Source organism: Candidatus Methylacidiphilales bacterium (assembly GCA_033875315.1).
Taxonomy (GTDB): domain Bacteria; phylum Verrucomicrobiota; class Verrucomicrobiia; order Methylacidiphilales; family CAZTYG01; genus JANRJG01.
This window is the reverse complement of sequence record JANRJG010000038.1, coordinates 56,421-169,152: the sequence shown is the minus strand read 5'-3', so window position 1 is coordinate 169,152 and position 112,732 is coordinate 56,421. Positions and strand designations below refer to the sequence as shown.

108 protein-coding genes and 3 tRNA genes (1 of these 111 running past the window's edge) are annotated in these 112,732 nt (G+C 61.1%); 55 read left to right on the top strand and 56 right to left on the bottom strand.

What is annotated here, in order from left to right; translation table 11 throughout:
• Positions 1–585 carry the end of a cytochrome c biogenesis protein CcsA gene (ccsA, locus tag SFU85_11330; protein ID MDX6767369.1) on the top strand. The gene continues 1,137 nt to the left of window position 1, outside the view, so 585 of the gene's 1,722 nt are visible here — the last part of the coding sequence; its start codon lies off the left edge, out of view; it ends in the stop codon at positions 583–585.
• 66 nt (positions 586–651) lie between these two features.
• On the opposite strand, the gene SFU85_11325 is transcribed toward ccsA, so the two are convergent.
• Complete coding sequence (locus SFU85_11325) at positions 652–2,643, bottom strand: PAS domain S-box protein (GenBank protein MDX6767368.1); 1,992 nt, start codon at positions 2,641–2,643, stop codon at positions 652–654.
• Positions 2,644–2,949: 306 nt separating this feature from the next.
• On the opposite strand from SFU85_11325, the gene SFU85_11320 reads away from it, so the two are divergent.
• Entirely contained in the window at positions 2,950–3,624 is a 675-nt protein-coding gene (locus tag SFU85_11320) for an NlpC/P60 family protein (GenBank protein MDX6767367.1), read from the top strand.
• Between the two features lie 7 nt (positions 3,625–3,631).
• Here the strand turns inward: SFU85_11320 and SFU85_11315 are convergent, their stop codons facing one another.
• The 3 genes from SFU85_11315 to SFU85_11305 form a co-directional block, all read right to left on the bottom strand.
• Positions 3,632–4,663 carry a 3-oxoacyl-[acyl-carrier-protein] synthase III C-terminal domain-containing protein gene (locus tag SFU85_11315; protein ID MDX6767366.1) on the bottom strand — a complete coding sequence of 344 codons (1,032 nt, stop codon included), beginning with the start codon at positions 4,661–4,663 and terminating at the stop codon, positions 3,632–3,634.
• 71 nt (positions 4,664–4,734) lie between these two features.
• Positions 4,735–5,778: a Gfo/Idh/MocA family oxidoreductase gene (locus tag SFU85_11310; GenBank protein MDX6767365.1), complete on the bottom strand. Its 1,044-nt coding sequence runs from the start codon at positions 5,776–5,778 to the stop codon at positions 4,735–4,737.
• A 37-nt stretch (positions 5,779–5,815) separates the two neighbouring features.
• Entirely contained in the window at positions 5,816–6,703 is an 888-nt protein-coding gene (locus SFU85_11305; protein MDX6767364.1) for an MBL fold metallo-hydrolase, read from the bottom strand.
• Between the two features lie 94 nt (positions 6,704–6,797).
• On the opposite strand from SFU85_11305, the gene SFU85_11300 reads away from it, so the two are divergent.
• The 4 genes from SFU85_11300 to SFU85_11285 all read left to right on the top strand — a co-directional run bounded on the left by SFU85_11300 (position 6,798) and on the right by SFU85_11285 (position 11,048).
• On the top strand, positions 6,798–7,373 hold the full coding sequence (locus SFU85_11300; protein MDX6767363.1) for a 5-formyltetrahydrofolate cyclo-ligase: 576 nt from the start codon (positions 6,798–6,800) through the stop codon (positions 7,371–7,373).
• A 135-nt stretch (positions 7,374–7,508) separates the two neighbouring features.
• Positions 7,509–8,213 carry a hypothetical protein gene (locus SFU85_11295; protein MDX6767362.1) on the top strand — a complete coding sequence of 235 codons (705 nt, stop codon included), beginning with the start codon at positions 7,509–7,511 and terminating at the stop codon, positions 8,211–8,213.
• A complete protein-coding gene (locus SFU85_11290; protein ID MDX6767361.1) occupies positions 8,210–8,881 on the top strand; it encodes a hypothetical protein in 672 nt (223 codons plus the stop codon). The genes SFU85_11295 and SFU85_11290 overlap by 4 nt, the downstream gene beginning before the upstream one ends.
• A gap of 52 nt (positions 8,882–8,933) precedes the next feature.
• Positions 8,934–11,048, top strand: a complete 2,115-nt coding sequence (locus SFU85_11285; GenBank protein MDX6767360.1) for a tetratricopeptide repeat protein — start codon at positions 8,934–8,936, stop codon at positions 11,046–11,048.
• A gap of 158 nt (positions 11,049–11,206) precedes the next feature.
• Here SFU85_11285 and SFU85_11280 read toward each other — a convergent pair whose 3' ends face one another.
• The 10 genes from SFU85_11280 to SFU85_11235 form a co-directional block, all read right to left on the bottom strand.
• Positions 11,207–11,578, bottom strand: coding sequence for a hypothetical protein (locus SFU85_11280; GenBank protein MDX6767359.1), 372 nt, complete (start codon positions 11,576–11,578; stop codon positions 11,207–11,209).
• Positions 11,575–12,165, bottom strand: a complete 591-nt coding sequence (locus tag SFU85_11275) for a hypothetical protein (protein MDX6767358.1) — start codon at positions 12,163–12,165, stop codon at positions 11,575–11,577. The genes SFU85_11280 and SFU85_11275 overlap by 4 nt, the downstream gene beginning before the upstream one ends.
• A 259-nt stretch (positions 12,166–12,424) precedes the next feature.
• Positions 12,425–12,766, bottom strand: coding sequence for a hypothetical protein (locus SFU85_11270; protein MDX6767357.1), 342 nt, complete (start codon positions 12,764–12,766; stop codon positions 12,425–12,427).
• A gap of 230 nt (positions 12,767–12,996) precedes the next feature.
• Positions 12,997–13,983: a malate dehydrogenase gene (locus SFU85_11265; protein ID MDX6767356.1), complete on the bottom strand. Its 987-nt coding sequence runs from the start codon at positions 13,981–13,983 to the stop codon at positions 12,997–12,999.
• A 103-nt stretch (positions 13,984–14,086) separates the two neighbouring features.
• The gene (locus tag SFU85_11260; protein ID MDX6767355.1) at positions 14,087–14,479 is read right to left on the bottom strand and encodes a septum formation initiator family protein; all 393 of its coding nucleotides are present in this window, start codon (positions 14,477–14,479) and stop codon (positions 14,087–14,089) included.
• 5 nt (positions 14,480–14,484) lie between these two features.
• A complete protein-coding gene (eno, locus tag SFU85_11255) occupies positions 14,485–15,759 on the bottom strand; it encodes a phosphopyruvate hydratase (GenBank protein MDX6767354.1) in 1,275 nt (424 codons plus the stop codon).
• Between the two features lie 59 nt (positions 15,760–15,818).
• Positions 15,819–17,642 (bottom strand): GreA/GreB family elongation factor, encoded by a 1,824-nt coding sequence (locus tag SFU85_11250; protein MDX6767353.1) that lies wholly within the window; start codon positions 17,640–17,642, stop codon positions 15,819–15,821.
• A gap of 66 nt (positions 17,643–17,708) precedes the next feature.
• Positions 17,709–18,296 carry a hypothetical protein gene (locus tag SFU85_11245; protein MDX6767352.1) on the bottom strand — a complete coding sequence of 196 codons (588 nt, stop codon included), beginning with the start codon at positions 18,294–18,296 and terminating at the stop codon, positions 17,709–17,711.
• Entirely contained in the window at positions 18,278–18,604 is a 327-nt protein-coding gene (locus SFU85_11240; GenBank protein MDX6767351.1) for a hypothetical protein, read from the bottom strand. The genes SFU85_11245 and SFU85_11240 overlap by 19 nt, the downstream gene beginning before the upstream one ends.
• Before the next feature lie 31 nt (positions 18,605–18,635).
• Complete coding sequence (locus tag SFU85_11235) at positions 18,636–19,220, bottom strand: sigma-70 family RNA polymerase sigma factor (protein ID MDX6767350.1); 585 nt, start codon at positions 19,218–19,220, stop codon at positions 18,636–18,638.
• 80 nt (positions 19,221–19,300) lie between these two features.
• Here SFU85_11235 and SFU85_11230 point away from each other — a divergent pair, with 80 nt between their 5' ends.
• Positions 19,301–20,062, top strand: coding sequence for a YebC/PmpR family DNA-binding transcriptional regulator (locus tag SFU85_11230; protein ID MDX6767349.1), 762 nt, complete (start codon positions 19,301–19,303; stop codon positions 20,060–20,062).
• 23 nt (positions 20,063–20,085) lie between these two features.
• Positions 20,086–20,844 carry a PEP-CTERM sorting domain-containing protein gene (locus tag SFU85_11225; GenBank protein ID MDX6767348.1) on the top strand — a complete coding sequence of 253 codons (759 nt, stop codon included), beginning with the start codon at positions 20,086–20,088 and terminating at the stop codon, positions 20,842–20,844.
• Between the two features lie 15 nt (positions 20,845–20,859).
• On the opposite strand, the gene SFU85_11220 is transcribed toward SFU85_11225, so the two are convergent.
• Positions 20,860–22,572, bottom strand: coding sequence for a peptide chain release factor 3 (locus SFU85_11220; protein MDX6767347.1), 1,713 nt, complete (start codon positions 22,570–22,572; stop codon positions 20,860–20,862).
• A gap of 49 nt (positions 22,573–22,621) precedes the next feature.
• Between SFU85_11220 and SFU85_11215 the strand changes: the two genes are divergently transcribed.
• The 8 genes from SFU85_11215 (at position 22,622) to SFU85_11180 (ending at position 30,316) form a co-directional block, all read left to right on the top strand.
• Complete coding sequence (locus SFU85_11215; protein ID MDX6767346.1) at positions 22,622–23,218, top strand: hypothetical protein; 597 nt, start codon at positions 22,622–22,624, stop codon at positions 23,216–23,218.
• Entirely contained in the window at positions 23,215–24,174 is a 960-nt protein-coding gene (locus SFU85_11210; protein ID MDX6767345.1) for a type II secretion system protein GspK, read from the top strand. Before SFU85_11215 ends, SFU85_11210 begins: the two co-directional genes overlap by 4 nt.
• The gene (locus SFU85_11205; GenBank protein MDX6767344.1) at positions 24,171–25,367 is read left to right on the top strand and encodes a hypothetical protein; all 1,197 of its coding nucleotides are present in this window, start codon (positions 24,171–24,173) and stop codon (positions 25,365–25,367) included. Before SFU85_11210 ends, SFU85_11205 begins: the two co-directional genes overlap by 4 nt.
• Positions 25,364–25,939: a hypothetical protein gene (locus SFU85_11200; GenBank protein MDX6767343.1), complete on the top strand. Its 576-nt coding sequence runs from the start codon at positions 25,364–25,366 to the stop codon at positions 25,937–25,939. Before SFU85_11205 ends, SFU85_11200 begins: the two co-directional genes overlap by 4 nt.
• A gap of 11 nt (positions 25,940–25,950) precedes the next feature.
• A complete protein-coding gene (locus SFU85_11195) occupies positions 25,951–26,643 on the top strand; it encodes a hypothetical protein (protein MDX6767342.1) in 693 nt (230 codons plus the stop codon).
• Positions 26,640–28,817, top strand: a complete 2,178-nt coding sequence (locus SFU85_11190) for a secretin N-terminal domain-containing protein (GenBank protein MDX6767341.1) — start codon at positions 26,640–26,642, stop codon at positions 28,815–28,817. Before SFU85_11195 ends, SFU85_11190 begins: the two co-directional genes overlap by 4 nt.
• A gap of 126 nt (positions 28,818–28,943) precedes the next feature.
• A complete protein-coding gene (locus SFU85_11185; GenBank protein ID MDX6767340.1) occupies positions 28,944–29,816 on the top strand; it encodes a rhomboid family intramembrane serine protease in 873 nt (290 codons plus the stop codon).
• A complete protein-coding gene (locus SFU85_11180; protein MDX6767339.1) occupies positions 29,816–30,316 on the top strand; it encodes an 8-oxo-dGTP diphosphatase in 501 nt (166 codons plus the stop codon). Before SFU85_11185 ends, SFU85_11180 begins: the two co-directional genes overlap by 1 nt.
• A gap of 29 nt (positions 30,317–30,345) precedes the next feature.
• On the opposite strand, the gene ndk is transcribed toward SFU85_11180, so the two are convergent.
• The 7 genes from ndk to SFU85_11145 all read right to left on the bottom strand — a co-directional run bounded on the left by ndk (position 30,346) and on the right by SFU85_11145 (position 36,091).
• Positions 30,346–30,765: a nucleoside-diphosphate kinase gene (gene ndk / locus SFU85_11175; GenBank protein ID MDX6767338.1), complete on the bottom strand. Its 420-nt coding sequence runs from the start codon at positions 30,763–30,765 to the stop codon at positions 30,346–30,348.
• A gap of 259 nt (positions 30,766–31,024) precedes the next feature.
• Positions 31,025–32,938, bottom strand: a complete 1,914-nt coding sequence (locus tag SFU85_11170; protein ID MDX6767337.1) for an O-antigen ligase family protein — start codon at positions 32,936–32,938, stop codon at positions 31,025–31,027.
• 9 nt (positions 32,939–32,947) lie between these two features.
• Positions 32,948–33,409, bottom strand: coding sequence for a KH domain-containing protein (locus tag SFU85_11165; GenBank protein MDX6767336.1), 462 nt, complete (start codon positions 33,407–33,409; stop codon positions 32,948–32,950).
• Positions 33,410–33,448: 39 nt separating this feature from the next.
• On the bottom strand, positions 33,449–35,257 hold the full coding sequence (gene yidC, locus SFU85_11160; GenBank protein MDX6767335.1) for a membrane protein insertase YidC: 1,809 nt from the start codon (positions 35,255–35,257) through the stop codon (positions 33,449–33,451).
• A gap of 31 nt (positions 35,258–35,288) precedes the next feature.
• A complete protein-coding gene (gene rnpA, locus SFU85_11155; protein MDX6767334.1) occupies positions 35,289–35,675 on the bottom strand; it encodes a ribonuclease P protein component in 387 nt (128 codons plus the stop codon).
• Positions 35,653–35,826, bottom strand: coding sequence for a 50S ribosomal protein L34 (rpmH, locus tag SFU85_11150; GenBank protein ID MDX6767333.1), 174 nt, complete (start codon positions 35,824–35,826; stop codon positions 35,653–35,655). The genes rnpA and rpmH overlap by 23 nt, the downstream gene beginning before the upstream one ends.
• Positions 35,827–35,914: 88 nt before the next feature.
• Entirely contained in the window at positions 35,915–36,091 is a 177-nt protein-coding gene (locus SFU85_11145) for a hypothetical protein (protein MDX6767332.1), read from the bottom strand.
• A gap of 96 nt (positions 36,092–36,187) precedes the next feature.
• Between SFU85_11145 and SFU85_11140 the strand changes: the two genes are divergently transcribed.
• A complete protein-coding gene (locus SFU85_11140) occupies positions 36,188–36,673 on the top strand; it encodes a DUF456 domain-containing protein (protein ID MDX6767331.1) in 486 nt (161 codons plus the stop codon).
• An 11-nt stretch (positions 36,674–36,684) separates the two neighbouring features.
• Here the strand turns inward: SFU85_11140 and SFU85_11135 are convergent, their stop codons facing one another.
• The 3 genes from SFU85_11135 to SFU85_11125 all read right to left on the bottom strand — a co-directional run bounded on the left by SFU85_11135 (position 36,685) and on the right by SFU85_11125 (position 39,704).
• Positions 36,685–37,440, bottom strand: coding sequence for a SprT family zinc-dependent metalloprotease (locus SFU85_11135; protein ID MDX6767330.1), 756 nt, complete (start codon positions 37,438–37,440; stop codon positions 36,685–36,687).
• 177 nt (positions 37,441–37,617) lie between these two features.
• Complete coding sequence (locus SFU85_11130) at positions 37,618–38,772, bottom strand: metallophosphoesterase (protein MDX6767329.1); 1,155 nt, start codon at positions 38,770–38,772, stop codon at positions 37,618–37,620.
• Positions 38,773–38,903: 131 nt separating this feature from the next.
• Positions 38,904–39,704, bottom strand: coding sequence for a PEP-CTERM sorting domain-containing protein (locus tag SFU85_11125; GenBank protein ID MDX6767328.1), 801 nt, complete (start codon positions 39,702–39,704; stop codon positions 38,904–38,906).
• A gap of 487 nt (positions 39,705–40,191) precedes the next feature.
• Between SFU85_11125 and SFU85_11120 the strand changes: the two genes are divergently transcribed.
• On the top strand, positions 40,192–41,535 hold the full coding sequence (locus SFU85_11120; GenBank protein ID MDX6767327.1) for a response regulator: 1,344 nt from the start codon (positions 40,192–40,194) through the stop codon (positions 41,533–41,535).
• Between the two features lie 209 nt (positions 41,536–41,744).
• On the opposite strand, the gene SFU85_11115 is transcribed toward SFU85_11120, so the two are convergent.
• The 3 genes from SFU85_11115 to SFU85_11105 all read right to left on the bottom strand — a co-directional run bounded on the left by SFU85_11115 (position 41,745) and on the right by SFU85_11105 (position 44,745).
• Positions 41,745–42,383: a nitroreductase family protein gene (locus SFU85_11115; protein ID MDX6767326.1), complete on the bottom strand. Its 639-nt coding sequence runs from the start codon at positions 42,381–42,383 to the stop codon at positions 41,745–41,747.
• Between the two features lie 261 nt (positions 42,384–42,644).
• Positions 42,645–44,585 (bottom strand): hypothetical protein, encoded by a 1,941-nt coding sequence (locus SFU85_11110; protein MDX6767325.1) that lies wholly within the window; start codon positions 44,583–44,585, stop codon positions 42,645–42,647.
• Positions 44,575–44,745: a hypothetical protein gene (locus SFU85_11105; GenBank protein MDX6767324.1), complete on the bottom strand. Its 171-nt coding sequence runs from the start codon at positions 44,743–44,745 to the stop codon at positions 44,575–44,577. Before SFU85_11105 ends, SFU85_11110 begins: the two co-directional genes overlap by 11 nt.
• A 222-nt stretch (positions 44,746–44,967) precedes the next feature.
• Here SFU85_11105 and SFU85_11100 point away from each other — a divergent pair, with 222 nt between their 5' ends.
• Entirely contained in the window at positions 44,968–46,737 is a 1,770-nt protein-coding gene (locus SFU85_11100) for an ABC transporter ATP-binding protein (GenBank protein ID MDX6767323.1), read from the top strand.
• Between the two features lie 65 nt (positions 46,738–46,802).
• On the opposite strand, the gene SFU85_11095 is transcribed toward SFU85_11100, so the two are convergent.
• Together SFU85_11095 and SFU85_11090 are read right to left on the bottom strand one after the other, a co-directional pair.
• Entirely contained in the window at positions 46,803–47,171 is a 369-nt protein-coding gene (locus SFU85_11095) for a rhodanese-like domain-containing protein (GenBank protein MDX6767322.1), read from the bottom strand.
• A gap of 47 nt (positions 47,172–47,218) precedes the next feature.
• Positions 47,219–47,785 (bottom strand): DUF1802 family protein, encoded by a 567-nt coding sequence (locus tag SFU85_11090; protein MDX6767321.1) that lies wholly within the window; start codon positions 47,783–47,785, stop codon positions 47,219–47,221.
• A gap of 113 nt (positions 47,786–47,898) precedes the next feature.
• Between SFU85_11090 and SFU85_11085 the strand changes: the two genes are divergently transcribed.
• Positions 47,899–48,753 carry a hypothetical protein gene (locus SFU85_11085; GenBank protein ID MDX6767320.1) on the top strand — a complete coding sequence of 285 codons (855 nt, stop codon included), beginning with the start codon at positions 47,899–47,901 and terminating at the stop codon, positions 48,751–48,753.
• 298 nt (positions 48,754–49,051) lie between these two features.
• Here SFU85_11085 and meaB read toward each other — a convergent pair whose 3' ends face one another.
• From meaB to SFU85_11055, 6 genes are all read right to left on the bottom strand, one after another.
• Entirely contained in the window at positions 49,052–50,035 is a 984-nt protein-coding gene (gene meaB, locus SFU85_11080; protein MDX6767319.1) for a methylmalonyl Co-A mutase-associated GTPase MeaB, read from the bottom strand.
• Positions 50,036–50,135: 100 nt separating this feature from the next.
• The gene (gene scpA / locus SFU85_11075; GenBank protein MDX6767318.1) at positions 50,136–52,316 is read right to left on the bottom strand and encodes a methylmalonyl-CoA mutase; all 2,181 of its coding nucleotides are present in this window, start codon (positions 52,314–52,316) and stop codon (positions 50,136–50,138) included.
• Positions 52,313–54,451: a methylmalonyl-CoA mutase family protein gene (locus SFU85_11070; protein ID MDX6767317.1), complete on the bottom strand. Its 2,139-nt coding sequence runs from the start codon at positions 54,449–54,451 to the stop codon at positions 52,313–52,315. Before SFU85_11070 ends, scpA begins: the two co-directional genes overlap by 4 nt.
• Positions 54,452–54,502: 51 nt before the next feature.
• On the bottom strand, positions 54,503–55,990 hold the full coding sequence (locus tag SFU85_11065) for a pyruvate carboxylase subunit B (GenBank protein ID MDX6767316.1): 1,488 nt from the start codon (positions 55,988–55,990) through the stop codon (positions 54,503–54,505).
• A 314-nt stretch (positions 55,991–56,304) separates the two neighbouring features.
• Positions 56,305–57,006, bottom strand: coding sequence for a type I 3-dehydroquinate dehydratase (locus tag SFU85_11060; protein MDX6767315.1), 702 nt, complete (start codon positions 57,004–57,006; stop codon positions 56,305–56,307).
• Positions 57,007–57,068: 62 nt separating this feature from the next.
• On the bottom strand, positions 57,069–57,671 hold the full coding sequence (locus SFU85_11055) for an LON peptidase substrate-binding domain-containing protein (GenBank protein MDX6767314.1): 603 nt from the start codon (positions 57,669–57,671) through the stop codon (positions 57,069–57,071).
• Between the two features lie 123 nt (positions 57,672–57,794).
• Between SFU85_11055 and SFU85_11050 the strand changes: the two genes are divergently transcribed.
• The 7 genes from SFU85_11050 to SFU85_11020 all read left to right on the top strand — a co-directional run bounded on the left by SFU85_11050 (position 57,795) and on the right by SFU85_11020 (position 65,708).
• On the top strand, positions 57,795–58,835 hold the full coding sequence (locus SFU85_11050; protein ID MDX6767313.1) for a rod shape-determining protein: 1,041 nt from the start codon (positions 57,795–57,797) through the stop codon (positions 58,833–58,835).
• A gap of 24 nt (positions 58,836–58,859) precedes the next feature.
• Positions 58,860–59,693 (top strand): rod shape-determining protein MreC, encoded by an 834-nt coding sequence (gene mreC, locus SFU85_11045; protein ID MDX6767312.1) that lies wholly within the window; start codon positions 58,860–58,862, stop codon positions 59,691–59,693.
• Between the two features lie 3 nt (positions 59,694–59,696).
• Positions 59,697–60,221, top strand: coding sequence for a hypothetical protein (locus tag SFU85_11040; GenBank protein MDX6767311.1), 525 nt, complete (start codon positions 59,697–59,699; stop codon positions 60,219–60,221).
• A gap of 3 nt (positions 60,222–60,224) precedes the next feature.
• Positions 60,225–62,420, top strand: a complete 2,196-nt coding sequence (gene mrdA, locus SFU85_11035; protein MDX6767310.1) for a penicillin-binding protein 2 — start codon at positions 60,225–60,227, stop codon at positions 62,418–62,420.
• Positions 62,417–63,724, top strand: coding sequence for an FtsW/RodA/SpoVE family cell cycle protein (locus tag SFU85_11030; protein ID MDX6767309.1), 1,308 nt, complete (start codon positions 62,417–62,419; stop codon positions 63,722–63,724). The genes mrdA and SFU85_11030 overlap by 4 nt, the downstream gene beginning before the upstream one ends.
• A gap of 109 nt (positions 63,725–63,833) precedes the next feature.
• On the top strand, positions 63,834–65,402 hold the full coding sequence (locus SFU85_11025; protein MDX6767308.1) for an Rne/Rng family ribonuclease: 1,569 nt from the start codon (positions 63,834–63,836) through the stop codon (positions 65,400–65,402).
• Between the two features lie 229 nt (positions 65,403–65,631).
• Positions 65,632–65,708 (top strand) — tRNA-Pro (locus SFU85_11020).
• A gap of 215 nt (positions 65,709–65,923) precedes the next feature.
• Here SFU85_11020 and tyrS read toward each other — a convergent pair.
• The 3 genes from tyrS to SFU85_11005 form a co-directional block, all read right to left on the bottom strand.
• Positions 65,924–67,084 carry a tyrosine--tRNA ligase gene (gene tyrS, locus SFU85_11015; protein MDX6767307.1) on the bottom strand — a complete coding sequence of 387 codons (1,161 nt, stop codon included), beginning with the start codon at positions 67,082–67,084 and terminating at the stop codon, positions 65,924–65,926.
• Between the two features lie 207 nt (positions 67,085–67,291).
• Positions 67,292–68,974 (bottom strand): 30S ribosomal protein S1, encoded by a 1,683-nt coding sequence (gene rpsA, locus SFU85_11010; GenBank protein MDX6767306.1) that lies wholly within the window; start codon positions 68,972–68,974, stop codon positions 67,292–67,294.
• 256 nt (positions 68,975–69,230) lie between these two features.
• Complete coding sequence (locus SFU85_11005) at positions 69,231–69,677, bottom strand: hypothetical protein (protein ID MDX6767305.1); 447 nt, start codon at positions 69,675–69,677, stop codon at positions 69,231–69,233.
• A gap of 100 nt (positions 69,678–69,777) precedes the next feature.
• On the opposite strand from SFU85_11005, the gene tatA reads away from it, so the two are divergent.
• Positions 69,778–70,026, top strand: a complete 249-nt coding sequence (gene tatA, locus SFU85_11000) for a twin-arginine translocase TatA/TatE family subunit (protein ID MDX6767304.1) — start codon at positions 69,778–69,780, stop codon at positions 70,024–70,026.
• Between the two features lie 50 nt (positions 70,027–70,076).
• Here the strand turns inward: tatA and SFU85_10995 are convergent, their stop codons facing one another.
• Both SFU85_10995 and SFU85_10990 read right to left on the bottom strand, forming a co-directional pair.
• On the bottom strand, positions 70,077–70,676 hold the full coding sequence (locus tag SFU85_10995) for a hypothetical protein (GenBank protein ID MDX6767303.1): 600 nt from the start codon (positions 70,674–70,676) through the stop codon (positions 70,077–70,079).
• Positions 70,677–70,679: 3 nt separating this feature from the next.
• A complete protein-coding gene (locus SFU85_10990; protein MDX6767302.1) occupies positions 70,680–71,846 on the bottom strand; it encodes a LysM peptidoglycan-binding domain-containing protein in 1,167 nt (388 codons plus the stop codon).
• A gap of 79 nt (positions 71,847–71,925) precedes the next feature.
• Here SFU85_10990 and folE2 point away from each other — a divergent pair, with 79 nt between their 5' ends.
• Positions 71,926–72,726, top strand: coding sequence for a GTP cyclohydrolase FolE2 (folE2, locus tag SFU85_10985; protein ID MDX6767301.1), 801 nt, complete (start codon positions 71,926–71,928; stop codon positions 72,724–72,726).
• Positions 72,727–72,736: 10 nt separating this feature from the next.
• Here the strand turns inward: folE2 and SFU85_10980 are convergent, their stop codons facing one another.
• The 3 genes from SFU85_10980 to SFU85_10970 all read right to left on the bottom strand — a co-directional run bounded on the left by SFU85_10980 (position 72,737) and on the right by SFU85_10970 (position 78,109).
• On the bottom strand, positions 72,737–75,844 hold the full coding sequence (locus SFU85_10980; protein ID MDX6767300.1) for an efflux RND transporter permease subunit: 3,108 nt from the start codon (positions 75,842–75,844) through the stop codon (positions 72,737–72,739).
• 74 nt (positions 75,845–75,918) lie between these two features.
• Entirely contained in the window at positions 75,919–77,232 is a 1,314-nt protein-coding gene (locus SFU85_10975; GenBank protein MDX6767299.1) for a TolC family protein, read from the bottom strand.
• A gap of 46 nt (positions 77,233–77,278) precedes the next feature.
• Complete coding sequence (locus tag SFU85_10970) at positions 77,279–78,109, bottom strand: hypothetical protein (protein ID MDX6767298.1); 831 nt, start codon at positions 78,107–78,109, stop codon at positions 77,279–77,281.
• 70 nt (positions 78,110–78,179) lie between these two features.
• On the opposite strand from SFU85_10970, the gene SFU85_10965 reads away from it, so the two are divergent.
• Positions 78,180–79,154, top strand: coding sequence for a deoxyhypusine synthase family protein (locus tag SFU85_10965; protein MDX6767297.1), 975 nt, complete (start codon positions 78,180–78,182; stop codon positions 79,152–79,154).
• Positions 79,155–79,166: 12 nt separating this feature from the next.
• Here the strand turns inward: SFU85_10965 and SFU85_10960 are convergent, their stop codons facing one another.
• Positions 79,167–79,718 carry a YdeI/OmpD-associated family protein gene (locus SFU85_10960; GenBank protein ID MDX6767296.1) on the bottom strand — a complete coding sequence of 184 codons (552 nt, stop codon included), beginning with the start codon at positions 79,716–79,718 and terminating at the stop codon, positions 79,167–79,169.
• Positions 79,719–79,742: 24 nt separating this feature from the next.
• The gene (locus tag SFU85_10955; GenBank protein ID MDX6767295.1) at positions 79,743–80,717 is read right to left on the bottom strand and encodes a ribose-phosphate pyrophosphokinase; all 975 of its coding nucleotides are present in this window, start codon (positions 80,715–80,717) and stop codon (positions 79,743–79,745) included.
• Positions 80,718–80,838: 121 nt separating this feature from the next.
• Here SFU85_10955 and SFU85_10950 point away from each other — a divergent pair, with 121 nt between their 5' ends.
• The 11 genes from SFU85_10950 to SFU85_10900 all read left to right on the top strand — a co-directional run bounded on the left by SFU85_10950 (position 80,839) and on the right by SFU85_10900 (position 91,108).
• Positions 80,839–82,230 (top strand): class I adenylate-forming enzyme family protein, encoded by a 1,392-nt coding sequence (locus SFU85_10950; protein ID MDX6767294.1) that lies wholly within the window; start codon positions 80,839–80,841, stop codon positions 82,228–82,230.
• Positions 82,231–82,283: 53 nt separating this feature from the next.
• On the top strand, positions 82,284–83,057 hold the full coding sequence (locus SFU85_10945; GenBank protein ID MDX6767293.1) for a glycosyltransferase family 2 protein: 774 nt from the start codon (positions 82,284–82,286) through the stop codon (positions 83,055–83,057).
• A gap of 172 nt (positions 83,058–83,229) precedes the next feature.
• Complete coding sequence (locus SFU85_10940; protein ID MDX6767292.1) at positions 83,230–83,901, top strand: 50S ribosomal protein L25; 672 nt, start codon at positions 83,230–83,232, stop codon at positions 83,899–83,901.
• A 3-nt stretch (positions 83,902–83,904) separates the two neighbouring features.
• On the top strand, positions 83,905–84,477 hold the full coding sequence (gene pth / locus SFU85_10935) for an aminoacyl-tRNA hydrolase (protein ID MDX6767291.1): 573 nt from the start codon (positions 83,905–83,907) through the stop codon (positions 84,475–84,477).
• Positions 84,474–84,782, top strand: a complete 309-nt coding sequence (locus SFU85_10930) for a 30S ribosomal protein S6 (protein MDX6767290.1) — start codon at positions 84,474–84,476, stop codon at positions 84,780–84,782. Before pth ends, SFU85_10930 begins: the two co-directional genes overlap by 4 nt.
• Before the next feature lie 43 nt (positions 84,783–84,825).
• Entirely contained in the window at positions 84,826–85,296 is a 471-nt protein-coding gene (gene ssb / locus SFU85_10925; GenBank protein ID MDX6767289.1) for a single-stranded DNA-binding protein, read from the top strand.
• An 86-nt stretch (positions 85,297–85,382) separates the two neighbouring features.
• Positions 85,383–85,904 carry a 50S ribosomal protein L9 gene (gene rplI, locus SFU85_10920; GenBank protein ID MDX6767288.1) on the top strand — a complete coding sequence of 174 codons (522 nt, stop codon included), beginning with the start codon at positions 85,383–85,385 and terminating at the stop codon, positions 85,902–85,904.
• A gap of 285 nt (positions 85,905–86,189) precedes the next feature.
• A complete protein-coding gene (gene bamA / locus SFU85_10915) occupies positions 86,190–88,577 on the top strand; it encodes an outer membrane protein assembly factor BamA (GenBank protein ID MDX6767287.1) in 2,388 nt (795 codons plus the stop codon).
• 15 nt (positions 88,578–88,592) lie between these two features.
• On the top strand, positions 88,593–89,189 hold the full coding sequence (locus SFU85_10910) for an OmpH family outer membrane protein (protein MDX6767286.1): 597 nt from the start codon (positions 88,593–88,595) through the stop codon (positions 89,187–89,189).
• 13 nt (positions 89,190–89,202) lie between these two features.
• Positions 89,203–90,237, top strand: coding sequence for a UDP-3-O-(3-hydroxymyristoyl)glucosamine N-acyltransferase (lpxD, locus tag SFU85_10905; protein ID MDX6767285.1), 1,035 nt, complete (start codon positions 89,203–89,205; stop codon positions 90,235–90,237).
• 154 nt (positions 90,238–90,391) lie between these two features.
• Positions 90,392–91,108 carry a methyltransferase domain-containing protein gene (locus tag SFU85_10900; protein MDX6767284.1) on the top strand — a complete coding sequence of 239 codons (717 nt, stop codon included), beginning with the start codon at positions 90,392–90,394 and terminating at the stop codon, positions 91,106–91,108.
• 530 nt (positions 91,109–91,638) lie between these two features.
• On the opposite strand, the gene SFU85_10895 is transcribed toward SFU85_10900, so the two are convergent.
• Positions 91,639–91,878, bottom strand: coding sequence for a GIY-YIG nuclease family protein (locus SFU85_10895; GenBank protein MDX6767283.1), 240 nt, complete (start codon positions 91,876–91,878; stop codon positions 91,639–91,641).
• 492 nt (positions 91,879–92,370) lie between these two features.
• A tRNA-Met gene (locus SFU85_10890) sits at positions 92,371–92,447 on the bottom strand.
• Positions 92,448–92,543: 96 nt separating this feature from the next.
• Between SFU85_10890 and SFU85_10885 the strand changes: the two genes are divergently transcribed.
• Positions 92,544–93,356, top strand: a complete 813-nt coding sequence (locus SFU85_10885) for a hypothetical protein (GenBank protein MDX6767282.1) — start codon at positions 92,544–92,546, stop codon at positions 93,354–93,356.
• 6 nt (positions 93,357–93,362) lie between these two features.
• On the opposite strand, the gene SFU85_10880 is transcribed toward SFU85_10885, so the two are convergent.
• Positions 93,363–94,304 (bottom strand): type I phosphomannose isomerase catalytic subunit, encoded by a 942-nt coding sequence (locus tag SFU85_10880; GenBank protein ID MDX6767281.1) that lies wholly within the window; start codon positions 94,302–94,304, stop codon positions 93,363–93,365.
• Positions 94,305–94,321: 17 nt separating this feature from the next.
• Between SFU85_10880 and SFU85_10875 the strand changes: the two genes are divergently transcribed.
• The gene (locus tag SFU85_10875; protein ID MDX6767280.1) at positions 94,322–94,708 is read left to right on the top strand and encodes an AraC family transcriptional regulator; all 387 of its coding nucleotides are present in this window, start codon (positions 94,322–94,324) and stop codon (positions 94,706–94,708) included.
• 20 nt (positions 94,709–94,728) lie between these two features.
• Here the strand turns inward: SFU85_10875 and SFU85_10870 are convergent, their stop codons facing one another.
• Positions 94,729–95,301, bottom strand: a complete 573-nt coding sequence (locus tag SFU85_10870) for a DUF1439 domain-containing protein (protein ID MDX6767279.1) — start codon at positions 95,299–95,301, stop codon at positions 94,729–94,731.
• 101 nt (positions 95,302–95,402) lie between these two features.
• On the opposite strand from SFU85_10870, the gene SFU85_10865 reads away from it, so the two are divergent.
• A complete protein-coding gene (locus tag SFU85_10865; GenBank protein MDX6767278.1) occupies positions 95,403–97,718 on the top strand; it encodes a Tex family protein in 2,316 nt (771 codons plus the stop codon).
• A gap of 243 nt (positions 97,719–97,961) precedes the next feature.
• Here the strand turns inward: SFU85_10865 and SFU85_10860 are convergent, their stop codons facing one another.
• Both SFU85_10860 and SFU85_10855 read right to left on the bottom strand, forming a co-directional pair.
• Complete coding sequence (locus SFU85_10860; GenBank protein MDX6767277.1) at positions 97,962–99,278, bottom strand: DUF1501 domain-containing protein; 1,317 nt, start codon at positions 99,276–99,278, stop codon at positions 97,962–97,964.
• Positions 99,275–100,828 carry a DUF1800 domain-containing protein gene (locus SFU85_10855; protein MDX6767276.1) on the bottom strand — a complete coding sequence of 518 codons (1,554 nt, stop codon included), beginning with the start codon at positions 100,826–100,828 and terminating at the stop codon, positions 99,275–99,277. The genes SFU85_10860 and SFU85_10855 overlap by 4 nt, the downstream gene beginning before the upstream one ends.
• Before the next feature lie 110 nt (positions 100,829–100,938).
• On the opposite strand from SFU85_10855, the gene leuB reads away from it, so the two are divergent.
• Positions 100,939–102,009 (top strand): 3-isopropylmalate dehydrogenase, encoded by a 1,071-nt coding sequence (gene leuB / locus SFU85_10850; protein MDX6767275.1) that lies wholly within the window; start codon positions 100,939–100,941, stop codon positions 102,007–102,009.
• A gap of 437 nt (positions 102,010–102,446) precedes the next feature.
• Here leuB and SFU85_10845 read toward each other — a convergent pair whose 3' ends face one another.
• Both SFU85_10845 and SFU85_10840 read right to left on the bottom strand, forming a co-directional pair.
• Positions 102,447–102,692 (bottom strand): GIY-YIG nuclease family protein, encoded by a 246-nt coding sequence (locus tag SFU85_10845; GenBank protein MDX6767274.1) that lies wholly within the window; start codon positions 102,690–102,692, stop codon positions 102,447–102,449.
• 12 nt (positions 102,693–102,704) lie between these two features.
• Positions 102,705–102,776, bottom strand: a tRNA-Met gene (locus SFU85_10840).
• Positions 102,777–103,278: 502 nt separating this feature from the next.
• Between SFU85_10840 and SFU85_10835 the strand changes: the two genes are divergently transcribed.
• From SFU85_10835 to SFU85_10795, 9 genes are all read left to right on the top strand, one after another.
• The gene (locus tag SFU85_10835) at positions 103,279–103,503 is read left to right on the top strand and encodes a hypothetical protein (GenBank protein MDX6767273.1); all 225 of its coding nucleotides are present in this window, start codon (positions 103,279–103,281) and stop codon (positions 103,501–103,503) included.
• A gap of 70 nt (positions 103,504–103,573) precedes the next feature.
• Positions 103,574–103,783 carry a DUF2283 domain-containing protein gene (locus tag SFU85_10830; protein MDX6767272.1) on the top strand — a complete coding sequence of 70 codons (210 nt, stop codon included), beginning with the start codon at positions 103,574–103,576 and terminating at the stop codon, positions 103,781–103,783.
• A gap of 291 nt (positions 103,784–104,074) precedes the next feature.
• A complete protein-coding gene (locus tag SFU85_10825) occupies positions 104,075–104,308 on the top strand; it encodes a DUF4160 domain-containing protein (GenBank protein ID MDX6767271.1) in 234 nt (77 codons plus the stop codon).
• A gap of 22 nt (positions 104,309–104,330) precedes the next feature.
• Entirely contained in the window at positions 104,331–104,570 is a 240-nt protein-coding gene (locus SFU85_10820) for a DUF2442 domain-containing protein (protein MDX6767270.1), read from the top strand.
• A 323-nt stretch (positions 104,571–104,893) separates the two neighbouring features.
• Positions 104,894–105,160 carry an AbrB/MazE/SpoVT family DNA-binding domain-containing protein gene (locus tag SFU85_10815; protein MDX6767269.1) on the top strand — a complete coding sequence of 89 codons (267 nt, stop codon included), beginning with the start codon at positions 104,894–104,896 and terminating at the stop codon, positions 105,158–105,160.
• A 1-nt stretch (position 105,161) separates the two neighbouring features.
• Positions 105,162–105,566, top strand: a complete 405-nt coding sequence (locus tag SFU85_10810; protein ID MDX6767268.1) for a PIN domain-containing protein — start codon at positions 105,162–105,164, stop codon at positions 105,564–105,566.
• Between the two features lie 140 nt (positions 105,567–105,706).
• Positions 105,707–107,182, top strand: coding sequence for an AAA family ATPase (locus SFU85_10805; protein MDX6767267.1), 1,476 nt, complete (start codon positions 105,707–105,709; stop codon positions 107,180–107,182).
• Between the two features lie 2 nt (positions 107,183–107,184).
• Positions 107,185–108,627: a hypothetical protein gene (locus SFU85_10800; GenBank protein ID MDX6767266.1), complete on the top strand. Its 1,443-nt coding sequence runs from the start codon at positions 107,185–107,187 to the stop codon at positions 108,625–108,627.
• Positions 108,628–109,354: 727 nt separating this feature from the next.
• A complete protein-coding gene (locus tag SFU85_10795; protein MDX6767265.1) occupies positions 109,355–109,591 on the top strand; it encodes a hypothetical protein in 237 nt (78 codons plus the stop codon).
• Between the two features lie 466 nt (positions 109,592–110,057).
• Here SFU85_10795 and SFU85_10790 read toward each other — a convergent pair whose 3' ends face one another.
• Together SFU85_10790 and SFU85_10785 are read right to left on the bottom strand one after the other, a co-directional pair.
• Entirely contained in the window at positions 110,058–110,216 is a 159-nt protein-coding gene (locus SFU85_10790; protein ID MDX6767264.1) for a hypothetical protein, read from the bottom strand.
• Positions 110,217–110,507: 291 nt separating this feature from the next.
• Complete coding sequence (locus tag SFU85_10785) at positions 110,508–111,032, bottom strand: SET domain-containing protein-lysine N-methyltransferase (protein ID MDX6767263.1); 525 nt, start codon at positions 111,030–111,032, stop codon at positions 110,508–110,510.
• Between the two features lie 271 nt (positions 111,033–111,303).
• Between SFU85_10785 and dnaB the strand changes: the two genes are divergently transcribed.
• Positions 111,304–112,725 carry a replicative DNA helicase gene (dnaB, locus tag SFU85_10780; GenBank protein MDX6767262.1) on the top strand — a complete coding sequence of 474 codons (1,422 nt, stop codon included), beginning with the start codon at positions 111,304–111,306 and terminating at the stop codon, positions 112,723–112,725.
• The last annotated feature ends 7 nt before the right edge of the window (positions 112,726–112,732 follow it).

Genomic DNA, 112,732 nt, shown 5'->3' with positions numbered 1-112,732 from the left:
GCGCGTTTGGACCCCTTGGTGCCGGTGTTGCGGAGCAATTTTTGGCTGACGGTCCATGTCCTCACCATCACTCTGAGCTATGCCGCCTTCCTTCTGGCCATGGCCTTCGGGCATATTGTGCTGTTCCGGGTCATCCGCCGGCCGGCGGAAACCCACGCCGACAGCGAGGTCCATTTCTGGCTTTACCGGGTTTTACAAATGGGTGTGCTTCTACTCGCGGTGGGCACCATCCTTGGTGGAGTGTGGGCCAATTACAGTTGGGGCCGGTTCTGGGGCTGGGATCCCAAGGAGACCTGGGCTCTCATCGCCCTTCTGGCCTACATTTTCGCCCTGCACGGACGTCTGGCCGGATGGTGGGGCAAATTCGGCCTGGCGGTGGCCTCGGTGGCCTGCTTCCTGGCCGTCATCATGGCTTGGTACGGGGTCAATTTCGTTCTGGGTGTCGGCCTGCACAGTTATGGGTTCGGTCTGGGGGGCGAGGAATACGTGGTCGCTTTCGTGCTGGCCGATGCGGCCTTCGTGGCCGCGGCCATTTGGCGGCACCGGGGTATCAAGGACTTGTCGGTCACTGAGGCTGGTGTCTAGGCCGGGGACTGCGGGGCTGCTGAAAATGCGCCGGCAAAGCCGGAATGGCTGAATGACTTAATGAGTCTAGGCCTGCGCGGGCGCATCCCGCAGCAGTTCGCGCAGTTCGCGCAGGAGGGAGGCGGCATCGAAAGGCTTGGCCAGAAACCGTCCGCCCGCTGCCTGGTCCGGCCCCGTATGACGGTCGCCCGCCTTTCCGCTGGTGCAAATGACGCGTACGACGGGATTCATGCGTCGCAGGACCTGGATCATTTGCGACCCGTCCATGACCGGCATCATCAGGTCGGTGATGACGGCGGCGATCTCAAAACGGTGGGAGGCGTAGAGCGCCAGGGCCTCCGCACCGTCGTGGGCCACCAGACAGCGGTAACCGTGCTCCTCGAGAATACTCCTCACGATGTCGCAAACGGCGGTCTCATCATCCACCAAAAGGATGAGCTCGCCATGGCCGCGGTTCATGACGGGCTCCGGTTTGTCTCTGGTTTCCTCATGCTGTTCCCTGAGCGCTGGCAGATAAACAGAAAATCGGGTGCCTCTACCCGGTGCGCTGTCGACCGTGACGAAGCCCTGGTGACTGCGGACAATGCTTTGCACGGTGGACAGCCCGAGACCGGTGCCCTTGCCCACTTCTTTGGTGGTGAAGAAGGGATCGAAGATCCGCTCCACGATTTCCGGACGGATTCCCTCTCCGTTGTCCTCCACCTCCAGGAGGAGATATGGGCCCGTGCGGGCACCGGGGTATTGTGCCGACAGTGCAGGGTCCACCTCGACGTCGCGGGCTGAAAGGCCGAGGCGCCCTCCCGACGGCATGGCATCCCGTGCGTTGATGCATAGGTTCATCAGCACCTGCTGGATCTGCGTGTGGTCGGCTTCGATCACTCGCAGCCGGCTGGGGATGCGCACATCAATGGAGATGCCCCGGGGGAAGGTCTCACGGATCATTTTTTCCACTTCGCGCATCAAGTGGCGCACCTGCACCTCGACCCGGCGGCCTTCAACCCCCCGGGCATAGCCGACGATTTGACGGACCATATCGGCACCGCGCCTGGCGCAGGTGGAGATGGTGTCGAGCATGCGCTGGTCCTCCGGGTCGGCGTGGCGCAGTTTCAGCATATCGGCGGCCAGGGTGACCGGGAGGAGGATGTTGTTCAGATCGTGGGCGATGCCGCCAGCCAGGGTGCCCAGTGTTTCCGAGCGCTGGGCGCGGAGGTACTGTTGCTGCAGGCGGCGGCGCTCGGTGGTGTCATTTTTGACAGCGATGTAATGGCTGATCGGCCCCTCCGGACGAATGCGCAGGGGCGTGATTGTCATTTCCTCGTGGTAGAGGGTGCCGTCCTTGCGCCGGTTGACCAATTCCCCGCTCCAAACCTTGCCCTGCGAGATGGTGCCCCACATATCGGCGTAGAGCCGGGCATCTTGGGCGCCCGATTTGAGCATGCGCGGAGTCAGGCCGTGGGCATCTTCTGGAAGGTAGCCCGTCAACCGGGTGAAGGCTTCATTGGTCCAGATGATGACTCCTTGGGCATCGGTGATGACGATGGCGTTGGCCGCCGCCTCCAAGGCGGCCAGGCGGATCTCGGCGGCAGCCCGATATTCTAACCTGGAGGATATGTCACGCCAAAGGACCGCGATCATTTGTCGGCCTCCGATTTCCAGCGGAGTGAGCAGGACCTCAACCGGAAATTCCTTCCCGCTGAAACTGCGGTGCACCCAATCAAAACGGCGCGTGTTCATATCCCGCATCTGGGCAAAGATTTCTTTGGCCCTTTCCGCGGAAGACCGGCCGTCCGGTTGGTATTCCGGGGAAACATCGCCAGGTTCGAGTAGTTGCAATTGTTCCAGACTGGACACTTCCAAGAGACGCAATGCGGCCTGGTTGGCGTCCGCAAAACGATGGGTGGTCTCGTCCAACAACAGCATCGGATCGGCCAGATGATTGAAAAAATGCCGGAAACCCTCCTCGTTCCGGAAATGATGCACGGGGGATCCGTTGTTGGAATGAACGCCCACGGCCGGCTGCGATGCCTGGCAGATTTTTCGTTGGGTGGACTTTTTCATGGGCGATCCTAGTGGGCCGCCTGCTCCTAACTCAGAATTCACAATGGCAAGGACCGAGCGGAGTGCAAATTGAATCGGAGGCCTGAAGCTTGGCACGCCAATCACCTTTGAAAGGGTTATAGGGACAGGGTCCGGATTGCCGATGCCCGCTTCAATTTATGGGAGATGGGCGCAAAGGTGGTATTCCCCAGGATTCATCAACGTCCGCAGCCAGTCTGATCGCTGATGGTTTGGCCCCGTGTTTGGAAAAAAACCCAACAGGGTAGGGCTTGCTTGGTCTGATATTTTACGTTAATATACGTAAATATGAAAATCCACCCAAGCATGGCTTGTGCTCTGTTCCTGGCGGGCAGTGTCTGTGGACTCCAGGCCCAGCTCCGGCCGGAGCAGCACAAATGCCTGGTGGACACGGTGCGTTGGTTGGGCAGCGAAGGCGTGGGTTACGGCGAGGCCTGGCGTCTGCCGGACCGGCCCGGCACCTGGGTGATGGATTGTTCCAATACCACGCGTTATCTCTATGCCCGGGTTCTGGGCATCGATTTGCCGCGGACGGCGTCCGATCAGTATTGGACCCTGAGCCAGCAGGGGCGGATCACCGATGCCCCGGTCCGGACAGACGGGTCGATCGATACCACCGCCCTTTTGGGTCAACTGCGTTCGGGGGACCTGCTCTTTTGGGAATGGACCTACAACATCAAGCGCACACCTCCGGTCAGCCATGTCATGATCTACCTCGGGCGAACGGCGGACGGCACCCCGAAGATGGCGGGTTCATCCTCGGCCAGCCTGGGGGAAACGTTCAAGAGGGGCGGAGTGGATGTTTATGACTTCGACCCCAATGCCTCGATGGGTGGCGTCAAGGATATGTTCGGTGGCTACAAACGCCGGGCCCGCTTCGTCGGGTTTGGACGTCCCTTGCAACAGGTCCAGCCCGGGCCGGAAACAGCCGGATCGGCCTCCATCGAAAGGCCGCAGGGCTGATTCTGGGTTAGGGAGTCGATTCGATCCGGCAGGCGTGGCAGGTGAAGCCGGCGCCGAAGGATGTGAGCCAAAAGGTTCCCCTCGGGTTCCGCTTCAGGGCCTCTTCCAGGACAAACAGGATGGATGGGCTGCTCATGTTGCCGTGGTCCCGCAGGATGTGTTCGCTTTCCGCGAGCGGATGATCGGGCAACACCTTGCGGATGGCTTCGAGGACCTTTTTCCCGCCGGTGTGGACCAGCACGGTATCGCCATTCGCCATCGGGCGCTGGTGGTAAAGTTGGGCCACGGAATCCGCGGCCAATCCGGGTACCGAGCGGTCGAGGAGGTTGCGGAGTTTTCCCCCGGCGTTGTCGAAGCGCAGTTTTTCCCGTTCCCCCGGTAAATGGAGGGTCTGAAAATGATCACAGCAAACAGGGCTGTTGGTTGCCGGTTTTCCCGTCCAAATGGCCGCGGCGGCCCCGTCACCAAAGAGACAGGCGCTGATGAGCACCCCGGGATCATCATCGAGGAAAAAGGCGGCTGAACAGACTTCCACCGCCACGGTGGCGATGCGGGCATCGGGGTGGGCGGCCAGGAAATGGGCGGCCTGGCGGAGGGCGGGGATGGCGGCACCACATCCCTGGCCTGCCAGGTCGGACAACCAGGTATCGCTCCGCAGGCCCGCCTGTTCGCTGACAAAACTGGTCAACCCCGGGCAGAGATAACCGGTGCAGGTGCAGACGATGATCCCGTCGAGCGATGAAGCATCGAGGCCCGCCTGTTCCAGAGCCCGGTTGAGGGCCGAGGTGGCCAGGCCCGGGGCGGTGGCCTCGAAACGGCGGTTGAGGCCCTCGGCATCGAGCAGGAAGACGTCGCCCGGATCATCGAAAGCCAGGTGGCGTTTTTCGATCCCGCTGTCGCCGGAGAGAATTTTCTCCAGCAGGGTGAGGGAGCGGGGTTTGAGGTGGGCGGCCACGGGCGAGGCCGCGACGGCATCCCAGATGTCCCGTTGGGAGAACGAACGGGGAGGGACTGCATGGGCCAGCGCTTGCAGATACATGCAATACCCTACACCGCAATCGGCGGGATGGGGAAAAATGTTTCCCGTTAAAAAGCTTTTCCCTTTGAAGGCTAGACACGCACGGTCTTCCCGGTGCGGTCGGAGGTGAAGCAGGCGTCGAGCACTTTCTGGACGTCGGCACCGCGGGTGAAGTCGGGCTGGTCCTGTTTGCCGGTGCGGATGGCTTTGATGAAGCGTTGGAACATGTCGGGAGCAGGCTTGCACTGGAGGGTTTTCCAGGCTGCTTCATGGCGGTCTTGGCCGAGGCAGACGCTCAATTCGGTATAGCTTTTGGAGAGATCGATTTCGAGCGCGCCCTTGGTTCCATGGACGCGGAGGAAGACGCGGTTGGTGAATCCGGTGGCCCAGCGGCTGGTGTGGATGACGCCGAGGGCTCCGTTGGCCAACTCACAGTGGATGACGGCGGAATCGTTGGCGTCGAGCCGGTAACGGCCGCGGGTCTTTCCCTTGAGGGTTTCGAAGGTTTTCAAACGGCAATTGAGCCGGGCGATATCGCCCGCGACGCTGGTGGCGAAGTCGACGATGTGGACACCGACGTCGCCGAGCACGCCCTTGCTGCCCTTGGAGTAATCGAGCCGCCAGAGCCAGCCGTCGTGGGTCTTCCAATCGCCCCACATGTTGGCACTGAGCCAGCTTTGGAGGTAGGAGGCCTCGAAGTGGGTGATGGCACCGAGCCTGCCCGTGCGGACCAGTTCCTGGGCCTTCAGCCAGGCGGCGGAGCTGCGGTAGGAAAACTGGACCATGTTGATGCGGCGGGCTTTCTTGGCGGCCGCGACCATTTTACGGGCCTCGGGATAATCGACGGCGAGGGGTTTCTCGCACAGGACGTGTTTGCCGGCTTTGAGGGCGGCGAGGGAAATCGGCGCATGGAAGGCGTCGGAGGTGACGTTGGAGATGGCATCGACGTCCGCGTGGCGGATGAGTTCGTACGGATCGTTGAAGGTGTGGGGGATGCCGTATTTATCCGAGAAATCGAGGGCGCGCTGCGCATCGATGTCGCAGGCGGCTGCGAGGGTGACGCCTTTGATTTTCTGGAAGCTTTGCGCGTGGTGGTGGGCCATGCCGCCCGTGCCGATGATGGCCAGTTTGATCATAGGCCGAAAGCCTGTGCGCTGTCGGGGGCTTGGCAAATCAAAATACGGCGGGCATGCCCTCGGTGAGGAAGCGCAGTTGGGGGAGGATGCCCGCTTGTGATGCGGCCAGCATCAGGCGCTGGGGTGGTTCGTGATGGCGTTCGTAACTCAACCGGTAAGTGCCGAAATGCATGGGGATGAGCGTGCGGGCGCCGAGTTCCCGGAAAGCTTCCACCGCCTCCTCGGGGCTGATGTGGTGGTCGCGGCTGGAGGGATTCTCATAAGCGCCAATCGGAAGTAAGGCAATTTCAGGCCGGAGTCTGCGCCCGATTTCCGTGAAACCGTCGAACCAGGCGCTGTCGCCGGCATGGTAGACCGTGCGGCCCTGCCAGGTGAGGGCGAAGCCGCCGTAGCCGCGGTGTTGGTCGAGGATTTTGCGCGCGCCCCAGTGCTTGGCCGGGGTGAAGGTGATGTCGAGCCCGTCGAATGAGAGGGTGTCCCACCAGTGCATTTCCAGGACTTTTTCGAAGCCGAGGTTGTGCACGAGGTCACCCACGCCGTGGGGGACGACGACCGGTTGGCGTTCCGCGACCCGGCGGAGTGTGGGGCGGTGGAGGTGGTCGAAGTGGGCGTGGGTGACGAGGACGAGGTCGATGTTGGGCAGGTCGTGCAGTGGGAGGCCCGCGTGTTTGAGGCGGCGGATGACCAGGAGCCAGTTGGCCCAGTTGGGATCGATGAGGATGTTGTGCTTGGCCGTCTGGATGAGGAAAGAGGCATGGCCGATCCAGGTCAGGCAGATCTGGTTGCCGGTGAGCTTGGGGAAGAGGGGCGATTGGCGGGCGCGCACCCCGGCCTTGCGGGTGAGGAGCGAGGGGAGGAGCACCTCGGTGATGAAATTCCGGGTGCGCCAACGCGGGAGGGATTTTGGCTTTTCGGGCCGCGACACAGGGGACAGAGTAAATGCCGGACAAGCAACCACCAACCCTTTTCCTTGGTTCGTCCCTTCCCCTTTCTCCTTTCCCATTTCCTATTCCACCACCATGGACCCACGCCCGATCAACGACGCCAAAGCCCGTCTGCGCACCGAGATGCGCAGACGATTGGCGGCGCTTGAGGCCGGTGCGTGCCAGAAAGAATCCACCACCATCAGGACCCTGTTGGGAGAACGGATGGGATCGGGCGAGTGGGTGGCCTTCATGCCCTTGCCCAATGAACCGGACATCCGGCCGTTGTTGGAGGCTCGCTGGCAGGCTGGAAGGTCGGTTTGGCTGCCGCGCGTGGCGGGAGACGACTTGGTCTTGCATGAAGTGGGTGGACCGGGGGATTTGTCCACTGGAAGCTTCGGAGTGGCCGAACCGTCGTCGCACCTTCCGGTCTGGCGGGGCGGACCGGGAGTGTGTCTGGTGCCGGGGTTGGCCATCGACGCCGAGGGGAGGCGCTTGGGGCGGGGGCGGGGCTACTACGACCGGCTGCTGGCGCGGCTGGGGCCGGAAGTGGAAAGCATCGGGGTCTTCTACTCCTGCCAGCAGGTGGAACGCGTACCGTTCGAGGACTGGGACCGCCGGCTGGATGCGGCGGTGACCGGTGATGGTTGGGTCCTGCGGTCCCGGCACTAACTTGGATTGGATTCTTGGACCGGGGGTGGTTGCCATCCGGGAATTCATGCGCCAAAATGGAGTCGAACCCGGGTGCCGCAAGCATGGCACCGTTTATGCTTTTCCGTTTGGAGTCAACCCACACCAGGAGGAATTATGCTGAAAGCCAATTGCCGGGGCCAATTCACGGCCGATGATTTCCAATTTGTGGTCCGCACACTCTCGCGCAGCCGGAAGGATGCGGTGCCGTTGGCGGATTTGCTGGCCGACGAGGACACACGGGACTGCGTGGTGGACCATGACCTGGTCTACCGGGAACTGCTGGATGAATGCCATTGCCTGAAGGTCTCCCCGGCATTTTATTTCTACGTGCTGGTGCGGCAGGCCTCCCGGCGGGCGGGGATCGATGACCGGGAAATGGCGGATTACATCTCCGCCGTGCTGGTGGAATTCGGCCGCAAGGCGGTGAGTGCGCGGGATGGCGAGGTCAACAGCCTTTTTGCCTATCCTTACATCAGCGACATGTTGCTGATGTTGAAGGATGCGGGTCCGTGGGAGCGGCTCATGATCTCGTCACACATCGCGGACTACTCGCTTTTTGTCAGCGGTGTTTTTGCCGACCGGGTGCGGGCGCAGAACCGCCTGCGGGGAGGGCCGGACCTGCGTTTTTATGAGGAGATGGGGCAGAGCCATTACAGGGCGGCATCCAACGAGCGGTTGGTGGAAGAGACCGAGCACAAGCGGGTTTTCCGACAGTTGGGCGAGCGGTTCCACCAAGTGCGAAGGGTGTTGAACGAGTTGGCGGAAAACGTGCTGCATCTTTCCGGAGGGCACAGCCTGCTGCCCGGCAGGCTGGCATGAGCCTGCTTTCGGAAATCCAGGAAGTGCTGGAACGGACTTACAGTCCGTCGGGCATCAACTTGGAACAATGCCTGATCGGGGGGCGTCGCTCGGCCGAGTTGGCCGCCCTCTGTCCGGGTGCGGGGGCACTGACTCCCGTGGCACGCACCTACCTGCGCACCTCCGCGGACAATCTCTACATTGGCATCTACTATGATCCTTCCCTCATCCGTTGTCTCGAGGAAGAGGACCCCCGCGAATCGATCAGCCACCGCAACGTCGTGGCCTTCATCCAGTTCATCGAGGAGATCACCCACGGGGTGCATGCGGCCCTGGCCTTCCGGGCCGGGTGGAGGCGATGGGATTCGGAGCAATTTGCCTGTGCCTTGGAGGCCCAGGCCCGCGTGGACACCTATTTTCTGCTGGTGCGTTTCTGTCGCCTGTTAGGCGGAGGGCCGATTTCCACGGAGACCCGGGACTGGATCTGGGAACGCTTGTACGGGGATGAATCGGATGGTGGTGGTGATGGCCGGGTAGAGCGCCGTTACCGACTGGCCCGTGGTCTGGCTGGCCGCTTTGTTGCCGCAGTGCGGCGGCATCCGCGACGCGAACGCGTGTTGTTGATCCGTCGCTTTCGTGGCCCGGGCTTGGCCGAGAAGCTGCGCTTGGTCCGGTCTCTGGAGAAGTGATCCGCATTGGGCTTGGCGCACGTCTTAAGACGGCTACCCTGACCCCAACTGCATGAACTACGACCTGCCCACGGTCCGCAGAATTCTTGACAGGATCCGGCGCGATCCGCTCAGCACCGAATCCTGGCACAACCTCCTCATCCAGTGTTTCGACCAGAAGGACTCCGATTCCTTCGAGGGTTACCAACTCATCTCCGACTGTCTGGACAACCTGGTCCGCTCGGAGAAGTTGAGCAACCTTGGGCGGGGCGAGGACGGGGTGATCCTGTTGACACCCGAACAGATCGACGTCCTGGTCCGCCTGAGTCGCTCGCCCAGGGACACTTTGGCCTTGCCGGCATTCGGGAAGATGCTCTACCAGGATTTTGCCAAGCGGGATGAGGCCCACCGGATCTTTTCCTATGCCTCCAAGATCGATCCTGTGAACGCCGAACTTCACCGTTGGGTGGAGCGATCCGGTGAGGGGGGAGGATCGTCGGCCACCGCTTTGGAGATTGCCGCCGTGCCACCACCGCCCGACCCGGTGCAGCCGCAGCGCCGTCGCGCGGACATCCGCCGGATGATGCGGGTGACTTCGAAAGTCGCGGCAGATCTGGTTTCCCATCATCCGGTTCAGGAAATGCCTTCGCCCGGGCAACTACCGACGCCGGTGGCGGCACCTCTGGTGGCCGCGCCCGCGGCGCCCGAAGATGAAGAGATGCAGGGACATCTCGACCGGATGCTGACCAAGGCGATGTTGGGGCAGTGGGACCGCCTTCAGGAGGATGCGGAGATCTTTGAACAGCCCGGGCTGGCCCACTGGATGCGGGCCCCGGTTTTTTTCCTCATGGCGCGGATGCTTCAAGCGGCCCAGCGACCGGAAGCGGCCTTGGATTGGTGCCAGAAAGCCCTGGCGGCCGCTCCGACGATGGCCTCGCTGTCGTTTTATCAGGCGACGCTTTACCACGAGCTGGGACGGGCGCAGGACGCCCGCCTGGTCTACGAGGGTTTGGTGGGGCGGCATCCGGACCATGTCCAGTCCTGGGCGAACCTGGGGGTTCTGCATTATGAGCTGGAGCAGTTTGCCGCGGCCGAAAGCTCGCTCAGACGGGCGCTGGAATTGCAGCCGGATTCGGCCAAGTTGTGGAACAATCTGGTCTCCGTTCTGGTAGAGCGCGGTGACAGTGCTGCGGCCTTGGAGGCGGTGGACCGGCTGGCCGCCCTCGATCCCGACAATGCCGAGGTCATCCTCAAGCGGGGCATTGTCTATCTCCAGGTGGGGGACATCGCGGCGGCAGATGCGGCTTTCCGCAACCTTCTGGCCCAAGATCCGGAATCGGTTCCCGGTTTGTGCTACCTGGCCGTGGTCCTGGCCCGCCAGGGGAATCCCGAGGATGCCCTATCTCTCTGTTGGCGAGTATCTCGCAATATCGAGTTCCGTCCAATGGTGGCCTTTGCCTGGTATGAAACCGGCCTGGGTCTGGAAAGCGCAGGCGAGATGGCCCGGGCACTGGAATGCCACCGTTCAGCGGTCGAGGCCGACCCCTCCCATGGCCGGGCCTGGACCCGCTGCGGTTGGATCCAGCGCCAGCAGGGGAATTTGGAAGAGGCGGAAATCGCCCTGGCCCAGGCGGTTCGGGCCGAGGCCGGGGATGCCCGTGCCTGGTCGGAACTGGCGTTGGTGCGTTACAGCGTGGGGCGGTATGCCGAGGCGGCGGAGGCGTTCATGCGCGCTTCCGATCTGTCACCGGAAATTCCCGATTGGCCCTACAACGCCGGGGTGGCGTGGGAGAAGATGCAGATGCCCGAACAGGCAGCGGGGGCCTATGAACGGGCAATCAAGATCCAGACCGATCATGCTTCCGCCCGGATCAATCTCGGTTTGCTCTACGTGCAGCAGGGCCAATCCGAACGCGCCGCCTCCTGCTTCCAAGGCCTGGTGTTGGTCCGGCCTGATTACGCCCGCGGTTGGTTCGGGTTGGGTTTGGTGTATGAAGGCGTGCAGAAGTGGGACGAGGCCATCCGCTCATTGGAAAAAGCGGTCGCCATCGATCCGGAGCTTCTGGAAGCCCATGCCCACCTGGCCTATGTCTACCGCAAGGCCGGACAAGTGGAAAAAGCCAAGGCGGCCGAAGAACGCTCCCACCCCCGGGATAAATCTGAAATGCCTTCAGACGCTCCGGCCTGAACGGAAGACAGGCTGGTGGTTCCACCAGACCACCCCACCACCCAGAGACCTGGATTTGAGGAGGTGTTGGCCTTGGGGTCTGGATTTGGATCGGGATCGGGATCAGATCAGGATCCCTTTCCCGACACCGAGCAAAGTGAAGCGGGGAAGTGTCCGGCTCAGCGACCGATTGAAAGAGGGGCGATGTGGCGTACGGCCAGCATGAAGACACTGTTGGACAGCAGGAGCAGAACCGGAGACAGGGCAGCGCAGGCCAGACCTTCCCAGGGAACCCGCCTGATACGCAACGCACGGCCAAGCAGCAGGAGGCATCCGCACAGCCATAGCGTCAGCAAGGCGAGACCGGCCAGGGCCAGACAATCCGCATAGGTTGGGAAAACCCGGGTGAAGGCGTATTCCCATTTCATCGTGGCCGCCTGGGGGGTGACAAAGTAGCCGGCTGCTGCGCTGATCGAGCCCAGCACCACGCCCGCAGCCGAGGCAAGTAGCAAGCCCCTTTCCCAAAGGACCCGGCCTTCCGTAGGATTCATCGCGAGGTGATGGCGGTCAGTTCGAACAGATCCACCGCGGCGTCCTGGCTGATGCCGAAATAAATTTGATAGGTCCCGCCCATTTTATCCGGCCGGGCTTCCTCGGCCTTCAGGATTTCCTGGCTGCCGGACAGGAGGGAGAGGCGGATGCGGTCCTTGGTTTTCAGGTCGGCGGTCAATTGCAACGGGCCAGACATGGTGGACGGGGCCTCGGCTTCCGCGAGGACGGTGGCGTTATCGCCATCGCCCCGTTGGAGATAAAAGCGGCCCTTGCTCTTGTCCAGGTAAGCGTAGTAGTAGAGGCCGGAGGAGAAATCGATGAAGCCGAAGCCACCCGAACCGCCCGGCGAGGTAATGGTGAAGTTTCCGCTGAGGTTCAAGGTGTCCGTGTAAGCGGCGACATTGACCGACTGGATTTTGGCCCCCTCCTTCAGCCGGAGGAAGCGTTTGCCCTTTTCTTCGGTGATGACCCCGTCGCCGGCCTCGCTGAGGTAACTCCAATGGCGCAACGTAGAAAGGTCGGCTTTCTTGGTTTCTTCTTTCCAAGTGTCTTGGGCGATTTTGGCCGAGTAGGCGTTGGGGATCAAAAGGACGACGGCGCTCGCGGCGGTGAGAACCCATGAGTGCGCTCGTGATCTGGTTAAACCGATCGTGTCTTGCCGGGGGGAAGAAAAAGAGGATTGGGAGTAGAACCGACCCGGGCTCGAACCTAGGGGACCATGCATGGTGAGAGGCTAACCGTGCCAGGAGAAAAGTCCAGAGCGCCAGAATCGACTGGGCGGCTTTTGAAGAATGGTCAGGGACGATCTTCCCCCCCGCGCTGGCTTTGAGGTTCCGATTGGCTGATCAGGCGAAGCGAATCCAGCGGGAAAGGTTGGCCATGCGGCCGGAGGGTGGGTCCTCTGAGGGGGGTGGGGCGGTGTCCGGAGGGGCCAAGAGGGAAATTTGTTCGGGGTGTGTTGCCTCGGAGGCCATGATCGGCATCAGGAAGGTTTGGGTATCGACCCAGTCCGTGCTGTGTGACTCCCGGATGTAATCCTCGGCCAACAATTCGCCCTTGTGCCAGAATTCCAGAACATCCTCGGTCATGAAGGGGCCGTGTTCGGTGTGGTCCCTCCAGATGTAGTAGAGGTTGGATGGAGGAACTTCCACGCGTGCGGTCACCCGCTGGTATTTGTTTCTGGCCATGGGCCTAGCATGTGCCAGGCATTGCCAATCTCAAGTATTAATTAGCTCTAGAAAAAAGTTATTACATTTATGGGGGGCGGCCGAAGTTGGCCGGCAGGGAAGTTTACAAAAAAATGGGAAGGGGCCTGACAGGTCGTCAAATGATTTGTCAGACACCGGCCCGGGCCGTTAGGGCAAAAAAAAGCCCGGCCGGAGCCGGGCTTTTTGGCTATATGGGGCTCGAGGCCGGGTCAGCCGCCGATCATCGATGCGACCATGGCCCGTTCTTCGACCAGTTCCTTGTTGGTGGCCGCGATTTTGGCCTTGGCGAAATCATCCTGTGCGTAAGAAGTGATGACCTCGTAGCTCCCGGGGGTGGTGGTTTTCACCGGCATGCCGGCCCACACGTTCGGGTCGAAGCCGTAGTGGCCATTGGATTTGACGGCAACGGAATGGATGGCCCCGGGGGTGACCAGGCTCCGGACATGGTCGACGAGGGCGTTGGCGGCGGAGGCAGCGGAGGAAGCGCCGCGGGCGGCGATGATGGCGGCGCCCCGCTTGCCGACGGTTTCACAGAACGGGCCCCTGAGCCACTCGTGGTCGGTGATGACGTCGGTGGCTTTTTTGCCGGAGATGGTGGCGTGCGCGAAGGCGGGGAACATGGTCGGGCTGTGGTTGCCGTAGATGAAAATGTCCTTCACCTCGGTGAGATCGACCTTGGCCTTGAGGGCGAGCTGGGTCTGGGCGCGGTTCTGGTCGAGACGGACCATGGCGGTGAATCGCTCGGCCGGGAGGCGTTTGGCCTGGCTGGCGGCGATCATGCAATTGGTGTTGGCAGGGTTGCCCACGACGGCGACGCGGGCGTCATCGGCGGCGACCTCGTCAATGGTTTTGCCCTGGCCGATGAAGATCTGGCCGTTGTCTTTGAGGAGGTCGGCGCGTTCCATGCCGGGTCCGCGGGGTTTGGCGCCGACGAGCAGGCACCAGTTGGCGTCCTTGAAGGCAACCTTGGCGTCACCCGTGAGGACCATGCCCTTGAGGAGCGGGAAAGCGCAGTCGTCGAGTTCCATGGCGACGCCTTCGAGGGCCTTCATGGGTTTTTCCAAGGGCACTTCGAGCAATTGGAGGATGACGGGTTGTTCGGGTCCGAACATGGCACCGGAGGCGATGCGGAAAAGAAGCGAGTAGGAGATTTGGCCGGCAGCACCGGTGACGGCAACACGGATGGGGGATTTCATAACAAGGCCGATATTAGTTTTTTTGTTCCCGCTGACAATGCTTGTCTGGGGTGGCCTACGACTCAGTAGATTCGAAGTCGGTCGCGACTGGAAGCCTGATAGATCAAGGCTGGGGGCTGTCCTGGCGGAGGGGGTTGGCTTCTCCGCCGTAGGGGGGGAACTTGAAGATGGTTTCGCCTTCTTTTCCGTAATTCAGGACGTCGCGGGCCATGCGCTCCACGTAGAAACGGTCGTCGCGGAGGGCGTAGAGAACTTGCTGCAGTTTGAGGGTGCGGGCCTGTTCGGACTCGATTTCGCCGAGAAGGGCGATCTTGCGTGCCTGGGCCTGCTGGGTTTTGAGGATCTGGGGCCAGAAGATCACCCCGGCCAGGGTGAGCAGGCCGAGGATGATGGCGAAGTAGAACCAGGGGACCAGGCGACCCCAGAGGTCGCCCGTAGACGGCCGCGTGGAGGCGCGGATGCTGCGCGGATCGAAGAATTTCGACCGTGCCCCCATGCGGATCAGAGCACCCCGCCGTAAACGGCGCTGGAGCCCAGCTCGGCCTCGATTTGCAGGAGGCGGTTGTATTTCGCCAAGCGATCGGAACGGGAGAACGACCCGGTTTTGATCTGTCCGGCATTGGTGGCGACGGCGATGTCGGAAATGGTGGTGTCTTCGGTTTCTCCGGAGCGGTGGCTGATGACGGCGGTGTACTTGTTCGTCTGGGCCAGCTCGATGGCGTCGAGGGTTTCGGTGAGCGAGCCGATCTGGTTGACCTTGACCAGGATGGAATTGGCGGTGCCGGTCTGGATGCCCTTGCGGAGGAACTCGACGTTGGTGACGAAGAGGTCATCGCCGACGAGCTGGGTGTTGTGGCCCATGGCGTCGGTGAGTTTCTTCCATGAGGTCCAGTCTTCTTCGGCGGTGCCGTCCTCGATGGAGATGATGGGGTATTTTTTCTGCAGGTCCTGGTAGAAGGCGATGAGCTGTTCACCGCTGAGTTTGCGGCCGTCGGACTTCTTGAAGACGTATTTCTTGTTCTTGGCGTCGTAGAATTCGGAAGAGGCGACGTCGAGGGCGATGAAGATGTCCTTGCCGAACTTGTAACCGGCCTTCTTGACCGCCTGGGCGATGACTTCGAGGGCGTCTTCGGTGGAGGAGAGTTTGGGGGCGAATCCGCCCTCATCGCCGACGGCGGTGCCGAGGTGGCGGTCGTGGAGGATGCCTTTGAGGGTGTGGAAGATTTCGGCACCGTAGCGGATGGCTTCCTTGAAGGAGGGCGCACCCTTGGGGACGATCATGAATTCCTGGAAGTCGATGGGGGCGTCGGAGTGGGCGCCACCGTTCATGATGTTGGCCATGGGGACGGGCAGGACCTTGGCATTGGGGCCGCCGAGGTATTTGTAGAGGGGTTGGCGGAGGGCGGCGGCGGCGGCGTGGGCGTTGGCCAGGGAGACGGCGAGGATGGCGTTGGCGCCAAGCTCGGACTTGGTCGCGGTGCCGTCGAGCTTGATCATGGCCCTGTCGATGCCGACCTGGTCGCAGGCGTCGTGGCCCTTGAGGGCGGGGGCGATTTTCTTGTGGACGTTGGCCACGGCCTTGAGCACACCCTTGCCGAAGTAACGGGTCTTGTCCCCATCGCGCAATTCCACGGCCTCGTGCACGCCGGTGCTGGCGCCGGAGGGCACCATGGCGGTGCCAACGGCCCCGCCGGAGAGTTCCACGCGGGCGGCCACGGTGGGGTTGCCACGGGAATCGATGACTTCGAGGGCTTGGATGGAAGAGATGGAGGTCAGGCTCATGGAGGAGGGTTCAGGTTGGGGTTATAAGGTTTGGGTGGGGAAAGTACAGACGATTATGAGGCGAAGGGCTTGATCGAATCGATGCGGACCCGGCGGATGGCGGATCCTTCGAGGGGAAGGTTGACCACGTCACCGACCTTGCGTTTCATCAGGGCGGAGGCGACAGCCGTCATGTAGGAGATGATTCCCTTTTCGGGGGCACTGTCCCAGGCGCCGAGGATGGTGTATTCGAGTTTGGCACCGCCGTCTTCGTCGACCAGCGACACGATGGTGCCGATGTTGACCTCCGAGCAATCGACGTTTTTGAAGTCGGTGCCCTGGGCGGTCACGAGCATGCCTTCCAACTCGGCCTTGCGGCGCATGAGGATGGTCTGCATTTCCTTGGCGGATTTGAATTCGTGGTTCTCGCGCAGGTCGCCGTAGGATCGGGCCACGCCGATTTCCTTGCTGTTCTCGGGGATTTTCTTGAGGACGATTTCCTCCAGTTCCTGCTGGCGGCGGCGCAGGCTTTCCCAGGAGACGATGAGGGGTTGGGCCTCGCTGCGGCTTTCTCCCTTGGTGATCATGCTCTGGACGTAGGGGTAGAGCTTGACCAGGGCGGCGAGGAGGGAGCGCTTGTCGAGTTCTTCGAAAGCCGGGCTTTGCAGGACGGCACGGGCGACGTCGCGGACCTGGTCCTCACCGGCGCTGGCCAGGAGATCCTTGAGCAGTTCCTTGTCGGTCAGGAGGAGGTCCTCGAGGCGCGAGGCTTTGCGGGAGCCGCCGAGTTGTTCGAATTCAAGGACGGAGAGGATGGCGGCGAAGAGTTCGACGTTGATGAGGGAGGCGAAATCGCCGCCGCGATTGCGGGCCAGCCAGAAGAGGAAGTCGTAGTGGAGGTTGCGCTCGCGGATGAGGCGGGTCAGAAGGCTGAGGAGTTGGTCAAAGCGGCCATCGTTCTTGTAAGTGGTGATGATGACCTCGGCCAGGCGGCTGTTGGCCAGGGGCATGAGTTGGGCGGTGGTGTTGTTCCACTGGTCGCCGACCATGTTCTTGACGCGCTCGAGGCAGCGGGACTGTTTGGCCGCAGGGAGGGCCTCGATCAGGTTGACGAGGTTCTTGAGGTCACGGGGGAGGAATTTTTGCAGGGCGGCGTTGTTGGCGGCGTGTCCCGCGGCCAGGGACAACTCATCGCGGGCGAGGCAGAGTTCGACCGCGAGGGCGGACTGGGAGACGGGCATCTTGGCCAGGATGGCTTCGACCTCGGCATTGACTTCGGTGAAGACGGCCGGGTCGTTGATTTCTTTCCAGTGTTTGGCCAAACCGTCGAGGGTGGGGATCTTGGCTTTGGCCCCGATGGCGTCACGGAAGGCTTCGAGGGAATTCTGTTTGCGGTCGGGAGGACTGTCGTGGAGGAGGATGGTTTCGGTGCGGCGGGAAGGGACCACAAAGTGGGGGTCTTTCTTCATTTCCCGCTTGGCCGCTTCCCACCATTTTTTCCAGTCGGCGGGTGGAATGAGGGCGGGAACAAGGGCAATCTCAATGCGTTCCGCGGTGGCGTCCTTGCCCAGGCTGCGGACGACGGTGCGCATGGTTTCGCCGGGGTTTTTCTTGGCGGCGGCGCGGACGGTCTCGGGGTCGTTGAGAACCTTCGAGATGATGTGGTCTTCGGGGAGGGGTTTGAGGGATTCGGCGGCGAAGTCGAATGTGAGGGTGTGTCCGGGCTTGCCGGTGAAGTCGACGACCATCTGGCGGAGGGCGGTGTCCCAGAGGCGGATTTTGCCATTGCCCCAGCTGCGGTGTTGGCAGCAACGGCCCGGGGCCAGTTCCTGAAGTTTGGCGGCGGTTGCGGGATTCAGTTGTTCAGTGTCGACGAGCTGTTGCAATTCGGATTCCATTCACGCCGATAGTGCTTCATAGAGCAATGAATTGCAACGGCAAATCGGCGGGGTCCCGGAGCAGCATCAGGGAGCTGCGGGTGGGGAGGGGAAACGCTGGCGGATTTCCTTGAAGGCGGTGCCCATTTCCATCTTGAGCTGTTCCTCGGCCTGCTGGCGGACGCGGGTCTCTATGGCGATGCGTTTTTCCCAGTAAAAACGGACGTATTCGTTTTCGCGTCCGGCTGGAATGGCCCACTTCTGTTCGCGGGCTTCGGCCAGGGCTTCCTCGCGGGTGCGCTGCCGGAAGCGTTCGATCACGCGGTGAAAATCCTCTTTCCCGGTTTCGTCCATTTCCTGGTATTTGGGCCAATTTTGAATTTCTTCCTGGACGCGTTCCGGGGGGAGGAGGGCGATTTTGAGCATCTGGCCGAACTGGGGGGAGCCGGCCATGAGGAAGGGTTTGAAGGGCATGAGGTGGCGCAAGCCACCCTTGGGGGGGCGCATACCGCCCTTGCCTTCGCCCGGTGGGCCGTCCAATGGGGGACCGCCGGGACCGTCTTCCGCACCGGGGCGCGGAGGCGGCGGAGGGAAGTCCGCTTGGGCGTGGGCCGACGAAAGACTCAAGATCAGGACGGCGGCCGCGCCGAACAGGGTCACCACTCGACGTTCCATGACCGGCTTTGCTCCTGGTAGGCGACGAAGGCATCGAGACCCTGGTGGATTTCATCATCGGCCATCAAGTTGGGGGTGGATTCGGCGGGTTGGGATATCCGCCATGTGACGATGGCCGTAAGGGCGATGGCCAAGGCGCCGGCCAGGACCGGCATGCGGAAGAGGAGGCCGGGCCGGGCCCAGAAGGGACGGCGGTTTTCCTCCTCGCGACGGAGGCGGGCCATCAGGCGCTGTTCGAACCAAGGGGGTGCGGGCGGGGGCGGGGCCTGCGCCAGCAATTGGTCCAGATGGTCGATGGGTTCTTTCATGATGCCTCCTGATATAACTCCTGATTTTGGGTTAAGTTTCACGCAAATAATCCTGCAATCGCTGCCGTAGCATGTCGCGGGCCCGGAAAAGAAGGGATTTGACCGCAGGTACGGTAGTTTGGAGGACGCGGGCGATTTCCTCGTAATCGAGCTGTTCATACTGCCTGAGCACCAGGGCGGATCGCTGCAGTTCGGGCAGCTCGGCCATGGCCGTCTCCAGGGTCCGGCGCATTTCTTTCTCCTGGAGCATCTGGTCGGCGGAGCGGGCTTCCGGGTCGGGCAGGGGGGATTCGATCTCCTCGCCGTCGGGCCCGACCGGGTCGAGGGGAACTGAGGGGTGGCGGCGGGATTTTTTCAACTGGGTGAAGACACAATTGCGGCAGATGGTCATGAGCCAGGTGGTGAATTTGGCCTCGGGACGGTAGCGGGCCGCAGCGCGGTGGACGCGTATGAAGACCTGCTGGGCCACATCCTCGGCTTCGCTTTGGTGGGCGCCGAGCATCTTGTAAACCGTCCCGTAGACCCGGTCCTGGTGGCGCCGGACCAACGCGGCAAAGGCCCCGTCGTCGCCTGCGGCCGTGGCGCGCATGAGGTCCTCGTCCGGGAGGTCTGACATGGGGGCGATCATAACGGGCCCGGATCGAACCGTCCACCGTTGACAAAGTCGCGTGGGCGACGTTTTATGGCCCTTCCACTATGGCAGGACACAGTCATTGGTCCCAGATCAAGCGCGCCAAGGGGGCGGCCGACGTCAAGCGCGGCCAGCTCTTCAGCAAGCTGTCGCGCGAAATCACCGTGGCCGCCAAGATGGGCGGGGGCGACCCCTCGTTCAATCCACGCCTGCGCACGGCTATCCAAACAGCCAAAGCCGAGTCCATGCCCGCCGAGAACATCGAGCGTGCGATCAAGAAGGGCACGGGTGAACTGGAGGGGGTTTCCTACGAGGAACTGACCTATGAAGGCTACGGCCCGGCGGGGGTGGCGCTGTTGGTTGAGACCCTGAGCGACAACCGGAACCGCACCGCGCAGCAGATGCGGGCGATTTTCACCCGCGGGGGCGGAAACCTCGGGGCGACCGGGGCCGTCAGCTGGATGTTCAAGAAGAAGGGCTGGTTCCGGCTGGAGGGGGGCGACGAGGAAAAGGTGATGGAAGCGACCCTGGACGCCAACCCGGAGGACATTGCTGTCCAGGATGGGGCGGTCGAGGTCTTCTGTGCGCCGGAGAACTACGAGTTGGTGGAGAAATCGCTCAAGGCGGCAGGCTTGGAGCCCGGGCAGGCCCGGCTCAGTCTCTTTGCCGAAAACCTCACTCCCGTGGCCGACCTTTCCACGGCCCGGCAGGTCCTGGATCTGGTGGAAGCCCTGGAAGAGCACGATGACGTCCAGCGCGTTCATACCAATGCGGACATTTCGCCCGAGCTGGTCCGGCAGTTGTCCGCAGGTGGATTGACTCCCTAGCCTTTTTTGGCTAAAATTTTTTGATGAAGAAGCGGCTCCTCGCTTTATCCATCTTGGCATTGGTCTCTAATCCGGTCCGTCTCCCCGCCGTCAATCTCATCATTCAAAATCCAGGTTTCGAGAACACATCCGGGCAGACGGTGTTCCAGGAATTCACCTTTGGCACGCCCGCGGGCTGGGCCCTTTACGACCCCAACAGCCTGGTCAACCAAAGCACGGTGTATACCGGCACGTTGCAGCCGAACGGCGTGCAGTTTTTCCCGGTGCCGGCCCCGCAGGGCAGCCGCGTGGCCATTCTTTTCAACAGCGGGAGCAAGGCGGCGGGCGTCTATGGTTACCAACAGACACTGACCGACACCCTCCAGGCCAATACGCAATACTCCCTGACCGTACGGGTCGGCAACATCACCTCGGGAACGTCCCAGAACAACACCTTTTACAATCTCTCCAATTTCCCCGGCTACCGCGTCGATCTTCTGGCGGCCGGGTCGGTCATCGCCTCCGACAACAACAGCCTGAGCATCGCCGAAGGCGCCTGGGCTTTGAGCACGGTCACCTTCACCACCGGGGTATCGGTGACCCCGTCACAGGCGCTGGGCATCCGCCTGACCAGTTTGAATGCCACCAACGCCGCCGGGGTGGACAACGAGGTCGACTTCGATGATGTCCAGCTCACCGCCGTGGCCGTTCCCGAGCCGGGAAGTTTTGGTTTGTTAGGTCTGGGTGTGTTGGGGCTTGCCTGCTGGAGGAGGCTCCGTCCGGCCGGATTGGGCCGCCATTGACGGTGTCCGGTGTGGTTACTTGAAGGGGGAGGCCGAGGTTTCCCAGGCCGGATTGCGTTCGGAAAAGAATTTGATCGGCCAGGTTTCAGGAAAGAGGGCCACCGGGCGTTCTTCGGCATCCAGGGCCAGACTGACGCCGGTCGGCAGGTCGCATTGCCAGGGGTCGCCGCCTTCGGCCGAGCGGATCCAACGGATGTGCCGCCAGGGGGCGGGTTCCACACGGGACAAGGCCCCGTACTCGCTCTCCAGCCGGTATTGTACGACCTCGAACTGGAGGGGGCCGACCGCACCTAACAAAGCAATCCGCTGGGCGGCGTGGGGCTGGGAGAACCCCTGGACCACGCCCTCGGCCAGGAGCTGGGTCAGGCCCTCGCGGAAGCGCTTGGATTGCGCGGTCGAGGGGTTGTGGAGGAATGCGAAGCATTCCGGGGCGAAACGGGGGATTTCGTCAAAGAAGACGTCGGGCTTTTCTGCCAGGGCGTCACCGATCTGGAAGTCGTGGTTGCCGACGATACCGACGACGTCGCCGGCGTAGGATTCGTCGACGGTTTCCCGTTCCTGGGCGAAGAGGCGTTGGGAATTGGAGAGGCGGACTTTCTTTCCGGTGCGGGTGTGGGTGACCTGCATGTCGCGCTCGAATTTGCCCGAAACGACGCGGATGAAGTAGATGCGGTCGCGGTGGCGGGGGTCCATGTTGGCCTGGATCTTGAAGACAAACCCGGCAAAGGCGTTTTCCGCGGGGTCGATGACACGGTCGCGGGATTTGCGCGGGCGCGGTGGCGGGGAAAGCTCGAGGAAGGCGTCGAGGAGCAACTGCACCCCGAAATTGTTGCTGGCGCTGCCGAAGAAGACCGGGGTCAGTTCGCCGCGCTCGACCGCTGCGCGGTCGAAGGCGTGGCCGGCCCCGTCGAGCATGGTGAGTTCCTCGACGGCTTGGGCGAGGGAAGCGGGGTCGGTGTGTTCCTTGACGAAGCTGTCGTCCAAACCGCCGACTTTGACCGGGGCGCGGTAGGCCCCGTGGGCGGTGCGCTCGAAGAGGTGCATTTCCTGCGTCCGGCGGTCGAAGACCCCGCGGAATTCGGGTCCGGCGCCGAGGGGCCAGTTCATGGCGCAGGCGCCGATGCCGAGGACGGACTCGAGCTCGTCGAGGAGCGTGAGCGGCTCGCGGGCGGGGCGGTCGAGTTTGTTCATGAAGGTGAAGATGGGGACGCCGCGCTGGCGGCAGACTTCGAAGAGCTTGCGGGTCTGGGTCTCGATCCCCTTGCCGGCATCGATGACCATGATGGCGGCGTCGACGGCGGTGAGGACGCGGTAGGTATCCTCGGAGAAGTCCTTGTGGCCCGGGGTGTCGAGGAGGTTGACCACGCAGCCGCCGTATTCGAACTGGAGCACGGTGGAGGAGATGGAGATGCCACGTTTTTTTTCCAGCTCCATCCAGTCGGAGGTGGTGGCGCGCTGGTTCTTGCGGGCGGTGACCGAGCCGGCAAGCGAGAGGGCGCCGCCGTAAAGGAGGAGTTTTTCCGTGAGGGTGGTTTTGCCGGCATCCGGGTGGGAGATGATGGCGAAGGTGCGGCGGCGCTGGATTTGCTGGGGCAGGCTCATGGGATGCGGAAGGGGGAGGAAGCGTCCCAGAACCGACGCCGGAGGCAAGCCGGAAGCCCGGGAGCCGTGGACGGTCGTCGGAAACGTTTGGCGGGGGACGGGGAAGGGGCTAATATGGCTAGACATGCGAAGTGTCCATACCCCGGGAGTCGGAAGAAGAGGGAGGGCCGGAGGCATGACCCTCTTTGAGGTGGTGTTGGCCATGGCCATCCTGGTGGCGATCGCCGGCGGGGTGCTGCTGACCATTCGCACCTCGATGGAGACTTCGGTGCGGGTGGCGCGGGTGCGGGATGATGACGCCATTGTCTATTCTTTTGTTGAACTGATGCGGGAAACGTTCCGCAATCTGCCCTCCAACGCGACCCTGCAGGTCCTGAACGACCGGGCCGCGTCGCCGCCGGTGCAGCGGCTGGTGATCGACGAGCCGGGGCGCATCCTGGGCTTCGGACAGGTGTCCTTTGTGCGCCAACGGGTGGTGATGGACGCGGAACGTCGCCCGGGCGGGTTGATGTGCGTGCAGTTGACCGCGTTCAACCGGGTGACGAAAGTGGGGGAGAAGCCGGTGCCGTTGGTCTTGATCGACGACCTGGAGATGTTGAGCTGGCGTTTTTTTGATGCGCGTTCCCAATCCTGGCAGGAGGACTGGCAGGATGGGGGGGTGCGGCCGACAGTGGTCGAGCTGACCCTGCGCCGTCTGGGCCGCCCGGAACTGGTGCAGGTGATGGAAGTGGTGCCGCGGGCTCCGGTGGCGGCACAGGCCCCCCCGTCATGAAGCCGGAGGCCCACCCCATTCCTGTTGCCGGAGTGCGCCGCGGCCGGCGTGGGGCAATCCTGTTGTTGATCCTATGGGCGGTGATCATGCTTTCGGCCATTCTGGTGAAGGTTTACGGGTTGCTCAGCCTCGATGTCGAACAAGCCACCGTGGAAAACCGCACCGTGCGCGCCCGTTTGCTGGCGGAAAGCGGCCTGGCCCTGGCCCGCCATCCCGAGATCGAGCGCGATTCCCCGCTCTTGAAATACGAGGAAGATGGAGGCAACGCGAGCCGCGAGGTGGTGTTTACTTCGGAAGGGGCGCGGCTGAACCTCAATGCCCTCCTGGCCAAGGACGATGACATCACACTCGTCCGCCTGCTCAATTCCTGGGGGATGAAACTGGAAGAGGCCGAGACGGTGCGTGACCGCATGGCCGACTGGGTGGATGGGGACGGGTTGACACGGATCGACGGAGCGGAACGGGATGCTTACTTGGAGGCCGGGCTGGCGGCCTATCCCCTCAACCGTCCGTTCCAGACCATCGAGGAAGTGCGGGAAGTATTGGGAGTGGCGGAGTTGCTCGATGAGGCCCACCCGGGCTGGGAGGATTCGTTCAGCCTCCATGCCCAGGGAGGGTTGGATTTGCAGGATGCCCCGGCCGAGTTGATCGAAGTGGTCTGCGGGGTGACACCCGGCGAGGCCGAGCGGTTTGTGCGCACACGCCAGGGCCGCGACCGGACGGACGGGACGGACGACGACATCAAATTTGAGAGTGCGGACCAGGCTTTGCGTGTACTCGGGGTCGGGGCAGAAGAAGCCGAGGGCCTGAAGGGGGCCGTCACGGTGGGAGGGAAACTGTTCCGTTTCGAATCCACTGGAGTTGTCGGGGGAAGGAAGGTTACCATCTATGAAATCGCCAACCGGGGGACGGATTCGCGCCAAACCGTGTCCCGTTGGGAGCATTTGGGACCATGACCACAGCCGCCAAATCCAAGAAGCGACAGGACATCTGGCTTCTACCCGAAGCGGCTGGATGGACCATGGGGCCGATAGGCGGTTCGCGGGAGTCCCTCGCATCAGAGCCGGTCGCGGCCCGCGCCGATGGGATGGTCTGGCCCTTGCGTCATTTGGTGGGGTTGCCGCTTTGGTTGACCGGCAGCGATGCCACAACTTTTGCCGGGGCCGCCGGTCTGCAATTGGAGAAGCAGGGGATCGGGCCGCGCGTTTACCACGAGGAAAGTCTGCGGGTCAGCGAAATCCTGCGTGAGGGGGAGAAGACCATGGTGCTGGCGGTGGCGGTTTCGCGCCAGGTCAAGGAGGCAGACTTCAACGCCACCGCCCGGAGTTACCCGACCGCCTTGGAATCGTTGGAGTGGCCGGCCGACCGGCTGGTTCTGTTCCTTGAGCGCAATGCATGGATTCTGGTCGCCACCCGGGGCAAGCGTCCGGTTTACTTTTCGGCCTTCAGCGGCCCGTCCTTGACGGTGGGTGCGGCCACGGATGTCGCCTGTATCGCCGAAGGGTTGAAGCGAGGCGGCTTTGTCCCATCTTTCGCGGGCGTGACCTTGTGGGATGCGGTCGATCCGGCGACCGAGCACGCCCTCCGGGGTGAGCTGGGGCTGCCGGTGGTCCTGTCAGCCCGTCCAGCCTGGGTGCCGCCATCCACGGGGGCCGACGTGATCCATCCTGCCGTTGCTTTACAGCGCCAGCGCAGATCGAGGGCCCGCCAAGTCCGGCAGATGGCGGCCATCCTGGGCATGGTGTTGCTGGCGGTGCTCGGGGTTTCCGGTGGTCGGGTGCTCTGGTCGCTCCAGCAATTGCGTTCCTTGGAATCCGAATATGCCGCCCTCCGGGACGAGGCCGAGGGCATCCGGGAGATTGCCCGCCGATGGCGGCGGCTGGAAAGCACGGTGGATCCCGAAGTTTTCCCCCTCGAACACCTGCGGGCCGTGGCCGCCCTGTTGCCGCCAAGCGGGGTCCGTTTGACCGAGTTCCAGTGGAAGGATGGTCAGTTGCGGCTGACGGGCGAAGCGTCCGACACCACCATGGCCTTTTCCTATGCCGAAGCCCTCAAGGGACATGATGCTTTTGTCTGGGAGATGGATCCGCCGAATATCCAGCCCAACGGCAGCGCGCAGTTTGTGGTCAAGGGAAAGGGGGGGCGATGAGCGCGTCCCTTTTCCAGTTCAACGCCCGGGAGCGGGTCATGGGCATGGTCTTCCTGGTCGTGGTGGTGGGCATCGGGGCCTGGTTCCTGTGGGACGAGCTGGCCGCCCGCCAGGCTGCCATGGTGAAGCGCCAGCAAAATGTGAAGTTACAGATCGCCGAGGCCCGTCGCTGGATTGCGGATAAACAGCTTTGGAATCAACGGGCGGCCTGGCTGGCCTCGGAATTGCGGCCCGCGGGTTCGACGAACGAGGCCAGCCCGAAATTTCTGGAACAACTCCAGAAGTCGGCCGCCGAACGCAAGCTGGTCATCGGCCAGCAGGGTCTGCTTGATCCGGTGGAGGACCGCGAGTTCATCGGTGTGGGGGCCAAGCTGGTGTTCCAAGGGCCGTTGAAAGAGGTCGGCCAATGGCTGGCCATGGTCCAACAGCCGGGGGAATTCGTCGAGGTGACCTTCCTGGAGTTGCGTCCCCTGAAGGAGGCGGGCCAGGTGGAATGCTCGGCCCAGTTGCGCAAATGGTATGGCAACAGGGCCGGTTCCGTGGCCCAGAACCCAACCGGGAATCCCAAATGAAATACTTGTGGATGACTGTATTGTTGGGCTTTCCCGTGCTGTCCGCACAGGAGTTGCCGCCCGGCCTTCCGCCGGAAATGACGGCAGGGACCGCCCCGTCGACCGCCGTGGCGCCGGTCCCCGCCCCGTCGGCTCCGGCTCCTTCGACCCCGGTCACGATCCCATCTGCCCAGACGCCCATCCCCGGACGCGTCACAGTGGATCACTACGGGTCCATCTGGCAGCGGTCGCCCTTTGAATTATCGATCCAAGCGGCGAATGCCGCCCCGACGGGCATCGCCGCCGATTGGCTGCTGACTTCGCTCAGCCGGGTGAACGGGGAGCCGGTGGCCATTGTCGTCAACAAGACCAATGGGGAAACGGCGGTGGTCAAGATGAGGGAAAGCAGCGCCCACAACCTCCGTCTGGTCAGCGCCGACATCAAAACGGACTATCGCCAGAGCAAAGTGAAGATTGCCCGCGGAACCGAAGAGGCCGAATTGATTTTCCAAGAGCAGGACCTTTCTTCGCTGGCCTCCCTGGCCCCGGCCGCTCCCGCGCCGGGAAATACCAATCCGGCCAACCCTGTCAATCCGGCCGCCCGTCCACCGGGAACTTCCGCCGCCATTCCCGGCTTGCCGGCCGGCACGTCCTCCACGCCCAGACCTCCACGCCGCTTGATCATCCGACCCAAACCCGTGACCCCGCCCCCCAACAACCCATGAAATCTCCCCTCCGCTTCCTTTTCGCCGGTTGCTTCGGCCTGCTTCTGGCCGCTTCTTTACCGGCCCAGAATCCTCCGGCGACCTCCCAGGAAATGGTGCCGTTGCAACTGCCCAATGCCCCGGTGGAAACGGTCCTGAGTTTGTATGAGCAATACACCGGTAAAACCATCCTGCGCGGCCAGAACATCACCGGTCCCTTCATCCGCCTGGTCGTGGCCGAACCGGTGCCCAAGGACAAGGCCGTACGCTTGATCGAGGCCGCGCTCCTGCTCAACGGCTTTTCCCTCGTCCCCGGGCCCGACAACACGGTCAAGGTCCTGAACGTCGGCCAGAAGGGCGGGCCACGCACCGAAGGCATCCCCATCTTCACCCGGGCGGAAGACCTGCCCCCGGGCGACCAGGTGGTCAGCTTCTTTGTCCCGCTGACCTACATTGATACGTCCAAATTCATGCAAGTGGTGCAGCAGGCGGCCTCGGGGAATCCATACTTTGGTTTGGTGGAAATGAAGGATGCGGGCGCGGTGCTGGTCACCGATACTTCCACCCTCATCCGCCAATACCTCAAGCTCAAGGAACTGGCCGACGTGCCGCCGGCGCGGCTGACCCGGGAATTCGTCCAGTTGGAACGGGCCGATGCCGAACGGGTGGCGGAACTGCTCAACCAGCTCATCCAGGGTCGCAAGCAGAACCAACAACAGACCGGTGGAGGTAATCCCCAGGGCCTGCCCCCCGGTACTCCGGGTGCGGAAGGGGCCGGCAGCAGCGAAGCCAACTACCTCTCCGGCGACATCCAGTTGACCCCGGACCGCCGCACCAACCGCATTCTGGTCATCTGCTCGCCCCTGGCTTTTCCGCCTATCAAGCAATTAATCCAACAGTTCGATGAAGCGGTGGAACTCGAGAAACCGTTTGTCCGCCCGCTCAAGTATGTCGCCGCCGACGAGGTCCTGCCCGTCCTCGGGGAGCTCCTCTCGGAAGTGGAAGGGGACGTCAAGGAGGGGGCTTCCTCGGGTTCCGCCGGTGGCACCAAAGCCCCCCAGAGCGGTTCCACATCAAACTCACGCACGAGCGGATCATCGTCCTCCTCCGGTTCGGGCTCGGGTTCCGGGATCAACAAATCCGACCAGCTCGGGAGTCCGGACGACGACCAGGCCCCGCGTTCGCTCAACGTGGGCAAGACCCGCCTCATTGCCGACAAGCGGTCCAATGCCATCCTCATCATCGGCTCGCCGGAGAGCGTCAACAAAGTCTCGAGCATCCTTGACAGTCTCGACATCGAGCCCCGGCAGGTTTTCCTTTCAACGGTCATCGGCCAGTTGACCCTCACCCGCGAGACCGAGTTCGGCGTCGACATCCTGAACAAATACAATTCCGGGATCGCCAGTTCCAGTGTCACTCCCAGCAGCCAGTCCAAGCTGCGCCCGGCCCCGGGATCGCTTCTCAGCGCGGCGAGCTTCGTCGGGGCGGCCAACGGGTTGACCGTTTATGGCGCGTTCGGTGACATCATCGACGCCTACGTGCGGGCCTTCGAGGAGACGCGTAATTTCAAAGTTTTGTCGCGTCCGAGTGTTTTCACCTCCAACAACAAAAAAGCGGTCATCCTTTCGGGCAGACGCGTGCCGGTCCCGACCCAGAGCACCACCGACATCAGCACGGGCAACACCAACACCAGCATCAATTACGAGGACGTGGTCCTCAAGCTGGAGGTCATCCCGCTGATCAACTCCGACAACGAGGTCACGCTCCAGATCGCCCAGCAGAACGACAGCATCGTCGACACCCAGATTGTCGACAGCAATGAAATTCCTGTCATCAGCACCCAGGAGGTGAACACCACCATCAAGGTGGGGAACAACAACACTGTCATCCTCGGCGGCCTGATCGAGGACACGGCCAGCCGCACGGAAACCGGTGTTCCCATCCTCAAGGACATCCCCCTGTTGGGTTACCTTTTCAAGACCACCAACATCAACCGTCCGCGCAACGAACTCATCGTCATGATCCAGCCGCGCGTCATCGGGCAGGGCGAGTCGGTGAGTGAGAAGAGTGACGAGGAGGCGAAACGCTACCTCCTCAGCCCGGATGCGGCCGATGCGGCCCAGAAGACCGAGCCGGTCCGGACCCAACTCAAACGCCCCAAGCCGCCCCGGGGCCTGTCCCCCGCCCAGCCTTGAGCGGGGTAAAGGCATTTTCACCACGAAGAACCCGAAGTTCGCCAAGACATATGGTTTTTGGCGGGGCCCGGAGGCGTCTTTGTTCCGGTCTTGCCCCGGGAGGGCGGTTGGGATAGGTTCCGGGTCATGTCTTATCATCGGTGGCCATCGTCCTCGGGTTCCTCCGAACCGTTGACCTACATCCGCGGGGTGGCCCTAGATGTGACCACATTGATCACCCTCGTCCATGTGGCGGGCATGCTGGTGGTGGCCTTGCTCTTGACCACCAAGCAGACGGCTTGGGTCGAGGCGGCCAAATTCGACACATCCTTTCTCGCCTCCGGGCGGCCCTGGTCCCTCTTCACCTACGCCTTCTGCCACGACATCACGCGCGAAAGCATCTTTTTTGCCGTGCAAATGCTGATGTTTTTCTGGTTCGGCCGCGAGGTGGAGCGATTCATTGGCAGGAGTGCCTTTGCCTGGTTCTACGCCCTGCTCTGCCTGATGCCCCCGGTCGGTCTGGCCGCACTCAATCTCTTCGTCCCCCTCCACGCCAGCGGGTTCATCGAGGGATCCTCGACCATCCATTTGGCGGTGTTTGTCGGTTTTGCCATCATCTATCCCAATGCCCAGCTTCTCTTCGGCATCCTGGCCAAGTGGATGGCGGTGGTTTTTCTGGCCATTTCCACCCTGGTCTACTTGGTGGGCCATGATTGGTTCCTGTTGCTTTACTTCTGGCTGACCATGTCGGTGGCCTGGAGCATGCTCCGTTTTGCCGGGGTCGGCGGGGGCTTCGGGTGGTGGAACGCCGTCGAATCCTGGCGGATGCAACGCCGGGAGCGGAAGATCGACCAGCGCCGCGCCCGCAACCAGCTGGAACGCGCGGTCGAGGAACAGACGGTTGACGAGATCTTGGAAAAAATTTCCCGCAACGGCATGGCCAGTTTGAACGAGCGCGACCGGGCGGTGCTGGAACGCACCCGGCAAAAGCTGGTCCGCCGGGATGCCGGCCAGGATTGATGGAAACCCCTTCCCGTCCTCTTTATCTTCCTTACTGGGAAACCGGGGAGTCCCCGCGTGAACGCGCGGTGCTTTGTTTCATCATCCGGGAGGAACGCATCCTCTTGATCCGGAAAAAACGCGGTTTGGGTGCCGGCAAAATCAACGCCCCGGGCGGACGGATCGAACCCGGAGAAAGCGCCCTCCAAGCCGCGGTGAGGGAAACCCGGGAAGAAGTCGGCCTGTTTCCCGAAGATCCGGTCCTCGCCGGCGAGTTGTTTTTCCAATTCGCCGACGGGCATTCCATTCATTGCGCCGTCTTCACGGCCAGGGGATGTTCCGGCGAGATGGTGGAAACCGACGAGGCCGAGCCCTTTTGGGAGTCCGTGGAAAAGATCCCTTACGCCCAGATGTGGGCAGACGACATTTACTGGATTCCCGAGATGCTGGCCGGAAGATTGTTCGCCGGATATTTCACCTTTGACGGAGACCGGATCACCAGCCATCGGATGGTGCCCTAGTTGTCCTCAGCCCAGAGTCTGAATCCGAATCAATAGGCGAAGACTTCGGCGGGCAGGAAGAAGCGCTGGATTTCCAGGGCGGCGTTTTCCGGGGAGTCGGAGGCGTGGACGACGTTGACCATGACGCTCTTGCCGAGGTCGCCGCGGATGGTGCCTTTGGCCGCCTTGGTGCTGTCGGTGGGACCGAGGAGTTCGCGGATGCGTTCGACGGCTTTGTCGCCTTCGAGGATGAGGGCGATGACGGGGGCGGACTGCATGAAGTTCTTGATTTCGGGGTAAAACGGCTTGGAGGCCACATGGGCGTAGTGTTCGGCCAGGATGGCGTCGGTGAGGCGGATCATCTTGCAGCCGCGGATGGCGAAACCGGCTTTTTCAAAGCGCCCGATGACTTCGCCGCAGTGGCTGTTTTTCAGGCAATCGGGCTTCAAAAGGATGAGGGTCTTTTCCATAAGGTTCCCCAAGCTAGCCATGGCGGCGTTTTTGGAAAGCGCATTTTGAAGGGCGAACGGAACGATTCAGTTGGTTTACCACAGAGGACACAGAGGGCACAGAGGAAGAAAGGGGTTGGGTAGTTATCCTTTTTGATCAGCATGCGATGAAGTTGAATCGAGCGTCCACTCAGTAGGGATTGTTCGCCGCTCTTTTGTAGACCCTGTTTTCAACTCTGTGTTCACTGTGTCCTCTGTGGTTCAACAGCATCCTTCCGCCTTAGCGACGGAGGGATTTTTCGAGTTTCTGGATGGTCATGAGGGCGAACTGTCGCAGGGCGGGATCTTCGCGCGGATCGAGGGGCATGGAGGCGGAGAAGCGAAATTGATCAAGTGCAGCACCAATGTCGCCGCTTTCCAAAAGGTGCAGGCCGTAGTGGAAGCGGAAGTAACGATTGTGGGGCTGCAGACTAATGGCTTTTTGGAAAGCCAGCTCGGCTTCGGCGCTGCGTTGCAGGATGTCGAGGATCATGGCCTGTTTGACCAGAAGGGTGTCCTCCAAGGGGGCGGCTTGGTGGGCCCTTTGGTAGTACATGAGGGATCGTTTGCCCAGATCTTCCCTTGCCCGCAGAAGTTCTAGGGAACCGGGACTTTGGCTCAATTCGCTCCCCAGCTTGGCCGCGCGCACACGGTAAGCATCGCCGATCCGCTCCAGCTGCGGGTAGGCATTCGGGTCCAGAGCGTAGAGTTGCTCGCCCAGACGCCGGAGGTCGGCGTCTGCCAGGGGGGTGAAATCCTTTTCCTTGGTGGGGACGAGGCGGAGGGCCCGTCCGGTTTGCCAGGCGGTTGCCGTGGTGTAGCCGCTGGCGGCGAGCGCGGCGAGTGCGGCCAAGACCAAGGCCAGACGGGGAAGTCGCACGGATGGAAGGTGTTTTTCTTCGTGGTGGGTGCGCATGACGGCAGCGGCCAGAATAATAAAAAAGGCCACGGCGCAGGCAGGGATGTGGAGGCTGAAATCAAAGACCGAGTGGATGGCCATGGCCGCCAGTGCGGCCCAGCCCAGGCGGACCAGAAGGAGGTCGCGTTCGTGCGTGCCGGTGCGGGATTTGCGGCGCAGTTCGACGATGACGCAGGTGAGGAAAACCAGGATCAAGCCGAGCCCGACGGCTCCGTAGTCCACCAGCGTGTTGAAGTAATCGCAGTGGGCGTAGAGGGCGCGTGTTTGCAAGACCAGCCCGTGGTGGCGCAGATAAAGAAAGTCGTAACCACCGACCCCGTGGCCCCACCAAGGAGCCATCTGCCAGATATGCAGGCTGACCTCGGCCAATAGTTGGCGAATATCTCCACGGACCATTCCGTCGATCCGTTCCATGACGAACGGGTTTTTGATCACCACGACCACCGCACCGGCAGCGACGGTGATGGCGGCGGTGAGTTTCCACCACCAGCGGATTTCCGCTTTGCGGAAGAGGAACCAGGCGACCACGCCCATGCCGGTGACCCAGGCGAGGTAGCCGCCGCGGGAAATGGAAAAGTAGAGTCCGGTGGTGAGCAGGGCGGCCAGGTAATAGAGGAAGATGCGCAGGGGCCAGGGCAGGCGGGAATAGGAACCGATGAAAAGGCAGCAGAGGGCGGCCATGACCATGAGGTTGGCGAAATGGTTCGGGCAACCAAAGGTGCCGGAGACGCGCTCTTGATAATTCGGCCGTGGCAGACCCCAGATGAGGTGGGTTGGGTTGTTGCGGTTGATCAGGGCATAGATACAACTGGCCAGGGCGACGGCCACCAAGAGACCGATCAGGGCCATGGCCCAGTGCCGGTTGGGCATCCCGTAACGGACGAAGAGGAAGATGGCGGCATAGGTCAAGATCCAGAGCCATTCGAGGCGCGCGGGGTATTCCACCGGAGTGGTGGTGTAGCGCCATCCGGCGTAGGCCAGGAAGAGGAAGACCGCGAGGTCGATGGGATCACCGGAAGCTTTACGCTGGGTGAAATTGAGCGCGCAGATGGCCGCCACCACTGCCCAGAGGGCGCCGCCCGCCATCTGCAACCAGGTGCCAATGGCCGGATAGACCCCGCCCCAGTGGAGAACGGAAACAGAGAGTATGGCCGCCGTCAGGGCCGTCCCAAAAGCGCCCAGGGTAAGACGCAGGAACGGCTCCCGCCCGGAGAGGATCGCCGTCGGGGCGTTCACGGGGTGATCCTAGGAGGAAGCGGGGCGTTTGCGCAAGGTGATCCGTTTGATGCGGGAATCGTCCTGGGGACTGACCGACTGAACATCGGGGTCGTCCTTGAAGAGATTGTGCACCAGGCGTCGTTCGAAGGAATTCATCGGGCGCAACACGACCTCCTGGCCGCTGCTGCGGACCTGTTCGGCAGCCTCACGGACCTCGGCCAGCATGTGGTCGACCAGTTGCTGGCGGAAGTTTTCCACGTCGACGATCACCCGCGGGGCGGCTTCTTCGTCGCGGGTGAGGATGCGGTTGAGGAGGTATTGCAGGTCGTCGATGACCCGGCCGTTGCGTCCGATGAGGCGGGCGGATTCACGGGTGAAGACGTGGAGGGTGCGGCCCGAAGGGCGCTCCTCTTCCCGGATCTCGAAAGTGAAACCCAGGTGACCGAGCATGAGCTCGAGTGTTTCGCGTGGGGAATATCCGGATTGCATAAAGAGACGTACGGTCGTTCAGGGGGCGTTCAGAATCGTTCAAAGTCCGAATTTGCCCCGGGCTTTTCGGGCCTTGCGTCGTTGCTGGGCCTCGACTTTGAGGGCCTCGAGGGTCGGGGCTGCCTGGGACATGTTGACCTTGATTTGCACGATGGAAAGGAGGTTCTGCACCGTCCAATAGAGGGAGAGTGCCGAACTGAAGTTATAACAGAAGAGGAGGAAGATCAACGGCATGAACTTCAGGATTTTCATGGAGGGATTGTCGACACCCTGGGGTTGCGGGGTGATCTGCATGCTCCAATACATGGTGGCGGCCATGACCAGGGGCATGGGGTTGACCGGGAGTTCCAGGCCCGGGATGGGGAGGTGGAAGATGGTATCGGGCTTGGAGAGGTCGTGGATCCAGAGGAAACCGGCGTGGCGCAGTTCCGTGGCGCTGAGCAACATGTAGTAAAAGCCGAGGAAGACGGGGAACTGGAGGAGCATGGGCAGGCAGCCGCCGAGGGGGTTGACCCCGTAATCCTGGTAAACCTTGAGCATCTCCTCGTTGAGCTTGGTCGGGTTGTCCTTGTATTTGTCCTGCAATTCCTTGATCAGGGGGGCCACCGTCTGCATGCGCTTCATGCTTTTGTTGGCCTGTCCCTGGGGCCACCAGAGGACCGCCTTGATCAGGACGGTGAGGATGATGATGGTGAGACCGTAATTGCCCACGAAGCTGTGGACGAGATTCATGAAGGTGAGGAGCGGGCGGCTGATCCAGGCCATCCAGCCGAATTCCATCACCTCGTCCATGCGGTCGGGCAGGGTGCGAAGGCGGCGGTCTTCCTTCGGGCCGGCGTAGACGAGAAAATCCTGTTTGTAGGAGGCCCCGGCGGCGGCCTGGATACCCGGGATGGTCAACTCCCCGACCAGCCCGTCGGGCACGGCTTCATTTTTGGGACGCAACTCCGGGAAAAGCCTGCGGGTGGCGGAGACGTGGGAGGCGTTGAAGTCGATGCAGTCAACGATGACGGCAAAGAACTGACTTTTGAGCGAGGCCCACTGGATGGCCTGGCCGGGTTTGCTTTCGATGATGCTTTTGCCCTGGCTCATCTGGATGCCGAGCAGGTGGAATCCGTCGAATTCGGGGACTTTGTGTTTGGTGTAGCCGCCTTCCGGGGTGTGCCAGGAGACGCCGACATACGGGCGTTCCGCCGATGTTTGGTAGACAGACGTGGCGGTGCCCAAATCGAGGGTATATGGCGGTAGGACGAGGGGGTTGGGGGAACGGTTGAAGACCGTTTGTGAAAGATCGATGCGGTAATCGGGTCCGAGTTTGTAGGTGCGGGTCAGGATGACGCCGGGTTGGACTTGGCGGGAAAAGGTGATCTGTTGGGCGTCGGCGCTGTCGACGGTGTAGAGGCTGAGATCGTGCTGGGGGTCCCAGCCGCGAAGGTTGAGCAGGGGGAGTTGGGCCGCGCCGTTGAGCACGACGGGGTTTTCCCCATCAGCCCGGTGTTCTTTGAGGGAGACGGTGCGGATGGCGCCGCCGAGGGAGGAGAATTCCACCCGGACGAGATCGTTTTCCAAGAGGAGCCGTTGTTCGTTACCGGCTTCACTGCGGGGCGGGGTGACCGCTTCGAGCAAAGCGGGGGTTTGGGCCGAAGCAGCAGCGGGGGCTGGGGCGTTTGGGATGGCCGGGTTGCTGGGGCTGCCTGGATTGAGACCGGAGGCATCGGGGGGGGATGCAGTCTGGTTGCCGGTGAGCGCGGGCCCTGGCCGGTTGGGGTAGAAATGATTGACCAGCGGTCCCCAGCCCAAGAGGAGCAGGAAACAGATGATGACAGCGATCCAACTTGTACGGTCCATGAAATCTCCAATTGTCCGATGAGGGCGGGAATCAGGGCTCCCCGCAGTCACGGGCCCCGGTGGTCAATCCCGCTTTGCGGTAGAGCCGGAGCAGTTCTTCCCGCAGGACGGCGAATTCCGCGGGCGCCGCATTCTGCCGGGCGATCCATACGGATTGCAATCCCGGGATGAGGTGGGATTGGGCAAAGCGACGATAAATTTCGCGCAGTCGGCGTTTGAGGCGGTTGCGGGCGACCGCGCCGCCGCAGGCTTTTCCGATGACAAAGGCGGCCCGGGTGGGATGCGCGGGGTCGGTCAGGTAATTACAGACCAAAAAGCGGCCGACGACGCGCTGGCCGTCCCGCCGGATACGGTCGAAATCTTGGCGCTGGCGCAGGATACGATCCCGCCCCAGTTCAAGCCTGGGTGTGGCGGGCAAATTTGCGCTCCACGCCCTTGGGCAAGAGGCGTTTGCGTCCGGCTTTGCGACGGCGTGAAAGGGTGGCGCGTCCGCGCTTGGTGCGGGTTTTGGCGAGGAATCCGTGCTGGCGCTTGCGGGTGCGTTTGGACGGGCGGTAGGTCGGTTGCATAGTCTTGTTCGGTTGATAAAGGGGCCGAAGATTAACCATCGCACGGTCGAAGTCAACCTGCGATATGGGGTTCTATGTGCCGGGGGGGTCAGGAATCTTTCCGCAGCCGTTTGAGCAGGTCGCCCACTTGGTCGTAGGCCACCTTCTGGGCTTTGGATTTCGCACCCTTCTTGTACACCTTGGCCAGCAGGACCAGGATCTTGAGTAGTTTGCGCTTTTCCCGGCGCACTTCCGAGGGTTTCGGTTCGTCGTTTTTCTTGGCCATGACTCCACGCTGGCAAATCCCCGGGGGCAAAGCACGTTACGATTCCATGAAGGGGAGGGCTTTCAGACAGTCGGTTTGTGGGCTAGGATGCGGACGATGGAACTTTTAGTCTGGATTCTGGTTGTGGCGGCCATGGTGGTGGGATTGGCCGGGGTGGTGTTGCCGGTGCTTCCGGGTCAGATACTGATTTGGGGGGCGGCGATCCTGCACAAAATTTATTTCCCGGACGTGTTGTCGTGGTGGACCATTGCCCTGATGGGTGTGGCCGTTTTGGTGGGCACGGTCATCGAGTGGGCCTCGGGGGTGGCGGGGGTGAAGTGGTTCGGCGGGACCAAGTGGGGGATGGCCGGGGCGGTGATTGGCGGCCTGGTCGGTTTGTTTTTCGGCCTGCTCCCCGGATTGCTCATCGGCCCGCTGATCGGGGCGGTGATTGCGGAAATGATCTTCGCACGACGGACCTTGAAGGATTCGTCCAAGGCCGGTCTCGGCGTGGCAGCGGGCTTGGCCGTATCGACCGTGGCCAAGCTCGCGCTGGCTCTCCTGATGATCGCGGCTTTCTTTGCCGATGCCCTGCTTTTTTGAGGATCCCCGAGTTACATGCCCAGGCGTGCGGCGTGGGTTTTGATCCAGCGTTCGTGCTCCGGGTAATCCGGGCAGACGCGCGCCACTTCCTGCCAGTAACGGGCGGAGTGGTTCATTTCGCGCCGGTGCATCAACTCGTGCAGGATGATGTAGTCGCGGACCGCCGGGGGCATCTGGATGAGGCGCCAGTTCAGGGAGATACGACCGGCCACCGAACAGGAACCCCAGCGGGAACTCTGGTTGCGCACGGTGACCTCGCGGATCGAGACCCCTTCGCGTGCCGCCAGTTCATCGACCCGCCCCGGGAGCTCCCGGGCCGCCAGCTTGCGCAGCAGGGCCTCGGCCACGGTGCGAAGGTTCTCGCCCGGCTGGCGCAGACGGATGGATTCCGAGCCGATGCGCAGAAGGTGGCTGCCGCCCTCATGCACGACTTCCAAGGGAAAGGCTTCGCCGCGGAGGAGGATTTCCGTTCCAGGGGGCCAGGTCTTGGGGACGACCGGGCGGGCTTGGAGCTTGGACCATTGGCGCTCGATCCAGCCGGTGCGGCTGCGTACGAATCGCCAGGCTTCCGCCTTTGATCCGCGACCCGGCAAGGTCACGGCCACGGTGCCGTCCGTGCGCAGGCGCATGACGTATTGCCGGGCACGTGGGTTGCGACGGAAGACGACGGGGAAATCCCGCCCGGAGAGGGGGAGGCAACCCTCCGCCGCGGTTTGCGGGGTGGGGTTGGTGATTTGAAAAAGGAAATGGGTCTGCTCGGACGACACTCTGGAAGGGTAAGACAAAACCGGCTTTGTACAAACTCTTCTTGTGGGACTTCTTAATCAAAACAGGGCCCGTCTGCAGCGGGTAAACGGCTGATGAAGCAGAAAAGGTCTGATCCGCGTGCGCGGGTATGATGCCCAGTCAAAAGCGATCTGGTATGGACCATTCCTTGGGCGCCATCACTTGTCCCATTCGATCAACACGATTTCGCTTCGGCTGCTGGTGCGGACCTGCGGACCCCAGGCGCCAGCGCCACAGGAGACGTAAACCTGGGTTTGGCCGAAAGCCCGCAGTCCGTGACTGACGGGAAAGAGACGTTGGGTGATCCATTGGAAGGGCCAGAACTGGCCGTGGTGGGTATGGCCGCAGAGCAACAGGTCGGCTCCGGCCTCCACCGCCTCAGGAATGCGCACGGGTTGGTGATCGAGGACGATCAGGGGCTTGGAACGATCCGTGCCGCGCAGGATCCCGGCCAGAGACATGCCGGCACCGGCGCCGAAGCGCGGTCCGGCGATGTCTTCGCGGCCCGCCACCACGACTGGGCCGAGGTCGACCGCTTGGTCTCGCAAAACGGTGATGCCACAGGATTCAAGCCAGGCCACCGCCCGGTCGGCCCCGGAAATCCACTCGTGATTGCCGGTGACGGCGATGACCCCAAGGGGGGCGCGCAACTGTTTCAAGAGGCCGGCAAAAGCGATGCCGCGCGGTGTGTGGAAGAGGTCTTCATCGATCACGTCGCCAGGAAGAAGGATCAGATCCGGTTTCAGTTCGTTGATTTGATCGACGACGCGGTTCAGGCGTTCCGGGGAGACCAGGGCGCAGAGGTGGAGGTCGGAGGCGACGGCCAAGCGGAGGGGACTGGATGGAGGAATAGACGAATGGAAAGAAGAAGTGGAAGAGCGGGGGAGGGACACGGAGCGGACGGCGGGGAACAGGACATTCAGGTGGCCGACGAAAAGGACGGCGGCGGTGAGCAGGCCGAGGGTGATGAAATAGATCCGTCCAGTAGGGAGGAGGTCGGGAGCGTAACCGGGCAGGAAGCGGAAAGTCAGAAGGAAAACGTCCGCGACCACACAGCCGAGGAAGAGATACGTCATGGCACCGAGCCACCACGAGCCGAGGTGAAGCAAGGGTGTGGACAACGAGGGGGCGTGGGTTTCCAATGCCCGCCCGGCCACATAGGCGGTCCCGAGGAAGAGAAAGAGCGGGATGAGGAGGAAACGAGGCCAGCCACCGGGGAGCAGGGACCAGAGGTGGACAGCGATGAAGGTGTGAATCAGGGACAGGAGGGAGAGGACAACGCTGAGAAAGGTCAGCCAGGAGGACAAGGACATGCGGTAAATGTAGCCTCTTTCTCCGGCAGGCCAAGTGGGACGGGTTCATCCACCGTGGTCTCGGCAACGGCGAAAAAGCAAAAACCCCATCCGGGGAACCGGACGGGGTTTTTTGAAAGAAGCGGAAACGATCAGGCTTTCTTGCCGCGGAAGCGGCGGAGGGCCGCCAGACCGACCAAGCCACCGGCCACGAGGGCGAAGGTGGACGGTTCGGGGACGACAGTAACAGTCAAATTATCAAAAGATCTATCCTGTGCAGCTCCAGTTGTATGTAGCGACCAAACACCCGAAAAACCGAGAGTTGCGCCTACGCCAGTATTATTGACCGTAGTTGCGCCGAGTTGGGTGGTCTCGAGCAAGGGGTCGCTCCAACTAGATCCGGTGGAACCGAACAAAGACCACGCATCCGTCAGAGGATTAAAGACCACGCGAAGGTTTCCGTATTGGTTTGCAGTAAAAGACGCTCCAGAAGCAATTGCAGTGGTTGTACCGTTAACTCCTCCAGTAAAGTAAATCAACTCGAAAGGATCTGTAGATGGAGAATTACCGCCTACACGAACGGCATAGCCACTAGCCGTAGAAAAGTTGGATGAATCAGCTGCCAATACAAATGCCATCCTATTAGTGCTTGAAGGGTCTGTGGTCAATGTCCGCATGTTGATTGCCCACTGAACATTGTTAGAATTATTTGTAAGTGTAGTGTTATATGGAGAGGAATATGTGGAGGTTGAAGTGTATGCCCATGTTTGGCCGGACACGCCAGCATTATCAACTAGCAGCACGCCACTGCTAAATGATGCCGTTCCTGTTACGGTAGATTGGGACGTCCAATTAGTTGAAAATGTTCCTCCCATATTGTCCGAAAAGACAACCTGCGCTTGGGCAGAAAGATTTAGTCCAAGAGCCATCATGCTGAGTAATATTTTTTTCATTTTCGTTTTTCTCCGAATCGGTTGGTTTTTCGTTTTTTGGGTGTCCTCACAACGTTTCCACCCAATTGCCCGAAACTCTTCTGAGAACCTATTAATCCTGATGGCAGCAAGTGGCGTTCCTTTGTACGGAAAGAAACAATTTCATGGCAAATAATTTGACAAATATCAGCCGATAAGCGGACTTTGGGTGCTGCAACCTCCGCTTCGCGATCAGCCGGTCTGGGCAAACGCATCAAAATCGTTCTGCAATGAAGTATTTGGATTTGAGGAGCGCGGGCGTCCCGCCTGCTGGGGCAGGCATCCTGCCTGCCCCCTGATCGGATGAGTAGGCACACGTTGGGCGGGACGCCCAACGCAGCAGGCGAGACGCCTGCGCCCCTGCCAACCAAAGGCATTGCCATGCTAAAGTTTGAAGTGCGTTCTCCCTGGTCAATCGGGTGTGAATTAATCACAAGCACCATGGTGCGCTTTATGCTAGAGATGCCTCATGTCGCTTCAGGTGCTCCTCTACGAGCCGGATCCGGGTCTGGGCGGGTTGCTGGAATCTCTCATCTTCCATGTCGCCCCGGAGGCGCTTTTGCACCAGGCCTCTTCGCTGTTTGAAGCCCAGCGCATTGCGGGCGCGGCCAAGCCGGATGTGTTGGTTCTGGACCTGGAGGCGGGCCAGGAAGCCCACGATCTGCTGATGGATTTCCGGACCTACCATCCCCTGGCCCGGATGTTGTTGTTGGTGCCGCAGAATCTTCCGGAGGGATTCGAAAACGCCCTCCGTTCTGGGGCCGTCCACTTCCTGCCCAAGCCCTTCACCTCGGAACAGGCGGCGGTCATGCTGTCCTGGTTGCTCAATCCCGGGAGTCTGGCCGCGGATTCGTTTTACCAAGCACACCTGCACCACGTCAGTTTGCTCGAGGTGCTGCAAATGAAGATCCAGGGGGGATTCACCACCCAATTGGAGATCGTCAGTTCGGTCGGTCCCCGGGGACGCATCATCCTCGAGCAGGGTAAAATTGTCCACGCGGTGGCGGGCTCGCTCCAAGGGGAAACGGCCTTCGAGGAAATTCTTTGCTGGCGCGGAGGGGCCATCACGGAGAGTCCCGCCCCGGTGCCCGTTTTCCATTCCATCACGATCGATAGCCCGTCTCTTCTCCTCGATGCTGCGCGTCTATTGGACCAAAAAATGCAATCCCAGGCCCAGGCTTCCGCCGAAGCCGTTGCCGGGGGGAACGTCGCCGCCGCGGCTTTCGCTGAACGGGTGGTGTCCCTCGGCGGGGTGGACGAGGAGGAACAAACCCGCTTCCTGGCCCTGCCGAAAATTCTGGTGGTCGATGACAACCCGATGATTCTGCAATGTGCCGAGGAAATGCTGGTGCACACCTGGCCTTCGCACGCGATCATCGGCGTGGAAACGGGGGCCGAGGGCATGGAGTGCGCGCAACTCTACCGTCCCCAGGTCATCCTGTTGGATTATGCCCTGCCGGACTTCAACGGGGACGCCTTCGCGGCCAAACTGCGCACCGATCCCGAGCTGGGGGGCATCCCGATTGTGTTGATGTCCGGCTTTCCCGACCAGATCCGGACCGCCTCCTTGAACCACCCCAACATCATCGGCACCCTGGCCAAGCCTTTTATGATGAAAGAGCTGGTGCAGCAGGTGAAAAAAGCCATGGAGTTTCCGCCACCACCAGTGCATCCGGAGGTTCGTCAAAGCTTGCGCGCGGCCGGCGGTCTGACCACGCGGATCATGCAGCGGCATTTGCGCCAGCGGCCGATCGGAGCCGCCACGCCCCACCGGTCGACCGTGCGCATCAGCCACCTTCCCGAGCGGGGCTGAGTTGGAACGATCCTCTTTTCACCGCAAAGGGCGCGACAAACGCGAAGCAGAAACACCGGATCAAAAAATAGCAATGAAGTCATCCTGCCCCGATACGGATCGGGGAGGGATTCAGGCTGACCGATCGGTGCGTGGAGCTTTAACAGCCAACACCCGAATGACATCGCGTTCTTCGCGCTCTTCGCGGTGAGCAACTGCATTGTGAAATCTCAGGCCAGTTTTTCGTGGGCCACGGTGATGGACTGGGGCAGGCGTCCGGGATGGCCCGGAGCCACCTCGATGTAGCCAACCGGTAGGACCAAAGCCACCGCGATATCCGGGTCGTTTTCCACGCCGAGAACTTTTTTCACGCCGGCCTCGTCCCAGCCGTTCATGAAACAGGAGCCGAGTCCGAGGGATTGGGCGGCCAGGGCACAGGTGGTGGCGGCAATGAGGGCGTCCTTGACGGCGTATTCGCGTTCGAGGCCATGGGTGGCCAGGGCATCTTGGAATCCAGGGGCCGAAGTGCGGATCATCTCAGCCAGTTTTTCCGGCCAGGCACCCTTTTTGACGGCGGACTCCAGGACTTGGTCCATGGTGGACTCCCAGCCGCGGATGGAAACGGTGAAGACAAAAACCACCGGGGCCTGGGTGATTTGTTTCTGTCCCCAAGCGACTGCGGCCAGGGCGGCTTTTTGTTCCGGCGACTGGATGACCACCAGTCGGGTGGGTTGCAAATTGAAGCTGCTCGGCGCTTCGAGCGTCAGGTCAATGACCCGCTGGAGCAGGTCCGGGGGAAGGGGGTCGGACTTGAAGGTCTTGACGGAGCGGCGTTGGAGGATGGCTTCGGAAACGGTGAGTTCGGGCATGGCGGAAGGTAGTTGAAACATGCGCGTTCGGCAAGTGTGGGAGAAGGCGTTCGGATGAAACGTGAGAAGCGGAATCCGTAGCCGGTTCCCGTGGTTGGAGGGCAGAATCGTGGATCCATTCTCTCTGGGAGCGATTTCCACTTAATCAGCACGTTCTGATCTCGTTAATCTTACTCGATCTCGTGCTCGTCCTCTTTATCCCCGAAAGCACGAGAATGAGAAAAAGCATGAGAGCGAGTGGCTGATTAAATGCAACATGCTTTACCGTCCAGCCCCACCCGGATGATCCGGACTGGCTTTAAGTGGCTTCAACAGGCGGAATTGGTCGTTGCTCCAAACCACTTCGGTCTCCGGAATGATTTTAAGGGCCAGTTCCCGGGTTGGATCAAAAGGAGGATTGCGGACCCGGCTCTTTACCGGATAAATCATCAAAACACTCATGATGACCTGGCTGATCTCCCCGTAATCCCCGATATCCAATGTTTTTTGCGCCGCATCGGTAATGGATATGGGCACAAGTATGCGATCAAAGCGGAGTGCCTCATCGGCGCTGCGTTTTACGTCCTGTGGTGAGAACATATCCGGGCACATGGTTGGGAAGTAGGTTGTCCGATAATCCGAACGCAACTTCAGGAATCGGTCCAATGGGTCGCTGATGCGGATCGGGGCCCCCAGGCCATGTGTTTCGGGAATTTTTTCCGCCCAGTCCGGGTAGGGTAGCGGTTTTCCCCAGTTGAACAAAGGCTTGCCGAACATCTTCAGCTGGTGTTGGTGCCATTGCTCTTTCCAATGTTCGAATTCTGTCCGATGACTCGCATGGTAACGGGCTTGTTCCACGGCATTAACGTATTGATGGCGATACATTTTCCAGTAAGAAAACTGTCCAAACAGGCCGAATATGAGAGAAAAGGCCCAAATGCCCAATTTGAAGTGGCGCAGGCTCAGGGAGAACAAGAAGGCAAAGCCCAGAACAAGAATGATCAGCCCGTTGATGAGCACATGCCCGGGATCGCAGCGTCCGAGGGCGGCCGGTAAAAGCACCACCGCCGCGCCTCCGCAAGCCGCAGCGGCGGGGGCCCGTGCGTCGGTCGCGTTCTGCAGGACCGCGCAACCGAGCAGGGGCAGGACGGACAGGCATGCGCCTATGAAAAACAGGTTCTGTAAGTTTGGGTAGATTGGGAAATTCCACGCTCCCGACCCAAAAGAGATCAGCGCATGGAAGTATCCCGATGTCAGCGTATGGACGCTTCCGGCGGAGGCCGCTAGTGAGCATACGATGAGCGAGGCGGTGATGAATTTCCTGGAAATGAGCATCACCACCACCACGGCCAGCATGCCCGCCCAGTAGGCAATGCCCATTTCCGGAGAAATCAAAAAGCAGCCAATGCCACCCCCAAAAATGACCAGGGCAGAAAAAAACATCTTTCCGGGCTGCCGTTCCGCCCCATGCACCAGGTAGCCTGCCATCACCAAGAGGGCAGGGAGAAGGGTGTGCCGGATGGGTATATATTGCATCGCCATCGTTAGGACACACCAGTTGAGCATCAACACAGCCAATACCCAGGGGCGACTTGTATCGGGCAGTCGTATGGCCCGCAGAAAAAGGAAAAGGCAGGCAAAACCACTGATGTAACCCAATGCCAGGCACCAAGCGTAGGCGTTTTCGATGCCGAGTAGTCCCTTGGATAGCCAGTCCAGCAGAAGGGGTGAGTAGATCAGGGCCGGTCCGTAATTGAACTGAAAATCCGCGTAGGGTTTCATTCCCAGGTATATCAAATCTATGCGCGTCAAGAAATAACGCGATTCCCCCCAGTAGGGGGCCACCAAGAAGGCGTTCCAAGCCAGAATGACCCCGGCCATGAGCAGGCTGAACACCATGAGGACGATGTACTCACCCCGGGCTTCACGGTAGCGTGGCCAAAACAAGGGTTTGCGCTCCAGCCAATCGAGGCTTTGCCCGGATGATTGCCTTCTCCATAGAACGACAAACATCAGCGCCATGGCCAGGCAGAGTCCAACGACGGCCGCCCGGTTGGAAAATCCAAAGCTGTAGGATTCACCACATATCGGCATGGGGAGCGGGACATGCCAGGGAATAACAAAAACCGCCGCCAGAGCCAGAATGATACCAAACAATAATGGAACCCGTCGTCCGATCTGATTCGTTATTCCCGGGTTTTTGGGGTGATTTTCAGGATTCATGTTCAGTGGGAAAAAGGGCCTGGATGACGCTACCCGGAAAGGGCTGGGCCGCCAACATACCCCTTCCAGTCTCTTGGTTCACTCCCAATAAATCAACCATGCAATGGTATTCACGGATTTGCCTGCCGATGCGCCGGCCTTCCGCACGGGAGTTGGGCATGCACAAATACTTGAAACCAAACGAGGTCGGGCGGTCAGGGGGGTCACGCCCAATCAAGTGGGACTTCTTCTCCGGCGTGAGTATGAAGTTGGTTGATCCGGCTGGGGTGGAAGGCCGCCGAGTTCACCCACACGGATGTCATTTAGTTTTTGCTCGCCGGATGGGGATCAGCTGCAACTGCGCCCTTTGCCTCCGGCATCTTTGTCGTAAGCTTCATTCCCTATGTCGCCCCTCCTCCGGGTATTTTCCCATGTCCGTTCCTACCGTGGTTTCGCCCTCGGCACCCTGGCCTGTGCGGTGGTTTCCACCCTGGCGGCGATGGCTTATCCCAAACTGACTTCCTGGATCGTCGACCATCTCCAGGCGGGCGGGGATCTCCCGACCCTGGGCTGGATGGTGCTGGGGGTGGTGGCGGCGTTCGCCCTGCGCGACGGCCTCAACGCCCTCCGCATCGTGCTTAACAATACGTTCGAGCAAAATGTCATCCTGGATCTGCGTCTGGCGCTTTATGAGCGCCTGCAACGCCTCCCGCTCGGCTGGTATGACAACCGTTCCTCCGGCGATATCCTGACCCACGTCACCGAGGATGTGACCAACATGGAACGGGTGCTGGTGGATGGAATCGAGCAGGGGGTGGTGGCGGTCCTGCAGATCCTCGGGGTGGGGGCGATCATGTTCTGGATCAATCCCGGACTGACCCTCTGGGCCCTCCTCCCCATCCCGCCCATGTTGGCCGGGGCCTGGTGGTACACCACCACCGCCCACCACCGCTACCGGTTGACCCGCAAGGCCACCTCCGCCCTCAACGCCCTCCTCCTCGACCACTTGCAGGGCATGTTCCAGATCAAGTCGTTCGGAAGGGAGGACCGCGAGTTCGGCCACTTTCGCGACAAAGCCGACGCCCTCCGCCAGGCGACGTTGGTGGTCATGGGTGCCTGGGCCCGTTACAACCCGGCGATGAACTTCCTCTCTTTCACCGGCATCGGCATCGTCCTTTGGTTTGGTGGACAGGACGTGCTGCGCGGGGGCGGACAGTTCACCCTCGGCCAACTCACCGGCTTCCTGCTCTACATCGGGATGTTCTACGAGCCGATCAACCGCCTGCACGGCCTCAACCAATTGTTCCAATCCGGCCGGGCCGCGGCCGAGCGGGTCTACGGCATCCTTGACGCGCCCGGCGAATCCGAACCCGATTCCACCTCCTTGTCCACCCTCCCTCCACCCCGCGGCACGGCGCGCGACGTGGTCCTGGAAGATGTCTGCTTCGAATACCAGAAAGACCGGCAGGTGCTGCACCACATCGATTTGCGGGCGCGTCCGGGGATGACCGTGGCCTTGGTCGGTCCGACCGGCGCGGGCAAGACCTCGCTGGTCAAGCTGCTCCCGAGGTTTTATCCCTTGAAAAGCGGACGGGTCCTCATCGACGGTGTCCCCCACGACCGACTGACACTGAAAGAACTGCGCTCCCAGGTGGGCATCGTTTCCCAGGAGCCCTTTCTCTTCAATGCCACCGTGCGCGAGAACCTGTTGTTCGGCCGTCCCGAGGCGGATGAGGCCGCCCTGTGGAAGGCCCTGACGGCGGCCAACGCCGAACCCTTCGTGAGGGCCCTGCCCGAAGGGCTGGACACCGTGGTGGGTGAGCGGGGAGTTAAGTTGAGCCAGGGGGAAAAGCAGCGCGTCTCCATCGCCCGTGCCCTGCCCATGAATCCGCCCATCCTCATCCTCGACGAGGCCACGGCCAGCGTGGACACCGAGACCGAGCGCCTGATCCAACAGGCCTTGGACCGGCTGTTGGCGGAGCGGACATCGTTTGTCATCGCCCACCGCCTGTCGACCGTGCGCCGGGCGGATTTGATCTGCGTCCTGCAACAGGGCCGAATCACCGAGCGCGGGACGCACGAGGAATTGCTCGCCTTGGACGGCCTCTACGCCCGCCTCTGCCGGGCCCAGTCAGCCGCGACGATTGAGGAAGCGTTCGAGAAGAGTCTTTGAAAGAATAAACCTTTGAATGGATGCCCCCTGTAGCCGGGTAATCCCTTCCCCGGCCTCAGGGAAGCTCAACCTGCGCTGATCGGGTAGTTGCATGCGTTCCATGCCCGCCAGCCGCCGGCCATGGACTTCACCTGGGTGTAGCCCATTTTCTGGAGATTGAGTGCCGCAAGGGTGGAGCGGTAGCCGCCGCCGCAATAAAGGATGATGGGCCGGGACTTGTCAGGCACGGCCACCTCGATGTCGCGTTCGAGGACCCCGCGCCCCAGATGGGTGGCCCCCTGGATGATTCCTTGGGCGGCTTCCCGGTCTTCACGCACATCGATCACCAGGGTGGTGCCTGCTTGGAGGGCGGTGAGCGTTTCCTCGGGCGAGATTTCGGTGATCTGGCGGCGGGCGTCTTCGCAGAGGGCTTGGAATCCGGGGGAGTGGGTCATGGGGGTGTCTAGTTTTAAGTCTTAAGCATTAAGCATTAAGTTTTAAGTTAAGAAGATGGATTAGCAAGGATCTGAAGGATCTTCTGGCGCTCGGCTTCAAAGGTGGGGTCGTCTTGGACGGGCCGGAGGTCGGACGTCGGGGGGGATTGTTCCAGGGCGATCCAGGATTTGCAGCCGGCGTAGGCAGGGGAGGGTGCGAGGGGGAAGGGGGAGGGCAGGGTGGAGACACGCACGATCATGGCAAAAAGGCCGGGGGTCGAGCCGTAGTGCCAGCGACGGGTGATTTCTTCGGGTGCCCAGAGGTGAAAGGCATCGAGTGCGGACAGACTGGCGGGGTTGTGCAGACGGAAGACGTCCGAGACCAGGGCATGGAATTGGATGGGAATGGATGGGGTGTCCAAGGGCAAGGGTAAATGCGGTGGGACTGTCTTCAGTTTGTCGGATTCGGGGTGGAAGAGGGTGGGGTAAAGCCAGAAGGCGGGATGTTCAGGCCGGAAGCCGCCGGGCCCCTCGGCGATGCCGCCCTTGCGCAGGAGGAGGATCTGGGAGCCGGACCCGAGGGCGGAGACGATGGGGGACCATTCCTTGTAGGCATGTTGGCCTGGGGTGGACATGGAGGACACCCTAAACCGGGGCTGGTCTGGGCTCAAGGTTCCGCTTGAGGGCTTTGGGCGGGGGTTGCATGATCCCCCGGATGTCTGAGGGCCAAGGTGCACTGTTTCCGCTCATGCTTTATTCCAGGGGTGTCAGCTTGGAACGGGAAGATGCGGGGGGTGTCCGTGCCCGGCTGCGAGATCCCGGAGGAGTTGGCCCGTGGGGATCGCCCGCTTTGCCCCTTTATCTTGACCGCCGGATTGCCGGGGAGCGCTACCTGGTTCTGCCCTCCCTGAACCCGGATTTGGACCGTCTCCTGGTGTTAGGCAAGGTGCTGCAGCCGACCGACGAGGAACCCGAGCCGGGGCAATACGCCGAGGGGTGGGAATTCCAATCGGTGAAGGCCTTTCCCGGCGGCATGGCTTGGCAACTGGTCCGGCGGGAAGGGTTGGATTGCCACCGCTTGGTGGTGGCTGACGAACCCGGGGAATGGTATTACGCCCATGAACCGGCTTTGTTCTGGGATGGGGAGGGCCGGTTGGCGGCCGTGATCTTCATGCCGGGGCAGGGAGGACAGGCCCCTAGCGGTTGTTTGTTGGAAGTGATGGAAGAGTGGCCCGGGAAACCCGAGGACCCACCCCTGGGGATGAACGGATTGCTTTATCTGCGTTCCGAGCCGAAGCCGGGCACCAGTCACGCGACCGCCATCGCCAAGATCACGCTCGAAGGCGGGGTGATCCGCCACATCGACCTGCTGATCGGTCATTCCGCGGCTTATGCACGATTTCCTGATCTGGGGGCTGGTGAGATGGAGATTGTGGAGTGGACCGCCTTCCTGAGCCAGCGGGTGGAATGGCCGTGTTGGAACACACTATTCGAACCCAAACGATTGATCTGGCAACCGGCTGCGGATTACCAGCAATTGACCGGGATGCTCTGGGCCGAAGAGGTCCCGATGCATCTGCTCTTTCCCAGCGGGGCACTTTAGAACGCTTTTTGCCTAATCTGCCCGCTCGTTCACGTTCCCTCTCTCCTGTTCTCAGGACCGAGAGAAAGAGCACGAGAGCGAGTAATACCAGATTAAAATGACTGAGCGGCAGAATAAACGGGAGGGCGAGGCTCCTGCCGAGCCGGTTTGATGTCTCTATTCCAAGGTCGGCTCAGCCCCGAAGGCTTACGGGGGAGCCAGGAGCTTCGCCCTCCCATAAGGCACTTTTTCACCCGCTCAATTCAATTTGGTATAAGAGAAACGAGTGGAAACCACTGCCAATTAAACGCAATGCGCTCTAAATGGGCGTCGTGCGATAGGCGCGAAGAAGTTGTTGGGCAGCTTCGGTGGGGGTGACGAGCCCCGAGCGGACCTGCTCGCCCAGCTTCGACAGCAGGGGCTGGACCGAGGGGTGTCTTTGGAAATCCAGTTCCAACTGTTCGCGCACCTGGGCAAGCATCCACTCGACGGATTGTTGTTCCCGGCGGGTGCGCAACACCCCGCGTGGTTCCAGAAGTTGGTAGAATGTTTCAACCGTTTTCCAGAAGTCGGCGATGCCCTCGTTTTGCAGGGCACTGGCAAGAAGGCACGGGGGTTTCCAGCCGGGGGTGGCGCTGTGGAGATAATGCAGTGCCGAATGGTATTCGGCCTGGGTGCGTTCGGCGGCATGGCGGCTTTCGCCGTCGGCTTTGTTGACCACCACGGCGTCGGCCATTTCCACAATGCCCTTCTTGATCCCCTGGAGTTCGTCGCCGGTGTGCGGCGCGAGCAGGAGGAGGAAGAAATCGGTCATCGAGCGCACGGTGGTTTCGCTTTGCCCGGTGCCGACCGTTTCGATGAGGACCGGATCGAAGCCGAAGGCCTCGCACAGAAGGAGGGTTTCCCGGGTCTTGCGCGTCACCCCGCCAAGCGTGCCGCCGGAGGGGGATGGGCGGATGAAGGCGTTGGGGTCGACGGACAATTGCTCCATGCGGGTTTTGTCGCCCAGGATGCTGCCGCCGGTGCGGGTGGAGGAGGGGTCGACGGCCAAGACGGCGATTTTTTTTCCTGATCGCGTGAGGTGGAGGCCGAGGGTCTCGATGAAGGTGGACTTGCCCACGCCGGGGACACCGGAGATGCCGATGCGTTTGGCGCGACCGGTGTGGGGGAGAAGGCGGGCGACCAGTTCCCGCGCGGGGGCTTCGTGCTTGGGGGCGTTGGATTCGACCAGCGTGATCGCCCGGGCCAGCAAAGTACGGTTGCCGGCCAGGATGCCCTCAGCCAATTGTTGAGCGGGAAACATGGAGAGAGATTAACCGCGAAGGGCGCGAAGAACGCCAAGTGTATTTGAATATAAAACAACGGAAAATACTTCGCGTCCTCCGCGCTCTTCGTGGTGAAAATTATCCTTGGTTCAGTTTTTCCAGGATGGTCTTGGCGGCGGTGGGGATGACGGTGCCGGGGCCGAAGATGGCGGCTGCCCCGTTGGCGCGTAAAAATTCGTAATCCTGCGCCGGGATGACCCCGCCCACTATGAGAAGGATGTCCTCACGACCGAGTTTCTTGAGTTCCTCGCGCAGTTGGGGCAGGAGGGTCTTGTGGCCGCCGGCCAGTGAACTGATGCCGACCACGTGGACGTCGTTTTCCGTGGCCATCTTGGCCGCTTCCTCGGGGGTCTGGAAGAGCGGGCCGATGTCGACGTCGAAGCCGAGGTCGGCGTAGGCGGTGGCGACCACTTTGGCGCCGCGGTCATGTCCATCCTGGCCCATCTTGGCGATGAGGATGCGGGGGCGGCGGCCTTCGTTTTCCGCGAAGGCATCGGTCATTTTGCGGACCTGCTGCATTTCGTCGCCGTCGCCGTATTCGGATTGGTACACGCCGGAGACGGATTTGATCAGAGCCTTGTGCCGTCCGAAAGGTTTTTCCAGCGCGGCGGAGATTTCACCGAGGGTGGCGCGGGCGCGGGCGGCCTCGATGGCCAGACTGAGGAGGTTGGGGGAGGCGGCATCATTGGAGGCGGCCGATTCGGTCAACCGATTAAGGATGGCTTCGACCTGGGCATTGTCGCGGTTTTTGCGCAGTTCGGCCAGTTTGGCGATCTGCTTCTCACGCACGGCGGCGTTGTCGACTTCAAGCACCTCGATCGGATCGGCCTTGTCCGGGGGGAAGAGGTTCATGCCGATGATGGCTTCCTTGCCGGAATCGATGCGGGCCTGGCGGCGGGCAGCGGCTTCCTCGATGCGGAGTTTGGGCAGGCCGGTTTCCACGGCCGCGGACATGCCGCCGAGTTTCTCTACTTCCTCGATATGGTTCCAGGCTCGGTGCAGGAGTTCGTGGGTCAGGGATTCGACGAGGTAGGAACCACCCCAGGGGTCGACGACGCGGCAGATGCCGGTTTCCTCCTGGAGGAAGAGCTGGGTGTTGCGGGCGATGCGGGCGGAGAAGTCGGTCGGCAGGGCGATGGCCTCATCGAGGGCATTGGTGTGGAGTGACTGGGTATGGCCGAGGGCGGCGGCCATGGCTTCGATGCAGGTGCGGGCGACGTTGTTGAAGGGATCCTGTTCGGTCAACGACCAACCAGAGGTCTGGGAGTGGGTGCGGAGGGCGAGGGATTTGGGGTTCTTGGGATCGAAGCCCTTGACAATCTTGGCCCAGAGGGCGCGGGCGGCCCGCATCTTGGCCACTTCCATGAAGTAGTTTTTCCCCTGGGCCCAGAAGAAGGACAGTCGCGGGGCGAAGGCGTCGATGTCGATTCCGGCCTTGATCCCGGTGCGGAGGTATTCCAGCCCGTCGGCCAGGGTGTAGGCCATTTCCAGGTCGGCGGTGGCCCCGGCTTCCTGCATGTGGTAGCCGGAGATGGAGATGGAATTGAATTTGGGCATGTGCTGCGAGGTGAAGCTGAAGATGTCGGCGATGATGCGCATGCTGGGCTTGGGCGGGTAGATGTAGGTGTTGCGCACCATGTACTCCTTGAGGATGTCGTTCTGGATGGTGCCGCTGAGTTGCTCCAGCTTCACGCCCTGTTCCTCGGCCGCGACGATGTAGAAGGCGAGGACGGGCAGGACGGCGCCGTTCATAGTCATGGAGACGGAGATGCGGTCGAGGGGGATGCGATCGAAGAGGACCTTGGCGTCGAGGACCGAATCGACGGCGACGCCGGCCTTGCCGACATCGGCGAAGGCGCGGGGGTGATCGGAGTCGTAGCCACGGTGGGTGGGGAGGTCAAAGGCAACGGAAAGGCCCTGCTGGCCGGCCGCGATATTGCGGCGGTAGAAGGCATTGGACTCCTCAGCAGTGGAAAAACCGGCGTATTGGCGGACGGTCCACGGGCGGGTGACATACATGGAGGCATAGGGACCCCGGACAAAGGGGGCGATGCCGGGGAAGCCGCCGAGGTGTTCTTTGCCATCGAGGTCACCGGGGGTGTTGAGCGGAGTGACGTCGATCTGTTCCATGGTTTTCCAGAGCAGGTCGGCAAAGGGGAGGCCGGTTTCTTTTTCCACCTCCGCCTTCCACTGGTCGAAGGTGGTTTTGGAGCAGACGGGTTGGTAGGGAAGATCGGCAAGGTTGGGGAAGGCATTCACGGGAGGACTCCTGCTTGTTCAAGGATGGCGGTGAGGGTTTCGAGGGCGTTGGCCCGGATGTGGATGAAATGATCGATGCCTGACTTCCGGTGGGCTTCGAGCTGGTCGGTGGGGTAGCCCGCGAGGACGGTGACCACGCCCGGAATGGCCTGTTTGAGAGCGGGCAAAAAGGCCGGGACGATTTCCGGGTAGGTGTCGTCGGTGGAGCAGAGGACCACGATGTGGGCCCCGGATGCCAGCGCGGCCTGAACGGCTTCCGCGGGTTGGGTGGCGGGGGTGGCTTGGACGACGTCGGTGCCGGCGATCTGGAGGAATCCGGTGGCGAAGTCGGCACGGGCCTTGTGTTGTTTGAGCGGTCCGAAAGTGGCGAGGAAGACCTTGGGCCGTGCGCCGTGCGTTTGGGTCCAGTGTTCGACCATTTGGCGCAGCCGTTCAAATGAGGAGGCCACGCGGTGGAGGCAGACCGGAGTGATGGCGTCGCCGGGTTTGTCCTTGATACGGATGGCGCGGGTGATTTCCCCGAGGGTGGCGCCGGCCTCGATGGCGGACACGCAGTCGTCGAAGAATCCGGGGCCCGGGCTTTCGGCGATTTTCCCCAAGTGGGAGATGACCCGGATGTTGTCGGCATTGTAGGCGGCGGTGCGGGCGGAACGGACCTGGGACGCGCGGCGCTTCTGGTAGCCGGAGTGGTCCCCGACGGGGTCGCCGGGGAGTTGGGATTCGGCGGCGTTGGCGTATTGGTTGGTGCCGATGACCGAACTGCGCCGTCTGGCCACGGCCTGGAGGCGTTGGGTGGCGGTATCGGCGACGGCTTGTTGAGGGAAGCCGGTGCGAAGGGCCGCCTCCATCCCGCCCATGCCTTCAACCTTGCGGAACAGATCCCAGGCCCCGCGGGCCAGTTGGTCGGTCAGCCATTCGACATACCAAGAACCGCCCGCGGGGTCGATGAGGCGGTCGAGTTGGCATTCTTTCTGGAGGATGAGCTGGGTGTTGCGGGCGATGCGGCGGGAGAAGTCGTCGGGGGTGCGCAGGACTTCGTCAAAGGGCCCGACTTGCAGGGAATTGGTGCCACCAAGGACGGCGGCGAAGGCCTCGACGGTGGTTCGGAGCATGTTGACGTAGGGATCGTAGACGGTCTTGTTGTAAGTGGCGGTGCGGACGTGAAGGGTGAGGCCTTGTGACTTTTCCGAACCGCCGAGGGCGGCGATGAGCTGGCTCCAGATGATGCGGACAGCGCGGAGCTTGGCGATTTCGGTGAAGAAGTCGGAGCCGACGGTGATGGCGAAGCGCAGGCGGGGGGCTACGGTGTCGACGTCGAGTCCCTGTTGGTGCATGGCGCGGAGGTATTCGGCGGCGGTGGCCAGTCCGAAGCCGAGTTCCTGGATGGCGTGGCCGCCGCCTTCATGCCAGGAGCGGGTGTGGACGCAGACCGTCTGCAGCTTGGGGGCGTGGGTCGCGGCCCAGCGGGTGAGTTCGGCCATTTCCCGGTAGGCTCCGGGAAGGGATTGGGGCAGCGAGGCCTCATGGGCCATGACGCCGAGGGGGTCGGTTTCGATGCATCCTTCCAATTGGTCGAGGGGACGTTTCTGCCTGCGGCAAAGGGCCACGAGCAGGGCGGCGAAGGGCATGCCCGAAGCACCGGAGCGGACGAAGAGCGGGGTACGCGAGAGATCGATGGATTCGAGGGCCCGGGCCAGGTCGTCCAGGGAGGAAATGGAGAGGCCGCCGATGCCGACCTCGCCGAGATCGGCCCAATCGGGGTCGTGCCCGTTGCGGGTGGCGCGGTCGAGGACGATGTTCAGGCTGTCGAGGCCGCGGGCCAGATCGTAGCGGGCGGCTAGGTTGAAATCGAGCGGGTCGCGCAAGGCGATTTCCTGCGAAACGGACCAAGGACGGCCGAGGTAGCCGGAGGCGTCGCGGCCGCGCACGAAGGGGGCGTGGCCGGGCAGCGAACCAAGGTGGGGAAGGGAGGCGGTGTGGGCCTCATGATAAAGGGGGTCGAGGGTGAGGCCTTCCCAGGTGGAGGTTTTCATCTTCTGGTCGAAGGAAGCCCCTTTGAGCTGGGTTTCGACCTCCCGGCGCCAGGCCTCGGGGGTGGTGCTGGGAAATTCGGAGAGGAGAGTGTCAGGTTTCATGTGGCGTTTGTAAGGGTGCCGGGTGTGTTGAAGGGTATCAAGCGTTAGGTATCAAGAAAGGGTTTCGACCGTGGCTTCGGTGCGGACGCCACCGATGGTGATGGCGAGCCGCTGGGCGCCGGGTCTGGGTGCGGCTGGGCTTGTGGATCTTGATGGCGGAGAGGCGGGGGCGGGGGCGGCCGGTGAAGCGGCGGCTTTGGGTTTGTGGAGGGCTTCGACCTGGGCGGGGAACATGGCGTAGAGGACGGCGTTTTCCTCGGTGGCGGGGAGTCCCTTTTCCTTGAGTTGGTCCAAGAGGGATTGGAGGCCGGGCTTTTGCAGTTCCGCCGGGCGGCAGGTGATGGGTTCTTTCTTGTTGTTGGCGGCGGCCAGTTTCTGGACCTCCGGGTTGACCGGGGCCGGGGTGCTGCCGTAGTAGCCGAGGGCGATGTCGGCGGCCTGGGGGGAGAAATTCTTCCAGCGGCCGAACTTGACGTTGAGCATGGCTTGAACGCCGACGATCTGCGAGGTCGGGGTGACCAGAGGAATCCAGCCAAGGGCTTCCCGGACGACGGGGATTTCCCGGAAGACTTCGTCGAAGCGGTCTTCCATTTTTTGTTCCTTGAGCTGGGTGCGGAAGTTGCTGAGCATGCCGCCGGGGACCTGGTAGAGCAGGGTGTCGGAGTCGACGACCTCGTTGGCATGGGAGGTGAACGCCGACAGCTCGGCATAGGATTTCTCCAAGTGGCGGCGGATTTCCCCGAGCAGGGTGAGGGCTTCGGGTGTGAAGTGCGGCTTGCGCGGGTGTTGGTCGAGAAGGGCGAGCATGCGGATGGTGTCGGGCTGGGCGGTGCCGTTGGCAAAGGGGGCGACCGAGACGTCGATGGCATCGACCCCGGCATCGATGGCGGCCAGATAGGTGGCGGCTCCGAGGCCCGCGGTGTCGTGGGTGTGGAGCCAGACCGGGATGCGGATCTTGGCTTTAAGGCCGGAGATGATGCGGGCGGCGGCGACAGGGGGGATGAGGCCGGCCATGTCTTTGATGACGATGGCGTCGCAGCCCAGAGTTTCGAGACGAATGCCGAGGTTGACGAAGGATTCGACCTGGTGGACCGGACTGGTGGTGTAGCAGAGCGTGCCGTGGGCCTGTTTGCCCTCTTTCTTGACCGCGCGGATGGAGGTTTCCATGTTGCGGGGGTCATTGAGGGCGTCGAAAATCCGGAATATGTCCATGCCATGGCGGGCCGCACAACGAACAAAGGCCTCCACGACATCGTCAGGGTAATGGACGTAGCCGACAAGGTTCTGGCCACGCAGGAGCATCATGTGCGGGGTTTTGGGGGCGAGTTTTTTCAGCGTGTCGAGGCGTTGGAAGGGGTCCTCACCGAGGAAGCGGAGGCCGCTGTCGATGGTGGCGCCGCCCCAGGTTTCCAAGGCACCGAAGCCAGCTCGGTCGAGCAACGGGGCTACGGGGGTCATTTGTGTGGTCGTCATCCGTGTGGCGGCCAGGGATTGGTGGCCGTCACGTAGGACGGTGTTGTTGAATTGAACGGGATTCATAAGAGGGGTATGGAAAGACCTTAAGGATCAGTAAAACTAATACAAGATTATTTACGATAGCAACGTATATTATAATTGCTTCTAATCATCTGATTACCATGTCTGCCAAGACGGAGGATTCTTGGGAGTGGAGACGGGGGCAGGTGGGTCCGCTCCGCGAGGTTTTGCGTCGAGAAGCCGGTCCAATGGATAGAGGCAGGGCCGTTATCAGCAAAGCTTTCGAGAGCTGTCTTGGGCTCTGAAAACGTGCAAAGCTCCCCTTGGCAGACAGGAAGCAAGATGGCTGGTTAACTGGGCAATCCGCCTGGGCGGGATTACTTCAGCTTATCAGGCAGGAGTGCGTTGACCTCATCGAGCGAGGGCTGGCCTTTGGCGGCCGGCTCATCGACATAGCCGTAAACCAAGCGGGAACCCAGGGCGGGCAGGATCTGCCGGGAAACCGGACCCATCGGACCGATGGCCATGACGGCCAGTCGGAGTTGGGGGTGGTCGAGGAGGAGCCGCACCAGCACACCGAGATCCTTGCGGTTGCGGGCAAGGGAGGCGAGTTTGTAAACGTGGGCACGATGGTGGCGGAACTGTTCCAGCCATCGCACACCCTTGCCATAGGTCAATTTCCGTCCCAGGGAGTGTGTCGAGAGGATGATGCCCCGCTTTTTCTTGCGGGCAGTGGTCAGGACATCGCGGACCAGGGGGATGTTGAGGAGTTCCAAATCGATGGCATCGACGTCGTCCAAGAGGCTTTCAAACAAAAGAACGCGTTCACGAGATTTCCACGGATAGGCCCCCCCTTCACGGGTGGTGCGGAGGGTGAGCAGGACGGGGTTTTTGCGCTTGGCCAGATGGGAGCGGAGCTCTTCTGCGTCAACCCCGGCGATGCGGAGGACGTCGTAGCGGATTTCCAAGAGGTCGGCCCCGGGGATGGGTTTGTTGATCTTTTTCAGACCACTGAGGGTGGAAATCGTGCCGACACGCAAACAGGGTTTGCGCCAAGGGATATCTTTGGCTCTGGACATATATAGAACAAATATAGGAGACAGCCCTTTGTGCTGCAACCATCATTTAGAATTAAAGACGATCAGTCTTGGCAAACCTGTTCGTGGAGACAAAGGGCCAGGAGCTGCAGTCTTTGGCGGCGTTCCTCGGTTTCGAGGATGCGCTGTTTGCGCTCGGGGCATCGGAGAAAGTTCCCCGCCACGATGTCCACCAACATGTTGTAATCATGTAATTCATTGAGAAACTTCGCCACATCTTGGCGGGTTTGTCCCCCGCTACAGGGGAGGAGGCAGGCGATCTCGACAATTTTGGCCGCCAATGTTTCTTCCTCCACGGTGGGAGCACTGCAGGGGCTTTCCAGGGGCACCGGGATGCCGATGAAATAGGGGTCGGTCTGGGTGAAATTGACAAAACGGACCCGGGCGATGCCTTGGAGAATCAGGTTGGCGGTGCCGTCATCGTTTTGGACACAGGCGCGGATCAGGCCGACGCCGCCGATTTCCATCGGCTCGGGTTTGTTGCTATCGGTCCGGGCCTGGCTGAGGGCGAACATGCGATTGGTGGCCAAAGCGTTGGCCAGCATCTCGCGGTAGCGCGGCTCGAAGATGTGCAGGGGGGCCAGGTTGTGCGGAAAAAAAACCAGGTCAGGCAATACCATGATGCCCACCTCTTCTGGCAATTCCATGCTCCAACATATCGCGCTCCAGAAGACATGCAATCGACCCTTTTTAAAGACTGGTCCTGAAAAAGGGGGGTTTTGGGTTGACGCACCGGTGGGCCCGGCCTAGACCAAATATTCTATAACACCATGATTAATAGATTTTTAGGACTTTTTTCCAACGACATCGGAATCGACCTCGGGACAGCCAACACCTTGGTGTATGTCAAGGACCGCGGAATCGTTCTCCGCGAGCCTTCCGTCGTCGCCATGCAGACGGATACCCGGAAAGTGCTGGCGGTCGGGGACGAGGCCAAGCGCATGCTTGGACGCACCCCCGGCAACATCATCGCTGTTCGCCCGCTCAAAGACGGGGTGATCTCCGACTTCGAGGTCACCGAGGAGATGCTCAAGCAATTCATCAGGAAGGTCCACAAAGGGCGCAGTTTCCTAACACCACGCCCTCGGGTGGTCATTGCCGTCCCCTCGGGCATCACCGAGGTCGAAAAACGCGCGGTGCGCGAATCGGCCTATCATGCCGGAGCTCGCCTTGTTACCCTGATCGAGGAGCCGATGGCGGCGGCCATCGGTGTCGGACTGCCCGTGCAGGAGGCCGCGGGCAATATGATCGTCGACATCGGCGGCGGGACCACCGAAGTGGCCATCATCTCCCTGGCCGGTATTGTCTTCAGCCGCAGCATCCGGGTGGCCGGCGACGAGTTGGACGAAGCCGTGATCAATTACATGAAGCGGGCGTACAATCTGGTCATCGGGGAGCGCACCGCGGAGGAGATCAAAATCAAGATCGGTTCCGCCTATCCCCTGGAAAAAGAAACCAGCATCGAGGTCAAGGGGCGTGACCTGGTGGCCGGCCTGCCCAAGACCCTCAACGTGACGTCCCAGGAAGTGCGCGAGGCACTCCTGGATCCGGTTTCGACGATCGTCGAGTCCATCCGCATCACGTTGGAGCGCTGCCCCCCCGAACTGTCGGCCGACTTGGTGGAGCGTGGCATTGTCCTGGCGGGTGGCGGAGCGCTGCTTCGTGGCCTGGACCGGTTGGTGGCCGAGGAAACCGGCCTGCCGGTGTACGTGGCCGAAGACCCCCTCAGTGCGGTTGCCGAGGGGACGGGCAAGGTCCTGCAGGAACTGGAATTTCTCACCAAACTGACGTCCAGTGACCTCCGGAGCTAGCCGGCGGCTGGCGGATCGGTTTCCATGAGAGGGCCAGCCCTATATCTAGGCGTGCTTGCGGCGGTGTTGCTGGCGCTGGGGGGCTTTTTCCTCAGCGAAGGCCTCCGGACCCGGGTGCATCAGGCATCCCACGACCTGCTATCTCCGGTCTTCCGGGTGGTGGGTTGGGGCAAATACCAGAGTGCCGCCTTGCGGGACCGTTTGCGTTCGGACGAGGAAACCCTGAAAGAACTACAGCAGTTGCGCGCCGACCACGCACGTCTCTCGGCCGAGAACGGCCTGTTCCGCGGGCAGAAGGAGGAAATCGCCCGCCTGCGGGAGATGATGGCATTCCGCCAGGAATCCAATTACAAACTCCTAGCGGCAAGAGTCATCGAGCGCGACCCTTCCAACTGGTGGAACGCCGTCATCATCGACCGGGGCTACGAAGACGAGCCCGCCCTCATGGCCGGTGACCAGCCGGTGGTCAGTCCGCGCGGGGTGGTGGGCAAGACTGTGACCGTCGGGCGTTACAGCACCCGAGTCATCCTTTTGGTGGATGAAAACTGCAAGATATCAGCGGTCAGCGAATCCTCCCGTTCACGCGGGATCGTGCAGGGATCGACCGCAATCAACGGGGGCAAGCCGCAGTGTCGCTTCACCTTTATTTCCCGCGAATCCGAGCTTTCTGTCGGTGAACGAGTGTTCACCACCGGCCTGGGGGGCGCATTCCCGGCCAACTTGCTTGTCGGGACCGTGGCGGAAGCCCCGCCGTTGTCCACGGATCGCAACTTCGGACTCTACCGCGATGGCGTTGTCCAGCCCACCGCGGACTTGAACGATCTCCAGGAAGTGTTTGTCATCCTGGGATTGAAGTAAGCCATGCACTACGCCCTGGTCCTGGTGCTCCTCTACGGGGCGATGGTCATCCTGCAGCCTTTGGCGCCGGCGCTGATGGGTCAGACGACCTGGTTGATCGGACTTTCCCCTTTGTTGTTGGTTTATGGGGCGTTAAGGGCGGGGGACTTTTCCCTGTTGCTTTTTGTCCTGGCTGGTGGGGCCCTTCATGACCTGATCCTGCTGCATTATATCGGCATGGGCCCGTTGCTCTGGTTGTTGACCGTGCTTCTGGTGCGCAGCCAGCGGGATTGGCTGCGCAACGCCCACTGGTCTTCGGCCATGGTCGTGACCTTTGCCGGGGCTTTTTTCTATCTGGCCATGGACCGGGTCTTCTTCCTGGTTTACAATGGCCTTTGGGCTTGGACCTTCGAATTGTCTTCCAGCCTTATGATCATCTCCGCCTTCAATGCCTTGGCCAGTCCGATGGTATTCCGGCTGTTTGATTTCATCCTGAGGGCCGAGGCCCTCAGACAACCTGCCGGAACGGTGCGCCGGGCACGCCGCTGAACCATGCTTCTCACCACCTCCAACGTCCGTCCCGGCAGCCGTTTGCAGACCCTTGGTCTGGGGGTGGTCTGTGCCGTCGCGGTCCTGATTTTCCAACTCCACCAGGTCCAGGTCAAGGAGGGGCGGCGCTATGCGGACGAGTTGCGCAATCAAACGACGGTCCCGGTGGTGCTTTCCCCGGCACGGGGCAGCATCCTCGACCGCAATGGTGTGGGCTTGGCGGAAAACCGGGCCAGCTACGATATTGACGTATACCTGCGGGAATTGGTTGGGAACTACCTGCGGGCCAACAAAGGCCATGTCCCCAAAACCCAGCTCCCCTGGAACAAGCGTTATGTGGCCGACGTGGACCTGATCCTCCGGGCCAGCACCGACGATGTCCTCCAGAGCATCGGGTTGACTCCCCAGTTCACCCGCCGCGATATCCTTCGCCATTTCGACCAGCAGCCCAACATCCCCTTCCGCCTGGCCAGCGGGCTTGATTACGCCGCGCTCGCCCGCTTTGCCGAACACAGCGTCAATGTTCCCGGCATCCAGGAAACCGCCCGTCCGGTCCGCACTTACAATTTCGGCGCCCTGGCCCCGCACATCCTGGGTTACCTCGGCCAGGTCGAGGAAGCCACCGAAGAGGACTTTGTTCCCGAGTCCGTGGGCAAGGAGGGCGTGGAAAAAACCCTCGACGAGTTCCTCCAAGGCAAACCGGGCGGCAAAATCCTGCGCAAAAACAACCTGGGCTACATCCTCGGCGTAGAAGCCATACAACAACCCACGATTGGCGCCAATGTTTACCTCTCGATCGATGTCAGGGTGCAGCACATCGCCGAGCAGGCCATGCGCCGGGTCGGGCGCGGGGCCTGCGTCATCCTTGACCCCAACAATGGGGACATCCTGGCCATGGTTTCGGTGCCCAATTACGACCCCAATGTCTTTGTGCCCAAGGTCAGCGCGGATGATTGGAAAAAACTCACGCGGGACTCGACCCGCCCCATGCTCAACCGGGCGCTGAGTGGATACGCCGCCGGCTCAACCTTCAAAACCATTGTCGGCATGGCCGCCCTCAAGAACGAGAAAATCCAGTTCACCCCGAACACCGTCATCAACTGCGGGGCGGCCTTCTGGTGGGTCAACCGCTGGTGGCCGGATTGGCCGGGCAATCCCGGGGAAGGTGCGATCAACATCAAGACCGCGCTCCAGTGGTCGACCAACACCTTTTTCTACCAACTGGCCCTGCGCACCAAGGCGGAGTCGATCGCCGACATGGCCCGGACGGCCGGTCTGGGGGAACGCCTCCTGGTGGATGAAAAAGGGGAGGCCCTGATTTCCGGTGAAAGCCCCGGGGTGGTTCCCAGTCCCGAATGGATGGACGCACGGGAGGAACGCCAGATCGCCGCCTGGAAGGAACGCAAAAAGAAAGATCCAACATTCAAAGTGCCGCGCACTTGGCGGGAGAAGTGGAGCGATGGCCACACCCTCAACATGTCGATCGGCCAGGGCTTCGTCGAGGCCACGCCTCTGCAGATGGCCACCATGATCGCCGCCGTGGCCAACGGCGGCAAAGTCTACCAGCCCCGTCTGGTCCGGGCGGTGACGCGCAACCACTCCGACGGGGTGGAATTGGTCAAAGAATACCCCGTGCGGGTCCGTTCCGAACTGGGAGTGCCCACGGCCAAGCTGACCGGAATGAAAGAGGGCTTGCTGGCCTGCGCGCAGTCCGGCACCGGCAAAAAGGCCAACGTCGGGCCTGACTTCCAAGTGGGCGGAAAAACCGGCACGGCCCAGTTCACCACCAGCATCGGTGGCCGGGTGGTCAAGGACAACCGCGCCTGGTTCACCGGCTTTGTCCCCTTCGAAAGCCCCCGTTACGCCATCGCCATCGTGGTCGAGGGCGGCACCAGCGGCGGCGGCACCGCCGGCCCGATCGTCAGTGAGATCTTCCACCGCATCCATGCCATGGAAAATGGGGAAAGCTATGACCTCGTTTACCTGACCCCGGCCATCGGGCACTACGCCGGGGTCACCGGTCCCGCCTACGTTCCACCTGCCGAGTCGGCGGCCGATTCCAATCCTGCCAGCGCAACCCCGGTCGATGTGCCACCACCGGTGGATTTCAGCGCTCCCGCGGAAGCCATCGATGAAATGGCCGAGCCCTCGGGGGCCAGCCGCCAGGTGCAGGAAATGCTCAACCGGAGGAGACGATGAGACCGCTGTCGATTTGGCAGAAAATCGGGCGCTTCCACTGGCTTCTCCTCACCCTGATGATGGGCATGGCCGTCGCCAGCGTGTTTTTTGTCTTCAGCGCCACCCACACCAGTGACAATCCCGAGTTGCAACGGGCCGCTTACCAGCAGATCACCTGGCTGGCCCTGGGGTCGGGTGTTTTCCTGTTTCTGGCCCTGACGCACTATGAAAACCTGGTGCGTTACGGCTGGTTGATCTACCTCGGAATGATTTTTCTGCTCATCTTGGTGCTGGTCTTTGGCAAAGAAGTCAACGGCGCCAAAAGTTGGATTCGTTTTGGCAGCTTCGGCATCCAGCCGGCGGAATTCTGCAAGGTGGCGTTCATGTGCGGCCTGGCCTGGTTCATGGTGCGCCAGTCGGATCATGTGCGCAAATTTTGGTTCATTCTGGCGGTCGGAGGACTGGCCCTCGTTCCGATGGCCCTCATTCTCGGCCAGCCCGACTTCGGCTCCGCCGCCGTTTTCCTCCCGATCACCTTTTTCATGCTCTGGGCTTCCGGGGCCAAGCGCCGCTTCCTGATGATCCCGGTGTTCTGCGCCGTGGCCGGAGTGTTCGGTTCCTACTGGATCATCTACCGTGCGGATTGGAAGGGCACGCTTCAGGATATCCCCCGCGCGACACAGGAGGGCGTGCTCATGGCGGTGATGCTCAAAGGGCAACCCGAGGAAACTCCCTCAGTCATCGGCTCCGCCCCCGCTCCCAAGCCCCGCCCTGCCGTCCCGCAGCCCCCGCCCGCCGAAGGGGAAACCGCTTCCAAGGTGGTCCTCAAAACCTATCAGCTCAACCGCATTCGCACCTTCTTCAAGCCCGACCTCGACCCCCTGGGTGCCGGCTGGACCATCCGCCAATCCCTCATCGCCGTGGGTTCCGGCGGCTTGAAAGGCAAGGGCTACCTCCACGGCGACCAGAATATCTACGGCTTCCTGCCCAAGAACATCGCCTACAACGATTTCATCTTTTCCGTCATCGCCGAGGAATTCGGTTTCGCCGGGGGCGCCATCCTGATCGTTTGCCACGGCCTGGTCATCATCTGCCTGCTGCGTGTCGGGGGCCGTTCCCGCGATCTGGCCGGGGCGCTTTTTTGTGCCGGCCTGGCCGGACTTTGGTTTGTCCACTTTTTCATCAACATCGGCATGACCATCAAAGTTGTGCCGATCACCGGCATTCCCCTCCCCTTGACCAGCTATGGCGGCACCTTCCTGGTCGCCTGCATGGCCGGCCTCGGCATCGTCCAGAGTGTCTGGATCCACCGGAGGGATTTTTGAACCTTTCCACCGCCAGGGGCGCGATGAGCGCGAAGCAAAACAACCCCTCCACCCTCCACCACGAATCCCCTGGCGTGCTTCGCGCTCTTCGTGGTCCAAGAAAGTCTTTATGTTCATCCAAAAAATAAAGGAATTCCTCGGCATCGCCCGCAAAGGCGACGCCAAAGAAATCATCATCAACGTCGAGCCCCTCGAGGACCGCGTCGCCCTGCTCGAAGGCGGCGTTCTCGAGGAGTTCTCCATCGAGCGGGACAGCGACCGCAACATCTCCGGCAATATTTACAAGGGCCGGGTGCACAACATCGAGCCCGCCCTCAAGGCCCTCTTCATCGACATCGGCGTCGAGAAGAATGCCTTCCTGCACTATTGGGACGCCATGCCGGCGGCCCTGGACAACGGGGTCGAGCAGATTGAGCGCGGTGGCAAAAAGAAAGCCAAGAAGATCACCCAGAACGACATCCCCCGCCTTTACCCCCCCGGCTCGGACATCATCGTCCAGGTGACCAAGGGACCCATCGGCACCAAGGGGGCCCGCATCACCACCAACGTCAGTCTCGCCGGGCGGTTCCTCGTCCTCACCCCGTTCACGGACACTTTCGGGATCTCGCGCAAAATCGAGGACCCCAAGGAACGCCAGCGCCTGCGCAAGATCCTCAATGAACTCGACGTTCCCGACGGCATGGGGGTCATCATGCGCACCGCGGGTGAGGGCATGAAGGCCCGCTACTTCGTCCGCGATCTGGCCATCCTATTGAAACAGTGGGAGTCCATCGAGTCCGAGATGAACAAGGGCGCCGCGCCCAGGATACTTCTCGAAGAACCCGATCTGGTTGAACGTACCGTGCGCGACTTCCTCACGGACGAAATCGACCGCGTGGTCATCGACGACCTGGAGACCTGTGACCGCGTCAAGGCCCTGGTGCGCGAGATTTCCAAACGATCCGAGAAGCTCATCACCTGGCACAGCGATCCCGTGCCGGTGTTTGAAAAATACAACGTCGGCAAACAGATCGACTCCGCCTTCCGCCGGCAGGTCTGGTTGAAGTCCGGGGCCTATCTGGTCATTGACGAAACGGAGGCCCTGGTGGCCATCGATGTCAACACCGGCCGGAACAAGGGCGGGAACGACACCGACAACACCATCCTCAACACCAACCTGGAAGCCGCCGAGGAAGCCGCGCGCCAGCTCCGCCTGCGCAACATCGGGGGGATCATCATCATCGACTTCATCGACATGAAGTCGCGCAAGGACCAGCAGCAGGTGTTGAAGCACTTCAAGGACAACCTCAAACGCGACAAGGCCAAGACCCATGTCCTGCCCATCTCGCAACTCGGATTGTTGGAAATGACCCGCCAGCGGGTCCAGGAAAGCATCAGCCGTGCGATTTACATGGAATGCCCGCACTGCAAGGGCCGGGGAACGGTCAAGAGCCCCGAATCGATGTCGGTGGAAGTCCAGCGTGAGATCAACCGCATCATGGCCAAGCATCCCGACGTGCATGAACTGCGGGTCATCGTCCATCCCCACGTCATGGACCGCCTGCGGCGTGAGGACGAGCAATTGCTTGTCGAGTTGGAGCGCCGCCACCAGGGGAAGCTGGCCTTCCGCAGCGATCCCGCCTTCCATTACGAGGAATTCAAGATTCTCAACGCCCTGACCGAACAGGAATTAAGCTGAGGAGGGGGTATTTGATTCAACGGGAGGGCGAGGCTCCCGCCGAGCCTAGGTTGGTCGGTCAAGGCTCGGCGGGAGCTTCGCCCTCCCAAGATGCCCCTTGAAAAAGGCTTTTCAAGGGGAGGCGGAAGCGATACGTTTACCGTTCCTTTGACAGGCTGTAGCACAGCTTGGTAGTGCGGTCGCCGCGGCGACAGGTCCCAAGTAGTCAATAGCCGGTTTTTTGGTGTTTCGGGCTGTAGCACAGCTTGGTAGTGCGCTTGAATGGGGTTCAAGAGGTCCCGGGTTCAAATCCCGGCAGCCCGACCAAAAGGTCGGTCCGCCTGCGAGAGCAGGCAAGTAACCAGTATTTGAACCCTTGGGTTCAGCGCCAGCCACGAAGTGGCCGTTTTTAACCAGCGAAGCTGATCCCGCACCATCCCGCCATCGGTGGGATAAATCCCGGCAGCCCGACCAACCTGCGAACGCAGGTTATCTGCCGCAGATTTGCCCCACGGGGAAAGGATTCCCCGGCCGCAGGGCGCTCAAGCCTTCAGTCGCGCAAAGAACTTTTTCCCGCTCTGCAGGATCATGCCCGGCTCGACGGTGACCTGGGCCTTGTCGTCGGCGACCTTTTCCCCGTTGATCTTCACGCCGCCTTGGGTGATCAGTCGGCGGGCTTCGCCGCCGCTGGTGACCGCTCCCGTTTCTTGTAGCAGCTTCACGATCCAGATCGGGGACGCACTGACGGTGATCTCCGGCATGTCAGCGGTGGAAAGATCCTTCTTGGAAAACTTCTGTTCGAAATCGGCCCGGGCCGCTTTCCCCGCCTCCTCGCCGTGGTAACGGGTGACGATGGAACTGGCCAAGTGTTTCTTGGCCTCCATCGGATGGGTCGCGGGGTCTAGTTTGTGGCCCAGGAGCACGGGATACCAACGGCCCATGAGTTCGTCACTGATGCTCATAGCCTTGCCGAACATCTCCGAGGGGGCCTCGGCAATGCCGATGTAATTCCCCAGGGATTTGCTCATTTTTTCGACGCCATCCGTTCCTTCGAGAATAGGAAGGACCATGACGACCTGGGGCTCCTGGCCGGCGTCCTTCTGCTGGTCGCGTCCGACGAGGTTGTTGAACAACTGGTCATTGCCGCCAAGCTCCACGTCGGCCTTCACTTCCACGGAGTCGTGGCCCTGCATGAGGGGGTATTGGAACTCGGTCAGGCTGATGGCCTGGTCGGACTCGAAGCGCTTGCGGAAATCCTCCCGGGCCAGGAGTTGGGCCACGGTGATGCGGCCGTTGAGTTTGAGCACATCGGCGTAGGTGAACTTGTCGAACCATTCGCTGTTGCGGCGGACTTCGGTTTGGGCGGGGTTGAGGATCTTGAAGACCTGGTCGGTGTAGGTGCGGGCGTTGGCGTCGATCTGGGCGGGATCGAGGGGCACGCGGGTCTTGGAGCGGCCGGTGGGGTCGCCGATGCGGGCGGTGTAATCCCCGACGAGGATGACGGCGGTGTGGCCGAGGTCCTGGAATTGGCGGATCTTATTGAGCACCACGGCATGGCCGAGGTGGAGGTCTGGCGAGGTGGGGTCGAAGCCAAGTTTGACCCGGAGGGGACGGCCAGTCTGGAGTTTTTTGAGAAGCTCGGGTTTGGAGTGGATGGTTTCCACGCCCTGGCACAGAAGGTCGAGCTGTTGTTCGGCGGTCATGGGAGCTGGGATTTAACCGGGAAGACGTGAGTATTGCAACGTCTCAGGAGGGCGGGACGGTAAACTGGAGGGCGAGGCTTGCGCTGAACTGTGGCGGGCCAATCACGGCTCGGCAGGAGCCTCGTCCTCCCCAAAGACAGAAAAGGCACAAAAAAACCCCGGCCGTTGCGGGCCGGGGTTTTTGAGGTTGGACCGTTGCCGGTCGGATTATTCCTTCGAACCTTCGCCGGGGCGGAATTCTTCTTCCGCACGGCTGAACGCGTCGCCCATCGAGCCGAGTTGTTCGCCGCTGCGCAGGTTTTCGTAGGTGGCCGTTTCCTTGGCCAGCTGTTCATCGGAGTAGTCCGCGGCCTTGATCGAGAGGCCGATGCGGCGTTCCGCCTTGTCGACCTTGATGACGCGGGCGGTGACTTCGTTGCCGATCTTGAGCACATCCTTGACCTTGTTGACGCGGTCTTCGCTGATCTGCGAGATGTGGACCAGACCGTCGATTTCGTCGGCCAGTTCGATGAAGGCGCCGAAGGACGCGATCTTGGAGACCTTGCCCTTGACCACTTCGCCGACCTTGTAGCGCGACTCGATCGCGGTCCACGGATCGTCCTCGATTTGTTTGATACCCAGGCTGATGCGCTGGTTCTGGCGGTCGATGCCGAGGACCATGGCCTCGACTTCGTCGCCCTTCTTGAGCATTTCCGAGGGGTGGTTGACCTTGCGGGTCCAAGAGAGGTCGGACACGTGGATCATGCCATCGATGCCTTCTTCCAGTTCCACAAACGCGCCATAGGCGGTAAGGTTGCGGACGACGCCCTTGACGCGGCTCTTCTCGGGGTATTTCTCCCCGATGGAATCCCACGGATTGGCTTCGAGTTGGCGGAGCGACAGCGAGAGCTTCTGCTCTTCCTTGTTGATGTCGGTGACGAGGGCGTCCACTTCCTGGCCGATGGCGAGCACGTCCGACGGGCGGGCGATGCGCTTGGTCCAGGAAATTTCCGAGACGTGGATGAGTCCTTCGATGCCGGGCTCGAGTTCGACGAACGCGCCGTAGGGGACGAGGTTGGTGATTTTCCCGTGGATCTTCCCGTTGAGGGGATACTTGTCGACGAGCTTCTCCCAGGGGTTGTCGGTGCGCTGCTTGAGGCCGAGGCTGACGCGTTCTTTTTCGCGGTCGATGTCGAGAACGACGACTTCGAGCTCCTGGCCGATCTTGAGCATTTCCGAAGGGTGGCTGACGCGGCTCCAGGAAATGTCGGTGATGTGGAGAAGACCGTCGAGACCGTCGAGGTCGATGAAGGCGCCGAAGTCGGTGAGGTTTTTGATGACGCCCTTGACGATGCTGCCCTTCTCGATCTGGCCGAGGAGCTTGGTGCGTTTCTCGGCGCGTTCGGCCTCGATGAGTTCACGGCGGGAGAGGACGACGTTTTTGCGTTCCTCGTTGAGCTTGACGATCTTGCACTCGATCATGGCATCCTCGAAGTCGCGCAGGTTTTTCGGCGGGATGATGTCGATCTGGGAGGCGGGGATGAAGGCTTCGACACCGACATTGACCATGAGACCGCCCTTGACGATTTTGCGGACGCGGCCGGTGATTTTGCCGCCTTCGTTGAAGATCTTGACGATTTTTTCCCAGTTCTGTTTCTGGGCCGCCTTCTGGCGGGAGAGGACCACGTTGCCATAGTCGTCTTCGAGTCTTTCGAGGAGGACTTCGATCTGTTGGCCGACCTCGAGTTCCTCGGGGTTCTCGAATTCGTCGGTGTCGATGGTGCCTTCGGACTTGTAGCCGATGTCGAGGGTGATTTCTTTGGCACGTTTGTCGACGATGGTGCCCTTGATGATGGTGCCTTCCTTGAAGTTTTGCAGGGAGGCGTCCAGGAGTGCGGAGATATCTTTCACGATGGGTTGGGGGTCAAGCTGAGGGGGTCACGGGCTTCAACCCTGAAGCCGGGCGGCCGCACCCGATGGATGATGGGTATGGGGGCCGATGAAAACCTGAGCTATAAATGAAACATCCGCCGTAACCTCGGCGGACAGGGTTGAGGTTGTCCTGCCGTCCCGATACACACGGAACTGCTTGGCAGGGTTGTTAAGCATGCAGGAAACAGACCGGTGTGGCAAGCGAAAAGGCTGTGCTTAACCGGGGCGGCTGGACTCAGGACTTGGGGGCCAGCCGGATCTGGGTGATGTAGCGGGTGGTACCGGTCTTGAGTGTGGGCGCGGCGTAGACGACCCGGCAGGCGGGATCAAGGCGGACGGCTTTCCAAGGGGAGGTCTCGAGGGTGCTGCCTTGATCGTCTCGGAACAGGGTCCGGCATTCCAGCTCGAGCCACTCGAAGGTTCGATTTTCCACCATGATTTCCGCGAGGATGATGCTTGAGGCAGGGTCGCGGTGGGAGGCCTGTTGCCGGACCAGAATCTTCGGGGCGAGGACATCGTCCAGCAAGACGACGGTGGCCGGACCGGCGGGGGCTTCTGCCACGGTTTCGGTGGCACTTCCTTCCTCCGGGGAGTGGGCGCAGGAGACCAACACGGCGGCAGCGGACCATGCGAGGGCCGGGGCAGCTATCAGAAAAAAGCAGGGGCGGCTGGCAGGGAACACCCGGGTATTTTGGCGCCGAATGCGTTTCCGGGCAACGCCATTCCCCGGGGCGGGTCGTATTTGACTTGGCCAAGGGGGCCGGGGCCGCTAGGTTGGTTCCATGATGCTTGCTTTTCTCAATCTGGGTGGTCCGGAGATCATCTTTATCTTTCTGGCCATCATTCTCCTGTTCGGGGCCAAAAAACTGCCCGAACTGGCCCGTGGTATCGGTCGCAGCCTGGGGGAATTTCGCAAGGCCAAAGACGACTTCGACCGCGAACTGAACCGTGCGGCGGATGATCTCGAAGAAGAGAAAAAGAAAAAGCTCTCGGACGCTTCACCCTCATCTGGCCCTTCGGACAAGACCTGATTTTTTGTAGCGGCGGTTTATCCCGGCCGTTACGGCCAGGCTGGCAGATTTCAAAATCGGACCTTCGCCGGCAACAGGCCGCGGACCAGAGCCACACAGGCCGCGCCCAACAGGGCATAGAGACAGATCCAGAGGCCCCAACCCAATTCGATCTGCCAAAGCATCCGGTCGGTGTAGGCGGCATTCATTTTCCAACGCATCAGCACGTAGGCCCCGGCCTGGAGCAGGCCCACGAACAGCAGGTGGCGCTGGGATGTTTTCCCGGGGGTCAGGAAGACCGCCCCGAGGAAGGCCAGAATGGGAATCAGGACAATGACTTTCACCCGCAAGGCCGTGTCGTCGCCGCTCCAGAGCATGGAGAGCCAGGCCCTGGCCACCTTGGAAGACAGGGTGTCTTCCTCGGAAAGCAGGATGATTTGATAGGCCGAGAGGCCGTCCGCCGGGCGCTTCAACAGGGCCGAGGCCTCACTGCGCCGCATCCAGAGGTAGGAGGAGACCGGGTCTTCCTCGCCCTGGACCAGGGTGTTGGCGATGGCCAGGGTGTTGGTGGCCACGGATTCGGGGGCGAAGCGGGCCCAGGGGAGGAAAAATCCGAGGGTGCACAGGCCGGCGAAGATCCAGCCGGCTAGGACGGAGGGGCGTTGTTTCATGCGTTATTCTTTCGGTTTGGGAGGTTTGCCTCCGAAGAGGCTGTAGAGGGCGGCGGCGGGGAAAAGGCGTCCGGGGCAGTCGGTCGAGATGATGTTGATGTCCCGGTGCAGATAAAAACGGGGGCGGGGGGTGCCGACCTTGTCCTGGAGGTAACCGGTGAGCTCGATGAGTGCGGCGATCTGGCGCCGGGTCGGGCGGTCGCGCTGGAAATCACCGACCAAACAAATACCGATGGCGATTTCGTTCTGGGCGTCGCTGCGCACGTGCCCACCCTGGAGTTGCTTCAACCAGCGGTCGCCGACCTCGATCTCTCCGTCCCCGGAATCCGTGCCGTTCCCGATGACGAAGTGATAGGCCAGGCCGTTTTCCATTCCACGGACCTGGCGGTGGTAGTAATCGAAGATCTTGGCGTTGCCGGTGCGGGTGCCGCTGTGGTGGGTGACGATGTAGCGCCAGTCCCGGGTGGTGATTTTCGGTTTGTCGATGAGGTTGCGGGATTTGCCGGCGACGAAGACGTATTTCGGGGGAGGGGGTGGTTCCGGTTTCTTGTTGCCGGTTTCTTGTTTCTTGGGGGGTGGCCCGTCCTCTGTCTTTTCCTCGGGGCTTTGCGGCTTGTCTTCGGGTTCGGGAGGGGGGCCGCTGTCGATGAAGGGCTTGGTGGACGGGCGAATGCGGAGTTGCTGTCCGGGGGTGATGATGCCGGCGAGGGAGGGGTTGAGCTGGCGTAATTCGGCCAGGGGGATGCCGCGGGTGCGGCTGATGCTGTAGAGGGTGTCCCCCTTGGCCACGATGTGGAATTCCGGCGGGACGGGTGTTTCGGTTTTTTTGTCCCCGGTCTCGGGTGTGGTTGTGGATGGGTCCGGTTTGTCGGTTCCGGTTTTTTCGGTTTTGTCCGCTGGACTGCCCGCAGCGGGAGGGGAGGGGGGTGGTCCAGCCTTTGCGGGTGGCGGTTCTTTCGCCGGGATTTGCAATACCTGTCCCGGCTTGAGCTTGGTGGGGTCGATGCCGGGGTTGGCCGCCATCAGGTCGGCCACACTTACTTCGCACTGGCGGCTGATGCTGTAAAGAGTGTCGCCCTTCCGGACCTCCCGGGGGGTGGCCAAAAGTCCGGGCAGGCCGAGGGAGCCGCAGCAGGCGCACAGGCCCTGGATGAAGTGACGACGTCGCACCGCGGGCAGGGTAACAAATGGTGTGGTTTTGCGTAGCGCGAATTTTACAATTGGCCAAAACAGGGCAGAATGGGGCAGGATGAATCCCCCCACCCTGGCAGGTCCCTCCATGTTGCACGACACCCAGAACACGCCCGACGACCGTCAGTTGCCGATCAACAAGGTGGGGGTTCGCGGACTGCGCCACCCCATCGAGATCCGCGACAAGGCCCACCAGCGCCAGAGCACCGTGGCCACGGTGGCGTTGTCGGTCGACCTGCCCCAACAGTTCAAGGGCACCCACATGAGCCGGTTTGTCGAGGTGCTCAACGCCCACGGCCGGCTGATCCATGTGGAAAACATTCCGGACATTCTGCGCGAGCTTCAACGCAGGCTGGCCGCGGACTCGGCCCATTTGGAAATGGAGTTCCCGTTCTTCCTCGAGAAAAAAGCCCCTGTGACCGGCGCGGCCGGGCTGATGGACTATGTGGCCAAGTTTGATGCGGCCATGGACGGGGGAACATACGGCATGCGGCTGACCGTCGTGGTCCCGGTGGCCACGCTCTGTCCGTGCAGCAAGGCCATCAGTGCCCGCGGGGCCCACAATCAGCGGGGATATGTCACGTTGACGGTGGAATTCCAGGAGACGGTCTGGATCGAAGAATTGATCGAGATGGTCGAGGCCTCGGCCAGTTGTGAACTCTACTCACTGCTCAAGCGCGAGGATGAAAAAGCCGTCACGGAAAAAGCGTACGATAATCCCGTGTTTGTCGAGGACTTGGTGCGGAACGTGGCCCAGCGCTGCCGGGCCGACTCGCGCATCACCCGATTCCGGGTCGAGGCGGAGAACATGGAGTCGATCCACAATCACGCCGCCTATGCCATGATCGAACAGGGCTGAAACCCTGCCTTCACACGTAGCGCTGGGCGGGTTGCTCCAATTCGTCCGCCACCGAGGTGTCCTCGTGGTGGTGGCGTTCAAAACGGGCGAAGAGGCTGTAGGCGCAGGGGACGACGAAGAGGGTGAAGGAGGTGGAAACGGCCACGCCGCCGATGATGGTCAGGGCCATGGGAACCCGGGCTTCGGAGCCGGGGGCGGTGGAGAGGGCGGTGGGGATGGCCGCGCCCATGGTGGCAAACGAGGTCATGAGGATCGGGCGCAGGCGGATGGGACAGGCTTTTTCCAGCGCGGGCCGGACGGGCAGGTGCTCGTGTTCACGGACCTGGTTGGTGAATTCGACCAAGAGGATGGAATTTTTCTTCACGATGCCGGCCAGGAGGATGAGGCCGATCATGGAGAAGAGGTTGATCGACTGGCCGGTGGCCAGAAGGATGAGGAAGGCGCCGGTGACCGAGAAGGGCAGGGCCAGAAGCACGGTCACGGGGTGGATGAAGCTGTTGAACTGCGAAGCCAGGACCATGTAGGCCGCGATCAAGCCGAGCACGAAGACGAAGTTGAGGCTCTTGAAGGAGTCCTGGAAGGTTTGGGACGAGCCCTCCAAGTGGAAGGAATACCCCTCGGGCAGGACGGACCGGGAGATGCGCTCGCACTCGGCGATCGCAGTGGATTGTGAGACCCCGGTGGCCAGGGCGGCACGGATGGTGATGGAGCGCTGGCGGTCGACCCGGGCGATGGACTGCACGGTCTTGACCGGCTCCAGCTTCACCACGTCGGAGAGCGGGATGAGCTCGCCGAACGAGGTCCGGATCTGGAGTTTCTCAATGTCGGCGGGTTGGAGCCGTTCATCGGCGCGCAGTCGGATGCGCACATCGTAGCGGCGGGCGTCGCTGGTGAATTTGCCCTCGCGCAGGCCCCCCATGGCGGCCAGCACGGTCTGGCCGAGGTCGTCCATGGAAACGCCGCGCAGGGCGGCGGCCTCGCGGTCGGGTACGATGCGGACTTCGGGCTGGCCCTCGCGGTAGTTGGTGTCGACATCGACCATCAGGCCGGTGGCTTCCATCTGCCGGGTGATTTCCGCGGCGGCTTTCTTCAGGTCGCTGTATTCGGTGCCACGGATGTTGAATTCGACCGGGGGGCTTTGGTTGCGGGAGACTAGTCCACGGCTGGAGAGGTCGGTCAGGGCGAGGATGCGCACGCCCGGGGCCTTTTGCGGCAGGTCGCGGCGGAATTCGTCCATGATCTGGCTCTGGGTTTTTTTGCGCTGGTCCTTGGGGATGAGGACGACCGGGACGAAAAGGGAATTGGACTGGCCATTCTGGCCGCCGACGGAAATGAGGTAGCGGGCGACGTCGTCGCGGGACTTGAGGTATTTTTCCACCTCCACCGCTTTTTGGAAGGTGTTTTCCAATGAGGAACCAACCGGGGTTTGCAGCGCCATGCGGAAGAAATTCTGGTCCTGGGTGGGGACGAATTCCTGGCGGAGCGACCGGAAGGATAGGAGGGAGAGGGCGAAAAGGACAAAGGAGCCCGTGACCACTTTCCAGCGATGGTCGAGGCAGATCCTCAGGCCGCGTCCGTAGGCGGTGCCGAGGAAGCCGAGGATGCGGTCGGAGGTGCGGGTGATGATGTTGTCGGACGAGCGCACCATCAATTGGGAGCAACGCATCGGGGTCAGGGTGACCGCTTCGAGCAGGGAGAGGGCCACGGCGGCGGAGATGGTGACGCCGAACTGGAAGAAAAACTTGCCGATGACCCCCTCCATGAAGGCCACGGGGAGGAAGATGGCCATGACCGCGACCGAGGCGGCCACGGCTGCGAAAGTGATCTCACGCGCGCCGTCACGCGCGGCGCCCACCCGGCTCTTGCCCATCTGGAAGTGCCGGACGATGTTCTCCAGCACCATGATGGCATCGTCGACCACGATCCCGATGACCAGGGTCAGGGCCAGCATGGTGAAGAGGTTGAGGGTGAACCCCATGAAGTAGATGACAATGAAGGTGCCGAGGATCGAGGTCGGGATGGAGAGAAGGACGTTGACCGAGGAGGACCAGTTGCCCAGGAAGAGGAAGCAGATCACGGCAGTGAGGAGTGAGGCAATGACCAGCTCTTTTTCAGTGTAGTGGATCGACTGCACAACGAAGCGGGTGAAATCGACGTTGATGCGGATCTTGATGTCCTCGGGCAGGGTGCGCTTGAGTTCCTCGACTTTGCGGATGACCTCGGTGGCCACCGCCACCTCGTTGGAGCCGCGTTGTTTTTTGATGCCGAGGCCGACGGCTTTGCGGCCGTCGATGAGCAGGATGCGGCGGGCGTCGGCCAGGTCATCGACGACATCGGCCACGTCGCGCAGCCGGATGGTGGTGTCGTAGATGGGTTGCCCTCCCCGTTGGGTGATGAGGATGTTGCCGACCTGTTCGGCGGTCAGCCCTTCCCCCATGGTGCGGAGGTTGATTTCGTTCTGGCTGTTCTCGATGTAGCCCGCGGCGATTTCCGAGTGCTCCCGGCGGACGGCGGTGACCACATCGAGGACCGACAGTTGCAGGCGTTGGAGGTCATGGTTGCGGACGTGGACGCGCAGGTTGCGCTCGGTGAACCCGAAACGCAGCAGTTCACCGACCCCAGGCAGGGTTTGGAATTGGTCTGCGACGTAGAGGTCGATGTATTCGATGAGGTCGCGGAACGGGCGGCTGCTGCTGAGCCCGATCCACATGATGGGATCATCCTCGGGGTTTTGTTTGCGCAGGACCGGAGGGTCGACATTGAGGGGAAGACGGACCTGGGTCAGGGCGCTTTGCACCTCTTGGACGGCGGCATCGATGTCGCGGCCGATGACGAATTCCATGGTGATGTTGGCCGCTCCCTGTCGGATGTTCGAGCGGAGTTCCTTGAGTCCTTCGACGGCGATGACTTTCTGTTCGATCTGGTCGACGAGTTCGGCCTCCATGATCTCGGGGGCAGCGCCCTCCCAAGTGACCTCGATGTCGAGTTGGGGGAAATCGACGTCCGGCATGTAGCTGACCCCGAGGCGTCCAAGGGAGATGGCGCCGAAGACGATCAGCCCGGCCATGAGCATCCAGGCCATGACCGGGCGTTTGATGGATAGATCGGATAGAGTCATTTAGAAAAAACCGATGACGGAGACTGGGGGGCGGATTTTCAAGCAAAGCGGCCGGAGCCGCCTTGGGGGTGAGATTATTCTTTTGAGGGTTCCTGGGATTTGACGATTTTGGGTGGGAGATTTTCAGCCTGGGGTGGTTCGCCGGCGGCGACCTTGAGGGCGATCATGGTACTGTGGGCCAGACTTTCCGTGGCGATGCGGCGACGGATGATTTCCTTCCAACGAAGCAGGGCCGAGAGGACGTCGAGGTTGCTGGCCCGGCCGAGGGTGTAGTCTTTTTTCTGGGCCTGGTAGTTTTCCAGGGCGGCGCGTTCGGCCTCGTGGAGTTGGACCGCCTGACCGGCGGCGGAGACGAAGTTGTTGTAGGCCACGCGCACTTCATTGTCGGCCAGGCGGCGGGCGCGGCTGAAGTCGAGCTGACTGGCGCGGTAGAGGGATTTCGCTTCGCTGAGGCGGGCGACGCGCAGGCCGCCGTCGAAGACCGGGACATCCACAGTCACGACAATGTTCCATTCCTGTTCCCTTTCCGGGTCTTCGAGGGCGAGGTAGCTGAAGTTGCCTTTGATGGTGGGGAGGAATTCGCCCCGCACCGCATCGGAGCGGCGTTGGGTGGCGGTCTGTCTTTCCGCCGCGGCGACCAGGTCGGGCCGGGCGCCGGTTTTCCAGAGGTAGGTTTCCAGCTTGTCGGCTGCGGGCAGGCCGGAGGGCGGGGTGAGGGTGAAGCTGTCCGCGGGGCGTCCGATGAGGTAGGCGAACAATTCCCGTGCCGCCCCGGTGAATCCGCGCACGCTTTCGAGGGTGGCCCGGGTGTCGGCCCATTCTGTCTCCGAGGCCAGGAGATCACCCTTGCGCGAGCGGCCGAGGGTGACGCGCGCGGCCAGTTCGTTGCGACGTTCTTCCAAGGTGCGGAGGATTTCCACCAGGGCCTGCTGGTCCTGTTCCAGCGAGGTGATCTGGTGGTAGAGATCGCTGACGTCGAGGTAGAGCAACTGGCGGTTGCGGGCGAGGGTGGAGTTGAGGCCGCGTTGATCGGCCTTGATCGCGGCAGCGGTGTTCCATTCGCGGAAGCCGCTGAAAAGACTCTGGCTGACCGTCAGCCGGCCTTCCCAACTGTCGCGCCGGAGGCCATTGGCCCCGCTGTCGATCCCGCCGCCCAGGTTGTTCTGGGTGCGTTGGGAGCCGGTGAATCCGACTTGGGGGAAAACCGTGCTCAGTGCCTGCCAGTAGCGGGCTTCGGCGGTTTTGATTTCCTCGCGGTTGATGCCGAGTGATTCACTGCGGGCCTCGGCCAGGGTGTAGGCTTCGTTAAGGCCCAACGCCTCCGCGCAGGTGCCGGTATCCGGATGGGCCAAGCAGGCTCCGGCCAGAATCAGGGCAGCGAGGCGCATAGAGGTTTTACCTTAGCCCGGTGCTTGGGCCTGGCAACCTGTGACTTCAACGCCAAGGCCACCAACGATCGCGAAGCAGCATGCCCGGGGTGTAGCTGTGGGCAGGACGGGCGGATTCCGCCAGCGTCCAATCAAAGGGTAGGTATTCCACCCGGACGTCCTTGCGTTGGATGAGCGCGGCTTGTTCGGGCGGCAAGTATCGGCCGAGGGTTTGGCGGAACCCCCCGAAGGCATCGAATTCGCCTCGATACCAGAGAAAGATCTGGGAAAGCCGGATGACCGAGGGGCCGACCTGGAGATGGTCCGGGGAGGCAAGCCAACGGCGCCAATTGGTTTCGATGGCGGAATCAATGGTTTCGGTCTCTAGGGGTTTTTCGGGCAGGGGCGGACCGCCCAGGCAGCCGAGGTGGAGGATGCCGCGGGCCCGCCAGCCGAGAAGGGCGGTGATGTGTCCTTCCGACAAGTCCTCCAGGGAAAAGGGAACGGGTCCAAGGAGGAAGCGTTTTTCCTGGAAAAAGCCTCTATCGCCCTTCGGGCTGGCCAATCGGGGTTGGTCGAGGATCTGGCGGGCCAGGGAGGCGTGGTAGAGGTTGATCCATCCTGCCATTTGTTCACGTCCATCGGCGGGTGGCCCATCATGGCAAGCGAAAGTGCTGAGGTAGCGGTCGAGTTCTCCGACTGCGGCGGGGTCGCGGCGCCAGGCCGCGTAGTCCACTCGTCCATCGGGACCGCGATGCGCGGCCAGAAGGCGGGCGAAAGGGGCGTGCGACACCCCGCGGGCGATGCGCAGCCAGGGGCCCTCTGCCGCCGGGGAGGGGGCGGGCACGATGGAGACAAGGAAGAGAAAGAGCCCGATCAGCCGCATGATTCCCTGCATCTCAAGGCCGGGAAAAAATTCCGCAAGATTGTTTTTGATCCCGGCGCGCAGCGTGGTTCATGATGGTCGGATGAATAAAGGACCGATCAGCCAGTTTATCACCCATCACTACCGCCACTTCAACGCCGCGGCCCTGGTGGACGCCGCCAAAGGGTATGAAGCCCACCTGACCGCTGGTGGAAAGATGATGATCACGCTGGCCGGGGCCATGAGTACCGCCGAACTGGGGGTCTCCCTCGCCGAAATGATCCGCCAGGGCAAGGTCGACATCATTTCCTGCACCGGGGCCAACCTGGAAGAAGACCTGATGAATCTGGTTGCCCACTCGCACTACAAGCGCATTCCGGGTTACCGCGACCTCACCCCGCAGGATGAATGGAAGCTTTTGGAAGACGGATTGAACCGGGTCACGGATACCTGCATTCCCGAGGAAGAGGCCTTCCGCCGCCTGCAGAAACACATCGTGGAACTGTGGAAGGCCGCCGATGCCAAAGGGGAGCGCTGTTTCCCCCACGAATTCATGTTCCAAATGATCCAAAGCGGCGTGCTGGAGCAATACTACGAGATTGATCCCAAAGATTCCTGGATGGTGGCCGCCGCGGAGAGGAATCTCCCCATCGTGGTCGGCGGCTGGGAAGACTCCACCATGGGCAACATCTTTGCCTCCTACGTGATCAAGAACGAGGTCAAGGCCACCACGATGAAAAGCGGGATCGAATACATGGTCTGGCTCTCCGATTGGTATCGTAAAAATTCCGGCGGCAAAGGCGTGGGCTTCTTCCAATTGGGCGGGGGCATCGCGGGGGACTTCCCGATCTGCGTGGTTCCGATGATGTATCAGGATCTGGAATGGCATGACGTGCCGTTCTGGGGGTACTTCTGTCAGGTGAGCGATTCCACCACCAGCTACGGTTCGTATTCCGGGGCGGTGCCGAATGAAAAAATCACCTGGGGCAAACTGGGGATCGACACGCCGAAATTCATCGTCGAATCCGATGCGACCATCGTGGCCCCGTTGATTTTTGCCTACATTTTGGGCTGGTGAGCACCGGAAGGGTCAGCCCCGGGCGCGGAGGTTGAGCGCGGCCTGGGATACCGTTTGTTCGATGCGGCGGGTGCGGGTTTCCGGGCGCTTGGCGGCGTAGATCCATTCGAAGATGTATTTCCGGGCAGAAGGCGGGAAGGCCATGAAGTGTTTTTTTGCTGTGGGTCTGGAGGCCAGGGCTTTTTTCAAATCGGGCGGCATGACGCCATTTTCACTGGCATCGATGGAGGTCCAGGCTCCGTTGGTCCTGGCCGTGGCCACCGCCGCCATCCCGGCTTCTGTCATCAGGCCGGCGGCGGTCATTTTTTCCACCCGGGATTTGTTCCATTTGGACCAGACGCTCTTCGGCTTCCGCGGGGTGAAGCGTTGCGACCAACGATCCGCATCAACGGGCCGGACCGTGCTGTCAATCCATCCGAAGCAGAGGGCTTCCTCGACCGCCTCGTTGTAGGTCACACTCGGTTGGCCGCTGTCCTTTTTGTAATAAAGCAGCCATACGCTGTCGGCACTGCGGTGGTTTTTCTGGAGCCATTGTCGCCAATGGCTCCGGCTGGGGAAAGGCATCACGCGATGCTCCTCGGGTATCGCTTACAAAGTAAGCTTGCGGCCGTTGCCGACATCGAAAAGTGAGGAGACGGACTCGCCGTAATGGATGCGCTTGATGGCCTCGCCCAATAGCTCGCTGACAGACAGTGTGGTCAGGGGGAGGTTGGGGTTGACCGGCTGCGGGGTGCTGTCGGTGGTGATGAGTTCTTTGATCCCGGATGATTTGAGCCGTTCCAGGCCCTTTTCATTCAGGATGGCGTGGGAGACGCAGGCGTAGATGTCGCGTGCGCCCGCATCCCGGAGGGTATGGGCCGCCGAACTGAGGGTGCCGGCGGTCTCGGTCATGTCGTCGACCAGGAGGACATCGCGATCCTTGACTTCGCCCACCACGTAAAGGGCCTTGGTCTCGGTGGCGTTGATGCGGCGTTTGGCCACGATGGCCAGTCCGGCGCCGAGGGTTTGGGAGTAGGCCGCGGCCATTTTCATGCCGCCCACATCCGGGGATACCACGACGAGGTTTTCCAGGTGTTTGTGTTTGAGGTGTTGGTAGAAGACGGGGGCGGCGTAGAGGTGGTCGACGGGGATGTCGAAGAAGCCCTGGATCTGTTGGGCGTGGAGGTCCATGGTGAGGACCCGTTCGGCCCCGGCGGCGGTGAGGAGGTTGGCGATGAGTTTGGCCGTGATGGGGACGCGGGGCTGGTCCTTGCGGTCCTGGCGGGCGTAACCGTAGAAGGGCATGACGGCGGTGATGCGACCGGCGCTGGCCCGCCGGGCGGCGTCCAGCATGATGAACAACTCCATCAGGTGGTGATTGGTCGGGGGGCAGGTGGGCTGGATGATGAAGACATCGTTGCCCCGGACGTTTTCCTCGAATTTGACAAAACTCTCACCGTCGGGAAAGGCGGTCACGGTGGCATCGCCGACCCGGACCCCGATGTAGTGGGCGATTTTCTCGGCCAAATCACGATTGGCTGAACCGGTGAAGATTTGCAGGTTTTTCCAGAAGGATGCGGCCATCGATTTGTGACAATGGCGGGGATGACGTGGCCCGACAAGCCATATCGCGGCGGCGAATCACCGGTAGCGGGCAAAAGTTCGGGCGTGAGCTTTGGCCGTTCCGGATTAAGTTGGTGCGCCCATGACCATCATCGACCAAATCCTTGCCCAGGCGGATGTTCGTCCGGCCCATGCCGCGGTGGTGGAAGGCGGGGCGGGGGGCGTGGTGGAGCGGACGGTGGATTATGCGGCGGTGGCCGGGGCGATTGCCCGGGGACGGGCGCGGAGGAGCGTCTTACTTGGGGATCGTTGTGGCATGGTGGCCCCCCAAGGGGCGGACTTCATCCTGCAGGGATTGGAAGTCATGGCGGCCGGCGGGTGCCTCTTTCCGATCTCCGACCGGATTTCCGGGGCGACTTTGGATCTTCTGGTGCAAAGGGTCAAACTGCACCACTTGGTGGTGAATGGGGAATGGAGCGCGCGGCCCGATCCGGGGGATGTCGACGGGGCGGACGACCGGGCGTTCCGGGCCCTGGAACCGGCCTTCATCCGGTTCACCTCCGGCACCACCCACACCAACAAGGGGGTCATCCTCGGACACCTCGCCGTCACCCAACGCATTGATGCCGCTAATCGCGGCCTCGGCATCGGGCCGGACGACCGGGTGTTGTGGCTGTTGCCGATGGCCCACCATTGGGTGGTGTCCATCCTGCTCTATCTGGCCCATGGGGCGACCGTGTTGGTGCCCCGCGGAGGGACCGTGGCGGCACGGGCTCTGGCGGAACGGCAGGGGGCCACGGTCTTCTATGCGGCCCCGCAGGACTTTGCCGCCTTGGCGGATGTTTCCCCGGGCCGCATGGCCCTCCAGCCTCGTCTGGCGGTGTCCACGGCTTCGGGATTGACCCCGAAATTGGCGGAACGGGTTGGCGAACGGTTGGGTTTTACCCTGGTGCAGGCCTTGGGGATGATCGAGGTGGGATTGCCGGCGATGAATCTGGCGCATGCCGCCGACAAACCCCTGAGCGTTGGTCGGCCTTTGCCGGATTACCGCATCCACCTGCGGGGGAGCGATGGGGACACAATCACTGGGCTGGGACCCGATCACGTTGGAGAAATCCTTGTTGAGGGACCCGGGTTGTATGCCGCCTACATGGACCCTTGGCGGCCCGCACCACCGGGCGCATTTGCGACGGGTGACAATGGATACTTCGACCAGGACGGGGATCTTTTTGTGGTGGGACGGCGGCACAACCGCATCCTGACGGGCGGGATGAAGTTTTTCTGTGAGGAGGTTGAGCAGGCGGTGGAGAAACATCCATCTGTGGCCGCCTGCCGGGTGTTGGCCCGGCCCGATGATATCTTGGGCGAGGTTCCGGTGGTGGAAGTGGAACTGGGATCCGGCGCGGCCCCTTTTTCTTCCGCCGATTTGGCCCGTTTTTTGGGAGGCAGCCTTCCGCCCCATATGATCCCGGTCGAGGTGCGCGTGGTGGAGACCATCGCCCGTACTCCCACGGGCAAAATCCGCCGTTGGTAGCAACGACAAGCTTTGGGATTGTTGTACCATGGCAATCCTGTTACGATAACCGCATGTGCCTCTCCCTGGTGGTGCCGGTGCACGATCGTGAAGCGACGATCACCGAAGAGATCTGGGCCCTGGCCCAGGCTGCATCCCAGTGCCATCCGGATTGGGAACTGGTCATCGTGGATCGCGGCAGCAGGGACCGGACGCCGGAGATTCTCGAACGCTTGCGCCACCACGAACCCCGGCTGAATCTGGTTTACCAATGCCGTATGAAGGGATACGGGGAGGCCCTGCGGAGTGGATTGCTGCATGCCCGAGGAGAGTTTCTGGTGGTCATGGACCGGCCGGGTGGTTGGGTGTTGGCGGATATGATCCGTTGGGTTGGCGACTTGGAAGTGTCGGATTTGGTGGCCGGCTACCGGCGCAAGGGTCCGCGTCCGGCGTGGGATCTTATTTCCGCATGGATCTTCCGGAACCTGCTGCGATTGCCGACGGATTGTCGGAATGCCGGGGTTTGGGTCTTCCGGCGGGCTTTGCTCCAGCGGGTGGGGTTCACCCTTGCCGGGAGGGAAGCACTCTGGGAATTCGCCGCCCAAGCGGTCAGGCAGGGAAGTGTTCTGCAAACCGTGCCCGTGCCTTTTTTCCCCCATCCCCTGGAGGCCCATCAGCCGCTCGGTCCCGACTGGCGGACCGCCCTCCAACTGGCCTGGCTGGTGCTGCGTTCCCGTCCTGAACCCCTCTTCACCCCCGTTCACGAAGCCTCCACGGCCCAATTACGGGTGGCGTTCTTGGCCGGACAGGACCGGATGCCCGAAGGCCGGCTGAGCTTGGAACATTAAGCCCCGGTCGGCGGAGCATAAGCCCGCTTGGGGGGCCTCCGGTGCTTGAACCATCGGCCCGGCAGGTGCTGCGGGCGGAATCGGCACCTCTTCATCTCTCAAAATTAGATTTGACCTCCCCGCTTAATTCCTGTTTCCTTTGCCGTTCTATCCATTTCAAAAAAGATCAAACATGGCACAGCGAATCCAACTCAAAGCCGAACGCCGCACGCGGACAGGCACCCTGGCGGTCAAAAAATCCCGCAGAGCCGGGCGCATCCCCGCCGTGCTTTACGGACGTGGCGAACCCCAAGCCCTCGAACTTTCCGGCGTTGAGCTGGTCCGCGCCCTCAACGCGGCCCACTCCAGCAACGTCCTGGTCGATCTCGAGATCGCCGGTGAAGCGGGAGCCCGCAAACACCTCGCCCTCATCAAGGAAATCCAGCAGCACCCCCTCAAGGACAAGGTGCTGCATGTCGACCTGAACGAAATCGACCCCAACCAGAAGATCCACGCCGAAGTCAACGTGGTCGAGATCGGTGAATGCATCGGGGTCAAAAACGGCGGCATTCTGGACCACCTCATCCGCCACCTCCGTGTGGAATGTCTCCCCCAGCATCTTCCCTCGGAAATCCGCATCGATGTCACTTCCCTCGACATCGGTGGCGCCGTCCATGTCGGCGAAATTGCCGCTCCCGAAGGTGTGGTTTTCACCAATGATGCTTCGCTGCCGGTGTTCATGGTCCACGCTCCGAAGGTGGAAGCCGAACCGGCCCCTGGTGCCGCTGCCGCCGCCCCGGTCCAACCCGAAGTGATCAAACAGAAGAAGGAAGAGCCCGCGGAGGCGGCCAAGAAGGAGAAATAATTTTTGGCCGGGCTGTTTCCTTTGGTGGTGGGACTGGGAAATCCTGGTGCCGCTTACCGGAACACCCGGCACAATGTCGGGTTTGCCGCCCTGGATCGTTGGGCGGACAAACACGGGGCGGCCTGGAAGACTTGCCGCTTCGCCGACGCCTTGGTCGCCCAAGTGCCGGAGGGCATCTGGTTGGCCAAGCCCCAGAGTTACATGAATTGTTCGGGTCCGGAAGTTGTCCGGATGCTGCGATGGTTCAAGTTGCTGCCGGGGCAAATGATCGTGGTGGTCGACGATGTCCACCTCCCCGTCGGTCGACTGCGCTTAAGGGTCTCCGGCAGTGAAGGAGGACACAACGGTCTCCGCTCGGTGGCCTCGGCCACCGGCACCCAAGCCTACCCGCGGCTCCGCTGCGGGGTCGGCTCGGCCGATCCCTCCAAAGATTTGAAGGATCACGTCCTGGGCCACTTCAGGCGTGACGAACAAGAAACAGTGGAAAAAATGATCGCGCGGGCGGTCGATGGATTGGGCAGGGCCCAGTCCGTCGGGCTCGAAGCGGTGATGAACGAATTGAACGGAACGGTATGAAAAAGAGTTACGAAAGCACGTATATCCTGGACCTCCAAGGCAAGGAAGATGGCGTCGACCACGCCATTGCCGACATCAAGTCCGCTATTGAGAAACTCGGCGGAAAATTCGAGGGCACCCAGCGCATGGACCGCCGTAAATTCGAGCGCCAGGCCGGCAAGCTCGACGGGGGTTACTACCTCGGCGTCACCTTCGAACTCGAACCCCTCAAGCTCGACGAACTCCGGGCCAAATTCCAATTCGATGAGCGCGTCTACCGCCAGCATTATCTGGTCAAGACCCGCAAAGAAGCGGCCGCCGCCTGACCGGTTCTCATTTTCCTTTTCCCGGATTCACCAAGATTTCCCCATGGCCTCCCTCAACCGAGTCTTCCTCATCGGCAACCTGACGCGCGATCCGGAAATCCGGCACACGCCCAAGGGCACGGCTGTCGGCGACCTCGCCATGGCCATCAACATGTCCTACCGCACCGCCGAGGGCGCGGAAAAAGAGGAAGTCTGCTACGTCGACATCGTTGTCTGGGGACGCCAGGCCGAAATCTGCAAAGACTACCTTTCGAAGGGTTCTCCCATCTTTGTCGAGGGTAGGCTCCAGCTTGACCAATGGGAGAGCAATCAGGGCGAAAAGCGGAGCCGCCTCCGCGTCCGCGCCGAACGCATCCAGTTCCTCGGCCGCGGCTCGGGTTCCGGCGGAGCCTCCCGCACCAGCGGCGATCGCGAAACCGCTTCCCCCCGCCACGATGATGCGCCCCCCGCACGAGGCCGTGAGCCGGAAGACTTCCCCGACACCCATGCCGCGGACGACGAAATTCCCTTCTGAACCGGCCCGATTTAGAACAAGAGCGAAGCACAGATCCTTTTCCATCTTTCCAACTTTAAACATCACCCCCTCCCGGAGAAACACCCATGGCACTCGAAGTCATCCTCAAAAAACCCGTCTACGGCCTTGGTGCCGAAGCCGATCTGGTCAAAGTCAAACCCGGCTACGCCCGCAATTTCCTCATCCCCCGCGGCTTGGCTGTCACCGCCTCCGACGCTTCCAAGAAAGTCGTCGAAGGTCTCAAACGCCAGCGTGCCGAACGCGAGGCCCGCGAACTCAACGAAGCGCAGGAAATCGCCACCGCTCTCAACAAGCTCACACTGACCTTCCCGATGGAAGCCAATGAGTCCGGCAAAGTCTTCGGTGCCGTCACCTCCCAGGATATTTCCGAGCGTCTGGCCACCCTCGGCCACACCATCGACAAGAAGAAGATCGCCACCAAGCCCCTCAAAGAAGAGGGCGAACATGAAGTGCAAGTTTCCTTCGGACACGGTGTCCAAGCCCGCCTCAAAGTGGTGGTCCAAGTCAACCGCCCCGCCGCGGTTGAAGAAGAAGCCCCGGCCAAGAAGAAACGCCCGCTCAAGGCCAAAGCGGAAAAGTCGGAGTAACCCCCGACGCCCTTTCCAACAGCGGTTCACGCTGTTTCATCAAAAGCCCCCGATTCGGGGGCTTTTTTTGCGCTTGGGGAGTCTTTTGCCGGCTTTTTCCCCCCTGCCTACCGGCGGAAATCAGACGCCATAATGTCCTTGACGATCTCAGGACCATCGCACAGGTTCTACAGTGAAATCAGACTTTTGACGTAAAAAAGCATAAGAACTTACTTGAACAATAGACGCTCTAAAGGTTTACGCTTGAGAATTTTAGACAAATTAGAAGTGCTGTTTCCCGGCTTCATGCGGGGCCTCCTGGGCCTCCTTCTTTGCCTGGGCAGTTCGGCGATGTTGGCAACCGCCGCGCCCACCGCGACGGAAAACAAGACGGTGGTCCGTCCGCCTTCTGCTGCGGACGAAAGCAGCAAAAAAACCGGCCCTACCATCAAAGAAGTGGAAATCCAGTTCGCCGGCCCGCGCTCGGTCGATCGCAGTGTCATTCTTTCCAACATGCGTTCCACCGTGGGCCAGCCCTACTCCCTCGCCTCGGTCGAGGAAGATGTCCGCAACCTCTATGCCACCGGTCTTTTCGTCAACCTCCGCATCTATGACGAACCCCTGGGTGAGGGGGTCAAGGTGGTGGTCGTCGTCCAGCCCAAGCCGATCGTCAAGCAGGTGGTGGTGGTCGGCAACGACAAGATTTCCGAAAAGGCCGTCCGTAAGAAAATCACCAGCAAGCCGGGCGATCCCCTGAGTGAACAGAACGTGGCCACCGACTCGCGGGCCATCCTCTCCTATTACAACACCAAGGGCTTCGCCAATGCCCAGGTCGAATACAAGATCGACATCAACGAGCAGGTTGGCCGCGCCGTGGTCACCTACACCATCAAGGAAGAAGCCAAGGCCTTTGTGGACTTGGTTGAATTCGAGGGAAACAAGGCACTCGAAAGCACCGAACTGCGCAAACTCTTCAAAACCCGCAAGAAGAACCTCCTGTCCATTTTCAACAAATCCGGCCTTTATATCGAGGACCAGTTCAAGGAGGACCTCAAAAAGCTCCGCGAACACTACCAGTCGAAGGGATACATCGACATGCAGGTCAAGGATGTCCGCCGCTCCTATCCGGAAGCGGACCGCATCAACATCAAGATCATCATTTTTGAAGGCATCCCCTACAAGGTCGGTGCCCTCAATCTGGCCGGCAACCAGTTGTTCACCCAGGAACAAATCAAGGGCCGTATGGCCATGAAGGAAAGCGGCACCTTTTCCCCCCAAGGTCTGGATGCCGATGTCAAAGCCATCCGCGACCTCTACGGCGAGCGCGGTTACATCGACGCCAACGTCACACCCCAGCGCCAACCCAATGTGGAAAGCGGGCGCATGGACATCGTTTACAACATTTCCGAGGGGCCGCAGTCCTACGTGGAAAAAATCGTCATCCAGGGCAACAACCGCACCAAAGACAAAGTCCTGCGGCGCGAACTGGCCCTCAACCCCGGGGATGTCTACGACTCCGTGGCCGTCGAGGCGAGCAAGAAGCGCCTGGAAAACCTGGGCTACTTTTCCAAGGTCGACATCAGCCCCGAAGACACCGCTGTGGAAGACCGCAAGAACATGGTCGTGACCGTGGAAGAACAACGAACGGGCTCGGTCACCTTCGGGGCGGGATTCAGCACGGTGGACAGCCTGCTGGGATTCGTGGAACTGAGCCAGGGGAATTTCGACTTCGCCAACTGGCCCAACTTCACCGGCGCCGGCCAGAAGTTCCGCACCCGCCTGCAATACGGTCTCAGCCGCCAGGACGCACTGGTCAGTTGGACCGAGCCCTGGTTCATGAACCAGAAGCTCTCCTTCGGCTTCGACCTCTTCTACAACAATGCCCAGTACCTGAGCAACGACTATGACCAGCGCCGCTATGGTGCCGCCATCCGCCTCGGGAAGGCCCTGAATGATTTCTGGAGGGTGGGTCTTCGCTACCAGGCCGAGGTGATCGACATTTACGATGTCAGCACGAGCCTGCCGAACCTGATCCAGAACGAGGAGGGAGCACGAACCAAGAGTTCCGTTCTCTTCAACATCTCCTACGACAACCGCGACGACCTGTTCCTGACCCGCAAGGGTGAGAAAGTCGAGTTCAGCGCGGAAGCCGCGGGAGGCCCGCTCATGGGCGACACCAAAATTTGGAAACTGCAGCTGGAGGGTAGCAAGTATTACAGCCTTCCTTGGGACTTGATCCTCGGATTCAACGGGGCCACCGGCGTCGCCGATGGATTTGATAGCGGGGACACTGTCCCGCTTTATGACCGTTTCTTCCTCGGCGGTTCGCGCTCCATCCGGGGCTTCAAATACCGGGACGTCGGGCCCAAACTTTCCAAATCTGGTGGGAATGATGTGGTCGACATCAATGGGGAACCCGTCGGCGGCCAGACCATGGCCTATGGGAATGCTGAAATCACCTATCCCATCATCGACCGGGTCCGCGGGGCCATTTTTGTCGACGGCGGGATCAACAACACCGACACATTCGACTACGGGCTCGAACACTTCTCCCTCGGCACCGGGGTCGGCCTCCGGCTCAACCTGCCCATCGGTCCCTTGCGGTTGGACCTCGGCTTCCCGGTGGTGAAAGAAAAAGAACTCGTTGACGGGCCCGAAGTCGAATTCCACTTTGACGTCGGCTACCAATTCTAATAACCTTTGCCCCTCATGAAACCTCTTGCCGCAATCCTTGCCGCCCTTTTCCTTACCGCCGCCTCGGCTTCCGCCCAGACCACCAGCCTCAAAGTAGCGCTCGTCGACCTGCAGAAATGCTTCAACGATTACTACAAAACCGAGGAAGCCAAAACCCGCATCAATGAACAGGGTTCCGGCTACCAGAAGGAATTCAACGACCGGATGGAAGATTACAAGAAGCTTGTCGACCAGATCAACAGCCTCCGCGAAGGGGCCAAGGATGCCTCCGCCAGCGAAGCCGCCCGCAAGGAGCGCGAGGACAAACTCAAGGAAAAGATCCAGGAAGCCCAAACCCGCGAACGCGAACTCAATGAGTTCCGCGGCACTTCTTCCAAGCTTCTCCAGGACCTCCAAGTCCGCCAACGCAAGTCCATCGTCGACGAGATCAACAAAGTCGTCGAAACCTTCGCCAAAGGCAAATACAACATCGTCATCGACAAATCCGGCATGACTCTCAATGGCACTTCCGGCCTGGTTTACACCGAAGGTTTGACCGACATCACCGACGAAATCGTCAAGCAGCTCAACAAAGACAAGCCCGCGGGTTCAGCCAAACCTGCCGCGAAGTAACAGGCTTTGCGGGGTGAGTCGTTCCCTGGCAGATATCGCCGCCCTCGTAGGAGGGGAGCTGGTGGGCGACGGCTCCATCACCTGCACGGGCATCAACGATCTGGGCCGTGCCTCCGGCACCCAGGTTTCCTTCCTCGGTAATTCACGCTACACCAAGGCGGCTTTGGCCACCCAGGCCGCTGCCGTGCTCGTTCCGCGCGACTTCAACCAGTCCCTGCCTTGTGCGACCATTCGTGTCGACAATCCGACCGCGGCCTTTGCCGCCGTCATCGCCCTCTTTGCCCCACCCGAAGTCACTTGGTCGCCCGGTATCCATCCGACCGCGGTGATTGGCCCTGGTGTCCAGTTGGGATCCGACCTTTACATCGGCCCGCATGTCACCCTGGAGGCTGGCTGTCGGATCGGCGACCGCGTCCACTTGGGACCCGGCGTATACGTGGGTCATGAAGCCCGTATTGGCGATGACTCGTTTCTCCATGCCTCATCCGTGGTGCGCGAACGTTGTGTCCTCGGCAAGCGGGTCATCCTGCACGCCGGAGCCGTCATCGGTTCCGACGGTTTTGGCTACGAATTCCATGGCGGCAAATACGTCAAAATTCCCCAGGTGGGCTACGTTCAGATCGACGATGATTGTGAGATCGGTGCCAACACCACCATCGACCGCGGACGATTCGACAAAACCTGGATCCAGGAAGGCTGCAAAATCGACAATCTGGTCATGATCGCCCACAACGTGGTCATCGGCAAACACAGCATCATCGTGGCCCAGGTCGGGATTTCAGGCAGTTCCAGCCTGGGCGCCTACAACACCGTGGCCGGGCAATCCGCCTTGGTCGGGCATGTCAAGACAACCGACAAAGTGACCATCACCGCCTGGACCGCCGTGACCAAAGACATCACCGAACCCGGGGTCTACCGCGGCGGGCCGGCCAAGCCCATGCGGGAGTCGATGGAGATCGAGGCCCTGACGCATCGCCTGCCGGAATTGGTCAAGCGCCTGCGTGATTTGGAAAAAGAAGTGTCCGTCCTCAAGGGCCTGCCTGGATAAGCTTTAATGCAAGCGCCAGTTAGGCAGACGTCTTCTCCGTCTGTTGGATTTGTCGCCATCGTCTGATTTCCTGCGGAACGCTCGACAGTCAAGGGCTCGGCGCTATTCATGGGCCCCATCCCCCAAGTTGGAAGCAAACCCTTTTACCGAACACGTGAGCCAAGAGATCCTAGTCGCGGGTGCCAGCATGAGTTTTCTGCCGTCCGACAGACTGCTGACTGGCTACGCATGGGATGGCTTGACTGCGGCGGCCTCAATCCACCCCTTGGGCCGCGTGGAATCGACCTTGTTGCTGGGTCTGGGTGCCGGAACAGCGGTCCGGCAGATCTTCCACCTGTTCCCCCGGTCCTGTATGACCGCGGTGGATTTGGATGCCCGCATGATCCACCTGGCCCGCAAAGCCCTCAAGACCCATCGGCGTCGGATGGACATTCGCCAGGCCGATGCCGGCGAATGGGTCAAACAAGCAACGCCCGGTCGTTTCGACTTGGTGTTGGATGATGTGTACGCCTCCGGAGCCGAGGACGTCTTCCGCCCGATCCTTCCCGACATCGCGTGGGTGCGCCATCTGGCTACCTTGTGCCGTCCGCAGGGCTTGGTGGCCCTGAATCTCGTCATCGGCCCCGGCCATGGCCGGGTTCGCCGCCAGGCGCGCCAAGCATTCCGCCATCTCTTCGCCCATACCGGGGTCATTCGACCGGCCAAAGGAATGAATGAAATCCTCTGGGGTTCACAAGCCAAACCCTATCGGGCCGGTTGGAGACAGGCCGAAGGCTGCTGGGATCATCCATCCGACCGCAGGGACTGGCGCCGGATCGGGTTCGGGCGAAACCCCGCTGCAAGGGTGTCACTTAAACCGGATCGCTTGTAGGGCGGCAGTGTCCTGCACCATCAGCGGCACCGGCAGCAAGGGACTGTGCCGTGACCGCGCCTTGCGGAACGCTACCCTGCGGCCGCTCTGCGGAATATCCGCCTACGCCAAGGCTTCGGCGTGATCGCCTTCTCACTGTGTGAACAAGCCCCAAACGCGTGGACGGAGCTGGCTGGCTGCGCAGGCAGTTACGCCGTAGCCTGAAAGGCGAAGGTTAATTGCGGGGGTAGGATTTGAAACTACGGTCCCGACAACGGCGGGATTATACCCAATCAGGTGAAGTAGGCGACAAAAGGCCTTTTGGGAGGGCGAAGCTCCTGCTGAGCCGTGTTTGGCGTGCTGACCTTAATCCGGCTCGGCGGGAGCCTCGCCCTCCCGAAGAAGCTGTCGCTCAGTCCATGTGATTGGGTATTAAAAGCCTGACGAGTGTTTTAAGCCTGTGAATTGATAGAAGCCGTCGCCGCCCTTCATGCGTTTTAGACGGTTTTCAAGTTTACGGCCTTCCGAGAGGGATATCGCTTGGCTGGTGTTCAAAGGCGTTTTTTGGCAAAGGCACGACCGGAGGCCGTTTTAAGGTATAACTCAAAAGCAACGGCCTTCTTTCGATCAGAAAATGCAAAATAGCTTGAAATCTTCCAAGGACGGAACTTTGCGGTATGGATCGATTGACCTGCGTTGTGAAGCTTCAGGCGGGCTTTCAAGTCTCCAGTAAGTCCGCAGTAGTATCTTTCGGGAAAAGTCTCACTTTGAAGGAGATAGACGTAGTCCATCAGGAATAGGTAGCAAGGAAGTCCGCCTACGCCAAGGCTTCGGCGTGATCGCCTTCTCACTGTGTGAACAAGCCCCAAACGCGTGGACGGAGCTGGCTGGCTGCGCAGGCAGTTACGCCGAAGCTAGAAAAGCGAAGGCGAATTGCGGGGGTAGGATTTGAACCTACGGTCCCGCCAACGGCGGGATTATGAGCCTGACGAGCGTTTTAAGCCTGTGAATTGATAGAAGCCGTCGCCGCCCTTCATGCGTTTTAGACGGTTTTCAAGTTTACGGGCTTCCGAGAGGGACATCGCTTGGCTGGTCCACATTAAAATCCATGGACCTTTGCCCCTGGTCCATTTGGAAACACCCGTGTTGTGGTCATTCAGGCGGCGTGGCACATCGTCGGATAAGCCAATGTAGAACTTACCTTGGGCATTTTGGATGACATAAACGCGATATGACATACCCACAAAAAAACCTTGGAGGGATAAACTCCAAGGTTTTGAAATTGGTTGCGGGGGTAGGATTTGAACCTACGGCCTTCAGGTTATGAGCCTGACGAGCTACCTGGCTGCTCCACCCCGCGATAGGAAGCTCAAATATATAGAAACCGCTTCCCTTGTCAACGTCACCCGGGGAAATCTTTTGGGGACTGCCCGGTCCTGTGGTAACCTGACCCGTCATGCCGAACTGGATCGCGTCGTTGTTGTGGTGCCTGGGATCGGGCTTGTTGGCTTACACGTGCTTACAGGCACCCTGGCTCTGGGCCAGGCGTCTGGGCCTGTGGATGCTCTACACCACCGTGGCTTTGGCCCTCTGGTTCCTGAGCGGCGATGCCCTTCTCGCCGTCGGGGGCGTGGCCCTGTGGTTTGTCGTGCCGGCCATCCAAGCCCTGCTCTATTCCAGGGGATTGCGCTATTCGCCCGACCGCAAACTGGTGGACGGACCCATCGAACTTGAGGAATTCCCCGAAGTCAATGGCTTGACCCGTGACCTCCGCGGCGAGGGCTTTGTATCCACGGGCGATTTCTGGATGCATCCTTCATCCATCGATCAGGGTTACCGCTTTTTCCATCACGCCGAAACGGGCACGGACGCCGCCCTGGCCGTGGTGCGACAGGGCCCGCTGACCCTTTCCTACGCCATCCTCCTGACGATCGACCGGCAGAACCGCTTTTGGATCACTTGGAATTACCCGCTGGCCTATGGAATGAAGCTTCCCCCGGAGGCCATGGTGCACCGTCTGGCCGAGGCCGAATCCCTGGCCGAACTGTGGGAACAACACCGGGCGTTCCTGGAGCTGAACGGGGTCGAGCCCTTGCCAACAGGTGAGGCCAATCCCAGGGTCCGGTTCGAGGCCTTCTTTCGTTCCACCCTCGAGCACAACCACCGCTCGGGGTTGCTTTCCACCGTGAAAGACGGCCGGCTGGCTTACACGTGGAAAGGCTCCGCCCTGCTCGGGTGGCAGGTCTTCTGCGAAGTCCTGCGTGGTTGATGCGCGTCAGGTGGAGGGCCAGCCCACCGTGATGAGGTGGCCTTCATCGTCAAGCGACTCCACCTCGAATTCGCCCGTATCCGCACCCACCAGCAGACTGGTGCCGCGGGGGTATTCCTGGCCCCCGATCTTGAATCGCCCCAGGGCGCTGAACATGTACAAGAACGAGCGGCCATCGGTGGCCATCGGCCGGCCCTCCTTTTCGAAAAAGAGATGCCGGTGGATGGCAAAGTATTTGCAGTCCAAAATCGAGTTTCCCTGCACCTGGGTGAAGATGGGTTCGATGTCGTCGAAGCGGATGCATTTCATCGATTCCGCCACATGAAGATCGCGGGGCTTGCCGGTCTTGGCATCGATGCGGTCGTAGTCATGAACCCGGTAGGTGGTGTCGGAATTCTGCTGGATTTCCAAGATCAGGTTGCCGGCTCCAATGGCGTGGACCCTTCCCGAGGGCAGGAACATGACCTCGCCGGGCGAAGTGGGCAGGTGGTGGAAACACTCGATCAGCTTCTTTTCCTCCAGGGCTTTTTCAAAAGTGGCGCGGGTGACCCCCTTCTTCAGGCCGACGAGGATTTCCGCGCCGGGTTGGGTTTCGAGGAAATACCACAACTCAGTCTTGGGTTCGCCCTTCATCGCGGCGGCCAGGGCCTCGGGCGGGTGGACCTGGAGGGATAGCTTGTCGCAGGCGTCAAGGAGCTTGATCAGAATGGGAAAGCGTTCGGACTGGGGGGATAGGTTGCCGAAAAAATCGTCGCGGTGTTTTCCGGTCCAGAGTTCGTGCAGCGTCTGCCCGGTTTCGACCAGGAGCGTCTGGGTCTCGGCCCGGTCACAGACTTCCCAGGATTCCCCGATCCGATCACCGGGCAAAGTCCGACCGAACAGGGTGTGGAGGTTGTTCCCGCCCCAGATGCGGTCATGGTAGGAGGGGGTCAGGGTGAAAATGGCCATCGGGGTAATGTGACGAAATGCGCCCGGGGATCAACCCCGGAAATCCCGCTGCAGATGCGCACCGCCACCGGCCCGGGCCGGTGCGCCAGGTCTTGGAATGTCTGGAGAGGGACTTTGCCCGGCCGTGGAAGATCTCCACCATGTCGGCCAGGGCCGGACTCTCTGAGGCGCATTTTCATGATGTCTTCCGGCAGACCATGGGGACCACCCCGCACCAATGGTTGTTGCAGCGGAGACTGCGGGCGGCCCGGGAACGGCTGCTGTCGTCGCTTGATCCGGTCAAGCGCATCGCGGTGGAGTGCGGGTTCGCCGATTCCCCATCCTTCGCCCACGCCTTCCGCCAACACTTCGGGGGTTCGCCCAAGGTGTTCCGTGAGCGGCATCTGCGGCCGGAGAAAAGGTAGGGGGAGGCGGGAGGGCGGGGTTACTTTCCGCCCAAGCCGAGCTTGGCCACCACACCGTCGTTGGTGACGCGGATGCTGCGCAGGGCCAGCTTGGCCAGTTTTTCCTCGGTGGCTTTGGGATTGAGCCGGTAGACCTCCAGGCCCCCCAGGGCGCCGAGCACCGCGCTGCCGATGATGCCGGAAACCTCGTCGGCCCGGCTTTCGGACAACCCCTGGATGGTGAATTTTTTGACTTTCACATCGGTGAACACAAAGGCCCCGTGCTTGGGGCGATACTCGAGCGTGCCGTCGCAGTCGACCTTGCCCGGCAGGGGGATCATGCCCAGGAGCCGGACTTCCGCATCCGCCACCACGCCCAGACGGTTGCGCGATCCCTCGAAATCCAACTGGGGATTGGCCAGTTTCACGGTCATCAGGCCCTTGGAGCGCACGGTCGGAAATTTGTGCTTCACCTGGTCGATGATGAGGGACTTGGGGATTTTGACTTCAAAGGAGAAGCCCCCGCATCCCACCAGGGCCGGGGCGAGAAAAAATAAAAAGGAAAGGGAAAGGCCGCGGAGCGCGGCTGCGGCGAGGCCGGGAAGGGGCTTCATGGGGGGGATTATCCGGGAGGGCACTGTTGGGTCAAGCCGGGGGAATACCCGCGGCAAACTTCACTTGCCATCCTTGGGTCGATGTACATTCTCGGAATTCCATGGTCACTTCCGCCGTCGAAATTCTTCCCGAGCACCATCTGGAAGCCATCACCCGCGAACTCAAACTGCCCGCCCGGAGCGTTCTGGCCACCGCCCTCCTGGTCAAGGAGGGGGCCACGGTCCCCTTCATCGCCCGCTACCGCAAGGAGGTCACCGGCTCGCTCGACGAAGTGGCCATCGCCGCCATCGCCGACCGGATGGAAAAGCTGAGGGATTTCGATGCCCGCCGCGATTCCATCCTGAAATCGCTCGAGGAGCGGAACCTGCTCTCCGCCGACCTGAAGAAGGCCCTGCTGGGGGCGTCCACGCTCGGGGCCTTGGAGGACATCTACCAGCCCTACAAACCGAAGAAGCGCACCCGGGCCACCATCGCCCGCGAAGCGGGCCTGGAGCCCCTGGCCGATCTCCTCTGGGAACAGAATGTGCCGGACCCGCTGGCCGCCGCCGGAGCCTACGTCGATGCCGCCAAGGGGGTGGAGCATGCCGAGGCCGCCCTGTCCGGGGCCCGCGACATCCTGGCCGAACGCGCCAGCGACGATCCGGCCGCCCGTGCCCGCGCCCGCGAGGTCTACCGGGCCGAGAGCATTCTTTCCTCCAAAGTTTTGTCAGGCAAAGAGGTGGAAGCGGCCAAGTTCAAGGATTACTTCGACTGGCAGGAACCCGCGGCCAAAGCCCCCTCCCACCGGATTCTCGCCATCCGCCGGGGCGAGAAGGAGGGCTTCCTGATGATGAGGATACAGCCCCCCGAGGCCTCCGTGCTGGCGGCGGTCGAGCCGCTGTTTGTCCGGGGCCGGGGTCCGGCCGCGGAACAGGTGCGTCTGGCCGTCCAGGACGGGGTCAGGCGCCTGCTCGGTCCGGCCATGGAGACCGAGATCAGGCTCGACTGCAAGGCCCGGGCCGACGAGGAGGCCATCCGTGTTTTTTCGGAAAACATCCGCGAGTTGCTGCTGGCCTCGCCGCTCGGGCAGAAGGTCACGCTGGCCATCGATCCCGGCTTCCGCACCGGGTGCAAGGTGGTGATCCTCGACCGCCAGGGCAAGTTGCTCCACCACGACGTGGTCTTCCCCGACCAGTCGGCCCTGCGGCGCAAAGAGGCGGGCGACACCCTCCTGGCCTTTGTGAAGCACTTCAAGGTCGAAGCCGTGGCGATCGGAAACGGAACGGCCGGGCGCGAGACGGAAACGTTCGTGCGCGCCTTGAAGCTGCCGGCCGCCATCCCGATCGTCCTGGTCAACGAAAGTGGCGCCTCGATCTACTCCGCCTCGGACATCGCGCGGGAGGAATTTCCCGACAAGGACATCACGGTGCGCGGGGCGGTATCCATCGGGCGGCGGTTGATGGACCCCCTGGCGGAATTGGTCAAACTCGATCCCAAATCCATCGGGGTGGGGCAATACCAGCACGACGTCGACCAGATCCAACTCAAGAAGAGCCTCGACGGCGTGGTCATGAGCTGCGTCAACGGCGTCGGGGTGGAGGTCAACACCGCCAGCAAACAACTCCTGACCTACGTCTCCGGCATCGGGCCGCAGCTGGCCGAGAACATCGTCAAGTTCCGCGACGAAAACGGGCCCTTCCGCTCCCGCAGGCAGTTGCTCAAGGTGCCGCGCCTCGGCGAGAAGGCCTTCGAGCAGGGGGCCGGCTTCCTGCGCGTGCGCGAGGGCGAACACCCGCTGGATGCCAGCGCGGTCCATCCGGAATCCTATCCCGTGGTGGATGCCATGGCGGCCGATCTGGGGGTCTCGGTGGAGGAATTGATGCGGCGCCCCGAGCTCCAGCAAAAAATCAAACCCGAGAAATACGTCACGGAAAAGACCGGGCTGCCCACGCTGAAGGACATCCTGGCCGAACTGGCCCGTCCGGGCCGGGACCCGCGCAGGCAGTTCGAGGCCTTCTCCTTCGCCGATGGGGTGGAAAAGATCTCCGATCTCAAGCCCGGGATGAAACTGCCGGGCATTGTCACCAACGTCACCGCCTTCGGGGCCTTTGTCGACATCGGGGTGCACCAGGATGGGCTGGTCCATATCAGCCAACTGGCGGACACCTTCGTGCGGGACCCCTCGGAATTTGTCAAAGTCGCCCAGAAAGTGCAGGTCACGGTGATGGAAGTGGACATCGAACGCGCGCGCATCGCCCTCTCGATGAAAACGAATCCGGATTTGTCCGCGACCAAGGGAGCCCGTCCCGCCCCCGGGGCGCCGCGCCCCGCCGGCCGGCCGCACCACCCGGCCGCCGCTCCGTCCCGCCCGGCGCCCGCTTCGGGATTCAACCTCTTCGACGCGGCACTCACCCAGGCCCAGCAGCGGAAGCAATAGGGCGTTCTCTAGTTGCTTGGGCGATTGTTCTTTTATACCAAATCCGATTGATTAGGCGCGAAAGCGCCCCGGAGGGCCGCACGCTGTGCGGCTTGGTCGCAGGGCCTGCGACCCTCCGATTGAAACAGGCTCATTAAAGATGATTTGGTATGAATGGGAGAGAACGAGCACGAGAGCGAGCAAGAGAAACGAGTTGAACGCCACTGCTCAGTGAACGCAAAGCGCTTTAGCGGTGAGAAACGGTCAGGCCTTGAGCAGGTCCATCGTGGCGAACTTGCGTTTCAGCACCGGGGTCGAATCGACCTTGAGCCACTTTTCCAGCACCGTCGCGTATACATTGCGGAAATCGATGCCGTGTTTGAGGTCGCCATTGTTGAGGTCGGTCAGGCTGGGGTGTTTGCCATGCAGGCCCGCCTTGGCCGCACCGCCGAAAAGGAACATCGGACCGGCGGCCCCGTGGTCGGTGCCGCCCGAGCCGTTCTGCGAGACGCGGCGGCCGAATTCGCTGAAGGTCATCATGAGGACGCGGTTGAAATTGCCCTGTTCCTTGAGATCGGCCACGAAGGCCGTCACCGCCTCGGAAAATTCCTTCATCAAGCGGTCGTGGGCGGGCTTCTGGTTGGCGTGGGTGTCGAAGCCCCCGAGGTTGGCGTAGTAGATGCGGGTGGGCAGGCCGCCCGCGATCAACTGGGCGATGAGCTTGAGATCCTCCCCGAGGCGCGATGAGGGGTAGGGGGTGGCGGACTTGTGCGCGCTCACAATGCGTTGGATGTCCTGGGAGGAAACCTCGGCGTCGAGGGCGGTCCGCTCCAGGTATTGCAGATTGGACAGGCCGTCGTTGGCGGGGTTGGCCGCACCCAGGCTCTCGATGGAGGAACCACTCCGGCTCCCGGCGATGTTCTCGCCGTCGGCCATCATGGGGACCATCTGGCCGTCGCGGGCGTCGGCCACGGCGATGTCGCCCGGCTCGATGAGCTTGTAGCGGTTGGGGCTGGCCATGGAGATGCCCATGGGCTTGGCGGAAAGGAAGGCCTGCGGGGGCATCGAACCGATGTTGACGCCGGCCGTCGGGGGCTGGCCCTGGCAGGCGGAGTCGAAGTAACGGCCGATCCAGCCGTAGTGCTCGTTCTTGTCGGCATCCGAGGCGGTGTGCCAGATTTCCATCGAGCGGAAGTGGGAGCGGTTGGGATTGGGATAGCCCACCCCGTGGATGAGGGCGGCATCGCCGTTGTCGAACAGGCCCTTGAGCCCGGCCAGGTTGGGGTGGAGCCCGGCGTAGTCGTCCAGGCGCAGGACGGAATCGCGGGCCAGGGCGATCTGGGAACGGGAGCGGTAATAGGCGTCATCGGCGAACGGCACGACCATGCTGAGGCCGTCGTTGCCGCCACCCATTTGTAGGACAACGAGGATGGGGGAGTCCTTGCCGGTGGCGGTCTGGATGGCGCTGTCGGCGGCCCGGGCATCGAGGCCGAGGATGGTGGCGTCGAGGAAGGAGGGGAGGGTCCAGGTGGCGGCGAGCCCCATCATGCTGCTGTGGACGAATTGGCGGCGGGTTTTCATGTCAGTTGGTACTCCGGCCGGGCCATCATGAGATAGGCCAGGCCCTTGGTTTTTTCTTCCAGGGACTTGTCGGGCGACTGGGCGAGGTAGTCGGCGAAGGCCTTGCCGGCGGCGGCGGGGGCGCCGGTGGGGTAGAAGCGCCGGAGCAGGGACTCGATGAGGGCGGCGTTGTCGTCCGGGGTGCCGGCGGGGGCCAGTTTGCGCGGGTCGATCATGGCGGGCATCTTGTTGTTGCGGTTCTTCATCCGTTCCATCCGCGCCATCATCGGGTCGTCTTCCATGGGGGCGCCCTCCTTGCCCTCGGTCTTCCGCAGTTCCTGCAGTTTCTCGAGCCGCCTGGCCATGTCCTCGCGGTTGAACATGACCCCGCCGGGGTCGCCGCCGTAGACGAAGAGTTTGGCCGCGTTCTGCCGCAGGAGGAGGGTGGTGGTGCTGACCCAGGTGCGTCCGCCGTCCCAGCCCTTGACACTGGGGGGTTCGAGCAGGTTCTGGCCCAGTTGGGTCAGGAGGCCGATGGCGGCCCGGCCCGGGAAGCGGGCCATCTCGGCCGACTTGGCCGTGGCCAGGAGCCATTGCACCGGGCTCTTGATTTGTGTCCCGATGGCGCGGGCGGAATAGAATTCGCGGCTGCGGAACATCGCCTTCAGGAAGGGGCGCAGGTCGTAGTTGAGCCGGTAGAGGCTGTCACCGAGGCTGTCGGCCAGCGCAGCGGGAGGGTTTTGATAGGCAAAGAAGGACCACAGCCTGTTGGAGAGGTGGCGCGCGCACTGGTTCTGCCCCAGGATCTGGTCGATGATGTCCTCGTCGTTGAAATTTCCGGACGCGCCCAGGAAGGTTTTGCGTCCGTCATGGTGGTTGAATTTCTGGAAAGAGGCGGTTTGGTTGAAACGGTTGACCGTCCACCCGGTGAAGGCCCGGGCGGCGGCCTTGATGTCGTCCTCGGTGTAATGGCCTTCCCCCAGGGTGAAGAGTTCCAGCAGCTCGCGCCCGTAGTTTTCGTTCGGCGCGTCCTTGCGGCTCTGGGCCCCGTCCAGCCAGACCAACATGGCCGGGTCGCGGCCGACTTCCAGCAGCAGGTTGCGGAAGGGACCGTTGCCGAGCCGGCGGAAGATGTCGTTCTGCCGCCACATGAAGTAGGCGATCTTGACCTTTTCCGCACTGGTGGCGAAGTGGCCGTGCCAGAAGAGGGTGAGCTTTTCCTGGAGGGGGCGGGGGCCGTTGCGCATGCGCTCGAGCCACCACTGCTTCAACTCATGGAGCTGCTCCCGTTGTTGGCGTTGGAATTCCTGGAACTTCATCCGCCGTTCCTCTTCCGGCAGGTTGCGCAGGGCCCGGCGTTGTTCGGCCAGGGTCGGGTCGGGCTTGGCCCATTCCGGGTCGGCGGTGGGATCGGGGGTTTTTTCCCAGTCGACCAGCCGGTCCACGCTGGCGTCCAGTCCGGCGGCGGCGCATTCCTGGATCTCCTGCTGCGTGGCCCCGAAACCGGTGCGCAGCAACAGATGGGCCGCGGTGGTCTCGTTCCAATCCGATGCGGGCAGGGGGGCGAGCATAAGGGTTCAACCCGGCCGGCCGGAAAAAGTTGCGCCAAGTCCGGCGACGGGGGCTCCGGCGCGCCTTTTCCGTTGCCTCCCGGGACGGGTTGGCTGTTTAATCTCTGCTTATGAATATCGCAGTCTTGAGCGGCGACGGCATTGGTCCTGAAGTCATGGAAGCCTCCCTGGCCGTCTTTGAAAAAGTATCGGCCAAGTTTTCCCTCCGGCCCCGGTTCACCGAGGCCCTGGTCGGGGGCATCGCCATCGACCGGGAAGGCCGGGCGCTGCCGGACAAGACCGTCGAGGTGTGCCGGGCCAACGAGGCCATCCTCTTCGGATCGGTGGGCGGGCCCAAGTGGGAGTCGCTGCCCCCGAACGAACAACCCGAGCGCGCCGCCCTCCTGCCTTTGCGCAAGATCTTCGGCCTTTACGCCAACCTCCGTCCGGCCATCTGCTACCCCGAGTTGGTGGGGGCCTCGCCGATCAAGAACGAACTCATGCCCGGCGGATTCGACATCCTGGTCGTGCGCGAGCTGACCGGGGGGATCTACTTCGGCCAGCCCAAAAAGACCGAGAAGACCGAGCGGGGGGAAAAAGCCACCGATACGCTGGTTTATGAGACCTACGAGATCGAGCGCGCCACCCGGGTGGCCTTCGAGGCCGCCAGGACCCGTTCCAAGAAAGTCCACCTCATCGACAAGGCCAACGTGCTGGAGAGTTCCCTCCTGTGGCGCAAGACCGTCAAGCGCATCGCCGCCGACTATCCCGGCATCCAGTTGGAATTCATGTATGTCGACAACGCCGCCATGCAGGTGATGAAGAACCCGCGGCAATTCGACGTCATGCTGTGCGAGAACATGTTCGGCGACATCCTGAGCGACGAGGTGGCGGCGGCCACGGGTTCGCTCGGATTGCTGCCCAGTGCGTCACTGGCCGAGGGCGCCTTCGGCCTTTACGAGCCGAGCGGCGGGACGGCTCCCGACATCGCCGGGAAAGGCATCGCCAACCCCATCGCGCAGATCCTGTCCATCGCCCTCATGCTGGAATACACCTTCAAGCAACACGAGGCGGCGGCGGCGATCCAGGCGGCGGTGAGAAAAGTCATCGCCTCCGGGGTGCGCACGGCCGACATCTGGGCCGAGGGCTGCCAGAAAGTCGGCACCAAGGCCATGGGCGAGGCGATCGCCGGGGCGCTTTAGAGCCTATCCGGAACGGGAAGAGTTGTTTTCCCGGCAAAGTGGGAAATTCGCGCGAGGCCAGGATCTGCAACTCCGGGCCCAATCGCTTTGTGGTGTGGGTATGGCCGCGGAGGTGTTGTTCCAGCCATGCCTTCATATCAACCGTTGAGCCAATGTAATGGCGGCCGTTCCTGCCTTTGAGTATGTAAACCTAATACCAAGTTAAAATGACTGAACGACAGAATAAACGGGAGGGCGAGGCTCCTGCCGAGCCGGTTTGATGTCTCTATTCCAAGGGCGGCTCAGCCCCGAAGGCTTACGGGGGAGCCAGGAGCTTCGCCCTCCCGTAAGGCACTTTTACGCCCACTCAATTCAATTTGGTATAAGCCATAACCAAGGGGGGGTAGCAGCGACAGGATTTGAACCTGTGACCAACCCCGAAAGCTTTCGGGGCTGCTCTAGCCGTTTTGCAGGTGATGTAGCGCTAGCCTGGGATTTTTCTTGGCTTTGAGAAATCGCTCAAAACTTCGCGCTTCTGGCAAAGTGGGAAATTCGCGCGAGGCCAGGATCTGCAACTCCGGGCCCAATCGCTTTGTGGTGTGGGTATGGCCGCGGAGGTGTTGTTCCAGCCGCGCCTCCAGATCGACCGTCGATCCGATGTAATGGCGGCCGTTGTTGCCTTTGAGGATGTAAACCCAAGCCATAACCAAGGGGGGTAGCAGCGACAGGATTTGAACCTGTGACCAAGGGCTTATGAGTCCCCTGCTCTACCACTGAGCTACGCTGCCAAACTCTTGATTATCAAGGACTTGATAACTGGTTGAGGATGTATTCTGCGATGTCATGCCACACCAAAGAACACAAGAGCCAGAATTTTACCCCGAAAATCACGCCCACCCAGCTCCTGTTACGGAACGAATGGAGCGGAGGATATTACAGACGCTTCCCGTATGCGGGCAAGCATAAATGGCCCGGGCCCGGCCGACGGGCGGATATGCCGGGGACACCCCTGTGCGGACGCAGCCGATGCCCCCGCCGGGAGAATGAACGGGAAGTAAGAAGCACAAATAACCATCCCTCCTTTCCCCGTTCCCCCCCGAAGCGAAGGCCGCGCCGTCTTGTCTGGACGAAGACGGGGAATCCGCTGGGTGAAGTAGGTGGATGGCAAGATCATCCCTTGCCCGTTCCATGTGAGGCCCGCTAACATTCAGGTATGGATGCCATAGCAGGCCTTAGGTTCACCGCCCTCAGCCCCGGCCTTTGCATCCATATCCATCAGGTGGGGAAAAGATGAAAACGATCCGTGATTGCTTCGGTCAACCCGTCAGGCTGACCGATGAACGGATGGCCCACATATTGGAACACCCTGAAATGAAGGAAATGGGCGCGGAGATCGCGCGGGTATTGACCGAGCCCCTGACCGTGCGCCGTTCCCGCTCGGACGCCGCGTGCGCTTGTTTTACGAGTTTTACGCCCGGACAATTGTGGATGGCAAATGGCTGTGCGTTGTTGTAAAATACCTGCCTGATGATGCATTCGTCGTCACCGCGTATTTGACCGATAAACCCAAAGCTGGAGAAACCTTATGGCCGAAAAGTTAAAAGTCTGGTTCGACGCTGAGGCGGATTTCCTCGAAGTCCGTTTTTCCGATGTTGCGGGCTACGAGAAAGAAACCAACCACGATGCCGTGATGGAGCGGGTGGATGACCGGGGCCACGTCGTCGGGTTCAGCATCATGGGCGTAAGCCAATTCAGAAAAGGGAAGCCCCTGGAAGCCGACCTGGCCTCTGCCTGAAAATGGTCTCTGGCTATTAGCCGTTAGCTGTTGGCTCTTTGCCAAACCCACTATTCGCTTACCGTTCCCCCCGAAGCGAAGCGAAGGCCGCGACGTCTTGTGGGGCCCTAGCTTCCGTGCGAAGGACCAAGTCCGGCAGTTGCCGGACGAAGGCGGGTTCCCCGTTTCCCCCAAGATCCCAAATCCCGAATCCGCACTCCTTTACGAATCAGGTATCTATTTTCAAGTGTCAGGTCTGTCCTCATGCACTTCCCGCTTTTACGTAGGGGCGACTTTGGATTAGGCTGATGCATGCCAACGGTTCTCCGGGTGGGTCCCTATCGGTTCCATTTTTACAGCCGAGAAACCAACGAGCCCCCGCACATCCATGTGGCCCGGGGCGATCTGGAGGCGAAATTCTGGCTCAAGCCGGTTTCTCTGGCTGCCAATCAGGGCTATCCGTCCCACGAAGTGACCGCGATCGCCCGTCTCGTGGAAGAACATTGCGAAACCCTGCTTCTGGCCTATCATAAATTCCATGGGTAATTCTTCCCAAGATCAACCTCAGGTGACAGCGGTCCGATGCTGGATCGACGGCCGCCGGGTATGCCTAGAACTGGAAGACCAACGGATCGTCAGTTTTCCCGCGGCCCGGTATCCTCTCCTGGCCCACGCCCCGCAAGAACTTCTGGAATCGGTAAAACTCCGTGTGCAGGGGCAGGCTTTGCGCTGGGAGGAATTGGACGAGGATATCTGGGTGGCCGATGCTGTGACAGGCCGTTTCCCCAGATCTCTGACCCCTGCCTGAGCCAGCCGGCATAACCGGCGTTCCCCCCGAAGCGAAGCGAAGGCCGCGACGTCTTGTGTGGACGAAGCTTCCGTGCGAAGGACCAAGCTACCTGCGAAGGCGGGCTCCCCGTTTCCTCCCTCCTTTACAAATTAGGTCTCAGGTCCGCCACGGTTGTAAATCCGCCGTGGTGGACGGATCTACGATTTCAGGTTTCAGCCTTCCGCTCCCCACTCCTGAATCCAAGATCCTCCTTCCGTCCTCCGTATCGTCAATTCCCCCAACCCGTCAACGTCTTACTTTTCTGTGGATTCTTACAAACCATCCAAGTAAGCTACCCGGATATGAAGCCCGTTCCCGAAGCCCATCTGGTCACGTTCACCACCAAGGGCCAGATCGTCATTCCTTCGGCCCTTCGGCGCCGGCTTGAAATCGAAGAGGGAACCCGGGCCAGCATCACGGCCACGGAAGATGGCATCCTGCTCCGGCCGATTACTGCGGCTACCATCCGACAGGCGAGGGGTATCATCGCCGGTAAACCGGGGCAGAAGTCGCTGGCTGATGAGTGGGCCGAACACAAACGCGAAGAAATGCGTTTGGAGGACAAGTAAGATGGCTGGTCAGGTTTTCGATAGCTATGCCCTCTTGGCTTATCTGCGTAACGAACCAGGAGCGGATACCGTTCAGGCCATTTTGGAAAAAGCGGGAGGCCGCGGTTCCAACGTGATGATGTCCGAGGTGAACTATGCCGAAGTGCAATACATCACTAGGCGGAAAAGCGGGGAGCATGCCTGGGATCAGGTAGCGGCATCGCTGGAAACCCTGCCCATCGAGTTTATTCCCACATCACGGGACCTGGCCGATACGGCCGCATCATTCAAAGTTGAAAACCGCCTGAGTCTCGCCGATGCCTTTGCCGCAGCCCTGGCAAAACAGAAAAAAGCGGGACTTGTGACAGGCGACAAAAAATTTGCAGCACTCGAAAAGCAGGTCAAGATTGTCTGGATTGGCAAGTGAGGAAAGTAAGATAGAACCAAAATGAAGAGATTTCCAACCCAATGGAATCAAACTTTGGAATGAACTAATGGTTTAATAATGTCATAAATCAAGTGGTGACCCCTGTTTATCATTGGTGAATTAACCAACATGAAATCAAAATGAGCGACCAACTTCAAATCCTTGCAGACGCGATAGCTGCGGGCTCAGACACAAAAAGCGAAGCCATCGGCGAGGCCATGAAAGGCCTCTTCGGTACTCGTTTCCACAAACGCTCCGCATCACATCTTGACCAAGAACGTCCACCATTCATCCGTAATGCGTATGGTAAAAATGGCGCTGAGTCCGAGCACGTGGCCTATGCAGGTTTTATAAATCCGGAAAACCCACCAAGCGGTCCGTACGGAGGAACGAGTTTGGTCTGGTTTCCACGCCCAGAGGGATGTTTGATTGACTTCGGGATAGGAACGCAGGGCCTTAGTCCAGACGAAGGTGTTTTGACACGCCCCGGCCATCGCCGTCGAATTGAGAGTCTTCGGAAGCACTTGGTTAGCCTCGGTGTTACCGCGTGGGCACGACAGGACCCAGCGACAATGGGCATGCCCGTTCCAAAGGTCGTAAGTGACATGTTGCCCGCTTGGAAGTCGGTTTTCGATAGATACGGCAATGAGCTCTACTGCTTGGCGGAGGTGCCAAAGGACAACCCCGAACTCGCAAAGCGCGTAGTGCAGGCCTTCGTGGATCTTTACGCATATGAGCGAGGTTGGGAGGTTCTGAAGGCAGCTGAAGATGAATATCAATCGTTCATTGCAAGCCTTCACTGCGCATGGCTGGCGACTCCGTCAAAGGATGAGATTGCTCGTCTGCTAAAATCCCGTCGTTTTGTTGTTCTTGAAGGCCCGCCTGGAACTGGTAAGTCGCGAATCGCGAAACAGATCCTCAAAGAGGCCTTCGCTGACAACGGCGTCATTACCCAATTTCACCCCTCGACGACATACGAAGATTTTGTCGCCGGCTTGTCTCCCGACGTTGCCAACGCAGCATTGCGATTCCAAACGCGCGCTGGCCACTTAATGGAGGCTGCGAAAAAAGCAGGTGAAAGCGACGCTCTCCTTGTAATCGACGAGATCAACCGCGCAGATCTCGGGCGTGTTCTCGGTGAGGCAATCTATCTCTTTGAAGCCGGACATCAGGAAGAGGCCCGGGTGGTAAGATTGCCCCATGAAATCGACGGCGCGCACGAATTCGGCCTACCTAATAATCTGTTTGTCCTCGCCACAATGAACACTGCGGATCGCAGTGTCGCACGCATGGACCTCGCCATTCGCAGAAGGTTCGCTTTCATCACGATGATGCCCGATCGCGAGGTCGTAAAGTCCACTAGCACCGACATGGGTCTGAAACTGTTTGAGGCATTGTGCGATGTGTTTCTCGAGTTTGCCCCCGACGATGCACTTGCGCTGATGCCAGGGCACTCTTATTTCATTGCAAGCGATGATGTAGTGCTACGAGACCGCCTGCGTTACGAACTACTGCCGCTGGTTGACGAGTATCTTCGTGAGGGTTATCTGGGCCCGGCTTCAGGAGCGCTTCATGCCGTTCGTAACCTCATTGCTGACTCAAGCAGTGGATCCTAATTATGGCAGCGAGAAATGCTGCTTCGCGGCGTGGTTCCAAGGTACCTAGAGCAAGAGCTTCAGGGGTTCATTTCGCAAGGACGCCAAATCCACAGCCGTTGCTGCGTGCGGTCGATAATGGCCCCACAGTGTGTGTTGACCCGACTCCATATATCTCTGGAGGACGTGATCCTGGTTGGGGGCCGCATTTGGATGGTTTCTTGTCACGCAATCGCGAAGCTTTGGCTGCAATCGGTGCCGAGCCTCACGTTGTTGCTGGTCGCAATGGAATAAGGCTTGAGCTAAAGCCTGGACATTCAGCTGGGGCTGTTCCTCTCCGCTCTCCCGTTTCTGGACAAGTCGCGGGAGGATTGGTTGTATCTCCTCGATTTGGTTGGCCTGGAGTGGGTCGGGTTTTGGCTGCAACGGGTTGGGGAAGTGGGCCGCAATTTCTCACGCAGCCACTCGTCCCGGGAAGCGGTAGAGAAGTGCCGCCGTGGGTGCTCGCTGGTCCCGTTCTCCAGCGTCTAACAAATCTATTGTCAGACCTAAAACCTGGATACCAAGAGCGCATCGAAGTCCGTACGCATCCTCGTGGTCAGATTCAGTGGCCAGCTTACGTCGCAAACCAGATGGCAACTGGGCGTTGGCATCATTTGCCCTGTAAATTCAGCGAACTTGGCACGGATTCGCGCTTGCGTGAGACGATTCGATGGACGCTTGAGCGTATCCGCCTTGATCTCGCTGCAACCGGTGGCAGCGATCCGATGGCGTTGATCCTGGCAACATTGGCAATGCACCTTCTTGATCAAGTCGCCGATGTGCCCTCTCGCCGGCCTTATCGTGGCGAATTGGAACGCAATTTCGGTGCGGGCTCGCTGACTTCAGAGGTCTTACGAGAAGGACTGAGGGCCATTGGCTGGATTGTAGATGAAAGAGGGCTTGGGGGTGGCCGCAGCTCTGAAGGGCTCGCATGGACTTTACCGTTGGAGACCTTGTGGGAGAGGTATGTGGAGAAATTCGCACGAGCTGAGGCTTCGCTTTTGGGCGGTAGGGTGAGAGTAGGGCGTCTCAGGGAGACTACCGTGCCATTACCTTGGGATCACCGAAGTCACCGTGCAATCGGACACTTGATTCCCGATATCATAGTGGAGAAGCGAGATGGAATTGAGATTATTGACGCAAAATACAAAGCCCATTTTGCTGATTTAGATGTAGCGGGGTGGAAAGCTTTTACTGAAGATGCCAAAGAGAGCCTTCGTGCCGATGTTCACCAAGTGTTGGCGTATGCAGCTGTTTGTGGAGATGTGACAAATGTCACAGCAACCTTGGTGTATCCTGTCTCTGCAGAGTTGTATAACGAATTGAATTTTCGCTCACAACACATTGTATCTGCTTCGATTCCAGTGGGAACTCGAGTGAAACAATTGCGGCTACGTGCGCTGCCATTTTCTGGATTGAATTAAAACATTCACCACCGCTTCCCTGCACACCATGTATGTCGACAAGCCAAACAAGGCCACGGCCTGATGCAGGCCATCGCCCGCGTGAATCGCGTGTTTACTCCCTCGCTGCCGTCGCTAGTTCGGGCTGAGCCCAATGCTACGAATTGGTTGCCTGCGTTCTAGTTGCTGTATAGCGGGGGTATAGCGGGGGTCAGTCCATGAAAAATGAAATGGAGACTTACCCGCCGTGCCGCGGTGCAGGCAACCCCGGAAATTTCGGTGGTCTTGTCACGAACCGCGTTTTGTGTGGCGGAATTGTCCTTGGTCCTTTGTCACTGGTCCTTGGTTCTTGGTTTAACGCCCCCCCCCTCTTCATTACTTCCCGCCACGGCGGGTTTTCCACATCACGTGCTTTCTCATGATGGCGAATAGCGAATAGTTGATGGTGGAGTTTTGAGACCTGAAATCTGAGTCAGAATGGGTCCTGTTTTACCGCCCTACTTCATCACCTCATCACTTAATCCCTTCATCACTTGCCCCGGGGACGGAGGGCGGAGTGTATGATACCTGAAACCTGAAACCTGAAACCTGAGTTGGTTCTTTGTCCTTTGGGTTCGAATCACTTCAACCCTTTAAATCTAAATTTCTTCGAATGCCTTACTTTGTTATCTTGGCTGACTTCTGTTAAAATGGGGACAGGATTGATCGGAACTTGATCCCGGTCTTCCCCGGGGTTATCTTATGAGTGATGAAGCTGAGACTGGACCTGCTCAAGCACCTGACGGCGGAGGACATCGCCCAGTCAGCGGCGGAGAATGTCCACCGTTTCAAACCCGAGCCGCTTTTCTCCAAAACTGGGACTGGCAGTCTGTCGCCAGCATCAACCAGCGAGCGTGCGCAAGAAGTGGAGCACAGCACGGCCTTAACCCGGAAGCTGGAGAAGCGCTTGCATCTGAATGGGAAGTCAGGCACGTCCAAACCCTGACCCTGGCTGAAACCTTCGACTTCCTCCGCCAACTTCATCGCAGGGCCCCATTTCTGTTCCTCAATGGGAACACGTTCTCTTACATAGGCCGCGAGCTTTGCCTCGCCCTGTTCAGTGATCTGCCCGCTCTTCGCAAAAGGGAGCTTTCCTCATCTGTAGCCCATTACATAGCCGGGGTGCTCGACCGGGAATCCATGGTGGATGCGGTTGCGTCGCTCTGCGCCGTGGCGGATCTTTCTCCGGGCGACCAGGTCGAGACTCTCCGCGAACCACCCGGGGAACCATCGTCCGGATTCTCGACGATGGTCGGGTGGTTTGGAAACCCGATGGGACAGACACCGAACTCACCGGCCTTCCGGAAAGCCTTCGTTTGGTTTAAAGGCGGATCGGAGCGGACCGGTTCCTGGACCGCCAACCCCGATCTCATACGCCTCGAGATTTTCGAAACGTGAGGTGGGCGGAAAAGTCAGCTTTTTGAACCCCGAAATCCGCCCATCAGATAGATGACGAGGCAGACCAACAAAACCAGCCCAAGACCACCACCGCCAATGGCGGGACCGCCGAAGTAAAATCCACCGCCGCCGAACAGGAGTAACAGGACAACCAACAGTAATAGTGTGCTCATGACATCAAGGTAACGGGTCGTTACCTGGCCGCCATACTAGAGCATTTTGCATTTCGTCCGCCACTCGTTCTCGAACTCTTTCTCATTCTCGTGCTCTCGGGGATAGAGAGAACGTGCACGAGCGCGAGTAAGAGAAACGAGTCGAAACCACTGCGCGTCAAACGCAAGGCGCCCTATCGCTCTATTACGAGGGATGGGTCCGTGAATAATGGAAATGTGGGAAGCTGAAAGCGGAAACCTGAGACCTGAGAGCTGAGAACGGAAACTGGATCTGTCTGATCGTGGTCGGGTTCAACGGGCGGCGGGTTTTTGGAGTTTCTTCCGCAAGCGCCAGCGCAGTCCCTGGCGCACGATGTAGCCGGGGCAGGAATCGGTGCCGCAACGGCAGGGGTGTTCCAGATGGTGTGCGTAGTCGTAGCCGTAGTCGTAGGAGATTTCCTCGCCCTGCCGGATGTCCCGGATGGCCTCGATCCAGACCCGGCCGCGCTCGATGACGGCCTCGCTGTTGGGTTCGCAGGAATGGTTGATCCAGCGTGCCGGGTTCCAGGAGACGTTGCCGTCGATGTCGTGCCGCTTGGTGATCTCGAAGATGTAAACCGCGCCGTGGTTCTGGTCGCTGCGGTGGCTGTCGTACTGACGCTCGGCTCGGCGGATCGACTCCGCCTTGGTGATGCGTTCGCCGACGTATTCGATCAGGCGTGTGCCCTTGGCCACGTCCCGCCGGGCAAAAATCCCCCGGCCGTGGATGGCCGACCCGCGGACCTCGAGGTGGGGGGCGCCGGGGAGGCGGCGGACGGTGGAACGGGCGGTGTGCATGGGGATGCGAAATGAAGCAATTCGCACGCCGCAGTCCAAGCAGAAAAACCATTCTTTGGAGAGTCGAGCGGGGAAAAAACCCGGAGTTGTTCACAATGGGTGGTTTTCGTGGATTTTGCCCAGTTCCCGGGGCGGATGGTGTCGGACAGGTCACGGGACGGGGTGGGGAAGGGCCTTGTTGGCAAGTTGTCCACAGGGTATGGGCATCGGGGGAGGGGGAGGGAGATTTCCGGCATTGTGTGTGGGGGAAGCCGACCCATCATGACCGGCCATGATTGCGCAGTTGGAGGGCCGTTCCGGGGCCAAGGTTTCCATCAAACTCGAGGGGCTTCCGCCCATCCACAGTGTCGAGGCCGAACGCTCGGTGCTGGGGGCCATGCTTTCCGACCCCGAGCACGTGATCGACCGGGCGGCCGAGCGCCTGCGGGCGGAGGATTTCTTCCATCCCGCGCACCAGGCGCTCTACACCGCCCTGTTGGAGATGCGCAACAAGGGACAACCGGTCGATCCCTCGACCGTGCTGCAATTCCTGGAGGACCGCAAGCTGGCCGATTCCGTCGGTGGGGCCCCGGTTCTGGGGGAATTGTCGGCCGGGGTCATCTCCGTGCTGACCGCGCCCACGCACATCGAAACCGTGCGGGCCAAGAGCCTGCTCCGCCACCTCCAGCAGGCCTGCGCCCAGATCGTTTACAGCGCGCAGGAGCGGCAGCACGAGGTGGATGCGGTGCTGGACGAGGCCGAGAGCCAGATCTTCAAGATCACCGAGACCGGGGTGTCCCAGACCGTGATGGAACCGCGCAAGGTGGTGCTCAGCGCCATCGACATGATCCAGCGGAACGTGGACATGAAAGGCCGTTATGATGGATTGCCCAGCGGCTTCCACGACCTCGATCAGATGACGACCGGCTTCAAGCCGCAGGAAATGATCGTCATCGCCGCCCGTCCCGGCGTCGGCAAAACCGCCCTGGCCCTGACCATGGCGAAAAGTTTCGTCAAGGCGCGCTACGATGCCGAGAAGGACCGCATGGTCGAGCCCGGCTACCCGGTGGGGATCTTCTCGCTGGAAATGTCGGCCCAGCAATTGATGGTCCGCCTGCTGGCCTCCTACGCCAACGTCAGCCTGCAATCGATCCGCGAGGGCAAGTTGAGCAGCCACGAACTGGACGCCCTCAGCCTGGTGGCCGAGCAGGTGGCCGGGCTGCCGCTTTACATCGATGAATCGAGCATGCTCAACATCGGCCAGTTGCGGGCCAAGGCGCGGCGGATGAAGCAGATGCACGGCATCGAGGCCCTGATCATCGACTACCTCCAATTGCTGACCTCCTCGAGCGAGAAGGCCCGGGACAACCGCCAGGTGGAAGTGGCGGAGATCTCCCGCGGCATCAAGGGCCTGGCCCGCGAGCTCAACATCCCGATCATCGTGCTGGCCCAGCTCAACCGCAAACCCGAGGAAGGCAACCAGGATCCCGCTTTGCACCACCTGCGCGAATCCGGTTCGATCGAGCAGGATGCCGACATCGTCATGCTCCTGAGCCGCAAGTTTGAAAAGGAAGAGGGGGACAGCGGTCCGGGCAGTCCGTTCAAGGCCACCCTGCACGTGGCCAAGCAGCGCAACGGTCCCACCGGCAAAGTGGACCTGATCTTCCACGGGGCCTACACCCGCTACGATTCCGCCCCGCGCGATCCCAAGTGACCCCCGC

What these genes read in the sequence shown, in the direction of transcription:
- SFU85_11325 (MDX6767368.1), bottom strand. Translation starts at nt 2,643, where the DNA reads ATGAAAAAGTCCACCCAACGAAAAATCTGCCAGGCATCGCAGCCGGCC.
- SFU85_11320 (MDX6767367.1), top strand. Translation starts at nt 2,950, where the DNA reads ATGAAAATCCACCCAAGCATGGCTTGTGCTCTGTTCCTGGCGGGCAGT.
- SFU85_11315 (MDX6767366.1), bottom strand. Translation starts at nt 4,663, where the DNA reads ATGTATCTGCAAGCGCTGGCCCATGCAGTCCCTCCCCGTTCGTTCTCC.
- SFU85_11310 (MDX6767365.1), bottom strand. Translation starts at nt 5,778, where the DNA reads ATGATCAAACTGGCCATCATCGGCACGGGCGGCATGGCCCACCACCAC.
- SFU85_11300 (MDX6767363.1), top strand. Translation starts at nt 6,798, where the DNA reads ATGGACCCACGCCCGATCAACGACGCCAAAGCCCGTCTGCGCACCGAG.
- SFU85_11295 (MDX6767362.1), top strand. Translation starts at nt 7,509, where the DNA reads ATGCTGAAAGCCAATTGCCGGGGCCAATTCACGGCCGATGATTTCCAA.
- SFU85_11290 (MDX6767361.1), top strand. Translation starts at nt 8,210, where the DNA reads ATGAGCCTGCTTTCGGAAATCCAGGAAGTGCTGGAACGGACTTACAGT.
- SFU85_11285 (MDX6767360.1), top strand. Translation starts at nt 8,934, where the DNA reads ATGAACTACGACCTGCCCACGGTCCGCAGAATTCTTGACAGGATCCGG.
- SFU85_11280 (MDX6767359.1), bottom strand. Translation starts at nt 11,578, where the DNA reads ATGAATCCTACGGAAGGCCGGGTCCTTTGGGAAAGGGGCTTGCTACTT.
- SFU85_11270 (MDX6767357.1), bottom strand. Translation starts at nt 12,766, where the DNA reads ATGGCCAGAAACAAATACCAGCGGGTGACCGCACGCGTGGAAGTTCCT.
- SFU85_11265 (MDX6767356.1), bottom strand. Translation starts at nt 13,983, where the DNA reads ATGAAATCCCCCATCCGTGTTGCCGTCACCGGTGCTGCCGGCCAAATC.
- SFU85_11260 (MDX6767355.1), bottom strand. Translation starts at nt 14,479, where the DNA reads ATGGGGGCACGGTCGAAATTCTTCGATCCGCGCAGCATCCGCGCCTCC.
- SFU85_11250 (MDX6767353.1), bottom strand. Translation starts at nt 17,642, where the DNA reads ATGGAATCCGAATTGCAACAGCTCGTCGACACTGAACAACTGAATCCC.
- SFU85_11245 (MDX6767352.1), bottom strand. Translation starts at nt 18,296, where the DNA reads ATGGAACGTCGAGTGGTGACCCTGTTCGGCGCGGCCGCCGTCCTGATC.
- SFU85_11240 (MDX6767351.1), bottom strand. Translation starts at nt 18,604, where the DNA reads ATGAAAGAACCCATCGACCATCTGGACCAATTGCTGGCGCAGGCCCCG.
- SFU85_11235 (MDX6767350.1), bottom strand. Translation starts at nt 19,220, where the DNA reads ATGTCAGACCTCCCGGACGAGGACCTCATGCGCGCCACGGCCGCAGGC.
- SFU85_11230 (MDX6767349.1), top strand. Translation starts at nt 19,301, where the DNA reads ATGGCAGGACACAGTCATTGGTCCCAGATCAAGCGCGCCAAGGGGGCG.
- SFU85_11225 (MDX6767348.1), top strand. Translation starts at nt 20,086, where the DNA reads ATGAAGAAGCGGCTCCTCGCTTTATCCATCTTGGCATTGGTCTCTAAT.
- SFU85_11220 (MDX6767347.1), bottom strand. Translation starts at nt 22,572, where the DNA reads ATGTCTAGCCATATTAGCCCCTTCCCCGTCCCCCGCCAAACGTTTCCG.
- SFU85_11215 (MDX6767346.1), top strand. Translation starts at nt 22,622, where the DNA reads ATGACCCTCTTTGAGGTGGTGTTGGCCATGGCCATCCTGGTGGCGATC.
- SFU85_11210 (MDX6767345.1), top strand. Translation starts at nt 23,215, where the DNA reads ATGAAGCCGGAGGCCCACCCCATTCCTGTTGCCGGAGTGCGCCGCGGC.
- SFU85_11205 (MDX6767344.1), top strand. Translation starts at nt 24,171, where the DNA reads ATGACCACAGCCGCCAAATCCAAGAAGCGACAGGACATCTGGCTTCTA.
- SFU85_11200 (MDX6767343.1), top strand. Translation starts at nt 25,364, where the DNA reads ATGAGCGCGTCCCTTTTCCAGTTCAACGCCCGGGAGCGGGTCATGGGC.
- SFU85_11195 (MDX6767342.1), top strand. Translation starts at nt 25,951, where the DNA reads ATGACTGTATTGTTGGGCTTTCCCGTGCTGTCCGCACAGGAGTTGCCG.
- SFU85_11190 (MDX6767341.1), top strand. Translation starts at nt 26,640, where the DNA reads ATGAAATCTCCCCTCCGCTTCCTTTTCGCCGGTTGCTTCGGCCTGCTT.
- SFU85_11185 (MDX6767340.1), top strand. Translation starts at nt 28,944, where the DNA reads ATGTCTTATCATCGGTGGCCATCGTCCTCGGGTTCCTCCGAACCGTTG.
- SFU85_11180 (MDX6767339.1), top strand. Translation starts at nt 29,816, where the DNA reads ATGGAAACCCCTTCCCGTCCTCTTTATCTTCCTTACTGGGAAACCGGG.
- ndk (MDX6767338.1), bottom strand. Translation starts at nt 30,765, where the DNA reads ATGGAAAAGACCCTCATCCTTTTGAAGCCCGATTGCCTGAAAAACAGC.
- SFU85_11165 (MDX6767336.1), bottom strand. Translation starts at nt 33,409, where the DNA reads ATGCAATCCGGATATTCCCCACGCGAAACACTCGAGCTCATGCTCGGT.
- yidC (MDX6767335.1), bottom strand. Translation starts at nt 35,257, where the DNA reads ATGGACCGTACAAGTTGGATCGCTGTCATCATCTGTTTCCTGCTCCTC.
- rpmH (MDX6767333.1), bottom strand. Translation starts at nt 35,826, where the DNA reads ATGCAACCGACCTACCGCCCGTCCAAACGCACCCGCAAGCGCCAGCAC.
- SFU85_11145 (MDX6767332.1), bottom strand. Translation starts at nt 36,091, where the DNA reads ATGGCCAAGAAAAACGACGAACCGAAACCCTCGGAAGTGCGCCGGGAA.
- SFU85_11140 (MDX6767331.1), top strand. Translation starts at nt 36,188, where the DNA reads ATGGAACTTTTAGTCTGGATTCTGGTTGTGGCGGCCATGGTGGTGGGA.
- SFU85_11130 (MDX6767329.1), bottom strand. Translation starts at nt 38,772, where the DNA reads ATGTCCTTGTCCTCCTGGCTGACCTTTCTCAGCGTTGTCCTCTCCCTC.
- SFU85_11125 (MDX6767328.1), bottom strand. Translation starts at nt 39,704, where the DNA reads ATGAAAAAAATATTACTCAGCATGATGGCTCTTGGACTAAATCTTTCT.
- SFU85_11120 (MDX6767327.1), top strand. Translation starts at nt 40,192, where the DNA reads ATGTCGCTTCAGGTGCTCCTCTACGAGCCGGATCCGGGTCTGGGCGGG.
- SFU85_11115 (MDX6767326.1), bottom strand. Translation starts at nt 42,383, where the DNA reads ATGCCCGAACTCACCGTTTCCGAAGCCATCCTCCAACGCCGCTCCGTC.
- SFU85_11110 (MDX6767325.1), bottom strand. Translation starts at nt 44,585, where the DNA reads ATGAATCCTGAAAATCACCCCAAAAACCCGGGAATAACGAATCAGATC.
- SFU85_11105 (MDX6767324.1), bottom strand. Translation starts at nt 44,745, where the DNA reads ATGCCCAACTCCCGTGCGGAAGGCCGGCGCATCGGCAGGCAAATCCGT.
- SFU85_11100 (MDX6767323.1), top strand. Translation starts at nt 44,968, where the DNA reads ATGTCGCCCCTCCTCCGGGTATTTTCCCATGTCCGTTCCTACCGTGGT.
- SFU85_11095 (MDX6767322.1), bottom strand. Translation starts at nt 47,171, where the DNA reads ATGACCCACTCCCCCGGATTCCAAGCCCTCTGCGAAGACGCCCGCCGC.
- SFU85_11090 (MDX6767321.1), bottom strand. Translation starts at nt 47,785, where the DNA reads ATGTCCACCCCAGGCCAACATGCCTACAAGGAATGGTCCCCCATCGTC.
- SFU85_11085 (MDX6767320.1), top strand. Translation starts at nt 47,899, where the DNA reads ATGCTTTATTCCAGGGGTGTCAGCTTGGAACGGGAAGATGCGGGGGGT.
- meaB (MDX6767319.1), bottom strand. Translation starts at nt 50,035, where the DNA reads ATGTTTCCCGCTCAACAATTGGCTGAGGGCATCCTGGCCGGCAACCGT.
- SFU85_11070 (MDX6767317.1), bottom strand. Translation starts at nt 54,451, where the DNA reads ATGAAACCTGACACTCTCCTCTCCGAATTTCCCAGCACCACCCCCGAG.
- SFU85_11065 (MDX6767316.1), bottom strand. Translation starts at nt 55,990, where the DNA reads ATGAATCCCGTTCAATTCAACAACACCGTCCTACGTGACGGCCACCAA.
- SFU85_11060 (MDX6767315.1), bottom strand. Translation starts at nt 57,006, where the DNA reads ATGTCCAGAGCCAAAGATATCCCTTGGCGCAAACCCTGTTTGCGTGTC.
- SFU85_11055 (MDX6767314.1), bottom strand. Translation starts at nt 57,671, where the DNA reads ATGGAATTGCCAGAAGAGGTGGGCATCATGGTATTGCCTGACCTGGTT.
- SFU85_11050 (MDX6767313.1), top strand. Translation starts at nt 57,795, where the DNA reads ATGATTAATAGATTTTTAGGACTTTTTTCCAACGACATCGGAATCGAC.
- mreC (MDX6767312.1), top strand. Translation starts at nt 58,860, where the DNA reads ATGAGAGGGCCAGCCCTATATCTAGGCGTGCTTGCGGCGGTGTTGCTG.
- SFU85_11040 (MDX6767311.1), top strand. Translation starts at nt 59,697, where the DNA reads ATGCACTACGCCCTGGTCCTGGTGCTCCTCTACGGGGCGATGGTCATC.
- mrdA (MDX6767310.1), top strand. Translation starts at nt 60,225, where the DNA reads ATGCTTCTCACCACCTCCAACGTCCGTCCCGGCAGCCGTTTGCAGACC.
- SFU85_11030 (MDX6767309.1), top strand. Translation starts at nt 62,417, where the DNA reads ATGAGACCGCTGTCGATTTGGCAGAAAATCGGGCGCTTCCACTGGCTT.
- SFU85_11025 (MDX6767308.1), top strand. Translation starts at nt 63,834, where the DNA reads ATGTTCATCCAAAAAATAAAGGAATTCCTCGGCATCGCCCGCAAAGGC.
- tyrS (MDX6767307.1), bottom strand. Translation starts at nt 67,084, where the DNA reads ATGACCGCCGAACAACAGCTCGACCTTCTGTGCCAGGGCGTGGAAACC.
- tatA (MDX6767304.1), top strand. Translation starts at nt 69,778, where the DNA reads ATGATGCTTGCTTTTCTCAATCTGGGTGGTCCGGAGATCATCTTTATC.
- SFU85_10995 (MDX6767303.1), bottom strand. Translation starts at nt 70,676, where the DNA reads ATGAAACAACGCCCCTCCGTCCTAGCCGGCTGGATCTTCGCCGGCCTG.
- folE2 (MDX6767301.1), top strand. Translation starts at nt 71,926, where the DNA reads ATGAATCCCCCCACCCTGGCAGGTCCCTCCATGTTGCACGACACCCAG.
- SFU85_10980 (MDX6767300.1), bottom strand. Translation starts at nt 75,844, where the DNA reads ATGACTCTATCCGATCTATCCATCAAACGCCCGGTCATGGCCTGGATG.
- SFU85_10975 (MDX6767299.1), bottom strand. Translation starts at nt 77,232, where the DNA reads ATGCGCCTCGCTGCCCTGATTCTGGCCGGAGCCTGCTTGGCCCATCCG.
- SFU85_10970 (MDX6767298.1), bottom strand. Translation starts at nt 78,109, where the DNA reads ATGCAGGGAATCATGCGGCTGATCGGGCTCTTTCTCTTCCTTGTCTCC.
- SFU85_10965 (MDX6767297.1), top strand. Translation starts at nt 78,180, where the DNA reads ATGAATAAAGGACCGATCAGCCAGTTTATCACCCATCACTACCGCCAC.
- SFU85_10960 (MDX6767296.1), bottom strand. Translation starts at nt 79,718, where the DNA reads ATGCCTTTCCCCAGCCGGAGCCATTGGCGACAATGGCTCCAGAAAAAC.
- SFU85_10955 (MDX6767295.1), bottom strand. Translation starts at nt 80,717, where the DNA reads ATGGCCGCATCCTTCTGGAAAAACCTGCAAATCTTCACCGGTTCAGCC.
- SFU85_10950 (MDX6767294.1), top strand. Translation starts at nt 80,839, where the DNA reads ATGACCATCATCGACCAAATCCTTGCCCAGGCGGATGTTCGTCCGGCC.
- SFU85_10945 (MDX6767293.1), top strand. Translation starts at nt 82,284, where the DNA reads ATGTGCCTCTCCCTGGTGGTGCCGGTGCACGATCGTGAAGCGACGATC.
- SFU85_10940 (MDX6767292.1), top strand. Translation starts at nt 83,230, where the DNA reads ATGGCACAGCGAATCCAACTCAAAGCCGAACGCCGCACGCGGACAGGC.
- SFU85_10930 (MDX6767290.1), top strand. Translation starts at nt 84,474, where the DNA reads ATGAAAAAGAGTTACGAAAGCACGTATATCCTGGACCTCCAAGGCAAG.
- ssb (MDX6767289.1), top strand. Translation starts at nt 84,826, where the DNA reads ATGGCCTCCCTCAACCGAGTCTTCCTCATCGGCAACCTGACGCGCGAT.
- rplI (MDX6767288.1), top strand. Translation starts at nt 85,383, where the DNA reads ATGGCACTCGAAGTCATCCTCAAAAAACCCGTCTACGGCCTTGGTGCC.
- bamA (MDX6767287.1), top strand. Translation starts at nt 86,190, where the DNA reads ATGCGGGGCCTCCTGGGCCTCCTTCTTTGCCTGGGCAGTTCGGCGATG.
- SFU85_10910 (MDX6767286.1), top strand. Translation starts at nt 88,593, where the DNA reads ATGAAACCTCTTGCCGCAATCCTTGCCGCCCTTTTCCTTACCGCCGCC.
- SFU85_10895 (MDX6767283.1), bottom strand. Translation starts at nt 91,878, where the DNA reads ATGGACTACGTCTATCTCCTTCAAAGTGAGACTTTTCCCGAAAGATAC.
- SFU85_10885 (MDX6767282.1), top strand. Translation starts at nt 92,544, where the DNA reads ATGCCGAACTGGATCGCGTCGTTGTTGTGGTGCCTGGGATCGGGCTTG.
- SFU85_10880 (MDX6767281.1), bottom strand. Translation starts at nt 94,304, where the DNA reads ATGGCCATTTTCACCCTGACCCCCTCCTACCATGACCGCATCTGGGGC.
- SFU85_10875 (MDX6767280.1), top strand. Translation starts at nt 94,322, where the DNA reads ATGCGCCCGGGGATCAACCCCGGAAATCCCGCTGCAGATGCGCACCGC.
- SFU85_10870 (MDX6767279.1), bottom strand. Translation starts at nt 95,301, where the DNA reads ATGAAGCCCCTTCCCGGCCTCGCCGCAGCCGCGCTCCGCGGCCTTTCC.
- SFU85_10865 (MDX6767278.1), top strand. Translation starts at nt 95,403, where the DNA reads ATGGTCACTTCCGCCGTCGAAATTCTTCCCGAGCACCATCTGGAAGCC.
- SFU85_10860 (MDX6767277.1), bottom strand. Translation starts at nt 99,278, where the DNA reads ATGAAAACCCGCCGCCAATTCGTCCACAGCAGCATGATGGGGCTCGCC.
- SFU85_10855 (MDX6767276.1), bottom strand. Translation starts at nt 100,828, where the DNA reads ATGCTCGCCCCCCTGCCCGCATCGGATTGGAACGAGACCACCGCGGCC.
- leuB (MDX6767275.1), top strand. Translation starts at nt 100,939, where the DNA reads ATGAATATCGCAGTCTTGAGCGGCGACGGCATTGGTCCTGAAGTCATG.
- SFU85_10845 (MDX6767274.1), bottom strand. Translation starts at nt 102,692, where the DNA reads ATGGCTTGGGTTTACATCCTCAAAGGCAACAACGGCCGCCATTACATC.
- SFU85_10835 (MDX6767273.1), top strand. Translation starts at nt 103,279, where the DNA reads ATGAAAACGATCCGTGATTGCTTCGGTCAACCCGTCAGGCTGACCGAT.
- SFU85_10830 (MDX6767272.1), top strand. Translation starts at nt 103,574, where the DNA reads ATGGCCGAAAAGTTAAAAGTCTGGTTCGACGCTGAGGCGGATTTCCTC.
- SFU85_10825 (MDX6767271.1), top strand. Translation starts at nt 104,075, where the DNA reads ATGCCAACGGTTCTCCGGGTGGGTCCCTATCGGTTCCATTTTTACAGC.
- SFU85_10815 (MDX6767269.1), top strand. Translation starts at nt 104,894, where the DNA reads ATGAAGCCCGTTCCCGAAGCCCATCTGGTCACGTTCACCACCAAGGGC.
- SFU85_10810 (MDX6767268.1), top strand. Translation starts at nt 105,162, where the DNA reads ATGGCTGGTCAGGTTTTCGATAGCTATGCCCTCTTGGCTTATCTGCGT.
- SFU85_10805 (MDX6767267.1), top strand. Translation starts at nt 105,707, where the DNA reads ATGAGCGACCAACTTCAAATCCTTGCAGACGCGATAGCTGCGGGCTCA.
- SFU85_10800 (MDX6767266.1), top strand. Translation starts at nt 107,185, where the DNA reads ATGGCAGCGAGAAATGCTGCTTCGCGGCGTGGTTCCAAGGTACCTAGA.
- SFU85_10795 (MDX6767265.1), top strand. Translation starts at nt 109,355, where the DNA reads ATGAAGCTGAGACTGGACCTGCTCAAGCACCTGACGGCGGAGGACATC.
- SFU85_10790 (MDX6767264.1), bottom strand. Translation starts at nt 110,216, where the DNA reads ATGAGCACACTATTACTGTTGGTTGTCCTGTTACTCCTGTTCGGCGGC.
- SFU85_10785 (MDX6767263.1), bottom strand. Translation starts at nt 111,032, where the DNA reads ATGCACACCGCCCGTTCCACCGTCCGCCGCCTCCCCGGCGCCCCCCAC.
- dnaB (MDX6767262.1), top strand. Translation starts at nt 111,304, where the DNA reads ATGATTGCGCAGTTGGAGGGCCGTTCCGGGGCCAAGGTTTCCATCAAA.